Here is a 115,343-nt window from a genome sequence, read left to right on the forward strand (position 1 = left end):
ACGCAGACATCCCATCAGCCCAGCAAAAAATGGCCAGTGCGGTAGAGAAAACCCTGCAACCGCGCAGCGAACAGGCACAACGCTTTGAACAGCTTTATCGCCGCTATCAGCAATGGGCGATGAGCGCCGAACAACACTATCTTCCAACTTCCGCCCCGGCACAGGCTGCCCAGGCCGTTGCGACTCTATAAGGACACGATAATGACGATTTTTGATAATTATGAAGTGTGGTTTGTCATTGGCAGCCAGCATCTGTATGGCCCGGAAACCCTGCGTCAGGTCACCCAACATGCCGAGCACGTTGTTAATGCGCTGAATACGGAAGCGAAACTGCCCTGCAAACTGGTGTTGAAACCGCTGGGCACCACGCCGGATGAAATCACCGCTATTTGCCGCGACGCGAATTACGACGATCGTTGCGCTGGTCTGGTGGTGTGGCTGCACACCTTCTCCCCGGCCAAAATGTGGATCAACGGCCTGACCATGCTCAACAAACCGTTGCTGCAATTCCACACCCAGTTTAACGCGGCGCTGCCGTGGGACAGTATCGATATGGACTTTATGAACCTGAACCAGACTGCACATGGCGGTCGCGAGTTCGGCTTCATTGGCGCGCGTATGCGTCAGCAACATGCCGTGGTTACCGGTCACTGGCAGGATAAACAAGCCCATGAGCGTATCGGCTCCTGGATGCGCCAGGCGGTCTCTAAACAGGATACCCGTCATCTGAAAGTCTGCCGTTTTGGCGATAACATGCGTGAAGTAGCGGTCACCGATGGTGATAAAGTTGCCGCACAGATCAAGTTCGGTTTCTCCGTCAATACCTGGGCGGTTGGCGATCTGGTGCAGGTGGTGAACTCCATCAGCGACGGCGATGTTAACGCGCTGGTCGATGAGTACGAAAGCTGCTACACCATGACGCCTGCCACACAAATCCACGGCGAAAAACGACAGAACGTGCTGGAAGCGGCGCGTATTGAGCTGGGGATGAAGCGTTTCCTGGAACAAGGTGGCTTCCACGCGTTCACCACCACCTTTGAAGATTTGCACGGTCTGAAACAGCTTCCAGGTCTGGCCGTACAGCGTCTGATGCAGCAGGGTTACGGCTTTGCGGGCGAAGGCGACTGGAAAACCGCCGCCCTGCTTCGCATCATGAAGGTGATGTCAACCGGTCTGCAGGGCGGCACCTCCTTTATGGAGGACTACACCTATCACTTCGAGAAAGGTAATGACCTGGTGCTCGGCTCCCATATGCTGGAAGTCTGCCCGTCGATTGCCGTAGAAGAGAAACCGATCCTCGACGTTCAGCATCTCGGTATTGGTGGTAAGGACGATCCTGCCCGACTGATCTTCAATACCCAAACCGGTCCAGCGATTGTCGCCAGCCTGATTGATCTCGGCGATCGTTACCGTCTGCTGGTTAACTGTATCGACACGGTGAAAACACCGCACTCCCTGCCGAAACTGCCGGTGGCGAATGCGCTGTGGAAAGCGCAACCGGATCTGCCAACTGCTTCCGAAGCGTGGATCCTCGCTGGTGGCGCGCACCATACCGTCTTCAGCCATGCGCTGAACCTCAACGATATGCGCCAGTTCGCCGAGATGCACGACATTGAAATCACGGTGATTGATAACGACACCCGCCTGCCAGCGTTTAAAGACGCACTGCGCTGGAACGAAGTGTATTACGGATTTCGTCGCTAAGTAGCCACATCAGGTATGTAACGCCTGATGCGACGCTGACGCGTCTTATCTGGCCTACACGCTGCGATTTTGTAGGCCGGATAAGCAAAGCGCATCCGGCATTGTTTTCCCCCTCGCCCCTTTGGGGAGAGGGCCGGGGTGAGGGGAAACGACCTCTCAGGAGTCAACATGTTAGAAGATCTCAAACGCCAGGTATTAGAAGCCAACCTGGCGCTGCCAAAACACAACCTGGTCACGCTCACATGGGGCAACGTCAGCGCCGTTGATCGCGAGCGCGGCGTCTTTGTGATCAAACCTTCCGGCGTCGATTACAGCGTCATGACCGCTGACGATATGGTCGTGGTTAGCATCGAAACCGGTGAAGTGGTTGAAGGTACGAAAAAGCCCTCCTCCGACACGCCAACTCACCGGCTGCTCTATCAGGCATTCCCCTCCATTGGCGGCATTGTGCATACGCACTCGCGCCACGCCACCATCTGGGCGCAGTCGGGTCAGTCGATTCCAGCAACCGGCACCACCCACGCCGACTATTTCTACGGCACCATTCCCTGCACCCGCAAAATGACCGACGCAGAAATCAACGGCGAATATGAGTGGGAAACCGGTAACGTCATCGTAGAAACCTTTGAAAAACAGGGTATCGATGCAGCGCAAATGCCCGGCGTTCTGGTCCATTCCCACGGCCCGTTTGCATGGGGCAAAAATGCCGAAGATGCGGTGCATAACGCCATCGTGCTGGAAGAGGTCGCTTATATGGGGATATTCTGCCGTCAGTTAGCGCCGCAGTTACCGGATATGCAGCAAACGCTGCTGGATAAACACTATCTGCGTAAGCATGGCGCGAAGGCATATTACGGGCAGTAATGACTGTATAAAACCACAGCCAATCAAACGAAACCAGGCTATACTCAAGCCTGGTTTTTTGATGGATTTTCAGCGTGGCGCAGGCAGGTTTTATCTTAACCCGACACTGGCGGGACACCCCGCAAGGGACAGAAGTCTCCTTCTGGCTGGCGACGGACAACGGGCCGTTGCAGGTTACGCTTGCACCGCAAGAGTCCGTGGCGTTTATTCCCGCCGATCAGGTTCCCCGCGCTCAGCATATTTTGCAGGGTAAACAAGGCTTTCGCCTGACACCGCTGGCGTTAAAGGATTTTCACCGCCAGCCGGTGTATGGCCTTTACTGTCGCGCCCATCGCCAATTGATGAATTACGAAAAGCGCCTGCGTGAAGGTGGCGTTACCGTCTACGAGGCCGATGTGCGCCCGCCAGAACGCTATCTGATGGAGCGGTTTATCACCTCACCGGTGTGGGTCGAGGGTGATATGCACAATGGCACTATCGTTAATGCCCGTCTGAAACCGCATCCCGACTATCGTCCGCCGCTCAAGTGGGTTTCTATAGATATTGAAACCACCCGCCACGGTGAGCTGTACTGCATCGGCCTGGAAGGCTGCGGGCAGCGCATCGTTTATATGCTGGGGCCGGAGAATGGCGACGCCTCCTCGCTTGATTTCGAACTGGAATACGTCGCCAGCCGCCCGCAGTTGCTGGAAAAACTCAACGCCTGGTTTGCCAACTACGATCCTGATGTGATCATCGGTTGGAACGTGGTGCAGTTCGATCTGCGAATGCTGCAAAAACATGCCGAGCGTTACCGTCTTCCGCTGCGTCTTGGGCGCGATAATAGCGAGCTGGAGTGGCGCGAGCACGGCTTTAAAAACGGCGTCTTTTTTGCCCAGGCTAAAGGTCGGCTAATTATCGACGGTATCGAGGCGCTGAAATCCGCGTTCTGGAATTTCTCTTCATTCTCGCTGGAAACTGTCGCTCAGGAGCTATTAGGCGAAGGAAAATCTATCGATAACCCGTGGGATCGAATGGACGAAATTGACCGCCGTTTCGCCGAAGATAAACCTGCGCTGGCAACTTATAACCTGAAAGATTGCGAGCTGGTGACGCAGATCTTCCACAAAACTGAAATCATGCCATTTTTACTCGAACGAGCAACGGTGAACGGCCTGCCGGTGGATCGGCACGGCGGTTCGGTGGCAGCGTTTGGTCATCTCTATTTTCCGCGAATGCATCGCGCTGGTTATGTCGCGCCTAATCTCGGCGAAGTGCCGCCGCACACCAGCCCTGGCGGCTACGTGATGGATTCACGGCCAGGGCTTTATGATTCAGTGCTGGTGCTGGACTATAAAAGCCTGTACCCGTCGATCATCCGCACCTTTCTGATTGATCCCGTCGGGCTGGTTGAAGGCATGGCGCAGCCTGATCCAGAGCACAGTACCGAAGGTTTTCTCGATGCCTGGTTCTCACGGGAGAAACATTGCCTGCCGGAGATTGTGACTAACATCTGGCACGGGCGCGATGAAGCCAAACGTCAGGGTAATAAACCACTTTCGCAGGCGCTGAAGATCATTATGAATGCCTTTTATGGCGTGCTTGGCACCACCGCCTGCCGCTTTTTCGATCCGCGCCTGGCATCGTCGATCACCATGCGTGGTCATCAGATCATGCGGCAAACCAAAGCATTGATTGAAGCGCAGGGCTACGACGTTATCTACGGAGATACCGACTCGACTTTTGTCTGGCTAAAAGGTGCACATTCGGAAGAAGAGGCGGCGAAAATCGGTCGTGCACTGGTGCAGCACGTTAACGCCTGGTGGGCGGAAACGCTGCAAAAACAACGGCTGACCAGCGCATTAGAACTGGAGTATGAAACTCATTTCTGCCGTTTTCTTATGCCAACCATTCGCGGAGCTGATACCGGCAGTAAAAAGCGCTACGCCGGGCTGATTCAGGAGGGCGATAAACAGCGGATGGTGTTTAAAGGGCTGGAAACCGTGCGCACCGACTGGACGCCGCTGGCCCAGCAGTTTCAGCAGGAGCTATACCTGCGCATCTTCCGCAACGAGCCATATCAGGAATATGTACGCGAAACCATCGACAAACTGATGGCGGGTGAACTGGATGCGCGACTGGTTTACCGTAAACGCCTTCGCCGTCCGCTGAGCGAGTATCAGCGTAATGTGCCGCCTCATGTACGCGCCGCTCGCCTTGCCGATGAAGAAAACCAAAAGCGTGGTCGCCCCTTGCAATATCAGAATCGCGGCACCATTAAGTACGTATGGACCACCAACGGCCCGGAGCCGCTGGACTACCAACGTTCACCACTGGATTACGAACACTATCTGACCCGCCAGCTACAACCCGTGGCGGAGGGAATACTCCCTTTTATTGAGGATAATTTTGCTACACTTATGACCGGGCAACTTGGGCTATTTTGAGCAAAAAAAGAGTTCGCCAGATACCATTTTGATGCGTGACGAATGCTTTGCCATCCAGTACCATAGCGCCCTTTCCATTCCTGGACCTGAATAACACCACTACCCCATAAGCACGGTAGCGGGTGGTTATTGCCTGCAATTAAAGATATAGAGCCGAACACATATGCCTTTTACACTTGGTCAACGCTGGATCAGCGATACAGAAAGCGAATTGGGACTTGGAACCGTTGTCGCGGTGGATGCGCGAACTGTCACTTTACTTTTCCCATCTACTGGTGAAAACCGTCTGTACGCACGCAGTGATTCCCCCGTGACCCGCGTGATGTTCAACCCTGGTGATACTATTACCAGCCATGACGGCTGGCAGATGCAAGTCGAAGAAGTAAAAGAAGAAAATGGCTTGCTGACCTATATCGGTACTCGCCTGGATACTGAAGAGTCCGGCGTAGCCCTGCGTGAAGTTTTCCTTGATAGCAAACTGGTGTTCAGCAAACCGCAGGACCGTCTGTTTGCCGGGCAGATTGACCGTATGGACCGCTTTGCGCTGCGTTATCGCGCGCGTAAGTATTCCAGCGAACAGTTCCGTATGCCGTACAGCGGCCTGCGCGGTCAGCGTACCAGCCTGATCCCGCATCAGCTCAACATCGCTCATGATGTTGGTCGCCGCCACGCGCCGCGCGTCCTGCTGGCTGACGAAGTGGGTTTAGGGAAAACCATTGAAGCCGGGATGATCCTGCATCAGCAACTGCTCTCTGGCGCTGCTGAACGTGTGCTAATTATCGTCCCGGAAACCTTACAGCATCAGTGGCTGGTAGAAATGCTGCGCCGTTTCAACCTGCGCTTTGCGCTATTTGATGATGAGCGTTATGCCGAAGCTCAGCACGATGCTTACAACCCGTTCGACACCGAACAGCTGGTGATTTGCTCGCTGGATTTTGCCCGTCGTAGCAAACAGCGCCTGGAACATCTCTGTGAAGCCGAATGGGACCTGCTGGTGGTCGATGAAGCGCATCACCTGGTGTGGAGCGAAGATGCGCCAAGCCGTGAATATCAGGCCATTGAACAACTGGCAGAGCACGTGCCGGGCGTTCTGCTGCTGACCGCGACCCCGGAACAGCTGGGGATGGAAAGCCACTTCGCCCGTCTGCGTCTGCTGGACCCGAACCGTTTCCACGATTTTGCGCAGTTCGTTGAAGAGCAGAAAAATTATCGTCCGGTTGCGGACGCCGTTGCCATGCTGCTGGCAGGTAACAAACTGAGCAATGACGAACTGAACATGCTCGGCGAGATGATCGGCGAGCAGGATATCGAGCCGCTGTTGCAGGCAGCAAACAGCGACAGCGAAGATGCCCAGAGCGCCCGTCAGGAGCTGGTTTCGATGCTGATGGATCGCCACGGCACCAGCCGCGTGCTGTTCCGTAACACGCGTAACGGTGTGAAAGGATTCCCGAAACGCGAGCTGCACACCATTAAGCTGCCGCTGCCGACGCAGTATCAGACGGCTATTAAAGTCTCCGGCATTATGGGCGCACGTAAAAGTGCGGAAGATCGTGCTCGCGATATGCTCTACCCGGAGCGTATTTATCAGGAATTTGAAGGTGATAACGCCACCTGGTGGAACTTCGATCCGCGCGTTGAGTGGCTGATGGGCTACCTGACCAGCCATCGCTCTCAGAAAGTGCTGGTGATCTGCGCCAAAGCTGCCACTGCGCTGCAACTGGAGCAGGTACTGCGCGAACGTGAAGGTATTCGCGCTGCGGTGTTCCACGAAGGTATGTCGATTATCGAACGTGACCGCGCTGCCGCCTGGTTTGCCGAAGAAGACACCGGCGCACAGGTACTGCTGTGCTCAGAAATCGGTTCTGAAGGACGTAACTTCCAGTTCGCCAGCCACATGGTGATGTTTGACCTGCCATTCAACCCGGATCTACTGGAGCAGCGTATTGGTCGTCTGGATCGTATCGGCCAGGCGCACGATATTCAGATCCATGTGCCTTATCTGGAGAAAACCGCTCAGTCGGTGCTGGTGCGCTGGTATCACGAAGGTCTGGATGCATTTGAGCACACCTGCCCGACCGGACGCACTATTTACGATAGCGTATACAACGATCTGATTAACTATCTGGCTTCACCGGTTCAAACCGAAGGCTTTGACGATCTGATCAAAAACTGCCGCGAGCAACATGAAGCGCTGAAAGCACAGCTGGAACAGGGTCGTGACCGCCTGCTGGAAATCCACTCCAACGGTGGCGAAAAAGCCCAGGCACTGGCAGAAAGCATTGAAGAGCAGGATGACGATACCAACCTGATCGCCTTCGCCATGAACCTGTTCGATATTATCGGTATCAATCAGGACGATCGCGGCGACAACATGATCGTGCTGACGCCGTCCGATCATATGCTGGTGCCGGACTTCCCTGGCCTGTCGGAAGATGGCATCACCATCACCTTTGATCGTGAAGTGGCGCTGGCGCGTGAAGATGCACAGTTTATTACCTGGGAGCATCCGCTGATCCGCAACGGTCTGGATCTGATCCTTTCTGGCGATACTGGTAGCAGCACGATTTCACTATTGAAAAACAAAGCGTTGCCGGTAGGTACGCTGTTGGTGGAACTGATTTATGTCGTTGAAGCCCAGGCTCCGAAGCAGTTGCAGCTCAACCGCTTCCTGCCACCGACGCCGGTACGTATGCTGCTGGATAAAAACGGCAACAACCTGGCGGCGCAGGTAGAGTTTGAAACCTTTAACCGTCAGCTTAACGCGGTTAACCGTCACACCGGCAGCAAACTGGTTAACGCCGTGCAGCAGGATGTTCACGCTATCCTTCAGCTGGGTGAAGCGCAGATCGAGAAATCTGCCCGTGCATTGATTGATGCCGCACGTAACGAAGCCGACGAAAAACTGTCTGCCGAGCTGTCTCGTCTGGAAGCGCTGCGCGCAGTGAACCCGAACATTCGTGACGACGAACTGACCGCCATTGAGAGCAACCGTCAGCAGGTAATGGAAAGCCTGGATCAGGCAGGCTGGCGTCTGGATGCCCTGCGTTTGATCGTTGTAACGCATCAGTAACGGAGCCGAAAATGGGGATGGAAAACTACAATCCACCGCAGGAACCCTGGTTGGTTATCCTGTATCAGGATGACCACATTATGGTGGTTAACAAGCCGAGCGGTTTGTTGTCTGTGCCGGGGCGTCTGGAAGAGCACAAAGACAGCGTGATGACGCGCATTCAGCGTGATTATCCGCAGGCAGAATCGGTGCATCGTCTGGATATGGCTACCAGCGGCGTGATTGTAGTGGCGCTGACCAAAGCCGCGGAGCGGGAGTTAAAACGCCAGTTCCGCGAGCGCGAGCCGAAAAAGCAGTATGTAGCCCGCGTCTGGGGGCATCCATCCCCTGCGGAAGGTCTGGTGGATCTGCCGCTGATTTGCGACTGGCCAAACCGCCCGAAACAGAAAGTCTGTTACGAAACGGGTAAACCTGCGCAGACGGAATATGAAGTGGTGGAGTATGCGGCGGATAACACGGCAAGAGTGGTGTTAAAACCGATTACCGGGCGTTCGCATCAGCTGCGTGTGCATATGCTGGCGCTGGGTCATCCGATTCTCGGCGATCGTTTTTATGCATCACCAGAAGCGAGAGCGATGGCACCGCGTTTGTTGCTACATGCAGAGATGTTGACGATTACCCATCCGGCGTATGGCAATAGTATGACGTTTAAAGCGCCAGCGGATTTTTAATCGTCACGCTGGCGCAGTTCGGTAGGCGGATAAGGCGTTCACGCCGCATCCGGCAATTGTGCGCCGATTGCCTGATGCGACGCGGGCCGCGTCTTATCAGGCCTACAGTTTAAAACTTATTTAAACCCTTTCTGCTGCTTTATCAGCTCATATGCCTGCTGAATTTCCTGCGCTTTCTGCTTCGCCATCTCCATCATCTCAGGCGGCAAACCTTTCGCCACCAGCTTATCGGGATGGTGTTCACTCATCAGCTTACGGTAGGCACGTTTGATGGTGGTCGCATCATCCGTCGGCTTCACGCCCAGCACATTACAGGCATCTTCCAGCGTCGGGCCACGCTGCGCTTGCTGCCAGTTACCACCGCCAGATTGCTGCTGATAACCGCCGCCAAACTGTGCACCGCCCTGCATCATGCGCAAAAACTGGTCAAACTGGGCGCGGGAGATCCCTAATTCTTCAGCAATGACATACAGCACCGCCCGTTCATTCGGGTGCAGTGAACCATCAGCAAACGCCGCCTGAATCTGGATCTCCAGAAACATACGAATTAAGTCAAAACGACCAAAGCAGACACTGCGAAACTGGCGCATCTTTTCGCGCAGCGGGTAATTATCTGATTTTCCCACCCGGAACGCGTTTTGCGCCGCAGTACGGGAAGCGCCATGAAGGTTCATTCGGTCCATCAACTGGCTGGCGATATGAATATCAGCCTCCGTGACGCGACCTTTGGATTTGGTTAAATGCCCCATCACTTCAAAAGTGGTGGCAAAAAACAGCGCCTGACGCTCACGCTGGTTGGCGAACCACGCCATTTTACGGCTACGGGCTTTATCAAACATATGGCCAATTAACAGGCCTAACACTACGCCCCAAAAGCCGCCGCCCATCAGTAAGGCCACGGCCACGCCAATGATTTTTCCCCAATACTGCATATATTCCCCAAATCGACACACGGATATCAGGGCTATCTCCCACAATATAAAGGTGCTTTTACCGTTTTCCGGCTGCGGTCAATTGTGGGACATCGCCTATAATTTGCATTATCATACCTGTCATTCAATGCCGTGCCTAACACCACTGACGCTATTCGGACAGGATTAACACTAGCGTAGAGATGACGAGTACGTTAGTCTCTGACCGTTTGTCACGCGCAACGTTACCGATGATGGAACAATAAAATCAACGTATGAAAAAACGTATCCCCACTCTCCTGGCCACCATGATTGCCACCGCCCTTTATAGTCAACAGGGACTGGCAGCCGACCTCGCCTCACAGTGCATGTTGGGCGTGCCAAGCTATGACCGTCCTCTGGTACAGGGCGATACCAATGACTTACCCGTGACTATCAATGCTGACCACGCGAAAGGGGACTACCCGGATGACGCCGTGTTTACTGGCAGCGTGGATATCATGCAGGGTAACAGCCGTCTGCAGGCCGACGAAGTGCAGCTCCATCAAAAAGAGGCACCAGGACAACCGGAGCCGGTACGTACCGTTGATGCGCTCGGTAATGTCCATTACGACGATAACCAGGTGATCCTCAAAGGGCCGAAAGGCTGGGCGAATCTGAACACCAAAGATACCAACGTCTGGGAAGGTGATTACCAGATGGTGGGTCGCCAGGGTCGCGGTAAAGCGGACCTGATGAAACAACGTGGCGAAAACCGCTATACCATTCTGGATAACGGTAGCTTTACCTCCTGTCTGCCGGGTTCTGACACCTGGAGCGTGGTAGGTAGCGAAATTATTCATGACCGCGAAGAACAAGTTGCGGAGATCTGGAACGCCCGCTTTAAGGTGGGTCCGGTACCGATCTTTTATAGCCCCTATTTGCAGTTGCCGGTGGGTGACAAACGTCGCTCTGGTTTCTTGATCCCGAACGCCAAGTACACCACCACCAACTACTTTGAGTTCTACCTGCCATATTACTGGAACATCGCGCCAAATATGGATGCCACCATCACGCCGCATTATATGCATCGTCGTGGCAACATCATGTGGGAGAACGAATTCCGCTACCTCTCCCAGGCGGGCGCTGGCTTGATGGAACTGGACTATCTGCCTTCAGATAAAGTCTATGAAGATGAACACCCGAACGATGACAGTTCACGTCGTTGGTTGTTCTACTGGCAACACTCCGGGGTCATGGATCAAGTGTGGCGTTTCAACGTCGACTACACCAAGGTCAGCGATCCTAGCTACTTCAATGATTTCGATAACAAGTACGGTTCCAGTACTGACGGCTACGCAACGCAAAAATTCAGCGTTGGCTATGCGGTGCAAAACTTCAATGCCACCGTTTCAACCAAGCAGTTCCAGGTCTTTAGCGAGCAGAACACCAGTAGCTACTCGGCAGAGCCGCAGTTAGACGTTAACTACTACCAGAATGATGTTGGTCCGTTTGATACGCGTATTTACGGCCAGGCAGTGCACTTTGTTAACACCAGAGACGACATGCCTGAAGCAACCCGTGTTCACCTGGAACCGACCATCAATTTGCCGCTCTCTAATAACTGGGGCAGCATCAATACCGAAGCGAAGTTGCTGGCAACCCATTATCAGCAAACCAATCTTGACTGGTATAACTCCAGAAACACGACCAAGCTGGACGAATCCGTTAACCGCGTTATGCCGCAATTCAAAGTTGACGGCAAAATGGTCTTTGAACGCGATATGGAAATGCTGGCTCCGGGTTATACCCAAACGCTGGAACCGCGCGCGCAGTATTTGTACGTGCCGTATCGCGATCAGAGCGACATCTATAACTACGACTCGTCTCTACTGCAATCTGACTACTCTGGCCTGTTCCGGGACCGGACTTACGGCGGTCTTGACCGTATTGCCTCCGCTAACCAGGTGACGACCGGTGTCACATCTCGCATATATGATGATGCTGCCGTTGAACGTTTTAATATTTCCGTTGGTCAAATCTACTATTTCACGGAGTCTCGCACTGGCGATGACAACATAACATGGGAGAATGACGACAAAACGGGCTCACTGGTGTGGGCAGGCGATACTTACTGGCGTATCTCCGAGCGTTGGGGATTGCGTGGCGGGATTCAGTACGATACACGTCTGGATAACGTAGCGACCAGTAACTCCAGCATTGAATACCGTCGGGATGAAGACCGTCTGGTACAGCTGAATTACCGTTACGCCAGCCCGGAATATATTCAGGCTACGCTGCCTAAGTACTATTCCACTGCTGAGCAATATAAGAATGGTATTTCGCAGGTAGGTGCTGTCGCCAGCTGGCCAATTGCCGATCGTTGGTCCATTGTTGGGGCCTACTACTACGACACCAATGCGAACAAGCAAGCCGACTCTATGTTAGGTGTGCAATACAGCTCCTGCTGCTATGCAATTCGCGTCGGTTACGAGCGGAAGCTGAACGGTTGGGATAACGATAAACAACATGCGGTATATGACAACGCAATCGGCTTTAACATCGAACTTCGCGGCCTGAGCTCCAACTACGGTCTGGGTACGCAAGAGATGCTGCGTTCGAACATTCTGCCGTATCAAAACACTTTGTGATTTGTTGATTTACCACGTAATCCGCAGTGCGGTTAATTGAAATGGAAAAAGTATGAAGAACTGGAAAACGCTGCTTCTCGGTATCGCCATGATCGCGAATACCAGTTTCGCTGCCCCCCAGGTAGTCGATAAAGTCGCAGCCGTCGTCAATAACGGCGTCGTGCTGGAAAGCGACGTTGATGGATTAATGCAGTCGGTAAAACTGAACGCTGCGCAGGCAAGGCAGCAGCTTCCTGATGACGCGACGCTGCGCCACCAAATCATGGAACGTTTGATCATGGATCAAATCATCCTGCAGATGGGGCAGAAAATGGGAGTGAAAATCTCCGATGAGCAGCTGGATCAGGCGATTGCTAACATCGCGAAACAGAACAACATGACGCTGGATCAGATGCGCAGCCGTCTGGCTTACGATGGTCTGAACTACAACACCTATCGTAACCAGATCCGCAAAGAGATGATTATCTCTGAAGTGCGTAACAACGAGGTGCGTCGTCGCATCACCATCCTGCCGCAGGAAGTCGAATCCCTGGCGCAGCAGGTGGGTAACCAAAACGACGCCAGCACTGAGCTGAACCTGAGCCACATCCTGATCCCGCTGCCGGAAAACCCGACTTCTGATCAGGTGAACGAAGCGGAAAGCCAGGCGCGCGCCATTGTCGATCAGGCGCGTAACGGCGCTGATTTCGGTAAGCTGGCGATTGCTCATTCTGCCGACCAGCAGGCGCTGAACGGCGGCCAGATGGGCTGGGGCCGTATTCAGGAGTTGCCGGGTATCTTCGCCCAGGCATTAAGCACCGCGAAGAAAGGCGACATTGTTGGCCCGATTCGTTCCGGCGTTGGCTTCCATATTCTGAAAGTTAACGACCTGCGCGGCGAAAGCAAAAATATCTCGGTGACCGAAGTTCATGCTCGCCATATTCTGCTGAAACCGTCGCCGATCATGACTGACGAACAGGCCCGTGTGAAACTGGAACAGATTGCTGCCGATATCAAGAGTGGTAAAACGACTTTTGCTGCCGCAGCGAAAGAGTTCTCTCAGGATCCAGGCTCTGCTAACCAGGGCGGTGATCTCGGCTGGGCTACACCAGATATTTTCGATCCGGCCTTCCGTGACGCCCTGACCCGCCTGAACAAAGGTCAAATGAGTGCACCGGTTCACTCTTCATTCGGCTGGCATTTAATCGAACTGCTGGATACCCGTAATGTCGATAAAACCGACGCTGCGCAGAAGGATCGTGCATACCGCATGCTGATGAACCGTAAGTTCTCGGAAGAAGCAGCAAGCTGGATGCAGGAACAACGCGCCAGCGCCTACGTTAAAATCCTGAGCAACTAATGGTTAAAACCCAACGTGTTGTGATCACTCCCGGCGAGCCCGCCGGGATTGGCCCGGACTTAGTTGTCCAGCTTGCACAGCGTGAGTGGCCGGTCGAACTGGTTGTTTGTGCCGATGCCACTCTCCTTACCGACCGGGCAGCGATGCTCGGTTTGCCGCTCACCCTCCGCCCTTATTCCCCCAACTCCCCTGCACAACCGCAAACTGCGGGCACATTAACGCTACTTCCTGTCGCGCTACGCGAATCTGTCACTGCGGGGCAGTTAGCGATTGAAAATGGGCATTACGTGGTGGAGACGCTGGCGCGAGCGTGTGATGGCTGTCTGAACGGTGAATTTGCTGCGCTGATCACAGGCCCCGTGCATAAAGGCGTCATTAACGACGCAGGTATTCCGTTTACTGGTCATACCGAGTTTTTCGAAGAGCGCTCGCAGGCGAAAAAAGTGGTGATGATGCTGGCGACCGAAGAACTTCGCGTGGCGCTGGCAACGACGCATTTACCGCTGCGCGATATCGCAGATGCTATCACCCCTGCACTTTTGCACGAAGTGATTGCTATTTTGCATCACGATTTGCGTACAAAATTTGGTATTGCCGAACCGCGCATTCTGGTCTGCGGGCTGAATCCGCACGCGGGCGAAGGCGGTCATATGGGTACGGAAGAGATAGACACCATTATTCCGGTGCTCAACGAGCTGCGGGCGCAGGGGATGAAACTCAACGGGCCGCTGCCTGCCGATACCCTGTTTCAGCCGAAATATCTCGATAACGCCGACGCCGTGCTGGCGATGTACCACGATCAGGGTCTTCCCGTGCTAAAATACCAGGGCTTCGGGCGCGGTGTGAACATTACGCTGGGCCTGCCCTTTATTCGCACATCAGTGGACCACGGCACCGCGCTTGAACTGGCGGGACGTGGCGAAGCCGATGTCGGCAGTTTTATTACGGCGCTTAATCTCGCCATCAAAATGATTGTTAACACCCAATGAATAATCGAGTCCACCAGGGCCACTTAGCCCGTAAACGCTTCGGGCAAAACTTTCTCAACGATCAGTTCGTGATCGACAGCATTGTTTCTGCCATTAACCCGCAAAAGGGCCAGGCAATGGTCGAAATCGGCCCCGGTCTGGCGGCATTGACCGAGCCGGTCGGCGAACGTCTGGACCAGCTGACGGTCATCGAACTTGACCGCGATCTGGCGGCACGTCTGCAAACGCATCCATTCTTAGGCCCGAAACTGACGATTTATCAGCAGGATGCGATGACCTTTAACTTTGGCGAACTGGCCGAGAAAATGGGTCAGCCGCTGCGTGTTTTCGGCAACCTGCCTTATAACATCTCCACGCCGTTGATGTTCCATCTGTTTAGCTATACTGATGCCATTGCCGACATGCACTTTATGTTGCAAAAAGAGGTGGTGAATCGTCTGGTTGCAGGACCGAACAGCAAAGCGTATGGTCGATTAAGCGTCATGGCGCAATACTATTGCAACGTGATCCCAGTGCTGGAAGTACCGCCGTCAGCCTTTACACCACCACCCAAAGTGGATTCCGCCGTCGTGCGCCTGGTTCCTCATGCAACGATGCCTCACCCGGTTAAAGATGTTCGCGTGTTGAGCCGCATCACCACTGAAGCCTTTAACCAGCGTCGTAAAACCATTCGTAACAGCCTCGGCAACCTGTTTAGCGTCGAGGTGTTAACGGGAATGGGGATCGACCCGGCGATGCGAGCGGAAAATATCTCTGTCGCGCAATATTGCCAGATGGCGAACTATCTGGCGGAGAACGCGCCTTTGCAGGAGAGTTAACGATGATCAATTCGCCCCGAGTGTGTATTCAGGTTCAAAGCGTCTACATTGAGGCACAATCTTCACCTGATAATGAACGTTACGTTTTTGCTTATACCGTAACCATACGCAATCTGGGGCGAGCGCCAGTGCAGTTGTTGGGGCGTTACTGGCTGATCACCAATGGCAATGGCCGTGAAACCGAAGTCCAGGGCGAAGGAGTGGTTGGCGTCCAGCCACTTATCGCGCCTGGCGAAGAGTACCAGTACACCAGCGGTGCAATCATTGAAACCCCGCTGGGCACCATGCAGGGTCACTACGAAATGATCGATGAAAATGGCGTCCCTTTCAGCATCGACATTCCCGTATTCCGACTCGCCGTTCCCACACTCATTCATTAAAAGAATATGGCGACATACCTTATTGGCGACGTTCATGGTTGTTACGATGAACTGATCGCATTGCTGCATAAAGTAGAATTTACCCCTGGGAAAGATACCCTCTGGCTGACGGGCGATCTGGTCGCGCGCGGGCCGGGTTCGCTGGATGTTCTGCGCTATGTGAAATCCTTAGGCGACAGCGTACGTCTGGTGCTGGGCAATCACGATCTGCATCTGCTGGCGGTATTTGCCGGGATCAGCCGCAATAAACCGAAAGATCGCCTGACACCGCTGCTGGAAGCGCCGGATGCCGACGAGCTGCTTAACTGGCTGCGTCGCCAGCCTTTGCTGCAAATCGACGAAGAGAAAAAGTTGGTGATGGCCCACGCAGGGATCACGCCGCAGTGGGATCTACAGACCGCCAAAGAGTGCGCGCGCGATGTAGAAGCGGTGCTATCGAGTGACTCCTATCCCTTCTTTCTCGACGCTATGTACGGCGATATGCCAAATAACTGGTCACCGGAATTGCGGGGGCTGGGAAGACTGCGTTTTATCACCAACGCTTTTACCCGTATGCGTTTTTGCTTCCCGAACGGTCAACTGGATATGTACAGCAAAGAATCGCCGGAAGAGGCCCCTGCCCCACTGAAACCGTGGTTTGCGATTCCTGGCCCTGTCGCTGAAGAATACAGCATCGCCTTTGGTCACTGGGCATCGCTGGAGGGCAAAGGTACGCCGGAAGGTATATACGCGCTGGATACCGGCTGCTGCTGGGGTGGTACATTAACCTGCCTGCGCTGGGAAGATAAACAGTATTTTGTCCAGCCGTCGAACCGGCATAAGGATTTGGGCGAAGCGGCGGCGTCTTAAACACAGCCTGATATAGGAAGGCCGGATAAGACGCGACCGGCGTCGCATCCGGCACTAGCCGTAAATTCTATACAAAATTACCGCCGCTCCAGAATCTCAAAGCAATAGCTGTGAGAGTTCTGCGCATCAGCATCGTGGAATTCGCTGAATACCGATTCCCAGTCATCCGGCTCGTAATCCGGGAAATGGGTGTCGCCTTCCACTTCTGCGTCGATATGCGTCAGATACAGTTTCTGCGCTTTTGGCAGGAACTGCTCATAAACGCGACCGCCGCCAATCACCATGATTTCTGGTACGTCACCACACGCCGCGATGGCTTCATCCACCGACTTCACCCACGTTACGCGATCGTCCGTACCCGGTTGACTGCTGAGGATAATATTTTTGCGTCCTGGCAACGGACGACCGATTGATTCCCAAGTATGGCGGCCCATAATCACGGGTTTATTTAAGGTGTTGCGTTTAAACCAGGCGAGATCGGCAGGCAGGTTCCACGGCATGGCGTTTTCCATGCCGATAACGCGATCTACCGCTAACGCCGCAATCAGACTGATCATTGAGATTTCCCGATAAAAAAAATTGTCGCCACTATACGTAAAGCGTAAACCGTCGTCGACTGGTGCGAGGATGATGTTGAGGAAAATTTTATATTCTGCTGGCGAGTCCACGCTCTCTCCCTGGACTCGCCGCATTACAATGAAACAAAAACAAACAGTTAGCTGTAAAGTGTGATTTACGTCACTCTTTATTAGGATGAGGGTTTCGTTTCCGGTTCATCCGCCATGTTGCCGGTATGTTTACCTTCTTCGGTTCCCTGCCAGCCATGTCGTTGAATTAATGACAGATGTTCGCGGTCCTCGGTAATGATCTCACTTAACATCGCGCTGGTGCGTTTATAGACCGCCGCGCGGGCTTTGGTGTCGTTCTCAACCATTGCCATCTCTTCCACCATCTGAATATTAAAGCGGCGGAACACATCGGCACGTTCTCGCGCTTCATACGGCCCCAGACCTAAACTTTCCAGTGCCAGACGCCCGGTTTTCAGCGCACCTTCGAAGGTTTCACGCTCCGGCTTTTCAACGCCTGCCTGACGCAAACGAATGTAGTGGTCGACATCGCGGGCGCGGGCAATAATCTGCAAATGCGGGAAGTGTTCTTTCACCATCTCTGTCAGTTGCAGGTTGGTTTGCGGATCGTCGATGGCGTTAATCAGCACTTCCGCTTTCGCCGCTCCCGCAGATTCCAGTAAATCCATCCGCGTGGCATCGCCATAAAACACTTTCATACCAAATTTACGCAAGGTTTCGATATGGTCCGGATCGTGATCGAGCACCACCATTTTCACCCCGCTGGAGAGCAGTAAACGTCCGGTGATCTGCCCAAAACGACCGAATCCGGCAATGATTACCCGCGGCTGTTCTTCGTCGATCTCATCAGCTTCACGCGCCTCTTCAGTAGAAGATTGCTCAAGGCGATTGAGGATCACCAGCAGAATCGGCGTTGCCGCCATCGACAGCGCCACCGCCAGGGTCAGCGATTTCGCCCACTCCGGTTCCAGCACATTCGCCATCTGCGCCGTGCCAAATACCACAAAGGCAAACTCACTGCCCTGCCCTAACAACACCGCAAACCAACGACGCTGTTTATTTGGCACTTGCAACGGTCGGGCAATCAGCCACAGCATGGCGATTTTGATGATGAGGAAACCGAGCAGCAAAATGACAATGCGCAATGGGTTTTCAAGCAGCGTGCCAAAGTCTATCGACATGCCAACACCGATGAAAAACAGCCCCAACAGCAAACCTTTAAATGGTTCGATATCGCTCTCCAGCGCATGACGGTATTCCGAGCTTGCCAGCAGTACGCCCGCCAGAAACGCGCCCATCGCCATCGACAAGCCGACCTCTTCCAGCAGCAAACCAAAGCCAAACACGAGGAATAACGCCACGGCACTAAACACTTCCCGCAAGCCAGAGCGGGCTACAAAACGCAGCGCCGGACGCGTGACATAGCGCCCCAGCAATACCACCAGCACCAGCGCACCCGCCACTTTTAACGCCGAGAGAGCAAATGCGCCCATCGTCGTCGAGGCACTGCTCGTTGCCAGTAGCGGAATCATCGCCACCAGCGGGATCGCCGCGATATCCTGGAACAGCAGCACCGCAAAGGCACTGCGACCCATTTGCGTCACCATCAGATTGCGTTCATTCATCGCCTGCATGGCAATCGCCGTAGAGGAGAGCGCCAGCGTCATGCCGATCAATTCCGCGACCTGCCAGTGCAGCCCAAGTAACATGCAGAACAGCCCCAGCAGGCCGCCGCAAATCACCATCTGCAATGCGCCACCGCCGAACACTGCCGCACGCAGCTTCCACAGCCTTTGTGGATCGAGTTCGAGGCCGATAATAAACAGCATCAGCACCACCCCAATCTCGGCAAAGTGCAGAATAGATTCGGCATCGGTCACCAGTCGCAGCCCCCACGGGCCAATAATGCAGCCGGCGATCAGGTAGCCAAGTACCGATCCCAGACCAAGACGTACCGCAATGGGTACAATCAGCGCTGCCGAACCGAGATAAATCAGCGCCTGAATCAGCGTATGGCTATCCATGATGGGCCTCCTGCCATTCCAGCAGACGTTGCTTATAGTGACGCGCCTGCCCTTCGAGGGTTTCGTCGTCACAAATAAAGGTGCAGTGCATGGCAAACGGTGGCAGCCAGTTCAGCCCGCAGTAGATTGCCGTCGCCTGTAGCGGCTGCGACAGCACATCAAAGCCCGGATGCGCACCAATTTCAAAATGGCTTTCCCCGCCGCCGGTCGTCACCGCCCACAGCAAATATTTGCCATGCAGCGCCTTGCCGCCGTGACCGTAAGCCCAGCCGTGCGACAAAACTTTATCGATCCAAAGTTTAAGAAGCGGAGGAATGCTGTACCACTGCATCGGATGCTGCCAGACGATCAGATCGGCGCGAGACAGCGCCTCCTGCTCGGCGGCAATATCGATATTGAAGTCAGGATAGAGTTGATAAAGAGAGCGAATTTCGACGCCTTCCAGCGTCCTTGCCTGTTCAAGCATCCGTTTATTCGCATGGGAATGATGCGGATACGGATGCGCATAAATTATAAGAATCATAGGTAGCCCGCGTGATTACGCCTTTGTTTTCCCACAAAGTGTAGTCATATATTCACGCGGCTTATAGTCAATAATATTGATTCAGAAAAGAGAGAAATCTGAACAATTTACCCCATTCTCTGCCCGCGGATCGTCATATTGCTGGTTTGCGCCAGTGACATCCCTCGAGTCTCCGGGGCAAACGCTACGGAAATCAACAAGCCAAACAGCGAGATACCCGCCTCCATTAGCATCGTGTTACTGATACCGTAATTATTGATAAAGATCGGCAGTGCCCAGGTCGAAACAATGGTGCCAATACGGCTTAAGGACATAATCACGCCCACGGCAGAGGCGCGGATATCTGTCGGGAAGAGTTCATTAGGATAGAGCCACTGCAAATTACCCGGCCCGCCAGAGAAAAAGGCATACACCGCAAAGGCCATCACTACCAGCCAGATCCCCATATCCGGGATCAGCCCCAAAACCGCCAGCGCCAGCGTCATCATGGCAAAGCTGCCAATCAACAATGGACGCCGTCCGGCAGTGTTTAACCACAGCATCGGCGGAATACAGCCGAGCATAAAGAACAGGCTAATCACCACGTTCCCCAGCGCCGCGTTTTTGCCAACACCCAATCCCAACAAACCAACGATTTGCGGGCCAAAGGTGTAAATGGCGAACATTGGGATCACCTGGCAGGTCCAGATGGCGGCAACAAACAGAACAAAAGGAAAATGGCGGCGATTAAACAGATCGCGAAAACGGGTTTGCTACGGCTGCTCTTCATCGAAAGCCACCGGTTCGCCAAACAGTTTTATCATCATCTCTTCGCACTCTTTTACTCGCCCTTTGCGTAATAACCAGCGGGGAGATTCAGGCAGTTCGAATCGACCAATCAAAATCAACAAACAGGGGATCGCCGCGCTACCCAGCATCCAGCGCCAGCCGCCTTCCACATCATAAAGCCAGTAGCCGACCAGATCGGCGCAGGTCGCGCCGACATACCACATGGCGGCGATAAAGCTGATGGAAAATGCCCGCTGACGGGTACTGGAGAACTCGGTGATCATTGAGGTGGCGATGGGATAATCTGCACCGATGACAATGCCGATAAGTACCCGCATCACCAACAGTTCGACGGGGGATGAAACAAACATCGTCGCCACCGATATCACGCCGATGGCGATGATATCAATGAGGAACATTTTGCGCCGTCCTACTTTATCGGAAATATAGCCAAACAGCGATGTGCCAACGAACAGCCCGGCGAGCGTTCCCGCGCCCAACAAGCCAATCCAGTCAGCGTCCAGTTTTAGCGCCGGAGTCAGTTGCTCCAGCGCCACGCCAATCATTACCAGTACATAACCATCCAGAAACGGACCACCGCTTCCCCACAGCAAAATGCGGCGGTGAATTGAGGAGAATTTGAGATCGTCAAAGTTTCTGGACGGTTGCATGGGTTATTCCTGTTTTTTTGCAATGAGAGTCAGTACGGCGTTACGTATCAAACCAACATCAGCCGTAACGGAACTCCACACCAAAGGTGCCGCGCGGGTATTCCCACTGTTCCAGCGCCGACCCCAGCCCCAGAATGCGACAGGTGCCGCACTCCAGACATCCGGCGTAATCGAAGCGCACACTGCCGTCATCCTGCTTCTTGTACAGACCTGCGGGGCACGCTTTCACCAGCAGCTCCAGGGCCTGTTTATCGGCATCGGCCTTCACAACAATGTGCGGATGCTCTTCATCGACATTGAATTTATTGACGCCCAGTTTGACGTCCACATTGACGGGAGAAGTCATAAAACGGTCACTCCTTTCATGCCATCCTTGATCAGATTGATGAAGCCCACTTTCTTGCCGTGGCGGAGGATTTTCTTGCGCATCAGTTCCGGCGCACTGCCGTCAATGGTGAACAGGTCACGCGCCACGCCCACCGCCAGTTCCGGGTAGCCGCTAAACATGCGTGGGTTATCAAGGAAGGCCGGTAGTTTCTGGTACATACGCATATCGCGCAGCGGGCCACTCTCAAGATGCTGACGATATTCCGCCAGTTTTTGCTTACTGAAATCGTCGCTTTTCATCGCTGAAAGCACGGTTTTTGCTGCGGCTTCCCCGGCGGCAATCGCCAGATCCATACCGCGAATGGTAAAACCGAGGTTCATACACATTCCGGCGGCATCACCGGCAATCAATACGCCGTCACCAACCAACTCCGGCAGCATGTTGATGCCTGCTTCCGGCACTACGTGAGCGGAATATTCCACCAGCTTGCCGCCCGCGATCAGCGGTGCCACTGCCGGATGCTGTTTGAAATCTTCCAGCATTTGCGGCACCGATTTTTTTGCGTCATGCAGATGATGCAGACCACAAACCAGCCCCAGCGACAGGGTATTTTCATTGGTATAAAGGAAGCCGCCGCCCATCAGGCCATCGGTGGGTGATCCCGCAAACAGACAAGCCGCGCCCTGATTACCCTGCAACTGAAAACGGTCTTCGATTACCGACTTCGGTAACTCGATCAGTTCCTTCACGCCAACCGCCACATCCGTCGGTTTAACGCGTTTTGCCATCCCCAGCTTTTCGGCAAGGATGGAGTTCACTCCATCAGCAAGGATCACCGTTTTCGCTTCAATCACATCGCCATCGGCTTCTACACCGACGACTTTGCCATCGCGCTGTACGAGGTTATCGACGCGGATCCCGGTAATTAACTGCGCGCCCGCTTCTTCGGCCTGCTCCATCAGCCAGGCATCAAATTTACTGCGCAAAACGGAGTAAGAACGCTGGGATGGCGAGGTTTCGTCACCGTTGCAGTAGTCCATAGTCATCGCTGACTTTTCCGTCATAAACGCGAGTTTTTCATGGGTGATCAGGCGTTCTACCGGGGCGGATTCGGCGAAACCAGGAATAATGTGTTCCAGGCTGTGGGCATAGAGACGCCCGCCGGTGACGTTCTTGGCACCTGCGGAATTGCCACGCTCGATAACTAACACTTGCGCCCCTTCGCGGGCGAGCACCAGTGCGGCAACCGAACCGGCAAGCCCAGCACCGACGATGATGGCGTCAAAGATATCTTCGGACATAAGAGCTCCCTGTCAGCGGCAGGGCCAAAATGCAGCCCTGCCAGAGTGGATCAACGCGCTAAAGCTGCGGTCAGCGCCGGAAGGATCTTCACGGCGTCACCAACAATGCCGTAATCCGCGTACTGGAAGATCGGCGCATTTTTATCTTTATTGATGGCGAAAATGGTTTGCGATGCATTAGCACCAACCATGTGCTGGATCTGCCCGGAGATCCCCACCGCCAGGTACAGTTCAGGTTTCAGCATCAGGTTGGAGATACCGACATAGCGTTCGTGCTCCATCCATTTTTCGTTTTCCGCCACCGGACGAGAACAGGCCAACTCCGCACCTATCGCCTTGCAAAGCTGTTCTGCCAGCGCAATGTTCTCTTTGCTGCCAATACCGCGACCGACGCTGACCACCAGACGGGCTTTGTCGAGATCGACGCTGTTGCTCTGGCGCGCCTGGGTTGCCGTGCGGGTAATCGCCACAGCCGGAGCCTGCCACTCCACGGTGTGCGTTTCGCCAGTGCGTGACGCGTCTGGCTGAGCCGCATCGAACGTGCCGCTGCTGATGGTCAGTACCGCATACGGCGTGGCAATGCGTTCTTCGCCAATCGCCAGACCACCGTAAACCATATGTTTCACTGTTGCTTTACCGTCCTGTACGCTGACGGTGCTGGCATCGTTAGACACCGCCGCTTTAAGGCGATAACCCAGTTTTGCCGCCAGTAATTTGCCGCGACGGGTGTTTGGCAGCAGCACCAGGCCGTCTGCGCCGTGCTGGCGAATAGTGTCAGCCATGACACCGGCGTAATCTTCGATCATCCGATCGTCCGGTTTGCCGTTTAATTTCCAGACATGATTAGCGCCGAGCTGGATTGCCTGTGCGCCGTCGGCATCATTGAGGACAAAGGTGTTGATTTGATTAGCTAAAGCCTGCGCACCGTTCATCAGTTCCGGCAGACGAGAAGGGGTATCGCTGAATACCCAGACTTGAGAAAACGTGTTCATAGCATCCCCTGTAATTAAATGACTTTGCGAAGATTTTCAGCAAATGCGGCGATCTGTTCTTCGCCGTCGCCTTCAATCACGATGCGCTGACGTTCGCGCTGTTTCGGCGCGGCAACCTGTTGTTCTGACCAGGCTGCCTCTGCGTTAAAACCAATATCCGCCGCCGACCATACCTGGACGGGCTTTTTCGCCGCGCCGAGAATGGCTTTCATCGAAGGAATTTGTGGGGAATTGATATCAGTGGAAACAGCAACAACCGCAGGCAGCGGAATGCTTAAGGTTTCGGTTTCATCTTCCAGTTCGCGCTCAACGGTGAGGGTATCTGCCGTCAGGGAGATAATTTTGCTGACGCCGTTAACTGCCGGAATATTGAGGATTTCGCCCACCAGCAGACCAACCTGCTGGGCATAAAGGTCGGAAGAACCATCGCCACAGAGGATCAAATCAAAGCCTGCTTTCTGGGCGGCTGCAGCCAGTGCGCTCGCCGTTTGTTGCGGCAGTGCCTGCTCGAACTGGTCATCAATCACCACAATCAGTTCATCCGGGCCGCGCGATAGTACATCTTTACGCCCTTTGGCGTTGGTCAGGGCTTTACCGCCCACACTTAAGGCCGTCACCTGCGCCTCTGCTGCCTGTTGCTTTAGCTGGCAAGCCGCTTCAATAGCGTTCAGATCGTATTGGCTTATTTTGGCATCGGCTTTGCTGAAGTCTAATGAACCATCAGCATTATTGACCGCAATATCCTGTTCATCAGGCACGCACTTATAGCAAGTAATAATCTTCATTGCATCTCCAGAAATCATGAAGGAAACGTCGTTCATATCGGTGGTGTTAATTACAGATATCACGCCCTTTAATTTGGAAATAAAACTTTAATCACCAATATTGAAAATGTCACACGCAGATAAATCCAACTTTCAATATTGTTAAGTTCCTCACCAATATTGAAAACATGGCGTAGAAAAAAGAAATTTTCAATATTGCTTTATGGATCACCAATATTGAAAGTCAGATGCTATTTTTTTACTCACAACACAACATAACAAACTGATTAATAATCAAAATTAACGAGAAAAGCGCCCTCTATTCACCCGAAAAAAATGTGATAACAATCACAGAATGCAGCTTATTGAATACCCATTATGAGTTAGCCATTAACGCGTCCACGAGGTTAATAATAATTATATCAAATGTTAACAAAAATAAAACAAACGGGAACGCAAAATAAATATTCGTTTTCACAGTGGAATTAACTCATGAAGAATGAAAAGAGAAAAACGGGAATAGAACCGAAGGTTTTCTTTCCGCCGTTAATAATCGTCGGCATACTTTGTTGGCTTACAGTCAGAGATCTGGATGCAGCGAATGTCGTTATTAATGCTGTATTCAGTTACGTCACCAATGTATGGGGATGGGCATTTGAATGGTATATGGTGGTGATGCTTTTCGGTTGGTTCTGGCTGGTGTTTGGCCCGTATGCCAAAAAGCGTTTAGGTAACGAACCACCTGAATTTAGTACCGCCAGTTGGATCTTTATGATGTTCGCCTCCTGTACGTCTGCTGCCGTACTGTTCTGGGGATCGATTGAGATCTACTACTACATCTCCACCCCGCCGTTTGGCTTAGAACCGAACTCGACAGGGGCGAAAGAGTTGGGGCTGGCTTACAGCTTGTTCCACTGGGGACCTCTGCCGTGGGCCACTTACAGCTTCCTTTCAGTCGCCTTCGCTTACTTCTTCTTTGTCCGCAAAATGGAAGTGATTCGCCCCAGCTCGACACTGGTGCCGCTGGTAGGTGAAAAACACGCCAAAGGGTTGTTCGGCACTATCGTCGACAACTTCTATCTCGTCGCCTTGATCTTCGCGATGGGTACCAGTCTGGGCCTTGCCACGCCGCTGGTGACCGAGTGTATGCAATGGTTGTTTGGCATTCCGCATACCCTGCAACTGGACGCTATCATCATTACCTGCTGGATTATCCTCAACGCCATTTGCGTCGCTTGCGGTCTGCAAAAAGGGGTACGTATCGCCAGTGACGTGCGTAGTTACCTGAGCTTCCTGATGCTGGGTTGGGTGTTCATTGTCAGCGGTGCCAGCTTCATCATGAACTACTTCACCGATTCGGTGGGGATGTTGCTGATGTATCTGCCGCGCATGTTGTTCTATACCGATCCCATCGCTAAAGGCGGCTTCCCGCAGGGCTGGACCGTGTTCTACTGGGCATGGTGGGTGATTTATGCTATCCAGATGAGTATCTTCCTCGCCCGCATCTCCCGTGGTCGTACTGTGCGTGAACTGTGCTTCGGCATGGTGCTGGGGCTGACAGCGTCAACCTGGATCCTGTGGACTGTACTCGGTAGTAACACTCTGCTGTTGATAGATAAAAACATCATCAACATTCCAAATCTGATCGAACAGTACGGTGTGGCGCGCGCCATCATTGAAACCTGGGCCGCTCTGCCACTCAGCACCGCCACCATGTGGGGCTTCTTCATCCTCTGCTTTATTGCCACCGTTACGCTGGTTAACGCCTGCTCTTATACCCTGGCGATGTCCACTTGCCGCGAAGTACGCGATGGTGAAGAACCACCTCTGCTGGTGCGTATCGGTTGGTCAATTCTGGTTGGCATTATCGGTATTGTTCTGCTGGCGCTCGGCGGCCTGAAACCGATTCAAACCGCCATTATCGCCGGAGGATGCCCGCTGTTCTTCGTCAACATTATGGTGACGCTCTCCTTTATTAAAGACGCGAAACAGAACTGGAAAGATTAATTAACCCCCAAAATATCAAGAGGTTGAAAGATGGATTTTAATTTAAATGATGAGCAGGAACTGTTTGTCGCCGGTATCCGCGAACTGATGGCCAGCGAAAACTGGGAGGCCTATTTTGCCGAGTGCGACCGTGACAGCGTCTACCCGGAACGTTTTGTCAAAGCACTGGCGGATATGGGTATCGACAGTCTGCTGATCCCTGAAGAGCACGGTGGTCTGGACGCGGGGTTTGTTACTCTCGCCGCCGTGTGGATGGAGCTGGGACGTCTGGGGGCACCAACCTATGTGCTGTACCAGTTGCCGGGCGGGTTCAACACCTTCCTGCGCGAAGGCACACAAGAGCAGATCGACAAAATTATGGCTTTCCGCGGCACCGGTAAGCAGATGTGGAACTCAGCGATTACCGAACCGGGCGCGGGCTCCGACGTGGGTAGCCTGAAAACGACTTATACCCGTAGAAATGGTAAGATTTATCTTAATGGTAGTAAGTGTTTTATTACCAGCAGCGCCTACACCCCGTACATCGTGGTGATGGCGCGCGACGGGGCTTCTCCGGACAAACCTGTCTACACCGAATGGTTTGTTGATATGAGCAAACCGGGCATCAAAGTGACCAAACTTGAAAAGCTCGGTCTGCGTATGGATAGCTGCTGTGAAATCACCTTTGACGACGTGGAACTGGACGAGAAAGACATGTTCGGTCGGGAAGGTAACGGCTTTAACCGCGTCAAAGAAGAGTTCGACCATGAACGTTTCCTGGTAGCCCTCACCAACTACGGTACGGCGATGTGCGCTTTTGAAGATGCGGCGCGCTACGCCAATCAGCGCGTGCAGTTTGGCGAGGCTATTGGTCGTTTCCAGTTGATTCAGGAAAAATTCGCCCACATGGCGATCAAATTAAACTCCATGAAAAACATGCTGTATGAAGCAGCGTGGAAAGCAGACAACGGCACCATCACCTCTGGCGATGCAGCGATGTGCAAATACTTCTGCGCCAATGCGGCATTTGAAGTTGTGGATAGCGCAATGCAGGTGCTGGGCGGTGTCGGGATTGCGGGCAACCACCGCATCAGCCGCTTCTGGCGTGATCTGCGTGTAGACCGCGTCTCCGGGGGATCTGACGAAATGCAGATCCTGACGCTGGGTCGCGCGGTGCTGAAGCAATACCGCTAAGTCCGTGCGCTGCCTGATGCGACGCTAATGCGTCTTATCAGGCCTACGGGAGCACGAATGTAGGCCGGATAAAGCGTTTACGCCGCATCCGGCAGTCATGCGCTACATAAATTTTTCAGGAGCTAATAATGGATCATCTACCCATGCCGAAATTCGGGCCGTTGGCCGGATTGCGCGTTGTCTTCTCCGGTATCGAAATCGCCGGGCCGTTCGCCGGGCAAATGTTCGCAGAATGGGGTGCGGAAGTTATCTGGATCGAGAACGTCGCCTAGGCCGACACCATTCGCGTTCAACCGAACTACCCGCAGCTCTCCCGCCGCAATTTGCACGCGCTGTCGTTAAATATTTTCAAAGATGAAGGCCGCGAAGCGTTTCTGAAATTAATGGAAACCACCGATATCTTCATCGAAGCCAGCAAAGGTCCGGCCTTTGCCCGTCGTGGCATTACCGATGAAGTACTGTGGCAGCACAACCCGAAACTGGTTATCGCTCACCTGTCCGGTTTTGGTCAGTACGGCACCGAGGAGTACACCAATCTTCCGGCCTATAACACCATCGCCCAGGCCTTCAGTGGTTACCTGATTCAGAACGGTGATGTTGACCAGCCAATGCCTGCCTTCCCGTATACCGCCGATTACTTTTCTGGCCTGACCGCCACCACGGCGGCGCTGGCAGCACTGCATAAAGTGCGTGAAACCGGTAAAGGCGAAAGTATCGACATCGCCATGTATGAAGTGATGCTGCGTATGGGCCAGTACTTCATGATGGATTACTTCAACGGCGGCGAAATGTGCCCGCGCATGAGCAAAGGTAAAGATCCCTACTACGCCGGTTGCGGTCTGTATAAATGCGCCGACGGCTACATCGTGATGGAACTGGTGGGCATTACCCAAATTGAAGAGTGCTTTAAAGATATTGGCCTCGCACATCTACTCGGTACGCCGGAAATCCCGGAAGGCACTCAGCTTATCCACCGTATCGAATGCCCTTACGGCCCACTGGTAGAAGAAAAACTCGATGCCTGGCTGGCGGCACATACCATCGCAGAAGTTAAAGAACGCTTTGCCGAACTGAATATCGCCTGTGCCAAAGTACTGACCGTACCGGAACTGGAAAGCAATCCACAGTATGTTGCCCGTGAATCAATCACTCAGTGGCAAACGATGGATGGTCGCACCTGCAAAGGGCCGAACATCATGCCGAAATTCAAAAATAACCCCGGACAAATCTGGCGCGGAATGCCCTCACATGGCATGGACACGGCTGCCATTTTGAAAAATATCGGCTACAGCGAAAACGACATTCAGGAGTTGGTCAGCAAAGGTCTGGCCAAAGTTGAGGACTAAACGCGTGGCGTCAGTCGGCTTGCCTGACTAGCGCCCGCCCAATAACAAACGAACAAAAATGGATAGAGGTGCAATGGATATCATTGGCGGACAACATCTACGTCAAATGTGGGACGATCTGGCGGACGTTTACGGTCATAAAACGGCGCTGATTTGTGAATCCAGCGGCGGAGTCGTTAACCGGTATAGTTATCTTGAGTTAAATCAGGAGATTAACCGCACGACAAACCTGTTTTATACGCTGGGGATTCGCAAAGGCGACAAGGTTGCTCTACATCTCGACAACTGCCCGGAATTTATCTTTTGCTGGTTCGGGCTGGCAAAAATTGGCGCGATTATGGTGCCGATTAACGCCCGCCTGTTGCGCGAGGAAAGCGCGTGGATCCTGCAAAATAGCCAGGCGTGCCTGCTGGTGACCAGTGCGCAATTCTATCCTATGTATCAACAGATTCAGCAGGAAGATGCCACTCAATTGCGGCACATTTGCCTGACAGATGTGGCACTTCCCGCTGATGATGGCGTGAGTTCGTTTACTCAACTGAAAAATCAACAACCTGCCACCTTGTGCTATGCACCGCCGCTATCGACTGACGATACGGCGGAAATTCTCTTCACCTCCGGCACCACCTCCCGACCGAAAGGTGTGGTGATTACCCATTACAACCTGCGCTTCGCTGGATATTACTCCGCCTGGCAGTGTGCACTGCGTGACGATGACGTCTACCTGACGGTAATGCCTGCGTTTCATATCGATTGCCAGTGTACTGCGGCGATGGCGGCGTTTTCTGCCGGGGCCACCTTTGTGCTGGTCGAGAAATACAGCGCCCGCGCCTTCTGGGGACAGGTACAGAAGTACCGCGCCACCGTTACCGAATGTATTCCGATGATGATCCGTACCTTGATGGCGCAGCCGCCTTCAGCGAACGATCGGCAACACCGCCTGCGGGAAGTGATGTTTTATCTCAACTTGTCGGAGCAGGAAAAAGATGCGTTTTGTGAACGCTTCGGCGTTCGCTTGCTGACGTCTTATGGGATGACGGAAACCATTGTGGGCATTATCGGCGATCGCCCTGGCGATAAACGACGCTGGCCGTCGATTGGTCGGGCGGGGTTTTGCTACGAAGCGGAGATCCGCGACGATCACAATCGCCCGCTCCCGGCAGGTGAGATCGGTGAAATCTGTATTAAAGGCGTACCAGGGAAAACCATCTTCAAAGAGTATTTTCTCAACCCGAAAGCCACTGCGAAAGTGCTGGAAGCCGACGGCTGGCTACATACCGGCGATACCGGATACTGCGACGAAGAGGGCTTTTTTTATTTCGTCGATCGCCGCTGCAATATGATCAAACGCGGTGGCGAGAATGTCTCCTGCGTGGAGCTGGAAAATATCATCGCCACCCATCCAAAAATTCAGGATATCGTGGTTGTGGGTATTAAAGATTCGATTCGCGATGAAGCCATCAAAGCATTTGTGGTGCTGAATGAAGGTGAAACATTGAGCGAAGAGGAATTTTTCCGCTTCTGCGAACAAAATATGGCGAAATTTAAAGTGCCCTCTTATCTGGAGATCAGAAAAGATCTGCCACGTAATTGCTCGGGGAAAATAATTAGAAAGAATCTGAAATAAATGAAACAGCAGGGAACTACCCTGCCAACTAATAATCACGCTATAAAACAATATGCATTTTTTGCAGGGATGTTGTCGTCCCTGAAAAAGCAAAAATGGAGAAAAGGAATGAGTGAATCATTACATCTGACCCGCAATGGATCAATTCTGGAAATTACCCTTGATCGTCCAAAAGCGAATGCTATTGATGCAAAAACCAGCTTTGAAATGGGCGAAGTATTTCTAAATTTCCGTGACGATCCGCAATTACGTGTCGCCATTATTACCGGTGCCGGAGAGAAGTTCTTTTCCGCGGGCTGGGATTTAAAAGCGGCAGCAGAAGGCGAAGCACCGGATGCTGACTTTGGCCCGGGTGGATTTGCGGGATTAACCGAAATTTTCAATCTCGACAAACCGGTTATCGCAGCTGTGAACGGCTATGCCTTTGGCGGCGGTTTCGAACTGGCGCTGGCGGCAGATTTTATTGTTTGTGCCGATAACGCCAGCTTCGCCCTGCCGGAAGCCAAGCTGGGCATCGTTCCTGACAGCGGCGGCGTGCTGCGTCTACCGAAGATCCTGCCGCCTGCCATCGTCAATGAAATGGTGATGACCGGCAGACGAATGGGCGCAGAAGAGGCGCTGCGTTGGGGGATAGTCAACCGCGTGGTTAGCCAGGCGGAACTGATGGATAACGCCCGCGAACTGGCGCAGCAGCTGGTTAACAGCGCCCCGCTGGCGATTGCGGCGCTGAAAGAGATCTTCCGCACCACCAGCGAAATGCCGGTAGAAGAAGCGTATCGCTATATTCGCAGCGGCGTGTTGAAACACTATCCGTCGGTTCTGCATTCGGAGGATGCCATTGAAGGGCCGCTGGCGTTTGCCGAGAAGCGCGATCCGGTGTGGAAAGGACGTTAACAACCGTGAGCTATTACGCCTTTGAGGGGTTAATTCCGGTGGTTCACCCGACGGCGTTTGTCCATCCCAGTGCCGTCTTGATTGGCGATGTGATTGTGGGAGCCGGTGTCTACATCGGCCCACTCGCCTCACTGCGTGGTGACTACGGGCGGTTGATCGTGCAAGCGGGAGCCAATATTCAGGATGGCTGCATTATGCATGGCTACTGCGACACTGACACCATCGTTGGGGAAAACGGCCATATCGGGCACGGAGCGATCCTGCATGGTTGTGTGATTGGTCGCGATGCATTGGTCGGGATGAACAGCGTGATTATGGATGGCGCGGTCATTGGCGAAGAGAGCATTGTTGCCGCCATGAGCTTTGTCAAAGCAGGCTTTCACGGCGAGAAACGCCAGTTGTTGATGGGTACGCCAGCCCGCGCTGTACGCAGTGTTAGTGACGACGAGTTACACTGGAAACGGTTGAATACCAAAGAGTATCAGGATCTTGTCGGGCGCTGTCATGCATCGTTACATGAAACACAGCCACTGAGGCAAATGGAGGAAAATCGCCCCCGTTTGCAGGGGACGACGGATGTGACGCCTAAACGGTGATCTTGCCGGATGCGGCGTAAACGCCTTATCCAACTCTGCTGGAGAGCAACCGTAGGCCGGATAAGATGCGCCAGCATCGCATCCGGCGATAGCTGTCGGATGCGGCATAAACGCCTTATCCAACCCGGCTGGAGAGCAACCGTAGGCTGGATAAGATGCGCCAGCATTGCATCCAGCAACCAGGCTGCGTGGTATCAACGAAATGACATTAACGACGCATACTCTTTGACAACATCATCTGCCACTTCTGCTCGCGGTTAAGTTCCGTGAGCGGAACGGCAGGAATACGCGGCGTCTTTCTTACGCCGACTAATTTATCCCGGCTGTTATTGCGCAGGCGCGCGTAAATTTGCTCATCGATATCGACCACTTTTACCAGTCGCTGGCACTGGCATCCCCGTCCTTCCAGCTTATTAGGGATCATCTTAACTGCGCAGCTTATTTCTGCGACTTCCGACAGAATATAAGTCAGGGTATTAACCGCCTTGCTGTGTTCAATATCGAAATGAATAGAGATCTCTCTTGCTATCACCCACCGATTTTCAGCCATCATCCATTCGGCGATTAACAAGTAGAGTGGTTTTTCAACATATCCTTCACACATACGAACTCCAGTTTCACAAATTAAAAGTCTGGCTATGACTCGTTTTGAAGCAATTAAACAAGGCCATATTAAAATTGTGGATATATCGATAGTATGCAACTTCACCGTCGATAAGTGTGGTGATGCTGCCAACTTACTGATTTAGTGTATGATGGTGTTTTTGAGGTGCTCCAGTGGCTTCTGTTTCTATCAGCTGTCCCTCCTGTTCAGCTACTGACGGGGTGGTGCGTAACGGCAAAAGCACTGCCGGACATCAGCGCTATCTCTGCTCTCACTGCCGTAAAACATGGCAACTGCAGTTCACTTACACCGCTTCTCAACCCGGTACGCACCAGAAAATCATTGATATGGCCATGAATGGCGTTGGATGCCGGGCAACTGCACGCATTATGGGCGTTGGCCTCAACACGATTTTACGTCACTTAAAAAACTCAGGCCGCAGTCGGTAACCTCGCGCATACAGCCGGGCAGTGACGTCATCGTCTGCGCGGAAATGGACGAACAGTGGGGCTATGTCGGGGCTAAATCGCGCCAGCGCTGGCTGTTTTACGCGTATGACAGTCTCCGGAAGACGGTTGTTGCGCACGTATTCGGTGAACGCACTATGGCGACGCTGGGGCGTCTTATGAGCCTGCTGTCACCCTTTGACGTGGTGATATGGATGACGGATGGCTGGCCGCTGTATGAATCCCGCCTGAAGGGAAAGCTGCACGTAATCAGCAAGCGATATACGCAGCGAATTGAGCGGCATAACCTGAATCTGAGGCAGCACCTGGCACGGCTGGGACGGAAGTCGCTGTCGTTCTCAAAATCGGTGGAGCTGCATGACAAAGTCATCGGGCATTATCTGAACATAAAACACTATCAATAAGTTGGAGTCATTACCGATAAGTGTGAGCTAAATCCTGCTTATGTCATCAAAAATATCGATTCCCCAAAAGATTTACTTAATGGGCAAAAAAAACGGTCCTCATCAGAGAACCGTATTACTTATTCGATCAAATTAGCGGATGAAAAATATCCGCCATGACACGCTATTATTTGATCTGCGCGTGCATTTCCTGCACCGAAATTACTTTTTCGGTCGCGTCGGCATTCAGCGCCATCGCGGTAGCGAAACCACCGTTCAGGGTGGTGTCATAATGCACTTTATATTGCAGCGCACTGCGACGGATCACGCGGGAGTCTTCAATCGCGCGACGGCCTGAAGTGGTGTTGATGATGTAGGTATATTCGCCATTCTTGATGCGGTCCTGAATGTGCGGACGGCCTTCATGCACCTTGTTCACCAGACGCGGATTAATGCCCGCTTCGCCCAGCACAATCGCCGTGCCGTGGGTCGCATCCAGCTCGAAGCCCTGTTTCAGCAGTTTTGCCGCCAGGTCCACCACGCGTTCTTTATCGCCTTCGCGCACGGAAAGCAACGCACGACCGTGTTTCTTCATGGTGGAGTTGCTGCCCAGCTGCGCTTTGGCAAACGCTTCAGCGAAGGTGCGGCCCACGCCCATCACTTCCCCGGTGGAGCGCATTTCTGGCCCTAACAGCGGGTCAACACCCGGGAATTTATTGAACGGCAGCACCACTTCTTTCACCGAGTAGTACGGCGGGATAACTTCTTTGGTTACGCCCTGCTCAGCCAGCGATTTGCCAGCCATCACACGCGCCGCCACTTTTGCCAGCGGTACGCCGGTGGCTTTGGAGACGAACGGAACGGTACGCGCCGCACGCGGGTTAACTTCAATCAGGTAGACTTCGTTGTTTTTCACCGCAAACTGCACGTTCATCAGACCGCGCACCTGCAATTCGAAGGCCAGTTTCTGCACCTGCTGGCGCATCACATCCTGAATTTCCTGACTTAAGGTGTAGGCTGGCAGAGAACATGCGGAGTCACCGGAGTGCACGCCCGCCTGCTCGATGTGCTCCATGATGCCGCCAATCAGCACCATTTCGCCGTCGCAGATGGCATCCACGTCAACTTCTACCGCGTCATCAAGGAAGTGATCCAGCAACACTGGCGCATCGTTAGACACGCTGACCGCCGTCTGGAAGTAGCGACGCAGGTCAGCTTCGTCATAGACGATTTCCATCGCCCGACCGCCGAGAACGTAAGACGGACGTACCACCAGTGGGTAGCCAATCTCTTTCGCCTTCTCTACCGCCATTTCAATAGCGGTAACGGTGGCGTTCGCCGGTTGTTTCAGTTTCAGACGCTCAACCGCATGCTGGAAGCGTTCACGGTCTTCTGCACGGTCGATAGCATCCGGGCTGGTGCCGATAACCGGTACGCCAGCAGCTTCCAGCGCGCGCGCCAGTTTCAGCGGGGTCTGACCGCCGTACTGAACGATAACGCCTTTCGGCTTCTCAATACGCACGATTTCCAGCACATCTTCCAGAGTTACCGGCTCGAAGTAGAGGCGATCGGAAGTGTCGTAGTCGGTGGAGACGGTTTCCGGGTTACAGTTAACCATAATGGTTTCGTAACCGTCTTCGCGCAGCGCCAGCGAGGCGTGTACACAGCAGTAGTCGAATTCGATACCCTGACCGATACGGTTCGGGCCGCCGCCGAGAACCATGATTTTTTCACGGTCGGTAGACGGATTCGCTTCGCACTCTTCTTCATAAGTGGAGTACATGTAAGCGGTGTCGGTGGCGAACTCTGCCGCACAGGTATCCACGCGCTTATAAACCGGGTGCAGGTCATACTGGTCGCGCAGCTTGCGGATTTCCGCTTCGCGCACGCCCGCCAGTTTTGCCAGACGCGCATCGGCAAAGCCTTTGCGTTTCAGCTGGCGCAGGAATTCAGCGTTCAGGCCAGTGATGCCCACTTCCGCTACTTTCTCTTCCAGACGCACCAGTTCTTCAATCTGTACCAGGAACCAGCGGTCAATATTGGTCAGGTTGAACACGCCGTCCACAGACAGGCCCGCACGGAAGGCATCGGCGATGTACCAGATACGCTCTGCGCCAGCATCTTTCAGTTCGCGACGGATTTTGGTTAACGCTTCCGGGTCATCGAGGCTCACTTTCGGGTCGAATCCAGTCGCACCGACTTCCAGGCCGCGCAGCGCTTTTTGCAGGGATTCCTGCTGCGTGCGACCAATCGCCATCACTTCGCCAACCGATTTCATCTGAGTGGTCAGACGGTCGTTAGCACCAGCGAATTTTTCGAAGTTGAAGCGAGGAATTTTAGTAACCACATAGTCGATGGACGGCTCGAAGGAGGCCGGAGTACGTCCGCCAGTGATGTCGTTCATCAGTTCGTCGAGGGTGTAACCCACCGCCAGTTTCGCCGCCACTTTAGCAATCGGGAAACCGGTCGCTTTCGACGCCAGCGCCGAAGAACGGGACACGCGTGGGTTCATTTCGATAACAATCAGGCGACCGTTTTTCGGGTTCACCGCAAACTGGACATTGGAACCACCGGTTTCAACGCCGATTTCACGCAGCACCGCCATCGAGGCGTTACGCATGATTTGATATTCTTTGTCGGTCAGCGTTTGGGCTGGCGCGACAGTGATGGAGTCACCGGTATGGATGCCCATCGCATCAAAGTTTTCGATAGAGCAGACGATGATGCAGTTGTCGTTTTTATCACGCACCACTTCCATCTCGTACTCTTTCCAGCCGATCAGCGACTCATCAATCAGCAGCTCTTTGGTTGGGGAGAGATCCAGACCGCGGGCGCAAATTTCTTCAAACTCTTCGCGGTTATAAGCGATACCGCCGCCGCTACCGCCCATGGTAAAGGATGGGCGAATAATGCACGGGAAGCCCACGTCAGCGGCAACCGCCAGCGCTTCTTCCATCGTGTGTGCGATACCGGAACGCGCGGTTTCCAGACCAATTTTCTTCATCGCTACGTCGAAACGACGGCGGTCTTCTGCTTTATCAATCGCATCGGCGGTCGCACCAATCATAGTCACGCCGAACTCTTCCAACACGCCCTGACGCTCCAGCTCCAGCGCGCAGTTCAGCGCCGTCTGACCGCCCATCGTTGGCAGCACCGCGTCCGGGCGCTCTTTTTCAATAATCTTGCGTACTACTTCCCAGTGAATCGGCTCGATGTAGGTCGCATCGGCCATTTCCGGGTCGGTCATGATGGTCGCCGGGTTGGAGTTCACCAGAATGACGCGGTAACCCTCTTCGCGCAGGGCTTTACATGCTTGCGCGCCAGAGTAGTCAAACTCACACGCCTGACCGATAACAATCGGGCCCGCACCCAGAATCAGGATACTTTTTATATCTGTACGTTTTGGCATGGCTCTTTTACTCCTGATTACTTAGCGGTTTTACGGTACTGCTCAATTAACTCGATAAAGTGGTCGAACAACGGCGCTGCGTCGTGTGGCCCAGGGCTGGCTTCCGGGTGACCCTGGAAGCTGAACGCCGGTTTATCAGTGCGATGAATGCCCTGTAACGTACCGTCGAACAGGGATTTATGCGTGACACGCAGGTTTGCAGGTAATGTTGCTTCATCCACCGCAAAACCGTGGTTCTGGGCGGTGATCATCACCACGTTTTTCTCCACATCTTTAACCGGATGGTTGCCGCCGTGGTGACCAAATTTCATTTTGACAGTCTTCGCACCGCTCGCCAGCGCCAGCAGCTGATGACCGAGGCAGATGCCGAATACCGGAATATCGGTTTCGAGGAATTTCTGGATGGCGGTAATGGCGTAATCGCACGGGGCCGGGTCGCCAGGACCGTTGGAGAGGAAGATGCCGTCTGGATTCATTTTCAGCACATCTTCCGCAGAAGTTTGCGCCGGAACGATGGTCAGGCGACAGCCTCTATCCACCAGCATCCGCAGGATGTTGCGCTTGGCACCAAAATCATAAGCCACGACGTGGAACGGCAGCTCGTCTTCTTTTTTCGCTTCTGGCAGGCCGCCGGTCAACGTCCAGCTCCCTTGTGTCCAGCTATAGGCTTCTGCGGTGGTCACTTCTTTTGCCAGATCCATGCCATTCAGACCTGGGAACGCGCGGGCTTTTTCTAACGCCAACGCCGCATCCGGGTTATCGCCTGCGATAATGCAGCCATTCTGTGCGCCTTTCTCGCGCAGTAAACGCGTCAGCTTACGGGTATCGATATCGGCAATCGCCACGATGTTATGGCGCTTCAGGTAAGAAGAGAGGTCTTCGGTATTACGGAAGTTGCTGGCAATCAGCGGCAGATCGCGAATCACCAGACCTTGTGCATGTACCTGAGAAGATTCTTCATCGGCGTCATTAGTGCCGACATTGCCAATATGGGGATAAGTAAGAGTAACGATTTGACGAGAATAGGAAGGATCAGTGAGGATTTCTTGATAACCGGTCATTGAAGTATTGAAAACGACTTCCCCAACCGCCGAACCTGTTGCCCCTATGGCCCGACCGTGAAACTGGGTTCCGTCTTCCAGAACCAATAGCGCTGACTTAATCAAAACACCCTCCAGAGAATATTCACTCACTTTATTTGCATATTAATTCACAATGATGACGTAAATCAATGCAAATCTGCTTACCGACGAATTTCTGGCAAACGGCGGCATTCTGGAGATATGGGCGCTAAAAGTCAACTTAATGGCGGTATTTTTTATATTATTTTGTGGCTCATGCATGTTTTACAGGCATTAAGCGACAAAAAGATCATATAACCTGTTCTGGAAAACGCTTGCGCAGCAAGAAGATTGCATGAAATAAAAACGAGCAGGAAAAAGTGGACCAAATGGTCAAAATTTACATTAAAACAACAAAAACAGAAGACAAAACATGTAATTTTTGGCACTTATAGAATATTTAAAAACATAACACTAAAAATAAAAGGGCCAAAAATTAAAGCCCTTTATAATCAATAAATTAAATGTGTTATTTTTGCACCATAACAAATATTTTGTGGTTACAAATTATTGAGATTAAGTACATCTCGCATATCAAAAAGACCATTTTCCTTACCACTCAACCACAAAGCCGATCTTACCGCGCCGTTAGCAAATGTCATACGGCTGGACGCCTTATGGGTGATCTCCAGACGCTCGCCAATATCGGCAAACATCGCGGTATGTTCACCAACGATGTCACCTGCACGCACGGTGGCAAAACCAATGGTGCCAGGCACACGTTCACCGGTGTGGCCTTCACGACTGTAGACCGCGCAATCTTTCAGATCTTTATCAAGGGCGTGGGCGATCGCCTCTCCCATTGCCAGTGCGGTGCCTGACGGCGCATCAACTTTATGTCTATGATGTGCTTCAATAATTTCGATATCGGTGTAGTCACCCATCACTTTGGCTGCTTTCTCCAGCAGCTTAAGCATGACGTTAACGCCAACGCTAAAATTGGCGGCAAAGACAATCGCAATATCGGCGGCGGCGTCACGAATCGCCTGTTTACCGGCTTCGTCAAACCCCGTAGTGCCGATCACCATCCCTTTGCCATGCTGGCGACAAAAAGCGAGATGGTTCAGCGTACCTTCCGGACGGGTAAAATCGATAAACACATCAAAATCATCTTTTACCGCATCGAGGCTGCTTTGCACGGTAACGCCTGTTTTCCCTGCACCAGCCAGCTCACCGGCGTCGCTGCCCAGTAAAGAAGATCCTTCGCGCTCCAGCGCCGCGCCCAGCTGCACGCCTTCTAATGCCAGCGCCGCCTGAATCAACTGGCGGCCCATACGCCCCCCGGCTCCCGCGATGGCAACGCGGATGTTTGCATCATGCATAGCTATTCTCTTTTGTTAATTTGCATAGACCGTTTTCAGAGTAACCAGCGCATCGCTACGCCGCCAGCCAAAAACGCTGATAATTAGAAATTAATGATAAACAGGGAGGGATATCAGTGAAAGGCATGAGTCGATGAATGACTGCATGCCGATAACATGTGACAGGTTACGACGCCAGAGCCAGCACCTCAGCCACCCACTGCTGGAAGCCTTTCACATCCAGATCCAATGCCACCTTTACATTGGCTGGTTTGCCCAGGCAACCGTCGATATCAACCACCGTCGTGCCTGAGGTAAATTCGCCTTGAGTTTCTACCGCGACAAAACACGGCTTGAGGGTGAATAAGTCCGGGCGCACCAGCCAGGCGATGGCGCAGAGATCGTGCATTCGCAGACCGCTTTGCATACTGCCGCTACGGTAGTGGCTAAACAGTGCATGAAGCATTTTTCCGGTGCGATTCAACTCCGGCAAAGTAGCGAGATAGTCAGGGGTTAATATTGCCTGATTGGTGACATCCAGACCGCACATGACGATTTCGATTCCGCTACGGAAGACACAGGCAGCCGCTTCTGGATCGGCAGCGATATTAAACTCGGCATTTGGTGTACAGTTGCCGCGACCAGAAGAACCGCCCATGATCACCAGACGACGAATATACGGTTTACATTCCGGGCATTGTGAAAGTAACAGCGCAATATTGGTTAACGGGCCAATGGCCACCAGGGTAACAGGCTCTGGTGCACGCATCAGGGCATCACGAATCGCCAGAAACGCTGGTATCCCGATTGGCTTTCGGTTGTGCTCAACAAAGTCGTAGCCAGCCATTCCCGATTCGCCGTGCACAGATGCTGCATCACGCGGTGCGCGTACCAGCGGCACAGCGGCTCCCTGGGCGAGCGGAATCTCCGCATTCCAGAAATGCAGCAGTTGCAGGGCGTTGCGGGTGGTTTTCTCAACCGAGACATTACCCGCGACGGTGGTCATCAGTTGCAGGTCGAGTTCGGGGGCAAAAATCGCGGCGGCAATGGCGACGGCATCGTCAATGCCGGGGTCAGTATCGAGGAAGATAGGTAAACGCATGTTTTCTCCATAAAAAATGCCGGTAACAAGACCGGCATTTTCGCATAACTTAGGCTGCTAATGACTTAATCGACTTCACGAATATCGACACGCAGCTCTTTCGGCACTTCGAAAACAATGTTTTCTTCACGGCCTTCCAGCGGAATGGCTTCACCACCGCCCAGCTGCTGCAAACGTGCCACCACATTTTGCACCAGAATATCCGGAGCCGATGCGCCCGCAGTCACGCCGACGCATTTAACCTCTTTCACCCACTCTTCCTGGATATCTTTCGCATCGTCAATCAAAAACGCGCGTTTGCCCATACGCTGGGCCAGCTCCGCCAGACGGTTGGAGTTGGAGGAGTTTTTCGAACCGACCACCAACACAACTTCCGCCTGTTCTGCCAGGGCGCGTACCGCTTCCTGACGGTTAGTCGTGGCGTAGCAGATGTCATCTTTGCGCGGACCGACAATTTTCGGGAAGCGTTTACGCAGCGCGTCGATCACATCAGACGTGTCATCCACCGACAGCGTGGTCTGGGTCATAAAGGAGAGCTTCTCTTCGTTTTTGACCGTCAGTTTCCACACATCGTCCGGCGATTCGACCAGATACATTCCCCCTTCCGGGTTACTGTACTGGCCCATTGTACCTTCCACTTCCGGATGCCCGGCGTGGCCGATGAGAATCGACTCTTCGCCACGACGGCTGGCGCGGGCGACTTCCATATGCACTTTGGTCACCAGCGGACAGGTGGCATCAAACACCGTCAAATCGCGGCTTTTTGCTTCGTTACGTACCGCCTGAGAAACACCGTGTGCGGAGAAAATCAGGATCGCGCCGTCCGGTACTTCGCTAATCTGCTCAATAAAGATAGCCCCACGCTCACGCAAGCTATCGACCACATAGCGGTTATGTACCACTTCGTGACGGACATATATCGGTGCGCCGTAAATGGCCAGCGCGTTTTCAACAATGCTGATAGCGCGGTCTACCCCGGCACAAAAACCACGCGGGTTGGCCAACAGGATCTGCATGTTACGCCTCCAATGCCGGATCGATTTCCAGCACTTCAATATCAAAATGAACGGTCTGCCCGGCCAGCGGATGGTTGAAATCAACGGTAATGGAGTCGCCGTTAATTTCGCGGATCACGCCAGGCATCTCACTGCCATCCATTGCGGTAAAAAGCATGATTGCGCCAATTTCTGGCTCGCCTGCATCCATAAATTCACGGCGGGAGAAGTACTGAATCAGGTCCGGTGACGGCACGCCAAACGCCGCATCTGGCTCCAACGAGAAGGTGGTTTTATCGCCCACTTTCAGCCCCAACAGGTGTTGCTCCAGCCCTTCAGAAAGAGAAGCATCACCCAGGCGGAACAGCGCCGGTTTACCGTTGTTGCGGGTAGACTCGGCGGTGGTGCCATCGTCGAGTTTTAGCGTGAAGTGCACCAGGACGGCGCTATTGCTCTGTACAGATTCAGACATGCAGGTTTGCTCTTATATTTGAGGATTTTTGCCGGATGCGGCGTAAACGCCTTATCCGGCCTACGATTTCGCAGCAATCTGTAGGCCGGATAAGATGCGTCAGCATCGCATCCGGCAGGGTTTATTATTGTTTTTTCGCTCTAGAAGGCAAAAAACCTTCCAGCACAATCAGTGCCGCACCGACACAGATGGCAGTATCGGCAAGGTTGAAGGTGGCGAAGTGCCAGTCGCCGACGTAGAAGTCGATCATATCGACAACGAAGCCGTGCCACAGGCGGTCGAACAGGTTGCCCAGCGCGCCGCCAATAATCAGCGCGTAAGCGATATTGTTTAGCTTCTGCGTGGCCTTCGAGCGATACATCATCACTGCCAGGATCACGCTAATACCAATCGCAATACCGGCAAAGAACCAACGCTGCCAGCCGCCGCTATCGGCAAGGAAACTAAACGCCGCGCCATAGTTACGCGCATAATGCAGATTAAGCGACGGGAACAGCGGGACCGTATCCCCCAGAGCAAAGTTCTGGAGGATCAGGTATTTGCTGCCCAGATCGATAATCAGCACGACTACCACCAGCCACAGCCAGCGTAGCCCTGTTGAACAGATCGATTGACTCATCAGGCAAACTTACGTTTTTCACCGTCACCGGCGACGTTGCTGACACAGCGGCCGCAGATTTCTGCGTGTTCCGCCACCTTGCCGACATCCTGGGTGTAGTGCCAGCAGCGTGGGCACTTCTCACCTTCGGCTTTACTCAACGCGACTTTCAGCCCTTTGAGTACTTCGCTCTGCTGAGCATCAGCAGGTGCGTCGTTATAGTCTGCAACGGTAGCGCCGGAGGTCAACAGGACAAATCGTAATTCATCGCCCAGCGCGGTCAGTTTCGCCGACAGTTCCGGTTCTGCATACAAGGTTACTGCCGCTTCCAGCGAGCCACCCACTTTCTTGTCGGCACGCGCTTGCTCAATGACTTTGTTCACTTCGCCACGCACTTTCAACAGCTCGTCCCAGAACGCATCGTTCATCGCTTCACTGTCTGCCAGGCCAAACAGGCCTTCGTACCACTCACCGGTGAAGACGTATTTTTCACGTTCGCCCGGCAGGTAGCCCCACACTTCATCAGCGGTGAAGGAGAGGATTGGTGCCATCCAGCGCACCAGCGCTTCTGCGATGTGATACAGCGCAGTCTGGCAGCTACGACGCGCCACACTGTCCGCTTTGGCGGTGTACTGACGGTCTTTGATGATGTCGAGGTAGAAGGAACCCATCTCAACGGAGCAGAAGCGCATCAGACGCTGTACCACTTCGTGGAAATCGTATGCTTCGTACGCCTTGAGGATGTCTTCCTGTGCCGCTTTCGCACAACCTACGGCCCAGCGATCCAGTACCACCATCTCTTCCGGTTTCACCATATCTTTTGCTGGATCAAAACCGTTCAGGTTTGCCAGCAGGAAGCGCGCGGTGTTACGGATACGACGATAGCTATCGGCAGCACGTTTCAGGATCTCGTCAGAAACGGCCATTTCACCGGTGTAGTCGGTTGATGCCACCCACAGACGCAGAATATCCGCGCCCAGTTTGTTCATCACATCCTGCGGCGAAACGGTATTGCCGATGGATTTAGACATCTTGCGACCCTGACCATCCACGGTAAAGCCGTGGGTCAGTACCTGACGATACGGCGCTTTGCCTTTCATCGCGGTGGAGATCATTAGGGAAGACATGAACCAACCACGGTGCTGGTCAGAACCTTCCAGATACATGTCCGCTGCGTGACCGGCAAATTCCGGACGCACGTCAACAACAGAAGAGTGGGTAGATCCGGAGTCAAACCATACATCCAATGTGTCCGGCACTTTCACGTACTGATCAGCTTCATCGCCGAGGATCTCTTTCGCATCAAGATCCCACCACGCCTGGATGCCGTCAACTTCAACGCGTTTTGCCACTTCTTCCATTAGTTCGAGAGTACGCGGATGCAGCTCTTCCGTGTCTTTGTGCACGAACAGTGACATCGGTACGCCCCAGGTGCGCTGACGGGAGATACACCAGTCAGGACGGTTAGCAACCATCGACTCGATACGCGCCTGGCCCCAGTCCGGGATCCACTGCACGCCTTTGATCTCTTTCAGTGACTGCGCACGCAGACCTTTCTGATCCATGCTGACGAACCACTGCGGCGTCGCGCGGAAGATGATCGGCGTTTTGTGACGCCAGCAGCACGGATAGCTGTGCTGCATTTTCTCAACGTGCAGCAGCGCGCCTTTTTCCTGCAGCAGCGCAACGACGATGTCGTTCGCTTTGAAGACGTTCACGCCATCCAGCGTCGGATAAGTGCCCGGCAGATAAGTGCCGTCCGGGCCAACCGGGTTAGCGGTTTCCAAGCCGTATTTCTGACCGATCACATAGTCGTCCGGGCCGTGGCCAGGCGCGGTGTGAACGGCACCGGTACCGGCATCTAGGGTAACGTGATCGCCGAGGATTGCCGGAACGTCGAAGCCCATAAACGGATGGGTAAAGCGCAGCAACTCAAGCTCCGCACCTTTTACCGTGCCGAGAATGGTGTAATCGGTCACGCCGATACGCTGCATTACGCTTTCAACCAGATCTTTCGCCAGAATCACGGCCTGACCGTCGATCTGCACCAGCGCATAGTCGAAATCAGGTGCAATAGAGATTGCGCGGTTCGCAGGCAGAGTCCACGGCGTAGTGGTCCAGATCACCAGCGAGATTGGGCCGTTAACGTTGCTTACGGCAAATTTTGCTTTCAGTGCATCCTGATCGACCGCCTGAAAAGCAACGTCGATGGACGGAGAAGTTTTGTCGTAATACTCAACTTCCGCTTCCGCCAGCGCAGAACGGCAGTCAACGCACCAGTGAACTGGCTTCGCGCCTTTGTGCAGGTGACCGTTGCCGATGATTTTGCCCAGCGCGCGGATGATGTTGGCTTCAGTTTTGAAGTCCATGGTCAGGTACGGGTGCGACCAGTCGCCCAGCACGCCCAGACGGATAAAGTCTTTGCGTTGACCGTCAACCTGGGTCGCCGCGTATTCGCGGCACTTGGCGCGGAACTCGGCGGCGGTGAATTTCTCACCCGGCTTACCGTATTCTTGCTCTACTTTCAGCTCGATCGGCAGACCGTGGCAGTCCCAGCCAGGCACATACGGCGAGTCATAACCGGAAAGCCCTTTGGACTTCACGATAATGTCTTTCAGAATCTTGTTAACCGAGTGACCAATATGAATGCTGCCATTCGCATAAGGAGGGCCATCATGCAGAATGAAGGTTTTTTTGCCTTTTTTAGCCGCACGGATGATGCCGTACAGATCATCATCAGTCCAACGCGCCAGCATTCCCGGTTCGCGCTTGGCGAGATCGCCACGCATCGGGAACCCTGTTTCCGGCAAATTCAGGGTTGATTTATAGTCACTCATCAGATTCTCGGTTCCGTGTTTCGGTTTGATTACATAACAGGCTTAAGCCGGTTTTGTTAGCCCAAAAAATTCGCGGGCGGTTAATTCATCACGCGCAATCTGCGCTTTCAGTTCGTCCAGCGACGCAAATCGCTGCTCATTGCGTATTTTTTTACGCAGCACTACTTGTATATGGCGACCGTAAAGGTCCATTGCAACATCTAACAAATGCACTTCCAGCTGCTGGCGAATACCGGCAACCGTTGGGCGTGTTCCGATGTTTGCCACGCCGGGTAACGGCTTTTCACCGAGGCCCAGCACTTCTACCGCATAAACCCCTTTCACCGGGGAAACCTGACGGCGTAGCGGTACATTCGCCGTCGGGAAACCTATAGTGCGCCCTAATTCATCACCGTGGACTACACGCCCGGAGATGGCAAACGGGTGCCCCAGTAAACTTTCTGCCAGAGCCAGATTGTCATCCGCCAGCGCCTGACGCACAGCGGTGCTGCTAATACGCACGCCACCTTCGCAAAAAGTTTGCGTACTAGTGATATCGAAGCCGTATTCCATGCCAGCTTTCTGTAATAACAAGAAATCGCCTTCACGACCAGCGCCAAAGCGGAAATCATCCCCTACGGCAAGAAATTTTACGCGCAAATGCTTCACCAGAAGATCGCTGATGAAATTTTGCGCGGTTAACGCCGCGAAACGCCTGTCGAAACGCACGCACAGCACGTAATCAACGCCACACTCTGCAAGGTAACGCAGTTTTTCCCGCAGCCGGGTCAGTCTTGCCGGGGCTTTATCGGTAGCAAACAGTTCCAGTGGTTGAGGTTCAAAAAGCATCACCATCACCGGTAAGTTGCGCTTGCGCCCTTCTTCCTGCAAGCCCTGTAACAGCGCGCGATGACCGCGATGCACGCCGTCGAAATTACCAATAGTCAGCACACACCCTTCTTGCGGGGCCTGGCTGAGATTATGTATGCCGCGTATCAGCTTCATGTCTGGCTCAAAACAGTGAAAATCGTCCGAGTATACCTTGTACAGCGGTCAAGGTTAACCGGCGATTGAGTACCGAAATCAGAAAGAAGTGGCTTTTCATTGCCATGGCGCAAATCACGGGAAGAAAGTGACCGCCTGCTGCAATTTTTATCGCGGAAAAGCTGTATTCACACCCCGCAAGCTGGTAGAATCCTGCGCCATCACTACGTAACGAGTGCCGGCACATTAACGGCGCTTATTTGCACAAATCCATTGACAAAAGAAGGCTAAAAGGGCATATTCCTCGGCCTTTGAATTGTCCATATAGAACACATTTGGGAGTTGGACCTTGGCTAATATCAAATCAGCTAAGAAGCGCGCCATTCAGTCTGAAAAGGCTCGTAAGCACAACGCAAGCCGTCGCTCTATGATGCGTACTTTCATCAAGAAAGTATACGCAGCTATCGAAGCTGGCGACAAAGCTGCTGCACAGAAAGCATTTAACGAAATGCAACCGATCGTGGACCGTCAGGCTGCTAAAGGTCTGATCCACAAAAACAAAGCTGCACGTCATAAGGCTAACCTGACTGCACAGATCAACAAACTGGCTTAATCGCCAATTTGCTGAAGCTTTGTGAAAAAGCCCGCGCAAGCGGGTTTTTTTTTATGCCTGCTGCTTTTATGATGCGTGAGAGAACACACTACCGGTTGCCAGATAGTCAAAAGATGCTGGCTTTTGCAGACATGCCGTTACACTTTCTGAACTCTTCGTGGCTTAAGAATCGTAGAACCATCGGCTGATACATTCTGAACAAGAATATCTACTCAATCTCCAGACTCCCCTACAAAGAATGTGGATATTGTGATACACATTGAGGTATTAAACTTAAGACCACTCTATTTTTGAATTAAATTCCTATACACTTTAACCATTCATAAATATCTCCTTATTAGATCTTGTAAATAATTAACAACAATCAACACAGGTTAAATACCTATTTATATTCTACTTCATAAAATTAATGAGCTATTTTTGATAGTAGTCACATTCACTCATAAATTAAATTAATAAAAATTCATCAACTTCAAGGACTGATAATGACAAATGGTATCTCAACTTCGCCACATTGTCTTTATAAATCAAATATAGTAGATGATGTAATAATAAATAAAACAAGACAAAATGAGTTAGTAAAAGTATTTTGCGAGTATAAAACAGAGTTCTTAATTTTGTTTGATGACTTTTTTAGAAGCCATAACTTGCCTAAACCATCTCCAGTCCTTCATCATTTTTTTCAATATACTCATCTGAGAGATGCATATTTTTATAGATGTAAACTCATAGAACATACAGTTCAATTTTATTTTTTAAACACAAAGGTATCACATTACTTAGATTGGATGTTTTTGATGACAGAACAAGCGAATGTCTTTCTGAAGAGATTAAGATATACCAAGAATGCCATGAAAAATTCGTTAATTTTTTAAAGGCAAACTTCAACCAAGAAATATACCCACAGCTATATACTCCTGAAATATTTTATGAGGCCTGCAGAAATCTCCAGTCATTTTATGATCATCAGGAAACGTCACAAAACGCAAAATACAGTGCAATAGACAAGAAAAAAAGTCATCTTAACCAGGAAATCAAAAAGCTTATTAAAAAAAATATTTTCCCTGAGCTATACAATGAGCAATGCAATAAAATCCCCTCCTCATCGATAGATGATAACCAGGGAATAATGTGGCAGAACTTTAAAACTAGCAATTCGGCATATTCAAAACTATGTGGAAAATTATCTTTATTTAAAAGCGTGCCCAGTCGGTTAATAGAAAAATCAGCTTACTGCTCAACTGAAAACATGGCCACTAATAAATTTAATGTCGTCTTTTCTTACTGCGGAGATAATATAAAGGAATTTATACTTTTATTACCCTATAATAAATCACTGGAGATGTATGAACTTAACGATCAAAAGATCCAGTATTTGACTGCCCTTAATATTAATATACATAAAATGTTGCTATCAAATATAACAATAGAAAAGAGCAACCTTTCATATGGGTATTATTTTTGTTGTGTATTAACCAATATATCATGTTTTGAAAGCGACTTATCAAACACCATCTTTTCAAATGGAGAAATAAACAACCTCTTCATTAAAAAAAGCAACATATTTGGAACATCGTTCACTAATACCATGATAAAAAATTTGCGCTGTGAAGATATTATGCCTGGCCGATGGACCACTCAACTTGTCAATAAGCACTTAGGTTACAGATACACAGGAGTATTCAAAACCCTGGCAAGTATTGATGACAAACCGTCCCGTTTCGAAATTTTGATACCATTGGTACAAACTTTAGTTCGCGATAATGTAAAGCTAAATAATGATGTGTATAAAGAACTTAATAAGTTTATGCACGATTACGACAAAACATCATCAAAAATGAGAAAATACCTTCAGAGCATCAACGAGTGCATGCTCCTTATAAAAAATATAGTTCATCAGGATTAAAACACTCAAAGAAAGAGGTAATTTTAGAATGAAATTATCTGTGATGATTATTAATACACTGCAGAGAAATAAAAAACAATCTGAAGCATGCTCTGAAACATCCTACTCTGTCACTCTAATGATGGCACCTTGCTCTTCTTATAAAGAAGGGAACAATTAAGAATATTAAATTTTCAAACTTTCATCAACTTCACATCAAGAAATTAAAAAATTTAAACATTAATCTAAATAATAACAACCTGATCACATAATCGGGTACGATTTTATCCGATAACTATAATGCTATAACTCTGGGAAATGGTTGGAATACACCGCTGGGTGCCATCTCTTTTTACGCTGCCCGATCGAGTAGTAAGTTAAATAATGATACCAGACACGAAGGTACGAGCTATCAGGTCGCCTATAATAAATATCTAGTACAAACAGCCACTCGATTTAGCGTGGCCGCCTGGCGTTATGCTTCGCAGGATTACAGGACATTCAGCGACCATCTTTACGAAAATGATAAACACTATCATCAGAGTGATTATGATGATTTTTATGATATTGGCAGAAAAAATAGCCTTTCTGCCAATATTATGCAACCTTTATCCAATAATCTGGGAAATGTATCATTAAGTGCGCTTTGGCGGAATTACTGGGGGCGAAGTGGAAATGCTAAAGATTACCAATTCAGTTACTCCAATAACTGGCAACACATTAGTTATACTTTCTCTGCCAGCCAATCTTATGATGAAAATAATAAAGAAGAGGAGCGTTTTAATCTGTTTATCTCCATTCCTTTCTACTGGGGGGATGATATTGGGTAATGACTCCAACTTATTGATAGTGTTTTATGTTCAGATAATGCCCGATGACTTTGTCATGCAGCTCCACCGATTTTGAGAACGACAGCGACTTCCGTCCCAGCCGTGCCAGGTGCTGCCTCAGATTCAGGTTATGCCGCTCAATTCGCTGCGTATATCGCTTGCTGATTACGTGCAGCTTTCCCTTCAGGCGGGATTCATACAGCGGCCAGCCATCCGTCATCCATATCACCACGTCAAAGGGTGACAGCAGGCTCATAAGACGCCCCAGCGTCGCCATAGTGCGTTCACCGAATACGTGCGCAACAACCGTCTTCCGGAGACTGTCATACGCGTAAAACAGCCAGCGCTGGCGCGATTTAGCCCCGACATAGCCCCACTGTTCGTCCATTTCCGCGCAGACGATGACGTCACTGCCCGGCTGTATGCGCGAGGTTACCGACTGCGGCCTGAGTTTTTTAAGTGACGTAAAATCGTGTTGAGGCCAACGCCCATAATGCGTGCAGTTGCCCGGCATCCAACGCCATTCATGGCCATATCAATGATTTTCTGGTGCGTACCGGGTTGAGAAGCGGTGTAAGTGAACTGCAGTTGCCATGTTTTACGGCAGTGAGAGCAGAGATAGCGCTGATGTCCGGCAGTGCTTTTGCCGTTACGCACCACCCCGTCAGTAGCTGAACAGGAGGGACAGCTGATAGAAACAGAAGCCACTGGAGCACCTCAAAAACACCATCATACACTAAATCAGTAAGTTGGCAGCATCACCTGATATTGCCAAAACACGTCACCAAATTAACTTATCGAATTCGACCTCATTTTCCAAAGATGGCTATTCCTCCAACAATACTGGAATTACTGGCATAGCCGGTGAACATGATCAGTTAAATTATGGTATATATGTTAAATAGCTGCGCGGAATAGTAGATCACTTTGAGGGAACTTAGCCCGGATTGTGCGATCTGATCAATCGCCAAATCAAAACAAATCACCAACCGGACTGAGCAATGCCGATCATAGCACCAATTTCCCGTGACGAACGACGCCTGATGCAGAAAGCCATCCATAAAACACACGATAAAAATTATGCCCGCAGACTGACTGCCATGCTGATGCTGCACCGGGGCGACCGTGTCAGCGACGTTGCCAGAACGCTCTGCTGCGCCCGTTCCTCTGTTGGACGCTGGATTAACTGGTTCACGCAGTCGGGTGTTGAGGGACTGAAATCATTACCTGCCGGGCGTGCCCGTCGCTGGCCGTTTGAGCATATCTGCACACTGTTACGTGAGCTGGTAAAACATTCTCCCGGCGACTTTGGCTACCAGCGTTCACGCTGGAGTACAGAACTGCTGGCAATAAAAATCAATGAGATAACCGGTTGCCAGTTAAATGCCGGAACCGTTCGCCGCTGGTTGCCGTCTGCGGGGATTGTGTGGCGAAGGGCTGCGCCAACTCTGCGTATCCGTGACCCGCATAAAGATGAAAAGATGGCAGCAATCCATAAAGCACTGGACGAATGCAGCGCAGAGCATCCGGTCTTTTATGAAGATGAAGTGGATATCCATCTTAATCCCAAAATCGGTGCGGACTGGCAACTGCGCGGACAGCAAAAACGGGTGGTCACGCCGGGACAGAATGAAAAATATTATCTGGCCGGAGCGCTGCACAGCGGGACAGGTAAAGTCAGCTGTGTGGGCGGCAACAGCAAAAGTTCGGCGCTGTTCATCAGCCTGCTGAAGCGGCTTAAAGCGACATACCGTCGGGCGAAAACCATCACGCTGATCGTGGACAACTACATTATCCACAAAAGCCGGGAAACACAGAGCTGGCTGAAGGAGAACCCGAAGTTCAGGGTCATTTATCAGCCGGTTTACTCGCCATGGGTGAATCATGTTGAACGGCTATGGCAGGCACTTCACGACACAATAACGCGTAATCATCAGTGCAGCTCAATGTGGCAACTGTTGAAAAAAGTTCGCCATTTTATGGAAACCGTCAGCCCATTCCCCGGAGGCAAACATGGGCTGGCAAAAGTGTAGCGGTATTAAGCGCAGCTATTTAATCAGCAACAACAAAATAATGATACCTCGCTTGGTACGAATTTAAGCTGGAGAACTCCCATCGCCATAATAGATGGCAGCTATAGTCATTCTAAAAACGCCTGGCAAAGTGGTGGAAGTATTAGTAGTGGATTAGTTGTCTGGCCCGGTGGTATTAATATCACTAACCAGTTATCCGATACATTTGCAATTCTGGATGCGCCTGGGTTAGAAGGTGCACATATTAATGGACAAAAATACAATCGAACAAACAGCAAAGGCCAGGTTGTTTACGACCTGATAATACCTCATCGTGAAAACCATCTGGTACTTGATATAGCAAACAGTGAAAGTGAAACAGAATTGCAGGGCAATCGTCAAATTATTGCACCTTACCGTGGAGCAGTTTCTTATGTGCAGTTTACAACTGACCAACGTAAGCCCTGGTATATACAGGCACTGCGTCCCGATGGTTCGCCATTAACCTTTGGCTATGACGTACTGGATCTCCAGGAAAATAATATTGGAGTCGTTGGCCAGGGTAGTCGCCTTTTTATTCGCGTAGATGAAATTCCCACTGGAATAAAAGTTGCTCTCAATGATGAACAGAACTTATTCTGTACTATTACTTTTCAACACGTTATCGATGAAAACAAAACATATATATGCCAGTAAAAGGAGTTTACTATGAAGTGGCTTTTATTAATCACCTTGAGTCTATATTCTTTTATTGTGCAAAGTGCTCCCTGTGCATTGACCAATGTCGGGGAACAACGTGGAACATATATACTCAAGCCACTGAGTATGAAAGGTAATCTCACCGCCGAAAAAATTGAAAACACCGGAAATATCATTGAGTGTGCAGACTTACAAGAGACGACCAACGCCATTAAAGTTCATTTTTTAACACAGAACACTTTAAGGTTTAAAGTCGGAAGTCGTCATTATATTATTAATTTCCCCTTTGAATCTGACGGTAAAAAAATAGAGCTTCCAGGAAGGTCATCTTATAATTTAGAAGAAATGCTATCTGCGATAAATTTCACCATTCCATACTCTATCGCATCTGTATCAGATAGTTCCAACACCGCAGATATTTTTCCAGGAACTCCTTTTCCTTTGTTGTTCGAAATTGAAGTGAGTTCATGTACAGGGAATAATACTAATTGTAATAGCGTCCGCTTTAATTATAATTTAAATACTATTTTACAGGTAAATTTAATGACCTGTGGTTTTGAAGATCAATCCATCGACACTGGACGATTTGTACTGTCTCGTATCAATAATGAAAATTATCAGTTTCATCATATAAGATTTGACTGCATCCAGGGCGAGCAAGGTGAATTAGTTTTTGAACCCAGTGATGTTGAATATTACTTTGAACCAGTGACGATACAGGAGTCAGGAACCAGCATATTAAAAAATGAGTTAGAAAACAGTGAGGACGGTGCGGGTCAAGTAGGCTTTCAACTCTCCAATGATGGTACGAATGAAATCCAGTATGGTAAAAGCAATTACTACTCTTTTCAGCATCCCCATGAAGGAAGTAATCAGATTCCTCTATTTATTCGCCCGCGTACATATGGAAATAATGTCTCAAGCGGGCAAATAATGAGCCGAGTCAAAATCGTGGTTATGTACAACTAATCTATCTCCCCCACCTTAACTTTGGGGGAGGTGCCGATTAACGCGCCGCTGGACTAAAAAGCGCAGAATAATCCGTATTGCAGATTCGCTGTACCGCCGGGTGCTGAATCATCCGCTCAGCAAAAATAGCATGGTACTCTTCCATCACATTCTCGACGCGACCAATTTCTACGACAGTTTTATCGGCATAAAAGTCATATGCATAAAGCGTTGGGGCAACGAAGATTGCATTGTGCATCGCACCAAAAGCTTTCATCAACGCGGCATCATCAAACTCGCCGAGGATTTCTACGTTTAATCCCTGGGAGTTAAACCAGTTAAGCAATTTGCGCCCTAACATTGAACGTCGCCCAGGAATCAAAAGTCGCCGTTCTTCCAGACAAGCCGGGAACGATTTTTCTGGTGGTGGATTTGTACACCAGAAACTCACGCCACATTCGCCAATTCTCACGGAGAACAGGCCTTCCTGCTGCGTAGAGTCTATCGGACAGTCAGAAATGATCATATCCAGTTTATGCTGACTTAATTGCTCCAGCAGCATTTCGTGGGTGGATTCGAAGCAGCGAAGATGAATGGGCTCGCCTTCTACCACTGCGGCGTTAAGTACGCTACTGACCAGGCGTTTGGAAAGTGCATCAGCCACGCCAACGTCAAACAATAAATTGGATTCTTTGCGATAGTTCACAATATCCAGCATTTCCTGGCTTAAGGTGAACATTTTATCGGCATAGCGATAGACCAGTTCTCCCAGCTCGCTGGGTTCGAGACCACGTCCCTTGCGTTTAAATAATTTGCCTTGCAGGCGCTCTTCCAGCGCTCGAATCTGTCCGGTAATGGTTTGTGGAGTTAAATAAAGCGCCTCCGCTGCGCCAACCACGGAACCTTCTTTATAGACATGCCAGAAGTAATACAAGTGGTTGTAATTGATATGAGACATGCTCATTTCTCTCCCTGATAACAATGAAAAGGGAGCCGTTTATGGCTCCCCGGTAAACCGTCCTGTCAAACTGATGGACGCAAACGAACGCGTAACCAGCTGTATCCAATTACCGCCGAAGAGATAGAACCGACCAGGATACCGAGTTTCGCCCAGTTAATCAGTTCTGGATCTACGCTACCAAAGGCCAGGCTGGCAATAAAGATAGACATAGTAAAACCGATACCGCACAGGATCCCCACCGCCATAATTTGCTGATAAGTCGTTCCCTCAGGCAGATGCGCCAGTTTCAAACGCAGCGCCAACCAGCAGAACAGACTAATCCCCAGCGGTTTGCCAATCAGCAAGCCAGCGATGATCCCCAATGGCAGAATGGAGGTCAAGCCATCCAGCGTGACGCCTTGCAGTGAAACGCCAGCATTAGCAAATGCAAACAGCGGTAAAATCAGATACGCCACCCACGGGTGCAATACATGCTCCAGTCGCTTCGCTGGAGAACGCCCATGCTTCTCTTTCAAAGGAATAAAGAAGCCGACAATTACCCCCGCCAGGGTTGCGTGAACCCCCGATTTCAACACCGCAGTCCACAACACCACGCCAACAAGAATATAGACGCCCGTGCGGCGTACACCACACAGATTCAATACCGCGAGTACCGCAATTGCTACAGCCGCGACGCCAAGAGAGGCCATCGATAAGTCATTAGTGTAGAACAATGCGATGATAATGATGGCCCCAAGATCGTCGATAATAGCCAGAGCCATCAAAAAGATCTTCAGTGCTAACGGAACACGACTTCCCAACAGCGCCAGCACACCAAGTGCAAAGGCAATGTCAGTAGCCGCCGGGATCGCCCACCCTTCGCGGGTAATCGGATCGGCATAGTTAAAGGCCAGATAGAGTAATGCCGGAACAATCATCCCACCAATAGCGGCGATAACCGGAAATGCGGCCTGGCGTAAGCTGGCTAGCGATCCTTGCATCAGTTCACGTTTAACTTCCAGACCGACTAACAGGAAAAATACCGCCATCAGCGCGTCATTTATCCATAACAGCATGTTTTTGTTGATTTCGAGTGAACCAACCCGGAGCTGAACCGGCGTCTCCAGAAAGTCGTGATACCATCCACTGGTTGCGCCGCTGTTGGCCATCATCATCGCCAGGATAGCGGCAATGATAAGAATAATGCCTCCCGAGGCATCACTGCTAAAGAATCGATGCAGATGTTTCACTTTTTATTTCTCTTTCAGGTGAATAGATCGTTTTTACTATTTTACCCCGCACAAATCATCGTTAAAATCAGATTATAGTGTAGGAATAACTCGTTTTTTACGAGCAATTAAAGGATTTGCGCCATCAGCGGTGAGATGAGTTTTTGACGGCTGTAAGGCAGTATGACTTTCCGTGAGACAGATGCTGGCCAACGTGGGATATTTAACGCGGGTTAACATCGTTGTCAGAGCCGCATGGGTGAGCTGTTGCTACACCCCGGTATTTCCACCACGGAGGCCAGCATGAACAACAATAACACATTGTACGTCGGGTTAGATGTTCACAAAGAATCGATTACTGTCGCTTATGCTATCAATTCAGAACCTGTTGAACTGATGGGTAAAATTGGCACATCACCTACTGATATTCAGAATCTTTGTAAACGTCTCAGGTCAAAGTCATCGCAGGTCAGTATCGTTTATGAAGCGGGGCCCTGTGGTTATGGACTTTATCGCCGGCTGGTGAAATCCGGTTTTGACTGCATGGTCTGCGCCCCCTCACTTATCCCGAAAAAACCGGGGGAGCGGGTTAAAACCGATCGCCGTGATGCCATCAGACTTGTGCGTTCACTGCGTGCAGGAGTGTCAACGCCACGATGTTTGACCGTTATTTGCCATTTTCATGCCCGCTAAATACTTTCGTTACTGATGCTGTCCGCTTTCCACCATTTCATCATCACTGATTGGCGTTGTGTTTTTGGTCAGCACTCCAGCTTTACGTTTCTCTTTTAACCGGTAACTCTCTCCTTTGATATTCAGCGTGGTTGAGTGATGTAGCAGCCGATCCAGGATCGCTGTTGCCAGTACGTGATCTCCGAACATTTCTCCCCAGTCTGCGAACCCTTTGTTTGACGTCAGTATGATGCTCGCTTTTTCATATCGACGGTTCAGTAGCCGGAAGAACAGACTGGCTTCCTCTCTGTTCATCGGCAGATAGCCTATTTCATCCAGGATCAACACCCGGGCATAACTCAGTTGCTGTAGCTGACGCTCCAGCCGGTTTTCCTGTTTCGCTTTCATCAGTGTCGCGATCAGTCTGTCCAGTGGCATAAACAGTACCCGATGTCCCGCATCCACCGCTTTCACGCCAAGAGCTATGGCCAGATGAGTTTTTCCGACACCAGGAGGGCCCAGCAGGATCACGTTTTCGCTGCGCTCCACGAACGCCAGACCAGCCAGTTCCCGGACAACCTTACGGTCGATGCCCGGCTGGAAGGTAAAGTCGAACTGCTCCAGCGTTTTGACCCACGGCAGACGAGCCTGCTTCAGCCTGGACTCCATACCGCGCTGATGCCTGCCGTTCCATTCCTGCTGTAGCGCCATGCACAGGAACTCCCGGTAGTTCAGCTCTTTTTTAGCTGCCTGTTCCAGCAGGCTTTCAACGTGATAACTCAGATGCTCCATTTTCAGGCGACTCAGCAGGACTTCCAGTTCATGCATCACAACAGCTCCTCATAGGCACTCAGTGGTCGATGTTCCACCTGACTGACCTGCTGCCAGAGCGGGGCGTGATGCTCCGGCACTGTCTGCCAGCCAGACGATGCTGAACAGAGGCGATGTGAGGCCACCAGTTTCTCATTACTGTAGATCCGCAACTCGTCATCCAGCGATATTCGTATCGATACCGGCTAACCACACAGCGCTTCGGGAACGCTGTAACGATTACCACCAACCTCGATATAGCTGTCCCAGGACACATGGCGGATATCGAAGTAACTGGTATCGAAGTCTGTATCCGGTAACGGCTGCAGATGTTCCTGCTCCAGCGCGAAGCGCTGTTCCGGCGTTTCTTTGAACTGGCGAAGCTCCCGTTTGTCAGCCACATCGGCTATCCATTGCTCCAGTTGTTGATTGACATGAGTGAAGCTGTCGAACCTGCGGTACCGGACGAAGAAGTTCTCCTTGAGGTATTTCACCATCCGCTCAACCTTACCTTTTGTTCTGGCCCTGCGTGGACGGCATGCCCGTGGCAGGAAGTTATAGTGGTCAGCCAGCAACAGGAATCCGGAGTTGAACACGACTTTCCCGTTGTTATTCTTCAGCACCGCAGCCTTCTGGTTATCAACCAGCACCGTTTTCACACAACCACCGAAGTAGTGGAAGGCGCGAACCAGTGATTCGTAGGTATGCTCAGCATCCTGTTTTGGTGCGGCGAAGACATGGAAGCTGCGGGAGAACCCCAGCGTATTAACCGCAAAGTTAACTTTGCACCGTTGCCCGGCAACCTCCACCTCAACTTCGCCCCAGTCATGCTGGAGCTGGTATCCAGGCTGAGTTTCGAAGCGAACTGTTCTTTTTGACGGACGCATTTTACGTTTGGGCTGGATGTAGTAACGCAGCATGGAACGTCCGCCCGTATAACCCATTGCCTTAATCTCCGCGAAGATAACCTCGCTATTCCAGACATTCTCTGCCAGGCGCATGTCGATGTAATCCATAAACGGTTTCAGCTTAACCATTTTGTGGCGGGTCTTTCTGGCTGGCGGTTCAGGGTATTTGAGGTAGCGTCTGACCGTCCGTTCAGAGCAACCAATCTGAGTCGCAATATCGACGATGTACGCGCCCTGCTGGCGCATTTGCTTTATCATGTAAAAGTCCTCTCTGCTCAGCATGTTGATGTCCTTTCTGGTGTGAGAACCTTAAGGAAACAACATGTTGGGTGGAGCGGACAATCCAAATGGCGAATTACCGTCTTATATCACTGGCGCTGACAGGAGATCTTTCTGCTGTCTACGTACCCGGCATTGAAGATGAGGCATTCCGGGATTTGGCCCGGGCATGGGCATCTGCCCGCGATGATTTACGGCATGCAAGGCAACGTCTGAAATCGTTTCTTCTGGTTCATGGGGTCCATTATGTCGGGCGAGCAGATTGGGGCCCTGCACACCGACGCTGGCTCAGCAAATACTCATTCGAAAGTCCCTGGCGACAATTAGCTTTTGACGAACACCGTCGTACAATAGAAGATCGGCAGGCACAATGTGAACGGCTGGAATCCGCCCTGAAGGAGGCCGTTACCGAATGGAGGCTGTATCCGGTAGTAGAGGCGCTGCAAGCCATGCGAGGGATTCAGTTTATTACTGCGGTTGGATTAATTTCTGAACTGGGTGATCTGACCCGTTTTGAACATCCACGACAACTGATGTCATGGTTTGGTATCACGCCATCAGAATATTCATCGGGTGGAAGCAGACATCAGGGCAGCATTACCAAAGCCGGAAACAGCTATGCCAGAAAGCTATTGGTCGAGGCAGCGTGGAGTTACCGTCATCCGGCACGCATCAGTCCGGCAATACAAAAAAGGCAGGAAAATTTACCCCGCCCCGTCATTGACAGAGCATGGGATGCTCAACTCAGGCTTTGTAAGAGGTATCGAAAACTTCAGGCCAAAGGAAAGAATGTCAATATTACAATTGTTGCTGTTGCACGTGAGCTGGCGGGTTTTATCTGGGATATGGGCCGAATAGCAATGTCTGTCGCACAACAACCACAATGTCACAAATAAAAAATGAGAATAACCAGTTCCCTGAAGGCGACGTAGCCCGGTACAAGAGTAACCCACGTTAGCGCTTGGCGACGGCGGAACAAAGCTGATTCGCGACGTAAGAAAGTGGCAGGCTCATATGACGGACCTCTGTAATGCGGTATCCAACCCGCGAATATCAGCGTGATTCACCGTCGGATTTACTGCTACGTCGCCCTCAGGGAATTAAACCTAAAAAGAAAATCGTCAAAATTAGAGATTCCGGTTTAACACGGAAAGTCATATCAGCGCTAACGGGTGACCCTAAGCCCTGATAATCATAGCTTAAGGTCAGGATTTCTGAGGGATTAATTAGGAAAAGTAATAATTAATTTCTTGTCAGTCGGCGTTATTTGTTAGGACAATATTTCAAAAATAATCCAGCTTGTCGTCAATAATTGCGATAAATAGATAAATTAAAGTTAAATAATTAAATCATTAAAAAATTACGCCACAAAAATGCGAGGCGTCTTCAGGATTAGAATCGATAAAACAGAATGGGTTAAAGAGAGCGATATAATAGCGGCGGGTGCTTGAGGCTATCTGTCTCAGGCATTAGCTGAACGGCAGATAGAGAAAAGCCCCGAGTGATATTTTACTATCAACCCGAGGCCCCCTATATGCTGAACACATGTAGAGTGCCTCTTACTGACCGTAAGGTCAAGGAGAAGAGAGCAATGAAGCAGCATAAGGCGATGATTGTCGCCCTGATCGTCATCTGTATCACCGCCGTAGTGGCGGCGCTGGTAACGAGAAAAGACCTCTGTGAGGTTCACATCCGAACTGGCCAGACGGAGGTTGCTGTTTTCACGGCTTACGAATCCGAGTAAGAGCAACGGCGGGGAGTGATCCCCGCCACTTTTCAGGTGCTCGCATATCTTCAACGCACCCTAATTTTACCCAAGCCTGCCCACGGGCAGGCTTTTGGGGAGGTTAGCGGGTCAGGTCGTCAAAAAACTTCTTCACACCATCAAAGAAGCTCTTTGAGCGCGGGCTGTTGTGCTCACCGGTTGGGCCACCGAAGCTTTCTTGCAGCTCTTGCAGCAACTGTTTCTGCTTCTCGTTCAGGCCTACCGGTGTTTCGACGACAACGCGGCACAGCAAATCACCCTGTGCGCCACCGCGGACAGACTTGACGCCTTTACCGCGCATACGGAAAAGCTTACCGGTCTGGGTTTCGCCAGGCACTTTCAGTTTGACGCGACCATCAAGGGTCGGTACTTCGATTTCGCCACCCAGCGCCGCCATAGCGAAGTTGATCGGGACTTCGCAATAGAGGTTGTTGCCTTCACGCTCGAAAATCGGGTGCTGTTTAACCTGAACCTGAACGTACAGATCGCCTGCCGGTGCGCCATGCTCGCCCGCTTCACCTTCGCCCGCAAGACGGATGCGGTCTCCAGTGTCCACCCCTGCCGGGATTTTAACGGACAGCGTTTTGCTGCGCTCAACACGACCATGACCATGACATTTGTTGCACGGATCTTTGATCAGCGTACCGCGGCCCTGACAGTGTGGACAGGTCTGCTGTACAGCGAAGAATCCCTGGCGCATCTGCACCTGACCAGAACCATGACAGGTCGGACAGGTCTGCGGCTGTGTACCTGGTTTTGCACCGCTACCGTGGCAAACGTCACACTCTTCCAGAGTCGGAATGCGGATCTCTTTGGTCACGCCACGTACAGCTTCTTCGAGGGTGAGCTCCATGTTATAGCGTAAATCAGCACCGCGCGCCGCACGTTGACGACCACGTCCGCCGCCAAAAATATCGCCGAAAACGTCACCAAAAATATCGCTGAAGTCTGCGCCGCCGCCAAAACCGCCGCCGCCCATGCCACCTTGCTCAAACGCAGCATGACCATACTGATCGTATGCCGCACGTTTTTGCGAGTCGGTCAGAACTTCATAAGCTTCCTTGATCTCTTTAAATTTCGCCTCGGCCTCTTTGTCACCCTGGTTACGGTCCGGGTGGTATTTCATGGCCAGGCGTTTGTAGGCCTTTTTGATTTCACGCTCTTCCGCTGTTTTGGAAACGCCTAAAATCTCGTAATAATCTTGCTTAGCCATCTTTTTTAAATTGCCCCTAGATGAATGCACGGGCGGAGAGGAAATTCCCCTTCGCCCGTGTCAGTATAATTACCCGTTTATAGGGCGATTATTTTTTGTCTTTGACTTCTTCAAATTCAGCGTCGACAACATCGTCATCTTTCGCGTTGTTTGCAGAAGCATCAGCACCGGCAGTCTGCTGCTGGGCATGTTGCTGCTGGGCGATTTCCATCAGTTTCTGGGAAACCTGTGCCAGTTCCTGCATTTTCGCTTCGATAGCGGCTTTGTCTTCACCTTTCAGAGCAGTTTCCAGTGCAGTCAGCGCAGACTCGATAGCAGTTTTGTCGTCAGCCGGCAGTTTGTCGCCTGCTTCTTCAACCTGCTTACGGGTGCTGTGCAGCAGATGGTCGCCCTGGTTGCGAGTCTGTACCAGCTCTTCAAACTTACGGTCAGCTTCGGCGTTAGCTTCTGCGTCGCGTACCATTTTCTGGATTTCATCTTCGTTCAGACCAGAAGAAGCCTTGATGGTGATCTTCTGCTCTTTACCGCTGTTTTTATCTTTCGCGGAAACGTGCAAGATACCGTCAGCATCGATATCGAAGGTAACTTCGATCTGCGGCATGCCGCGCGGTGCCGGGTTGATACCATCCAGGTTGAACTGACCCAGAGATTTGTTATCAGCTGCACGTTTACGTTCACCCTGCAGCACATGGATGGTTACCGCAGACTGGTTGTCTTCAGCGGTAGAGAACACCTGGCTGTGCTTGGTCGGGATAGTGGTATTTTTCGCGATCAGCGTCGTCATCACACCGCCCATGGTTTCGATACCCAGAGACAGCGGGGTAACGTCCAGCAGCAGTACGTCTTTTACGTCACCAGTCAGAACACCACCCTGAACAGCAGCACCGATTGCTACAGCTTCGTCCGGGTTAACGTCTTTACGCGGCTCTTTACCAAAGAACTCAGCAACTTTCTTCTGAACCATTGGCATACGAGTCTGACCACCCACGAGGATAACGTCGTCGATATCAGATACGGACAGGCCAGCGTCCTGCAGTGCAACTTTCAGCGGCTCAATGGAACGGTTTACCAGATCTTCAACCAGGCTTTCCAGTTTCGCACGAGTCACTTTGATGTTCATGTGTTTCGGACCGGTCGCATCTGCAGTGATGTACGGCAGGTTAACGTCGGTCTGCTGAGCGGAAGACAGTTCGATTTTCGCTTTTTCTGCCGCTTCTTTCAGGCGCTGCATTGCCAGCGGATCGTTGCGCAGGTCAATGCCCTGATCTTTCTTGAATTCTTCAACCAGGTAGTTGATCAGACGGCTGTCGAAGTCTTCACCCCCCAGGTGGGTATCACCGTTGGTAGCCAGAACTTCGAAGGTTTTTTCGCCGTCAACTTCGTCGATTTCGATAATAGAAATATCGAAAGTACCACCACCCAGGTCATAAACCGCGATAGTACGGTTGCCAGTACCTTTGTCCAGACCGTAAGCCAGCGCAGCTGCGGTCGGTTCGTTGATGATACGTTTTACTTCCAGACCAGCGATACGGCCTGCGTCTTTGGTTGCCTGACGCTGAGCATCGTTAAAGTATGCCGGTACGGTGATAACAGCTTCAGTTACCGGTTCACCCAAGTAATCTTCAGCGGTTTTCTTCATTTTTTTCAGCACTTCAGCAGAAATCTGCGGCGGTGCCATTTTCTGGCCTTTAACTTCGACCCATGCGTCGCCGTTATCAGCAGCAATAATTTTGAACGGCATGATGGAAACATCACGCTGTACTTCTTCGTCCTGGAAGCGGCGGCCAATCAGGCGTTTAATCGCAAACAGGGTGTTTTGCGGGTTCGTCACTGCCTGACGTTTAGCCGGCTGACCAACCAGAGTTTCACCATCCTGGGTATAGGCAATAATAGAAGGCGTGGTGCGATCGCCTTCGGCGTTCTCCAGCACGCGAGGAGTGGTGCCATCCATAATCGCTACACAAGAGTTGGTAGTACCCAGGTCGATACCAATTATTTTACCCATCTAAACGTCTCCACTATATATTCGGTCATCATGTGGTTGTGAGTCTGTAATAGGGGCGAAACGTCTGGTTTCAACTGCCCAATTTCATTTTTTTGCAGACTCACTCACTGCGGTTGACTACTAAATGGGGTCGTAACCCACGTCATCAAGGGGGAGATGCAAAAATTTTTTGTGCTTTTGCGCAGAAATTTCGCGATATGGCAGGACAAGACGTAAAATTGACAGCAATTTTATTCATATAAAGAATGAATCGCAGCCAAGGCATTCATCAAAAAATTGTAATAAAAAGAAAAGATTACGTACCTGAATCTTCTCTTTATCAGCAGTAAACTAGTGGGTATTCATCCCTCTACCTCTTCCCACTAAGAGAATCCTTATGAAATCCGTTTTTACGATTTCCGCCAGCCTGGCGATTAGCCTGATGCTGTGCTGCACGGCGCAGGCAAACGACCATAAACTCCTCGGCGTCATTGCAATGCCGCGTAACGAAACCAACGATCTGGCGCTGAAACTTCCTGTTTGTCGCATTGTGAAACGCATACAACTCTCTGCCGACCATGGCGATTTACAGTTAAGCGGTGCATCGGTTTATTTCAAAGCCGCCCGTAGCGCCAGTCAGAGTCTGAATATTCCTTCAGAAATAAAAGAAGGGCAAACCACTGACTGGATCAACATTAACAGTGATAACGACAATAAACGCTGCGTCTCAAAAATCACCTTTTCCGGTCATACGGTGAACTCATCGGATATGGCCACGCTGAAAATTATCGGCGACGACTAACGCCAGAATATAGAAACCACAAAAAATGAATGTTAATTACCTGAATGATTCAGATCTGGATTTTCTTCAGCATTGTAGTGAGGAACAGTTGGCAAATTTCGCCCGATTGCTCACCCATAATGAAAAAGGCAAAACTCGCCTCTCCAGCGTACTGATGCGCAACGAACTGTTTAAATCGATGGAAGGGCATCCCGAGCAACATCGCCGCAACTGGCAGCTGATTGCTGGAGAATTACAGCATTTTGGTGGCGATAGTATCGCCAACAAACTGCGCGGACACGGTAAATTGTATCGGGCCATTTTGCTCGATGTTTCAAAACGATTGAAGCTGAAAGCCGACAAAGAGATGTCTACGTTTGAGATTGAGCAACAGTTACTGGAACAATTTCTGCGTAACACCTGGAAGAATATGGACGAGGAACATAAGCAGGAGTTTCTGCACGCGGTCGATGCCAGGGTGAATGAGCTGGAAGAGCTGCTGCCGCTGCTGATGAAAGACAAATTATTGGCAAAAGGCGTGTCGCATTTGCTTTCCAGCCAATTGACCCGCATTTTACGCACCCACGCAGCAATGAGCGTGCTTGGGCATGGTTTGCTGCGCGGCGCGGGTCTGGGAGGCCCTGTGGGCGCAGCATTAAATGGGGTTAAAGCGGTCAGCGGCAGTGCCTATCGCGTGACAATTCCAGCCGTAATACAAATCGCCTGCCTGCGCCGGATGGTTAGCGCCACTCAGGTCTGACACCGTAAACCGGGGAAAATTTTCATTTTCCCCTCAAAAGATCGTAGACACTGCCCCACTGGCTGATTATTATGCCGCGCCCTGAAAACACTACTGTTATTCAGGGAAATTATTTCACCATTCATTCGATGATGATTTTTGAGGAATTATGGGCAACACTAAGTTGGCTAATCCGGCACCGCTGGGCCTGATGGGCTTCGGCATGACCACCATTCTGCTTAACCTGCACAACGTGGGTTATTTCGCTCTGGACGGTATTATTCTTGCCATGGGCATTTTCTACGGCGGCATCGCGCAAATTTTTGCCGGTCTGCTGGAGTACAAAAAAGGCAACACTTTCGGTTTAACCGCATTCACCTCTTACGGTTCTTTCTGGTTGACGCTGGTTGCGATTCTGCTGATGCCGAAACTGGGTCTGACCGATGCGCCAAATGCACAGTTCCTTGGTGTCTACCTGGGTCTGTGGGGCGTATTTACGCTGTTTATGTTCTTCGGCACGCTGAAAGGCGCACGCGTTCTGCAATTCGTTTTCTTTAGCCTGACTGTGCTGTTTGCCCTGCTGGCGATCGGTAACATTGCCGGTAACGCCGCAATCATCCACTTTGCCGGCTGGATTGGTCTGATCTGTGGTGCCAGTGCAATCTATCTGGCGATGGGTGAAGTACTGAACGAGCAGTTTGGTCGCACCGTTCTGCCGATTGGTGAATCCCACTAATTGTTTTGAGATCCCCCCGCTCGGGGGATTTTTTTATTCGCTAACGTCGCGTCTTGCACTCTTCGGTCTGAATGCAGCAACCACTTCTGGTGCCGTTTCAACGTATGGCCCTTCCAGCAACTGAATGCAGTACGGTACGCTGGCAAAAATACCGTGTACCACAACGTTACCCGCAGCGTCCTTCACACCTTCCAGCGTCTCTTTAATAGACTTCGGCTGACCGGGTAAGTTAAGGATCAGCGCCTGTTTGCGAATCACACCAACCTGACGCGAAAGGATCGCAGTTGGTACAAAATGCAGGCTTATCTGGCGCATCTGTTCACCAAAGCCAGGCATCTCGCGGTCCGCTACTGCCAGCGTCGCATCGGGCGTTACGTCACGACGCGCCGGGCCAGTTCCGCCCGTGGTGAGCACCAGATGGCAACTCATTTCATCCACTAGCTCACACAACGTTTGCTCGATGATCGCCTGCTCATCGGGGATTAAGCGGGTTTCCAGTTCAAACGGCGTGGTTAGCGCCGATGTCAGCCATTCTTCCAGCGCAGGGATGCCTTTATCCTGATAAACGCCGCTGGATGCGCGATCAGAGATGGAAACTAAGCCAATACGTAAAGTATTCATCAAGATTTTTCCGTTTAAACAGTCTCGTTAAACAGAATGATACACTGCGAAGGGAGTGACAGACAGGCTTCAGAAGAGGTAGCGTGACCGACTTCCCGGTCACGCTAAGAATGATTACAGCAGATCGCCGATCATTTTTTCCAGTTTTTCCTGGTCAATAGCAAACTTACGGATACCTTCCGCCAGTTTATCTACTGCCATTGGATCCTGGTTGTGCTGCCACAGGAACTCGGACTCAGTGATACGCGCCGGACGCGCTTTCACTTCGCCGGTGTAAGACAGTTTACGTTCGATAGCCCCTTCGCTCTCAGCCAGCTCTTTCAGCAGTGCCGGTGCGATGGTAAGACGGTCGCAGCCTGCCAGTTCCAGAATTTCGCCGATGTTACGGAAGCTTGCGCCCATAACCACGGTTTCATAACCGTGCTCTTTGTAGTACTGGTAGATTTCAGATACAGAAACCACGCCCGGATCTTCTGCCGGAGCGTACTCTTTCTTATCAGTATTCGCTTTGTACCAGTCAAGAATACGGCCAACAAATGGCGAGATCAGGAACACGCCTGCTTCCGCACAAGCACGAGCCTGAGCGAAGGAGAACAGCAGGGTCAGGTTACAGTTGATGCCTTCTTTTTCCAGCTGTTCTGCAGCACGGATACCCTGCCAGGTAGAAGCCAGTTTGATCAGAATACGATCGTTGCTAATACCAGCATCGTTGTAGAGTTTGATCAGGCGTTTTGCTTTCGCAATTGACGCTTCGGTGTCATAGGAAAGACGCGCATCAACTTCAGTTGAGATACGGCCCGGAACCAGTTTCAGGATTTCCAGACCAATATTTACTGCCAGTTTGTCGGTCGCGTCCACGATCTGCTGCGCGCGATCGTTGCTCTGCTGTTTCGCCCAGGCGACAGCATCATCAATCAACTTACGGTATTCCGGAATCTGCGCTGCGTTAAGAATGAGAGAAGGGTTGGTTGTGGCATCCTGCGGTTGATACAGCTTCATTGCCGCGATGTCCCCAGTGTCGGCCACTACGGTGGTGTACTGACGAAGGGAGGTCAATTTGTCCGTCATGATAGTATTTCTCTTTAAACAGCTTGTTAGGGGGATGTAACCGGTCTGCCCTGATGATATCACGACGCAACGTCAGCGCAACCGCCGACAAGACGGTTATCGCCAGGCGAGACTGTTTCGGATTTCTGACACTGCGTTGATATCGCCCGCCATTTTTATACAAAACCTCATGTATGCTACGCAGAAGTTATCAAGTACCTCGTAGCGTATATACTTCTTAAACAATTGGTAACGTTTACACAGGAAAGTCATCGCGACCGGCAATAAGAGGGATATGCATGCCAGATTTTTTCTCCTTTATTAACAGCGTCCTTTGGGGATCGGTAATGATTTACCTGCTCTTCGGCGCAGGTTGTTGGTTCACTTTTCGCACCGGATTTGTGCAGTTTCGCTACATCCGCCAGTTTGGCAAAAGTCTTAAAAATAGCATTCATCCACAGCCAGGCGGTTTAACCTCATTTCAGTCATTGTGTACCAGTCTTGCGGCGCGCGTGGGTAGCGGCAACCTGGCCGGCGTTGCGCTGGCTATTACCGCCGGTGGACCTGGAGCCGTCTTTTGGATGTGGGTTGCCGCGTTTATCGGCATGGCGACCTCGTTTGCCGAATGTTCCCTTGCACAACTTTATAAAGAACGTGACGTCAATGGACAGTTTCGTGGAGGACCGGCATGGTATATGGCGCGCGGGCTGGGGATGCGTTGGATGGGCGTTCTGTTCGCCGTCTTTTTGCTCATCGCCTACGGCATAATTTTCAGCGGAGTTCAGGCGAACGCCGTTGCCCGAGCCCTGAGTTTTCTTTTGATTTTCCCCCGCTGGTGACAGGCATTATTCTCGCTGTCTTTGCTCTGCTGGCAATCACTCGCGGTCTTCATGGCGTCGCCCGGCTCATGCAGGGGTTTGTCCCGTTGATGGCGATAATCTGGGTGCTGACCAGCATGGTGATTTGCGTAATAAATATCGGGCAACTTCCCCACGTCATTTGGTCTATTTTTGAGAGTGCTTTTGGCTGGCAGGAAGCGGCAGGCGGCGCGGCGGGATATACCTTAAGCCAGGCGATTACTAACGGTTTTCAGCGCAGTATGTTTTCCAATGAGGCGGGAATGGGTTCGACGCCAAACGCGGCAGCGGCAGCGGCGTCCTGGCCTCCGCATCCGGCAGCGCAAGGGATTGTCCAGATGATTGGCATTTTTATCGACACCCTGGTCATCTGTACGGCAAGCGCCATGCTGATATTACTGGCGGGTAACGACACAACCTACATGCCGCTGGAAGGTATTCAGCTTATCCAGAAGGCGATGCGGGTGCTAATGGGTTCCTGGGGTGCTGAGTTTGTTACCCTCGTGGTTATTCTGTTTGCCTTCAGCTCCATCGTTGCCAACTACATTTATGCCGAAAACAATCTCTTCTTTTTACGCCTGAACAACCCTAAAGCGATCTGGTGTTTGCGGATCTGCACCTTCGCAACGGTCATCGGCGGCACCTTGCTAAGTCTTCCGCTGATGTGGCAACTGGCAGATATCATAATGGCCTGCATGGCTATTACCAATTTGACCGCCATTTTACTGCTCTCGCCTGTGGTTCATACCATTGCCAGTGATTATCTACGCCAGCGTAAACTCGGCGTGCGCCCGGTGTTTGATCCGTTGCGTTATCCGGATATCGGTCGCCAGCTTTCTCCGGACGCGTGGGATGATGTTTCGCAGGAGTAATCACAACTATCGATCAACTCATTCTCTTTTTTTGCTAAAGTCGGCATAAATTTCCTGCAAGGACTGGATATGCTGATTCTTATTTCACCTGCGAAAACGCTTGATTACCAAAGCCCGTTGACCACCACGCGCTATACGCTGCCGGAGCTGTTAGACAATTCCCAGCACTTGATCCATGAAGCGCGGAAACTGACGCCTCCGCAGATTAGCACGCTGATGCGCATCAGCGACAAACTGGCGGGTATCAACGCCGCTCGCTTTCATGACTGGCAGCCAGATTTCACGCCGGAGAATGCCCGCCAGGCTATTTTGGCGTTTAAAGGTGATGTCTACACCGGCTTGCAGGCCGAAACTTTCAGCGAAGACGATTTCGATTTTGCCCAACAGCATTTGCGAATGCTTTCCGGCTTGTATGGCGTACTGCGCCCGCTCGATTTAATGCAGCCTTATCGTCTGGAAATGGGGATCCGTCTTGAGAATGCCCGAGGGAAAGATCTGTATCAATTCTGGGGAGATATCATCACCAACAAGCTGAACGAGGCGCTCGCAGCACAAGGCGATAATGTGGTGATTAATCTGGCGTCAGATGAGTATTTTAAATCGGTGAAGCCGAAGAAATTGAATGCCGAGATTATCAAGCCGGTGTTCCTCGATGAGAAGAACGGCAAATTTAAGATAATCAGCTTCTACGCTAAGAAAGCACGCGGTCTGATGAGTCGTTTCATTATTGAAAATCGGCTGACCAAACCAGAGCAACTGACTGGTTTTAATAGCGAAGGTTACTTCTTTGATGAAGCTTCCTCCAGCAATGGCGAACTGGTGTTTAAACGCTACGAGCAGCGTTAAGTTTGCAGTCAATGCCGGATGCGGCGTGAACGCCTTATCCGGCCTACAAAAGCATGCAGATTCAATATATTGCAGAATTCACGTAGGCCTGATAAGACGCGCCAGCGTCGCATCAGGCGCTGAATGCCGGATTGTTACCCGGCATTTGTCATTTAGCGGTGATGTTTGCCTGGACCATGACCGCCGTGATGATCATGAGGAGCTTTCTTATGGTGGCGCGGCGGTGGCGGCGGTCCGTGTGGGTGCCAGCGATTGCCTCGCCATTCATAATGTTGTTTCCACCAGCCGTGGTCGCGCCAGTGACCTCCATCCCAGTAATAGCCACGATTATCACGATCGCCTATCTGTAATTTTACTGACGGGACTAACGTAATTTCCGCAGCCTGTGCTGCCATGGGAGCGACCAGAACCAGGGAAAGTGCGAGTACGATAGATTGCATCTTTTTCACAGGTTACTCCTTTTATCATTGCCCGTTATGGGTCGATATCCGGAGATTACGCGATGAGAACGACGGTTGTTATTCTCCGCAATCCTAATCTCTAAGTTACCGCATTTATTGAGAATTTCTCCTTTTTCCCTGTCGTTTTTCTCCATAATTTCTTCATAAAAAAGCCGGGCTGCATAAAAGCAAACCCGGCCTGATTGAGATAATGAATAGATTTTACTGATGATTCATCATCAATTTACGCAACGCAGCAAAATCGGCGGGCAGATTATGTGAAAGCAAGGGTAAATCAGCACGTTCTGCCAGCTCTTTTGGCAGATCCAACGTTTCACCGAGAATCGCTTCCACGCTCTCTTTAAATTTCGCCGGATGCGCGGTGCCGAGGAACAAGCCATATTCGCCTGGATTCAACTGGTCACACAGCGCACGATACGCTACGGCAGCGTGCGGCTCCGAGGTGTAGCCCAGTTCTTTTAACTCACGCATTGTCTGTTGCGTGGTTTCATCATCCACGGCTGCATAACCCAGCTCTTTCAGTTGCCAGATTTTGCGGCGGAACAACTCTTCCACACGCGGCCAGTTGTTCGGCTGACTCACGTCCATCGCGTTGGATAACGTCGCCTGAGTCGCTTTGGGTGACCACTGACCGTCGTGCAGGAAACGTGGCACGGTATCGTTCACGTTGGTCGCAGCAATAAAACGTTTCACCGGCAGACCGAGTGACTTCGCCAGCAGACCCGCCGTCAAATCGCCGAAGTTTCCGCTTGGCACCGAGACAACCAGCTGGTTGCGCGCTTCCTGCGGCAGCTGCGCAACTGCTTCAAAGTAGTAGCAAATCTGCGCCAGCAAACGGCTGATGTTAATCGAGTTAGCCGAGTTTAACCCCAGCGCCACTTTCAGTTCTTCATCATCAAACGCCTGCTTCACCAGCGCCTGACAGGCATCGAAATCGCCGTCGATGGCAACAGTTTCGATATTGCCGCCCAACGTACAGAACAGTTTTTCTTGCAGTGGACTGATTTTGCCTCGTGGATAGAGGATAACCACTTTCACATTCGGCAAACCGTAGAAAGCATGAGCCACTGCCGCTCCGGTATCACCGGAGGTCGCGGTCAGAATGGTCACTGGCTTATCGCCCGCAATATGGGTCAGCATTTGTGCCATAAAGCGACCGCCGAAATCTTTAAATGCCAGCGTTGGCCCGTGGAACAATTCCAGACAACCGACATCGCTTTCAACATTGGCGACCGGAGCCGGGAAGGCAAACGCCGCGCGCACGCGCTCTTCCAGGATTTCCTGCGGGATTTCATCACCAATAAACGCCGAGAGGATCTTCGCACTGCGGGTGACAAAATCCAGCTTCAGCATCTCATCAATTTCAGTCAGGCTGAATTCCGGCAGGTCATGCGGAAAAAACAGCCCCTGATTTTTGCCCAACCCCTGGGTTACGGCTTGCGCAAAGCTGACCTGCTCGTTGTGATCTTTCAGATTGTAGAGTTTCATTTAGTTTTCCAGTACTCGTGCGCCCGCCGTATCCAGCCGGCAAATATGAACAAAACCTTCCTGATTTTGCAGGTAGTTCTTACCCAACCAGTCGGCAACGCGCTGGGCGGTATCCGGCTTGTCACATAGAGCGAACAAGGTCGGGCCGGAGCCGGAGATACCGCTCGCTACCGCGCCGATTTCCGCGACCGCCTGCCGCGCCTGCCGGAAGCCAGGCAGTAACCGTTCACGGTAGGGTTCAGCGATAACATCTTTCATCAGCTTCGCGGCAAGCTCAGGCTGACGGGAATAGCAGGCGTGAATGAAGCCAGCCAGATGTCGCCCGTGCGCAATGCAATCCTGGCGGCGATACTGCGCCGGTAAAATAGCCCGGGCTTCTGCCGTCGAGACTTTAATTCCCGGATACGCCAGCACCCACAGCCACTCATCAAACCCTGGCACTTGCTGGCTGATGATGTCGTTTTCTTCGATCATCAACTGCATACCACCAAGAAAACACGGTGCCACGTTGTCGTAATGAATGCTGCCGGAGATACGTCCTTCCAGCTCGCCCATCAAAGCCAGCAAACGGGTGTCATTAAGTGGCTTGCCGCAGTGTTCATTCATCGCCATCAGCGCCGCGACCACCGAACAGGCGCTGGAGCCTAAGCCCGAGCCGATCGGCATATTCTTTTCCAGAGTCATCGCCACTGGAATTTGCTTGCCCAGCTCCAGGCAAAAACGCTCCCAGCACTGATAAACGATATTTTCCCGTGGTTCTGACGGCAGCTTATCGGCAAAGCGTCCGAGGTTGTTGAGACTGAATGTCTCTGCCGCCTCAACCGTGACTACATCTCCGAGCAATGCACCATCAACGGGTGTCACCGCCGCCCCGAGCACATCAAACCCGACGCTCATATTGGCACTGGAAGCCGGGGCATAAACTTTAACCATGTCAGACTCCTAACTTCCATGAGAGGGTACGTAGCAGATCGGCAAAGACACCAGCAGCGGTAACGTCATTGCCCGCACCATATCCGCGCAGCACCAACGGCAGCGGCTGATAATAGTGGCTATAAAAGGCCAGGGCGTTTTCGCCATTTTTCACTTTGAACAGCGGATCATTCCCATCCACTTCGGCAATCTTCACGCGGCAGACACCATCTTCATCAATATTGCCAACATAGCGCAAAACTTTTCCTTCATCACGGGTCTTCGCCACGCGCGCGGCAAAGAGATCGTCGAGCTGTGACAGATTCGCCATAAAAGCGGCAACATCACCCTCGGCGTTAAACTCTGCGGGCAGCACAGGTTCAATTTCAATATCCGCCAGCTCCAGTTCACGTCCCGTTTCACGAGCGAGAATCAATAGTTTACGCGCCACATCCATACCAGAAAGATCATCTCGCGGGTCCGGTTCGGTATAACCCATTTCCCGCGCCAGCGTGGTCGCCTCGGAGAAACTCATGCCTTCGTCTAACTTGCCGAAGATATAAGAAAGCGAACCTGAAAGAATGCCGGAGAACTTCACCAATTCATCACCTGCATTGAGCAGATTTTGCAGGTTCTCAATAACCGGTAATCCAGCCCCAACGTTGGTGTCATAGAGGAATTTACGCCGCGATTTTTCCGCCGCATAACGCAACTGATGATAGTAATCCATCGACGAGGTGTTGGCCTTTTTGTTCGGCGTGACAACGTGGAAACCTTCGCGCAGGAAGTCGGCATATTGATCCGCCACTGCCTGGCTGGAGGTGCAGTCAACAATGACCGGGTTCAGCAGATGATATTCTTTCACGAGGCGAATTAAGCGCCCGAGATTAAACGGCTCTTTGGCTTGTGCAAGTTCTTCCTGCCAGTTTTCCAGATTAAGGCCATGCACACTAGTGAGCAGAGCCTTCGAGTTGGCAACGCCGCAGACACGTAAGTCGATATGTTTATTCTTCAGCCAGCTTTGCTGACGCTTCAGTTGCTCCAGCAGCGCACCGCCAACGCCACCGACGCCAATCACAAACACTTCGATAACCTGATCGGTATTGAACAGCATCTGATGAGTAACGCGCACGCCAGTGGTCGCATCATCGTTATTTACCACGACAGAGATTGAGCGTTCAGAAGATCCCTGAGCAATGGCGACAATGTTGATATTGGCGCGGGCCAGCGCGGCAAAGAATTTCGCCGAGATCCCACGCAAGGTGCGCATACCATCACCTACCACCGAGATAATGGCCAGCCGTTCCATCACCGCCAGCGGCTCCAGTAAGCCTTCTTTCAGTTCCAGGTAGAACTCTTCCTGCATTGCCCGTTCAGCCCGCACACAGTCGCTTTGCGGAACGCAGAAACTGATACTGTATTCGGAAGATGATTGCGTAATCAGCACCACGGAAATACGGGCGCGTGACATCGCGGCAAAGACGCGCGCCGCCATGCCGACCATTCCTTTCATCCCCGGGCCGGAAACGCTGAACATTGCCATGTTATTCAGATTGGAAATGCCCTTGACCGGTAATTCGCCTTCATCACGACTGGCACCAATGAGCGTACCTGGTGCTTGAGGATTTCCGGTATTTTTAATCAGGCAAGGGATCTGGAACTGGGCGATGGGGGTAATGGTGCGGGGGTGAAGAACTTTAGCGCCGAAGTAGGAAAGCTCCATCGCTTCCTGGTAGGACATCGACTTCAACAACCTCGCATCGGGCACCTGACGCGGGTCGCAGGTATAGACCCCGTCAACGTCCGTCCAAATCTCGCAACAATCGGCGCGTAAACAGGCAGCCAGCACCGCCGCGGAGTAGTCGGAACCGTTGCGTCCAAGTACCACCAGTTCGCCTTTTTCATTACCGGCGGTGAAGCCTGCCATCAGCACCATGTGATCAGCCGGAATACGACTTGCCGCAATACGGCGGGTGGACTCAGCAATATCGACGGTAGATTCGAGGTAATGCCCCACTGCCAGTAGTTTTTCGACCGGATCGATAACGGTAACGTTGTGACCACGCGCTTCTAACACGCCGGCCATAATGGCGATCGACATTTTCTCGCCACGGCAAATCAGCGCAGCGTTAATGCTATCCGGGCACTGCCCTAACAAACTAATGCCATGCAGGACATGTTTTATTTGGGCAAATTCCTGGTCGACGAAAGTTTTCAATTGCGCCAGCGGGAATCCCGGCTGGGCGGCGGCGAGTCCCGTCAAAAGTTCGGCAAAAATACGTTCGGCATCGCTGATATTGGGTAAAGCATCCTGGCCGCTAATGGTTTTTTCAATCATCGCCACCAGGTGGTTGGTGATTTTGGCGGGGGCAGAGAGGACGGTGGCCACCTGCCCCTGCCTGGCATTGCTTTCCAGAATATCGGCAACCCGCAGAAAACGTTCTGCATTTGCCACTGATGTACCGCCGAACTTCAACACTCGCATGGTTGTTACCTCGTTACCTTTGGTCGAAAAAAAAAGCCCGCACTGTCAGGTGCGGGCTTTTTTCTGTGTTTCCTGTACGCGTCAGCCCGCACCGTTACCTGTGGTAATGGTGATGGTGGTGGTAATGGTGGTGCTAATGCGTTTCATGGATGTTGTGTACTCTGTAATTTTTATCTGTCTGTGCGCTATGCCTATATTGGTTAAAGTATTTAGTGACCTAAGTCAATAAAATTTTAATTTACTCATGGCAGGTAACCAGTTCAGAAGCTGCTATCAGACACTCTTTTTTTAATCCACACAGAGACATATTGCCCGTTGCAGTCAGAATGAAAAGCTGAAAAATACTTACTAAGGCGTTTTTTATTTGGTGATATTTTTTTCAATATCATGCAGCAAACGGTGCAACATTGCCGTGTCTCGTTGCTCTAAAAGCCCCAGGCGTTGCTGTAACCAGTCGACCAGTTTTATGTCATCTGCCACTGCCAGAGTCGTCAGCAATGCCATGACTCGTTCGCGTAAAGCTTGCAGTTGATGTTGGTCTGCCGTTGTGTCACTTTTCGCCGGTTGTTGTATTAATGTTGCTAATTGATAGCAATAGACCATCACCGCCTGCCCCAGATTGAGCGAAGGATAATCCGCCACCATCGGCACACCAGTAAGAACGTCAGCCAACGCTAACTCTTCGTTAGTCAGCCCGGAATCTTCGCGACCAAACACCAGCGCGGCATGGCTCATCCATGAAGATTTTTCCTCTAACAGCGGCACCAGTTCTACTGGCGTGGCGTAGTAATGATATTTCGCCCGACTGCGCGCAGTGGTGGCGACAGTGAAATCGACATCGTGTAACGATTCAGCCAGTGTTGGGAAAACTTTAATATTATCAATAACATCACCAGATCCATGTGCGACCCAGCGGGTGGCTGGCTCCAGGTGTGCCTGACTATCGACAATCCGCAGTTCGCTAAAACCCATCGTTTTCATTGCCCGCGCCGCTGCCCCAATATTTTCTGCTCTGGCGGGTGCGACCAGGATAATCGTTATACGCATATTGCCACTCTTCTTGACCAAATAACCGCGAACAGGGTGATCACTGTCAACTTATTACGCGGTGCGAATTTACAAATTCTTAACGTAAGTCGCAGAAAAAGCCCTTTACTTAGCTTAAAAAAGGCTAAACTATTTCCTGACTGTACTAACGGTTTAATTGTTAAAAAATGCTACATATCCTTCTGTTTACTTAGGATAATTTTATAAAAAATAAATCTCGACAATTGGATTCACCACGTTTATTAGTTGTATGATGCAACTAGTTGGATTATTAAAATAATGTGACGAAAGCTAGCATTTAGATACGATGATTTCATCAAACTGTTAACGTGCTACAATTGAACTTGATATATGTCAACGAAGCGTAGTTTTATTGGGTGTCCGGCCCCTCTTAGCCTGTTATGTTGCTGTTAAAATGGTTAGGATGACAGCCGTTTTTGACACTGTCGGGTCCTGAGGGAAAGTACCCACGACCAAGCTAATGATGTTGTTGACGTTGATGGAAAGTGCATCAAGAACGCAATTACGTACTTTAGTCATGTTACGCCGATCATGTTAATTTGCAGCATGCATCAGGCAGGTCAGGGACTTTTGTACTTCCTGTTTCGATTTAGTTGGCAATTTAGGTAGCAAACATGCAGACCCCGCACATTCTTATCGTTGAAGACGAGTTGGTAACACGCAACACGTTGAAAAGTATTTTCGAAGCGGAAGGCTATGATGTTTTCGAAGCGACAGATGGCGCGGAAATGCATCAGATCCTCTCTGAATATGACATCAACCTGGTGATCATGGATATCAATCTGCCGGGTAAGAACGGTCTTCTGTTAGCGCGTGAACTGCGCGAGCAGGCGAATGTTGCGTTGATGTTCCTGACTGGCCGTGACAACGAAGTCGATAAAATTCTCGGCCTCGAAATCGGTGCAGATGACTACATCACCAAACCGTTCAACCCGCGTGAACTGACGATTCGTGCACGCAACCTGCTGTCCCGTACCATGAATCTGGGTACTGTCAGCGAAGAACGTCGTAGCGTTGAAAGCTACAAGTTCAATGGTTGGGAACTGGACATCAACAGCCGTTCGTTGATCGGCCCTGATGGCGAGCAGTACAAGCTGCCGCGCAGCGAGTTCCGCGCCATGCTTCACTTCTGTGAAAACCCAGGCAAAATTCAGTCCCGTGCTGAACTGCTGAAGAAAATGACCGGCCGTGAGCTGAAACCACACGACCGTACTGTAGACGTGACGATCCGCCGTATTCGTAAACATTTCGAATCTACGCCGGATACGCCGGAAATCATCGCCACCATCCACGGTGAAGGTTATCGCTTCTGTGGTGATCTGGAAGATTAATCGGCTTTACCACCGTCAAAAAAAACGGCGCTTTTTAGCGCCGTTTTTATTTTTCAACCTTATTTCCAGATACGTAATTCATCGTCCGTTGTAACTTCTTTACTGGCTTTCATTTTCGGCAGTGAAAACGCATACCAGTCGATATTACGAGTCACAAACATCATGCCGGCCAGCGCCACCACCAGCACACTGGTTCCCAACAACAGCGCGCTATCGACAGAGTTGAGCAGTCCCCACATCACTCCATCCAGCAACAACAGCGCGAGGGTAAACAACATGCTATTGCGCCAGCCTTTCAATACCGCCTGCAAATAAATACCGTTCATTAACGCCCCAATCAGACTGGCGATTATCCATGCCACGGTAAAACCGATATGTTCAGAAAGCGCCAGCAAGAGCAAATAAAACATCACCAATGAAAGCCCCACCAGCAAATATTGCATTGGGTGTAAACGTTGCGCGGTGAGCGTTTCAAAAACAAAGAACGCCATAAAAGTCAGTGCAATCAGCAGAATGGCGTACTTAGTCGCCCGGTCCGTTAATTGGTATTGATCGGCTGGCGTCGTCACTGCGACGCTAAACGCGAGGAAGTTTTCCCAGCCGGTATCATTGCCTGAAGCAAAACGCTCACCGAGATTATTAGCAAACCAGCTGCTTTGCCATTGCGCCTGAAAACCTGACTCGCTAACTTCCCGTTTGGCTGGCAAAAAATCACCTAAAAAACTGGGATGCGGCCAGTTGCTGGTTAAGGTCATTTCGCTATTACGCCCGGCAGGCACCACAGAAAGATCGCCGGTACCGCTTAAATTCAGGGCCATATTCAGCTTCAGGTTCTGCTTCCGCCAGTCCCCTTCGGGTAAAGGGATATGCACGCCCTGCCCGCCTTGCTCTAACCCGGTGCCGGGTTCAATGGTCAGCGCCGTTCCGTTAACTTCAGGCGCTTTCACCACACCAATACCACGCGCATCCCCGACGCTAATCACAATAAATGGCTTGCCAAAGGTGATATTTGGCGCGTCGAGTTCGCTAAGACGCGAAACATCGAAATCGGCTTTTAGCGTTAAATCACTGTGCCAGACCTGACCGGTATAAATCCCTATCTTGCGTTCTTCCACGTTCTGATTGCCATCAACCATCAATGACTCAGGTAACCAAAAATGGATAAAACTTCGTTTCCGCTCCACGGTTTTATCCTCTTCCTGTACCGTATAAAGCTCGGTCACAGGAATAGCGATAAGCGGCCCAACAAGTTTTTGCGGCCCGCTGGTACTTTGGCGAATCGCATCTTCCACATCGCTACGGTAATCGGCACGTTCGACAATCACCTGCCGAATCAGCATTATCGGAATCAACAACAGCAATACTGCACCAAACAGGGTGGTCATTTTCCAGAACAGGGAGGATTTCAACATAGTCTTCTCCTTTGCAATGGCAGCAGGATACGAAGGCTATGTGGGAAGAATTTGAAGCTATGTGAAGTGACGGTGAAGTCGAAGCGAGGCCAGCACGCCACCTTCCTGCACGTTGCGCAGCGTGACTTCGCCGTTAAACAAACGGGCGACCTCACTGACGAACGCCAACCCCAGACCGCTGCTTTTTTGCCCATTTGCACGCGGCAAAGAGTAAAAGCGTTCAAAAATACGTGACAGCGCGTAGTCAGGAATACCACTACCGGTATCCAGCACCTTAAGCGTGACGTGTTCCTGATCCACTTCGGCGCTTAGCGTTATACGACCGCTCTCGGGGGTAAAATCGATGGCGTTATCCAGTAAATTCCCCAGCGCCTGATCCAGTAACGCCGGTTCAGCAGCAACATTAACCTCGGTGGGCGTAACATGTAGAGTGATGTTTTTTTCTGCCAACTGCACGGTGCGCGCTTCGCTGACGCGGCGGAATAATGCCGCCACATCAACAGCAGTCAAAACGACTTCCTGACGATTCTCCAGTCTTGCCTGGCGTAGTAACGTTTCCACCAGTGCCTGCATTCGCGCATTTTGCGTCAGAATGTTGTCAGTAAAACGAGCCACTACTTCAGGCGGCGGACCTTCGCGTAAAATTTCCGCCGCGCCACGAATCGCCGCCAGTGGGCTTTTTAGCTCATGGGTTAACGCATAAACATACTGCTCAATATAGTTTTTCCCTTCCAGCTTCACGCGCATACTTTCCAGCGCCTGCGCGAGTTTACGCAGCTCGCTACTACCGAGATCGGGAAGAGGAACGGGCTTATTGTCAGTGACGGAATCAGCATAGCGAGTGAGCCGGGCAATGGAGCGGTTGATCCACCAAACCATGCCTGCGCCAATCACCAGTGCGATCCCCAACAAAATGGCGCTGGCCCATAAAATTCGCCGCTCGCTGCGTTTAATGACCGGAGCCATCGCCGCGTTCGGTTTGCCTACGCTCAAAACGCCAATAAGCCGCGAGCCGTCCATAATCGGCGCGGCAACATACATCACCGAACTTTCGGGATCGGCAGGATTTTGCAACGTGCTACGCGCACCATACTGACCACGCAACGTTAGCCAGACGTCATTCCAGCGCGAATAATCCTGCCCAACGGCTTTATTTGCCGAATCGAACAATACTTTGCCCTGCGCATCGGTCATATAGACATGATATTCATTGCGCACTTTGTTAATGCCACCGATATTGGCGCGAAACGGGCGATGTTGTAGCTGATTAAACGCCTGCGCCAGTTGCCCATGCGTTGGGTCCCCAGAGAGCAAATCGGGACGCGCCAGCTCCGCCAGCAACGTTGCGGTATCGATTAACGTCCCCTCCGTTGCTCTTCGCACGCCCGGTTTAACTTCTTTGACAAAAATAGCCAGTACGAACCAGGCCGCCACCGCCACCAGTAAAAAATAGCCCAGCAGCAACCGCATGCCGATACGCATTACAGGCCCCTCAGGCTATATCCCATGCCGCGATGAGTATTAATCGGAGAAAGATCGGGGTTGATGGCGCGCAGCTTGGCACGCAACGTTTTAATGTGGGTATCGACGGTGCGATCGTAGGTGTCCTGCGCATCTTCCCACACGCTATCCATTAGTTGCTGGCGGGACCAGACGCGGCCTGGCGACTTGAGTAACGTCTTCAGCAATAAAAACTCATACCGCGTCAGCGTTAATGGCGTGTCAAACCAGCTGATCTGCGCCGCGGGTTCATTCAATTCAAAATGACCAATACGGATGACGGGAGACGGCGACGAGAACTTCTTCACCCGACGCAGTAAGGTGCGCACCCTGGCGCACACTTCGCGGGGTGAAAACGGTTTAGCCACATAGTCGTCAGCGCCAATTTCCAGCCCAAGCAGGCGATCGACCTCTTCACTTCGGGCCGTCAGGAACAGTACAGGTAACGCCGGATGGAGCGCCAGTAACTGGCGGCACAATTCAAAGCCGCTGATATCAGGCAAACCAACATCGAGAATCATGACGTCGGGAACCTGCTGGCGAGCTTTATCCAGCACCGGCAAGCCTCGCTCAAAGACCTCGACGGCAAAACCTTCCTGCTGCAACATGTAGACCAGCGTGTCGGCTATCCCTTGCTCATCTTCCACTAACCAGACCGTTTCCCGTTGCATAAATCGCCTCTGTTATTGCCGCCACGGCATGACAGGAACCGCGCTAATCGCGTTTTTCGGCGAACCTTCTACAACTTTGTCGGAGTAAGCCAGATAAGCGAGCGCGTTGCGTTTGGCGTCATAAAAGCGCACGACCTGTAACGACTTAAAGACCAGGGACGTGCGTTTTTTGAATACTACCTCGCCCTGAGCTTTGCCGTTTTTAATACGATCCGACAGTTCAATCGGCCCGACTTGCTGACAAGAAATAGCCGCATCGGAGGTATCTTCCGCCAGACCCAATCCCCCTTTAATACCACCTGTTTTCGCCCGGCTCACATAACAGGTGACATTTTTCACATCGGGATCGTCAAAGGCTTCCACAACAATTTTGTGATCCGGGCCGATCATTTTAAATACGGTGTCGACCGAACCAATCTCTTCTGCATGAGCCAATGGCCCCAGCATTATCAGGCTTAAAGACAGGATCAAATGCTTGTATTTCATATTGTTACCATTTTTATCTATTACACGAGCAATTAGTTCGTCACGGTAAATAACATATTGATTAAGAACAAAATCTCAATACTTTTATTTCCGTCAAGCCCTAAAACATACTCTACTAAGAAAAAAACACTGAATGCTAAAACAGCAAAAAATGCTATTATCCAATTACCTGATGTCAGGTGCTCGTTGTTGAAAGGATGAGGATATTTTATGGATCAGGCCGGCATTATTCGCGACCTTTTAATCTGGCTGGAAGGTCATCTGGATCAGCCCCTGTCGCTCGACAATGTAGCGGCGAAAGCAGGTTATTCCAAGTGGCACTTACAGAGAATGTTTAAAGATGTCACTGGCCATGCTATTGGCGCGTATATTCGTGCTCGTCGTTTGTCGAAATCGGCGGTCGCACTACGCCTGACTGCGCGTCCGATTCTGGACATCGCGCTGCAATACCGCTTCGACTCTCAACAGACATTTACCCGCGCATTCAAGAAGCAGTTTGCCCAGACTCCTGCACTTTACCGCCGTTCTCCTGAATGGAGCGCCTTTGGTATTCGCCCGCCGCTACGTCTGGGTGAATTCACAATGCCAGAGCACAAATTTGTCACCCTGGAAGATACGCCGCTGATTGGTGTTACCCAGAGCTACTCCTGTTCGCTGGAGCAAATCTCTGATTTCCGCCATGAAATGCGTTATCAGTTCTGGCACGATTTTCTCGGCAACGCGCCGACCATTCCGCCAGTGCTCTACGGCCTGAATGAAACGCGTCCGAGTCAGGATAAAGACGACGAACAAGAGGTATTCTATACCACCGCGTTAGCCCAGGATCAGGCAGATGGCTATGTACTGACGGGGCATCCGGTGATGCTGCAGGGCGGCGAATATGTGATGTTTACCTATGAAGGTCTGGGAACCGGCGTGCAGGAGTTTATCCTGACGGTATACGGAACGTGCATGCCAATGCTCAACCTGACGCGCCGTAAAGGTCAGGATATTGAGCGATACTACCCGGCAGAAGACGCCAAAGCGGGAGATCGCCCAATTAATCTGCGCTGTGAACTGCTGATTCCTATCCGCCGTTAACGCTGCAGCTCATCTAATGCAGGGGCGTCCAGATGCGAGATGTCCCCTGCGGTTTCAACGACCCAGCCAGACGCCAGCCACAGGCTTTCCTGATAATCCACGCGCGAAATAGAACAGTTACGCAGACGTAAGCGGCGCTCTGCCCATGCTGGTAATCCGAGAATCGTACTCACCAGACATCCCAGTGCAATACCATGGCTCACCAGCAGCGGTCGGCTTCCCTGCGGTAAGTCCCGGCAAGATTCCAGTGCCGCATTGACGCGATCGCTGAGCTCCTGCATTGACTCGCCTTCAGGAATACGCCCGTCAACGGTGCCATTGACCAGCTGCCGACGCCAGTTCTCTTCTTCTTCGGTCAGAGAATCGATATGTCTTTTTTCCAGCACACCCATGTTTAATTCACGCAGGCGAGAATCAAAGATGATGTCACAGCCGCAGGCCTGGGCGATGATTTCCGCCGTACGCCGGGTGCGTCCTAAATCGCTACTGATAATATGCGTAATGCCAAGCTCTTTGGCACGGGTTGCCACCTGCATCGCCTGTTGCTCACCTTTGGCGGTCAGCGGGCTGTCAGACTGGCCCTGAATACGTCGCTCGGCGTTCCACTGCGTTTCACCGTGGCGGACTAGGTATACCTGTAACATGCTTTTTTTCCGTATACTGCTGTAACGTTAATTTTCTGAGTAATGCTGATTATGCACCAAGTTATCTGTGCGACCACCAATCCCGCTAAAATTCAGGCCATTCTGCAGGCATTTCACGAGATCTTCGGCGAAGGATCCTGCCATATTGCATCCGTTGCCGTCGAGAGCGGTGTACCGGAACAGCCCTTTGGCAGTGAGGAAACGCGCGCTGGCGCACGAAATCGGGTAGCAAATGCCCGCCGTTTACTTCCAGAGGCTGATTTTTGGGTGGCGATTGAAGCTGGCATCGATGGTGACAGCACTTTCAGTTGGGTGGTGATTGAAAACACCAGCCAGCGCGGCGAGGCGCGTTCGGCTACTTTGCCGTTACCTGCGGTGATTCTGCAGAAAGTGCGTGAAGGTGAGGCGCTTGGTCCCGTGATGTCGCGTTATACCGGTATTGATGAGATTGGTCGTAAGGAAGGGGCGATCGGCGTGTTTACCGCCGGGAAACTCACTCGCGCCAGCGTCTATCACCAGGCGGTGATCCTGGCGCTGAGTCCGTTTCACAATGCCGTGTATCAGGCATTGTAGGACGGATAAGGCGTTCACGCCGCATCCGGCATTCGGTGCACGATGCCTGATGCGACGCTGCCGCGTCTTATCAGGCCTACAAAATCAATCGCTTTTCAGCAACACCTCTTCCAGCCACTGGCGCAGCTCCACGGGCGCGGCTTTCAGGCTGTTAGATCCACGCGTAATCGTCGCGATGCCCGCGCCGAGTTCATTTTTTAACTCACGCTGACTCATTTCGCCACGCAACAGCTCTTCGACAATACGCACGCGAGTCCCCAACGCTTCGCGCTCATCTGGCGTCAGCATCAGGTTTAACAACGGTAAATGGAGATCGTTTTGGTAGGCATTCTTAAGCAGGTCGACAAAACGTAACCACTCCTGGTGACGCTGTTCTGCCATCGCTGCTGAATAGGGTGATTGTTGGGCCATAATATGTCGCCATTGTTAGCGGGGGAAGCAAAATGCCTCCCCCGGTTGTACTCGCTAAAGAGTACGATAGCATATCATAAACGTGCGGATCAGTAACGACGTCCCCATTCCGTGGCGCTCATCAACGTCGGTTTATCCCCCATGAAATAACGGTAGTAAGCGTCATAAGCCAGCACGTTCTTCACATAACCGCGCGTCTCGGAGAACGGAATACTCTCGACAAATGCCACAGCGTCGATACGCCCGGCGCTGTTGCCAAGCCAGGTTCGCACCCGTCCAGGTCCGGCGTTATAAGCTGCTGAGGAGAAAATACGGTTATTGCCAAACTGCTGATAAACATATTGCAGGTAACTGGTGCCAATGTTGATATTCGTTTCCGGATCCAGCAATTGCCCAGGGCTGCTATAACCAGGAATAGAGAACATCTTCACCGTATGGGTCGCTGTACCAGGCATAATCTGCATCAGGCCGCTGGCCCCTACCGGTGATTTCACTTTCGGATTCCAGGCGCTCTCCTGACGGGCAATCGCCATCGCATAGCTTTGCGGGATCTCTTTCCCACTGGTGTAACGTTTGAAAAGATCGTTGTAAGCCAGCGGGAATCGCTCTTCCAGATGATCCCAAAGCTTCCCGGCGATCGTTGCCTGAACGCTAAGATCCCACCATTGGTTATTGAAAGCATACCGAGCCAGTTGAGCCTGCTCTGTTTTTGACTTGCTCTTCACCAGATTGGCCCACTCGCTACGCGCGGTGTTATCGAGATTCCAGTACATCAACTCGCGCACGCGCGCCATCTCCGGCCCCTGAGTCAGGGCGCTGTCAACATTCTGCGGCGCTTTATCAATCTTCAGCTCATACTCTTCTCCGATGCGTTGTGCTGCAACCATCGGGTAGAAACCACGCTGTTGCATGAGTTGATGCAAAATCTCTTTCGCTTCAGCTTCACGTCCGCGTTCCAGCAATAAATCCACCTGCCAGTAACGCCATTCATCTTTCTCTTTTGCTTCCATCGGCAGACGCGCCAGCCAGGTATTCAGGCCGCGACGATCGCCGGTGCCAAGTGCCATTCGCACACGGCGTTCAATCAACGACGTGGATTGCGAGCGCATAATGACGTCATCGCGCCATTTCGCCTGCTCGTCGGTGACATCGTTGCCCATCAAACGCCAGGCGACGATATCGCGCAGCTCCTGAATCTGATCTTCATTAAGCTGCTGCACCTGGGCAAGCGACGGGATCATCAGCCGTGCATTTTCAGCATCCTGCCGCGCCACACTGGCAAACGCCACCGCTGCCATTTGACGGGTAAAATCGGTCGCTCCGGTTGTACGCGCGAAGGTCAGTACCGTATTAGGGTTGTTCGCCAGTGAAATGATTGCCGAGGCGATAGTCTGGTAATCGGCAGGCATCTGCCCTGCCAGCACTGTTACCAGGCCAGTGTTACCCGCTTTCATCGCCAGACGGATACGCTCTAAATACGCCAGCGGATCTTGTTTACCTGACGCACGCCAGACGCTAAATAACTTGTCACAGGCGTTAGGCTGGCTCTTGCCGGTTAGCCACAGCTCTTTCGCCCCTTGCCAGGCTTCTTCACTCTGCCCGGTGTTCCATTTCGCATAGTAGTAATTACATTGCGCTTCGGTAGTTCCGGGCTTTTCCGGGCTAAAGGCTAACAAGCCACGCCAGTCTTCACGCCGCGCCAGTTCATTGACGAAACGAGATTGCAGCGTGCGAGCGGGAGGAAGCGTGGGGTTAGCGCGAACAAAGTTAGTGACCGTCACCGCCGGTTGATTCATCAGATCATCGGTGATCTGGCGGTATTCCAGGTAGGGATAAAGCGGATAATCCTTCAGTCCAGGCATCATTTGTTCGACCACATCCATTTGTCGATTATCCCAGGCCTGCTTGATTTGCGCGTAACGGCTACGCTGCTCATCCAGTGAGTCGGCTCGCGCCACGCTGCTGACCGTCAGCAGACAGACACCGGCAGCCAACAGCCGCCAGGTAACTTGTTTGGCTTTTTCCACAAGCGCATCCTCTAAGTGTAAATACATCAATGCAGCGTCATGCCGCGTAATAGATTTATGCTAACCAGTCATTGCCGTTTACGCCACGTTACGGACACTTTTTTACTTTTACTGCGAAGGTGATCGACCAACTGGGATTAGGCGGGGAAAAAGGCTACACTTCGCCTTTGAAAACTCATCATCACGATAAACATAGAGGCGAAGTCCAACGTGGCTCAATTCGTTTATACCATGCATCGTGTCGGCAAAGTTGTTCCGCCGAAACGTCATATTTTGAAAAACATCTCTCTGAGTTTCTTCCCTGGGGCAAAAATTGGTGTCCTGGGTCTGAACGGCGCGGGTAAGTCTACCCTGCTGCGCATTATGGCGGGCATTGATAAAGACATCGAAGGTGAAGCGCGTCCGCAGCCAGACATCAAGATTGGTTACCTGCCGCAGGAACCGCAGCTGAACCCGGAACACACCGTGCGTGAGTCCATTGAAGAAGCGGTTTCTGAAGTGGTTAACGCCCTGAAACGCCTGGATGAAGTGTATGCGCTGTACGCCGATCCGGATGCCGATTTTGACAAGCTGGCCGCTGAACAAGGCCGTCTGGAAGAGATCATTCAGGCTCACGACGGTCATAACCTGAACGTACAGCTGGAGCGTGCGGCGGATGCGCTACGTCTGCCGGACTGGGACGCGAAAATCGCTAACCTCTCCGGTGGTGAGCGTCGTCGCGTAGCGTTGTGCCGCCTGCTGCTGGAAAAACCAGACATGCTGCTGCTCGACGAACCGACCAACCACCTGGATGCCGAATCCGTGGCCTGGCTGGAACGCTTCCTGCACGACTTCGAGGGCACCGTGGTGGCGATTACCCACGACCGTTACTTCCTCGATAACGTTGCAGGCTGGATCCTCGAACTTGACCGCGGTGAAGGTATTCCGTGGGAAGGCAACTACTCCTCCTGGCTGGAGCAGAAAGATCAGCGCCTGGCGCAGGAAGCTTCACAAGAAGCGGCGCGTCGTAAGTCGATCGAGAAAGAGCTGGAGTGGGTACGTCAGGGAACTAAAGGCCGCCAGTCGAAAGGTAAAGCACGTCTGGCACGCTTTGAAGAGCTGAACAGCACCGAATATCAGAAACGTAACGAAACCAACGAACTGTTTATTCCACCTGGACCGCGTCTGGGCGATAAAGTGCTGGAAGTCAGCAACCTGCGTAAATCCTACGGTGATCGCCTGCTGATTGATGACCTGAGCTTCTCGATCCCGAAAGGGGCAATCGTCGGGATCATCGGTCCGAACGGCGCGGGTAAATCGACCCTGTTCCGTATGATCTCTGGTCAGGAACAGCCGGACAGCGGCACCATCACTTTAGGTGAAACGGTGAAACTGGCGTCGGTTGATCAGTTCCGTGACTCAATGGATAACAGCAAAACCGTTTGGGAAGAAGTTTCCGGCGGGCTGGATATTATGAAGATCGGCAACACCGAGATGCCAAGCCGCGCCTACGTTGGCCGCTTTAACTTTAAAGGGGTTGATCAGGGTAAACGCGTTGGTGAACTTTCCGGTGGTGAGCGCGGTCGTCTGCATCTGGCGAAGCTGCTGCAGGTTGGCGGCAACATGCTGCTGCTCGACGAACCAACCAACGACCTGGATATCGAAACCCTGCGCGCGCTGGAAAACGCCCTGCTGGAGTTCCCGGGCTGTGCGATGGTTATCTCGCACGACCGTTGGTTCCTCGACCGTATCGCCACGCACATCCTGGACTACCAGGATGAAGGTAAAGTTGAGTTCTTCGAAGGTAACTTTACTGAGTACGAAGAGTACAAGAAACGCACGCTGGGCGCAGACGCACTGGAGCCGAAGCGTATCAAGTACAAGCGTATTGCGAAGTAATGCGTAAAATGCCGGATGCGGCGTGAACGCCTTATCCGGCCTACAAACCAAGAAATTTCAATACGTTGTGAATCTCCAGGCCTGATAAGACGCGGTAAGCGTCGCATCAGGCATTGAGCACCGAATGCCGGATACGGCGTGAACGCCTTTTCCGGCCTACAACAGCCTTAGTATCCGCAATTTCGTAGCGGGTCACCCGTGCAGGTTTTTTCAAACCTTGTTTAATCTCGACAGCCTCTTCCAGAGAGGTTTTCAACTCATCAAAAAACTTATTTTATACCTCGCCTTTGAGCCGTTTCATCGCGGTTATCTCTGCTCCCCCATCATCTCCCGCACCAGCTCCACGCAGCGCAGGAAACGGCTGTCATAATCGTCCTCTTCAACCCGCACGAATTCGATATTGTTCTCTTCCAGCATCTCCACCAGCAAGTTCTGGAACTCTTTGCGATCCACCGAACTGCCGAGGCTGCGTAAACCATCCGCCACCCACGGCGTGTTGTTCTCCAGCAGGATCACCAGATCGAAACGGTATTCATCAATCAACGCCTGTACGAACGGATGCTCACGCCCTTCGTACTTTTTGCAGAACGCCTGGGTAGTGACAAAATCAGTGTCAATAAACGCCACTTTATTGGCATATTTCACTGCAAAATCAATGTATTGTGCGTGGCCCAGCGCGATTTTATCGTAATCGGAATACTGCAATGCGATCTCATCACCGCCGAGGTGTGAAAAGACATAATCGCGACCATATTCCCACGCACTGGTGGTATTGAAGATATTGGCAAGTTTGTTTACCAGGGTGGATTTACCGCTCGACTCGCCACCAAGGATCGCCACGGTACGTACAAAGAACGGCTTCACTTCCGTAGGAATATATTCCCAGTAGCGGAACGGGTTTTCGCGGATCTGCGCACCGCTGATACTCATAAAGGTACGTTTCGGATCGACCAGCACCGTATCGATCCCCAGATGTTCCATATACTGTGGCGCATCGGCTTCTTCCGAGGTGTAGATCAGGTCCGGCTGAATCCCCTTTTCAGCCATAAACTTTTTGATGCCGTTGCTCCACACATCCCAGCCGTGCGGATACGGCTCCATGCCCTCTTCGTTGAAAGCATGAATGCGAATATTTTTCTGATATTTAAAAGTTTGTAATAACCAGCGCAGACGATCCGGCACCGTGGGCTGCTGCGACATGGCGCTGTCTTCAAACAACGCGCGGTCGCGGGTATCGTCAAAACCCATAATGATATGCAGCTCGTCAACCTGGCTACAGGCGCGCTGGATAAGGTAGATATGTCCGGTATGCAGCGGGTAGAACTTACCGAATACGACACCAATGGTTTTCTTCTGTCGGGGAAATTCAAGCCCCAAAAAACGGTGCAACGCCTCCAGCTTTTGCGCGCTGGGGCTTTTAATTTTGGCATTCAGTAACTGGCTTAAATACCCTTTGGTCATACCGCTGGCATCAGCTACCTGCTGTAGCGTGCAGCCCTGTTGCTTGATGGCAGTTTTCAGGTAATCAAATGACGACATATCTCCCTCCGTATCTCTCATTATAAGTCGTCGAACACGCTAAGCGCGTCGGAGAGTTTTTTAACGCCAAAAATCTGCATCCCTTCCGGCGCTTTTTTCGGTACGTTAGCCGCCGGAACAATCGCCCGGCGAAAACCGTGTTTCGCCGCTTCTGAAATTCGTTCCTGACCGCTGGGCACCGGGCGGATCTCCCCTGCCAGCCCGACTTCACCAAACACCACCAGATCCTGTGGCAGCGGTCTGTCACGCAGGCTGGAAACCATCGCCAGCAGTAACGCTAAATCGGCACTGGTTTCGGTTACCTTCACGCCGCCGACCACGTTCACAAATACATCCTGATCGGCCATTTGCAGACCACCGTGACGGTGCAAGACAGCCAGCAGGATTGCCAGACGGTTTTGTTCCAGCCCCACTGCCACGCGGCGCGGATTCGCCATCATCGAGTGATCGACCAGCGCCTGAATCTCCACCAGCAACGGACGCGTTCCTTCCCACACCACCATCACGGAGCTGCCGGAGGTCACTTCATCTCCGCGACTTAAGAAAATTGCCGAAGGGTTGCTGACTTCACGCAGCCCCTGTTCGGTCATCGCGAAGACGCCCAGCTCATTCACCGCGCCGAAGCGGTTTTTATGGCTGCGCAAGGTGCGAAAACGGGAGTCGGCATCACCATCCAGAAGCACCGAACAGTCGATACAGTGTTCCAGCACTTTAGGGCCAGCCAGCGAGCCATCTTTGGTTACGTGCCCAACCATGACAATCGCCACACCGCGCGTTTTGGCGAAGCGCGTCAGATAAGCCGCCGTTTCACGCACCTGCGCCACGCTACCAGGCGATGATTGTACATCCGCCATATGCATCACCTGGATCGAGTCAATTACCATCAGTTTCGGTTGCTCTTCTTCGGCAATCAGGCAGATCTGTTCGATGCTGGTTTCCGACAACATATTGAGATTGTCAGTCGGCAGGCCAAGGCGATGAGCGCGCATTGCCACCTGTTGCAGCGACTCTTCGCCAGTGACATACAGCGTTTTCATCTGCTGGGCCAGTTTGCACAGCGTTTGCAGTAGCAGCGTGGATTTCCCCGCACCTGGGTTACCGCCAATCAGAATGGCGCTTCCCGGCACCACGCCGCCGCCTAGTACGCGGTCGAACTCTTTAAATCCGGTGGAAAAACGCGGCAGCTCTTCAAGGCTGATATCGGAGAGTTTCTGGACTTTTGCCACCCCGGCGCTACCGGCATAGCCGCTGAGACGCTCGTTACGCGCCACCGTTGGCGACGCAGCAAGACGCACCTCGGTGATGGTGTTCCAGGCATGACAGGCACTGCACTGCCCCTGCCAGCGCGGATAATCGGCCCCGCATTCATTACAAACAAAGGCGCGTTTTGGAGCTTTTGCCACGGTGTACCTCGTTAATGCTGTGCCGCCCGCAGGATGGCGGGCGAGCAATTACTTCTGATTCAGGCTGCCAGAGAGGATGCAGAATACCCCCATCAGGTCAGCGTGACGGATGGTGACTTCCGCCTTTTCATTCACTTTTGGCTTGGCATGGTAGGCAATCCCCAGCCCTGCTGCTTTGATCATCGGCAGGTCATTAGCTCCATCGCCAATCGCCACGGTCTGCGCCAGCGGGATTTCATACTCCTGCGCGAGGCGAGTCAAAGTTTTCGCTTTGTACTGCGCGTCTACGATGTCGCCGATCACATTGCCGGTAAATTTACCGTCCATGATCTCCAGTTCATTGGCTACCACGGCGGTCAGGCGCAGCTTGTCGCGCAGATATTCAGCAAAGAAAGTAAAGCCGCCGGAGGCAATCGCCACTTTCCAGCCCAGCGTTTCCAGCTTGAGCACCAGTTGCGTTAAGCCTGGCATCAGCGGCAGATTTTCACGCACCTGTTGCAGAATATTGGCGTCAGCGCCTTTCAGCGTCGCCACACGGCTGCGCAGGCTGGCGGTAAAATCGAGTTCGCCGCGCATCGCCCGTTCGGTTACTTCCGCCACCATCTCGCCCGTTCCGGCCAGTTTGGCAATTTCATCAATACATTCAATCTGGATGGCGGTGGAATCCATGTCCATCACCAGCAAACCCGGCGTGCGCAGGTGCGGGATTTTCCCCAGCGGGGCGACATCCAGTTGCGCTTCATGGGCCAGGCGCGTAGCCCGTGCGGTGAGTGAACCTGCCAGACGAATCACCTGATAATCTTCCACGCACCAGGCGGCAACAATCACCATCGCCGCACCCAGTTTGCTCTGGTATTGGGTCAGACGCTGTTTATCCAGCCCACGACCATACAGCAGCCAGCCGCTACGACCTGCGTGGTAATCCAGTGGCATCACTTCATCACCACTTAATGAAAGAGGCAGACCCGGCCATAAAGAGACATCTTCAGGCAGGTCGCACCAGGTAATGTTAGGCATTAAGGCTCCTGTAAAATCGTTCGAAGCAGGGAAAATAACGCATGAGGCTACCTTGTATCCATTGCTTCTGGCAACATTAAGTCTCAAATTTTCAAAGGGTGGAAGATGGCTCGCACAAAACTGAAATTCCGGCTGCATCGGGCAGTGATTGTCCTGTTCTGTCTTGCCTTGTTAGTGGCACTGATGCAGGGGGCGTCATGGTTTAGTCAAAACCACCAGCGACAGCGTAATCCACAGCTGGAAGAACTGGCCCGCACCCTGGCGCGTCAGGTGACGCTGAACGTTGCACCGCTGATGCGTACCGACTCACCAGATGAAAAACGCATTCAGGCGATCCTCGATCAGTTAACGGATGAAAGCCGCATCCTCGACGCGGGTGTGTATGACGAACAAGGCGATCTTATCGCCCGTTCAGGCGAAAGCGTCGAAGTGCGCGACCGGCTGGCGCTCGACGGTAAAAAAGCAGGCGGCTATTTTAACCAGCAGATTGTCGAGCCAATTGCGGGTAAAAACGGACCGCTCGGCTATCTGCGCCTGACACTCGACACCCATACGCTCGCCACCGAAGCCCAACAGGTGGATAACACCACTAACATTTTACGCCTGATGTTGCTGCTCTCACTGGCAATCGGCGTAGTGCTGACCCGCACGCTGCTACAGGGTAAACGCACCCGCTGGCAGCAATCGCCCTTCCTGTTAACCGCCAGCAAACCGGTGCCGGAAGAGGAAGAAAGCGAGAAAAAAGAGTGACCCATTACTACAAGAAAGGAAATCGTTATGTCCACATTACGCCTGCTCATCTCTGACTCTTACGACCCGTGGTTTAACCTGGCGGTGGAAGAGTGTATTTTTCGCCAAATGCCCGCCACGCAGCGCGTTCTGTTTCTCTGGCGCAATGCCGACACGGTAGTGATTGGTCGCGCGCAGAACCCGTGGAAAGAGTGTAATACCCGGCGGATGGAAGAAGATAACGTCCGCCTGGCGCGGCGCAGTAGCGGTGGCGGCGCGGTGTTCCACGATCTCGGCAATACCTGCTTTACCTTTATGGCTGGCAAGCCGGAGTACGATAAAACCATCTCTACGTCGATTGTGCTCAATGCGCTGAACGCGCTCGGCGTCAGCGCCGAAGCGTCCGGACGTAACGATCTGGTGGTGAAAACAGTCGAAGGCGACCGCAAAGTCTCAGGCTCGGCCTATCGCGAAACCAAAGATCGTGGCTTCCACCACGGCACTTTGCTGCTCAATGCCGACCTTAGCCGCCTGGCAAACTATCTCAATCCGGATAAAAAGAAACTGGCGGCGAAAGGCATTACCTCAGTGCGTTCCCGCGTGACCAACCTCACCGAGCTGCTGCCGGGGATCACCCATGAGCAGGTTTGCGAGGCCATAACCAAGGCCTTTTTCGCCCATTATGGCGAGCGTGTAGAAGCGGAAATCATCTCCCCGGACAAAACGCCAGACTTGCCAAACTTCGCCGAAACCTTTGCCCGTCAGAGTAGCTGGGAATGGAACTTCGGTCAGGCTCCGGCATTCTCGCATCTGCTGGATGAACGCTTTAGCTGGGGCGGCGTGGAACTGCATTTCGACGTTGAAAAAGGCCATATCACCCGCGCCCAGGTGTTTACCGACAGCCTCAACCCCGCGCCGCTGGAAGCCCTCGCCGGGCGACTGCAAGGCTGCCTGTACCGCGCGGATATGCTGCAACAAGAGTGCGAAGCGCTGTTGGTTGACTTCCCGGACCAGGAAAAAGAGCTACGGGAGTTGTCGACGTGGATAGCGGGGGCGGTAAGGTAACTCGCTGATTAAAATACCAAAGGAAGGGAATATGATCGATCTGGAAAACCAGGAGCGGGAGATTATCAATTTAATGTTAAGCCAGCGTATTTCCTGGCTAGCCGCCGTGCGTATCAGGCATAAATTATCGCTTGCTGAAGTAAGTAAAATGTTAGGTATCTCGATTAATTCTCTAAAATAGATCGAAAAGACGGAACGGCTTAGCTCAAACATCAAAAGCAAAATGGGAGAAATTTATGGTTGTCCACCAGAGTTGCTGATATGCCCTTCCTGGATGACGGCTGAACATAAATGAATAGATTCGTGAATAGATACTTGAATGTATTTTATTTTTTATCCATATGAAAAATAATAGTAAATCTATAAATCAGTTGCTATTGATGAATAGATACTAAAAAGCCGGAGCAGTCCCCCACTCCGGCTTAACACGACAATCGCCTTTCAGCGAAACACAATTACTCTTTATCGCCCAGCAGAACGGATTCCAGTGCGATTTTGATCATGTCGTTGAAGGTGGTCTGACGCTCAGCGGCAGTGGTCTGCTCGTGAGTGCGGATGTGGTCAGACACAGTGCAGATGGTCAGGGCTTTCGCGCCAAATTCTGCAGCGACGCCGTAGATACCAGCCGCTTCCATTTCCACGCCGAGGATGCCGTATTTTTCCATCACGTCGAACATTTCGCCGTCCGGAGAGTAGAACAGGTCAGCGGAGAACAGGTTACCAACGCGAGCATCAATGCCCAGTGCTTTAGCCGCGTCTACCGCGTTACGCACCATGTCAAAGTCAGCGATAGCGGCAAAGTCATGATCTTTAAAACGGATGCGGTTAACTTTGGAATCGGTGCAGGCACCCATACCGATAACGACGTCGCGCAGTTTTACGTGCGGCAGAACTGCGCCACAGGAACCCACGCGGATAATTTTCTTCACGCCGAAATCGGTGATCAGTTCTTTGGTGTAGATGGAGCAGGACGGGATACCCATACCGTGACCCATTACGGAAATTTTGCGGCCTTTGTAAGTACCGGTGAAGCCCAGCATACCGCGAACGTTGTTCACTTCACGGGCATCTTCAAGGAAAGTTTCAGCAATATACTTCGCACGCAGCGGGTCGCCTGGCATCAAAACTACGTCAGCGAAATCGCCCATTTCTGCATTAATGTGTGGGGTAGCCATTGTTTTATCCTTATCAACATGTTTTCACCCTCTCCCTGAGGGAGAGGGCCGGGGTGAGGGCATCAAGCCGCACCCATTATCAGAACATGGCTTTGCCATATTCCATATCAGAAGTACCAAAATATTTTGCCAGAGTCTGGCCGATATCCGCGAAGGTTTCACGGTGACCCAGTGAGCCCGGTTTTACTTTCGGGCCGTAAACCAGTACCGGAATGTGTTCACGCGTGTGGTCAGTACCGGTCCAGGTCGGATCACAACCGTGGTCAGCAGTGAGGATCAGGATGTCGTCATCGCGCAGCAGAGACATCAGCTCCGGCAGACGGCGGTCGAACAGCTCCAGACCCACAGCATAACCGGCGACGTCGCGACGGTGGCCCCAGGAAGAGTCGAAGTCAACGAAGTTGGTGAAGACGATGGTGTTATCACCCGCTTCTTTCATCTCTTTGATGGTGGCGTCAAACAGCGCGTCCAGGCCAGTTGCTTTCACTTTCTTGGTGATACCGCAGTTGGCGTAGATGTCTGCAATTTTACCGACAGAAACCACCTGACCGTGTTTTTCATCAACCAGTTTCTGCAGCACGGTCGGTGCTGGCGGCTCAACAGCCAGGTCGTGACGGTTACCGGTACGCTGGAAGTTACCGGCTTTGTCACCGATAAACGGACGAGCGATAACACGACCGATGTTGTAGCCGCCGTTGGTCAGCTCTTCACGGGCGATTTCGCACAGTTCGTAGAGTTTATCCAGGCCAAAGGTTTCTTCGTGGCAGGCAATCTGGAACACAGAGTCAGCGGAGGTATAGAAAATCGGCTTGCCGGTTTTCATGTGCTCTTCGCCCAGCTGATCCAGAATGACCGTACCGGAAGAGTGGCAGTTACCGAGGTAACCCGGCAGATTAGCGCGTTCAACCAGTTTATCCAGCAGCTCTTGCGGGAAGCTGTTTTCGTGATCGGAGAAATATCCCCACTCAAATAGAACCGGGACACCGGCGATTTCCCAGTGACCAGACGGGGTATCTTTACCGGATGACATTTCGTGCGCCCATGCGTACGCGCCGATAACTTCAGCGTTGCCGTCCATTCCCGCCGGAATGAAACCGGTAGAACCTTCGTGTGCTTTCGCCAGCCCCAGACGGGTCAGATTTGGCAGATTGAGCGGACCTTTACGACCGTTATCAGCTTCGCCTTTGGCACAAGCTTCTGCGATATGACCCAGGGTGTCAGCCCCGACGTCACCAAAGCGTTCTGCATCTTCTGTAGCGCCGATGCCGAATGAGTCCAGCACCATAATAAATGCACGTTTCATATGTTCTCCGTACTCAGTGCTTCAAATTTAAATGATCAGATCAGTATACCGTTATTCGCTGATACGGCGATAGACAGTTGGTGTGCTTTCCGGTGCTTTATCGGCAAGTTTAATTGCCGCTTTCACCGCTTTCGCCGCTTCCTGCCAGCTGTTTTCGTCTTTCGCGTGGATAACCGCCAGCGGACGCTGACCGTCTACCTGGTCGCCCAAACGCGCCATATCAGTAAAGCCGACGCTGTAATCAATGGTGTCAGATGCCTGACGACGACCGCCGCCCATTGCAACCACTGCCATCCCCAGCGCGCGGGTATCCATTTCACTGACAAAACCTTCGGTATCAGCATAGACTGCTTTCGTCAGCATCGCTGTCGGCAGATACTTCGCGTAGTTCTCAACGAAGTCGGTTGGGCCTTTTTGTGCCGCTACCATACGACCAAAGACTTCTGCTGCTTTACCGTTGTCCAGCACTGCTTGCAATTTCGCGCGCGCTTCGGCGTCATCTTTCGCCAGTTTGCCGGAGATAAGCATCTCCACGCACAGCGCCATCGTGACATCAAACAGACGCGGGTTACGATACTCACCCGTCAGGAACTGCACCGCTTCACGAACTTCAACCGCGTTACCTGCACTGGAGGCCAGTACCTGATTCATGTCGGTGAGCAGCGCGGTGGTGCGCACGCCAGCGCCGTTAGCCACGCCAACAATCGCTTCGGCAAGGGCTTCAGAGAGTTCGTAGGTCGGCATAAACGCGCCGCTACCCACTTTCACGTCCATCACCAGCGCGTCCAGACCTTCCGCAAGTTTCTTCGCCAGAATAGAGGCGGTGATCAGCGGGATGGAGTCCACGGTTGCGGTAATATCACGGGTCGCGTAGAAACGTTTATCCGCCGGAGCCAGTGAGCTGGTCTGACCGATAATCGCCACGCCGACGTCTTTAATAATTTCGCGGAAACGGTTGTCATCCGGGAAAATGTCGAAGCCAGGGATGGATTCCAGTTTGTCGAGCGTACCGCCAGTATGACCGAGGCCGCGACCAGAGATCATCGGAATATAGCCGCCGCAGGCTGCGACCATCGGCCCCAACATCAGCGAAGTCACATCGCCGACGCCACCAGTGGAATGTTTATCAACAATCGGGCCATTCAGATGCAGGCTTTTCCAGTCGAGAACGGTTCCTGAATCTCGCATCGCCATGGTCAGCGAGACACGCTCAGGCATTGTCATATCGTGGAAGAAAATGGTCATCGCGAGGGCGGCAATCTGCCCTTCGGAGATAGTGTTGTCGCGAATGCCGTTGATAAAGAAACGAATTTCTTCATCGCTCAGTGCATGACCATCACGTTTTTTACGAATAATTTCTTGTGCGAGAAACAAGGTAACCTCCCGAGGAAAAGAGTATGAGGCGGCTTTTGCCGGATGCGTCTACGCCTTATCCGGCCTACGGGTAGATACGTCTCGTAGGCCTGATAAGCGCAGCGCATCAGGCGTAAAGCATCTTACTTAGTAGCTGCTGGCGCTCTTACCGTCACCGTGGCCCAGCGCTTTCAACAGGCTTGCCAGCAGGCTGGAAGCACCAAAGCGGTAGTGACGCGCATCTGCCCAGTCAGCACCGAACAGTTCATCTGCGATGGCGAGATATTTCTGCGCATCTTCCGCAGTACGCACGCCGCCCGCTGGTTTGAAACCAACGGTTTTTTCTACGCCCATATCACGGATCACTTCCATCATGATGCGCGCGCTTTCCGGCGTCGCGTTCACAGCCACTTTACCGGTAGAGGTTTTGATGAAGTCCGCACCCGCTTTGATGGAGATTTCAGACGCTTTACGGATCAGCGCTTCGTCTTTCAGTTCGCCGGTTTCGATGATCACTTTCAGCAGTACATTCGCTGCCGCGCAAGCCTCTTTACAGGCTTTCACCAGGTCAAAACCAACCTGCTCGTTACCCGCCATCAGCGCGCGGTACGGGAACACAACGTCAACTTCATCAGCACCGTAGGCGATTGCCGCACGGGTTTCTGCCAGCGCGATTTCGATGTCATCGTTACCGTGTGGGAAGTTGGTTACCGTAGCGATTCGGATTTCCGGGGTGCCCTGCTCTTTCAGCGTTTTGCGAGCAATCGGGATAAAGCGAGGATAGATACAGATAGCGGCGGTATTGCCGACCGGGGTTTTGGCCTGATGACACAGAGCAATTACTTTCTCGTCGGTGTCGTCGTCATTCAGGGTGGTCAGGTCCATCAATTTCAGTGCACGCAGGCTGCTTGCTTTCAGATCAGTCATTTCATTCTCCTGGCTTGTCGCCAATAAAATTCACCTTGCGAGTTTGTTAGTATTCTAACATCTACTCCGCAACACACTTCGATATACATCACAATTAAGGAAATCTACTTACAAGTTTGCATCACTGTAATGCGATCTGGTTCAAATAATTCACTTTCAAATGAATGCGTCAGTGGTGGCAAACGCATCAGGATCAAAGTGAACATCACGAAACTTCTTACAATGGCGCATCACCTTCGGCATAAAAGGAAAAGAAGATGCCCACTTCTCATGAAAATGCACTGCAACAACGTTGCCAGCAAATTGTCACCAGCCCAGTGCTTAGCCCGGAGCAGAAGCGCCATTTTCTGGCACTGGAAGCAGAAAACAATCTGCCTTATCCGCAGCTTCCTGCCGAAGCCCGCCGCGCGCTGGATGAGGGTGTAATCTGCGATATGTTTGAAGGTCATGCGCCGTACAAACCGCGCTATGTCTTACCCGATTACGCCCGTTTTCTGGCGAACGGTTCCGAATGGCTGGAGCTGGAAGGCGCGAAAGATCTTGATGACGCACTCTCTCTGCTGACCATTCTTTACCACCACGTACCGTCGGTCACATCGATGCCGGTCTACCTGGGGCAACTGGATGCGTTGTTGCAACCATATGTTAGAATTCTAACACAAGACGAGATCGATGTTCGAATAAAACGTTTCTGGCGTTACCTCGACAGAACCCTGCCAGACGCCTTTATGCACGCCAATATCGGCCCGTCTGATTCGCCCATTACCCGCGCGATCTTACGTGCAGACGCAGAGTTGAAGCAGGTTTCACCGAACCTGACCTTTATCTACGATCCTGAAATCACCCCTGATGACCTGCTGCTGGAAGTGGCGAAGAACATCTGTGAATGTAGCAAACCGCACATCGCCAACGGTCCGGTGCATGATAAAATTTTCACAAAAGGGGGCTACGGGATTGTGAGCTGTTACAACTCACTGCCGCTGGCGGGTGGTGGCAGCACGCTGGTACGCCTTAACCTGAAAGCCATTGCCGAGCGCAGCGAATCGCTGGATGACTTCTTTACGCGCACTCTACCGCACTACTGCCAGCAGCAGATCGCCATCATCGATGCGCGGTGTGAATTCCTCTATCAACAATCACACTTCTTTGAGAATAGCTTCCTGGTGAAAGAAGGGCTGATTAACCCTGAACGTTTTGTGCCAATGTTTGGCATGTATGGGCTGGCGGAAGCGGTTAACTTGCTGTGTAAGAAAGAAGGGATTGCCGCGCGCTACGGTAAAGAAGCCGCCGCAAATGAAGTGGGTTATCGCATCAGCGCGCAACTGGCGGAGTTTGTCGCCAATACCCCCGTGAAATATGGCTGGCAAAAACGCGCCATGTTACACGCACAGTCGGGGATCAGTTCCGATATCGGCACCACGCCGGGCGCGCGTTTGCCGTATGGTGATGAGCCAGATCCGATCACCCATCTGCAAACTGTCGCCCCGCATCATGCTTATTATTATTCCGGCATCAGCGACATTCTGACGCTCGACGAAACCATCAAACGTAATCCGCAGGCGCTGGTACAGCTTTGCCTCGGTGCCTTTAAAGCCGGAATGCGTGAATTTACTGCCAATGTCAGCGGTAACGATCTGGTTCGCGTTACCGGTTATATGGTGCGTTTGTCGGATTTAGAAAAATATCGCGCCGAAGGTTCACGCACCAACACCACCTGGCTGGGCGAAGAAGCCGCACGCAACACTCGTATTCTGGAACGCCAGCCGCGCGTGATAAGCCATGAACAGCAGATGCGCTTTAGTCAGTAAGATTATCCCCTTCTCCTGCGTTGACGGGCCAGGCAGTCGTCTGGCTCTGTTTTTGCAGGGCTGCAATCTGCGCTGCAAAAACTGTCACAATCCGTGGACGATGGGACGTTGCAATGACTGTGGGGAGTGCGTGCCACAGTGTCCGCATCAGGCGTTGCAGATTGTTGACGGCAAAGTGGTGTGGAACGCTGTGGTTTGCGAGCAGTGTGATACCTGCCTGAAGAGGTGTCCGCAACATGCCACGCCAATGGCGCAATCCATGAGCGTGGACGAAGTGCTTAGCCATGTCCGCAAAGCGGTGCTGTTTATTGAAGGGATAACGGTAAGCGGCGGCGAAGCCACGACCCAACTGCCGTTTGTAGTGGCGCTGTTTACTGCTATCAAAAACGATCCGCAACTGCGCCACCTCACCTGCCTGGTGGACAGTAACGGCATGTTGAGCGAAACCGGCTGGGAAAAATTACTCCCGGTGTGTGACGGCGCAATGCTCGATCTCAAAGCGTGGGGGAGCGAATGTCATCAACACTTAACCGGACGCGATAATCAGCAGATTAAGCGCAGCATCTGTTTGCTTGCAGAGCGCGGCAAGCTGGCGGAACTGCGTTTGCTGGTAATTCCAGACCAGGTGGATTATTTGCATCACATCGATGAGCTGGCGACGTTTATCAAGAGACTTGGCGATGTTCCGGTTCGCCTGAATGCGTTTCATGCCCACGGCGTGTATGGCGAGGCGCAAAGCTGGGCGAGCGCCACGCCGGAAGACGTTGAGCCGTTGGCTGATGCGTTAAAGGTGCGCGGGGTGAGCCGGTTGATATTTCCGGCGCTCTATTTGTGACATGCCGGATACGGCCTACGGTTCGGCACAGACTTGTAGGCATGATAAGACGCGACAAGCGTCGCATCAGGCATTATGCGCCGACTGCCGGATGCGGCGTGAACGCCTTATCCGGCCTACGGTTCGGCACAGACTTGTAGGCATGATAAGACGCGTCAGCGTCGCATCAGGCATTGTGCGCCAACTGCCGGATGCGGCGTGAACGCCTTATCCGGCCTACGGTTCGGCACAGACTTGTAGGCATGATAAGACGCGTCAAGCGTCGCATCAGGCATTGTGCGCCAACTGCCGGATGCGGCGTGAACGCCTTATCCGGCCTACGGTTCGGCACAAACCTGTAGGCATGATAAGACGCGTCAAGCGTCGCATCAGGCATTGTGCGCCAACTGCCGGATGCGGCGTGAACGCCTTATCCGGCCTACGGTTCGGCACAAACCTGTAGGCATGATAAGACGCGTTAAGCGTCGCATCAGGCATTATGCGCCGACTGCCGGATGCTGCCTACGAAGGGTAGGCTACCCACTAACGCTAAACAACGCATACGTATTATTAAGCAACACTTCGGCAATCTCATCTTCTGGTTCCGGGCGCAACTCGCAAAGCACGTCAAACACCCGCACAGCCTGTTCCGGTCGGTTAGGCTGCCCCTGAAAGCCGTTGAGCGGCATATCCGGCGCGTCGGTTTCCAGCAACAACGATGCCAGCGGTAATTTTGCGATGACATCGCGGGTTTTACTGGCGCGTGGATAGGTGATAGTACCGCCTACGCCGATTTTGTAGCCCAGCTGTACAAACCGCTCGGCCTGTTGCAGGCTGCCGGAAAAACCGTGAACCACGCCAGTGCACGGTAAATCGTGACGTTTAAGATGCATCGCCAGTTTGTCGTGTATACGCCGGGAATGAAGGATCACCGGCAGATCGTAGCGTTTCGCCAGTTTCAGCTGTTCGTCGAGTAACCACTGCTGCCTCTCAAATTGCGGATCGTCGCCGAAGAGATCCAGACCGATCTCCCCCACCGCCACCACCTTCGCCGGACGCCTTTCCAGCGCCTGCTGTAGCTGATCAAGAGACACATCGCTATGTTTTTCCAACATCCCCGGATGCAACCCCAATGCGGCATACAGCGGTTGATATTTTTCCGCTAACGCCTGCACGCGGGCAAAATTTTCCGCCTCTGTCGCCGGAACAATGATCTTGCCTACGCCCGCTTGTGCCGCGCGTTGCAGGCTGGCCTCTTCATCGCCACTAAACGGCGGGAAATCAAAATGGCAGTGGGTATCGATAAAACGGCAAATCAAGCCAGATCCTCATTGTTAAATGTCGGGTCGTTCGCCTGCGGAGCATCGCTCACTTCGGCAACCAGCGTATCGTTGGCGACTGGCGCAGGCGGAATAACGATCGATTCCGGCGTCACCACTGGCACCAGATGGCGGGTAAGCGGCGCTTTTTCAGTTAATAGCTTGCCAACCGTGGCGAGGAAATAACGACCGCATAAACGCCCAAGTTTATAGTCTTCACGCAGCGCCGGAATCCGACTGCCAAGCGCGATACTATGTAATGGCTTCGGCGGATAAATTTCGAATATCCGCAGCTTGCCCGGTGGTTTCTCAATAAATTGCTGAATGTCACGATAGCTGGTTTCATGATGCTGCACCAGATTGACCAGCGGCTGCAGGCTACTGTCACCCAGCCAGCGTTCCATGCGTTTGAACCACTGCGGCGTGTAGTACATTTGTGACGGCACAGTGCGAATGACGACCAACGTTTTAGCGCCCTGCCTTGCCGCCTCTTTAACCGGAATCGCATCACTGATCCCGCCATCCAGGTAGTTAATGCCTTCCAGCGACACTCCGCTACGATAAAAGCCAGGTATCGCACTGGAGGCGCGAATCACATCCAGCCAGTTTTGTTTGGTTGGTAAAAAGTAATTAGGCGCGTAGTCATCCTGACGACAGGCGCACATATAAAACGATTTGCCGCTGTCAAACAACCGCGCGGCGGTATCCATTTGCAACGGCATCTGGCTTGCGGTGGCCTCCACCAGCCAGTCGAGATCGATAAGATTTCCTCCACGGACAAAGCGCAATGGATCGAAAAATTCGCGTTTTGTGGTATAGCGCATGATGACTTTGCGCGCGTAACCGGGCTGATTGCAGATAAACGCCGAGAGGTTCTGCGCCCCGGCAGATGTGCCGAGATAAAGATCGAAAGGATTAAACTGCGCGCGCATAAACTCATCCAGCACGCCAGCCGTGAAAATTCCACGCTGTCCGCCGCCTTCGCACACCAGAGCTATTCGTCCAGGCTGGAACGGCCTTAGCGACAACGGCGCAATATTACCAAGCGTTACAGGTATTCGCTGCCCCACCTCTGCCTTCCTGTTTTTGTTGTGAAAGAATGACAAAGTAACGCAATTTATTATTCGCTAAAACCGCAAAAGCCAGTCCGCTGGACTGGCTTTGGATAAAATTTTCTTAATGGTCTGAAATCTAGGGTCGTTTTCGGCCCATGAACAAACTCACCAGGAACAGAATAATCCCGACGACAAAGACAATTTTAGCTGCGCCTGCAGCGGTACCGGCCAGACCACCAAACCCAAGTGCGGCGGCGATTAACGCGATAACCAGAAATATGATGCCCCAACGAAACATAAGCGTCTCCTTTACCATAGTTAATGTCACCGCTTGATATGAGCGTGAAAATCACTCAATGCGATATTTTTAGTGTGGTGCACATCGCGCCTCCCGACAAAGTTCGGGAGGACGAATTACGACGAATTACTTAGTTTTCAGATCATTTTTAACGCTTTTCACACCATCTACCGCTTTGGCGATACTTTCAGCACGGTCGCTCTGTGCCTGGGAATCGACGGTACCGGAGAGCTGAACCACGCCGTCGGTGGTTTCAACTTTCACATGACGGGAAGGGACGATATCGTCCGCCAGCAGTTTGGCTTTGATTTCACTGGTGGTGGCGGTGTCACCCGCGTAGCCCTTCACAGAGCCTTCTTTAGCGTCGCGAACGTGCAGTTTGTCGCTGACAGAGGTCACCCCTTCAACGCCTTTCGCCACTTTCACTGCCTCTTCGGCCTGAGCCTGGCTTTCAACGAAACCGCTCAGGGTCACGACTTTTTGATCGGTTTTGACAGAGATATCGGTGCTCTTGATGTTGTCATGATCCACCAGCGCCGCCTTCACTTTCGCGGTGATGGCGCTGTCATCCATGAAATTACCGACTTTATTCATAGAGCTATCGACTTTTTGCCCTGCGCTTTCATTGGTAGTCTGTGCGTTGTTTTCCGCGTAGGCAGAGCCGGTCGCGACGGCAGAGGTCAACATTACAGCCAGCAGAGTTTTCGAAATCTTCAGTCTTGTCATAGTCATCGATTTATTCCTGTATGTTTGCTCGTAATTTGAGCCTGGCAACACGAGGTTGCATTGCTGAATAGGGAGAGACTTCACCCTCTACAGAAGTCAATGGTCGCCATCACAAAAGCGATGGGTGATGAATAACGACCATTACAGCCTCTGAATCAGTTATTAATATCGGTAGAATGACAATCGACGGCTTTAGATACTGATATCTACGCATTGAACGGTATTTAACGCCGTCAGAAATGTCATTACTTTGTTAAATATAGATCACAATTTTGAAACCGCTCGGGATATCAGCGAAAACATAAGCAAAAGTGAATGTTTTAAGAACATTCCGTAAGCGGCTAATAAGGAAGGGAAATTGACAGGGCGCAGCGGCTACCGCGCCCTGGAGGCAAGAATTAATGCTCGCGGGTCTGGTGGAACTGAACGTCGGGATAACGTTCCTGCGCCAGGCGCAGGTTGACCATGCTGGTAGCGATGTAAGCGAGGTTATCGCCGCCATCAAGCGCCAGTTGGCTTTCGTTCTTACGCTTGAACTCTTCGAATTTCTTCGCGTCCGCACATTCTACCCAGCGGGCAGTGGCAACGTTGACTGATTCATATACTGCTTCAACGCTGTATTCGCTCTTCAGGCGCGATACCACCACATCAAACTGCAGCACACCAACAGCACCAACGATCAAATCGTTGTTGGAGATCGGACGGAACACCTGCACCGCGCCCTCTTCGGAAAGCTGTACCAGCCCTTTGAGCAGCTGTTTTTGCTTCAGCGGATCTTTCAGGCGGATACGACGGAACAGTTCTGGTGCGAAGTTCGGAATACCGGTGAACTTCATCATCTCACCCTGGGTAAAGGTGTCGCCGATCTGAATAGTGCCGTGGTTGTGCAGGCCGAGGATATCGCCCGGATACGCTTCTTCAACGTGCGAACGGTCGCCCGCCATAAAGGTCAGCGCGTCGGAGATAACCACATCTTTCGCAGTACGCACCTGGCGCAGCTTCATGCCTTTTTCATATTTACCGGATACTACGCGCATAAACGCCACGCGGTCGCGGTGTTTCGGGTCCATGTTGGCCTGAATTTTAAATACGAAGCCGGTAAATTTGTCTTCGCTCGCCTCTACGGTACGGGTATCAGTCTGACGCGGCATCGGCGCAGGAGCCCACTCCACCAGGCCATCCAGCATATGATCAACGCCGAAGTTACCCAGCGCAGTACCGAAGAATACCGGAGTGATTTCGCCCGCAAGGAACAATTCTTTGTCGAACTCGTTAGACGCGCCTTTCACCAGTTCCAGTTCGTCACGTAGCTGCTGTGCCAGATCTTCACCAACCGCAGCGTCGAGATCCGGGTTATTCAGCCCTTTAACAATACGGACTTCCTGAATCGTGTGGCCTTTACCGCTCTGATAGAGATAGGTTTCGTCTTTATAAAGGTGGTAAACGCCTTTAAACAGCTTGCCGCAGCCAATCGGCCAGGTGATCGGTGCGCAGCCGATTTTCAGCTCGTTCTCAACTTCATCGAGCAGTTCCATCGGGTCGCGGATATCACGGTCAAGTTTGTTCATAAAGGTGAGGATCGGCGTGTCGCGCAGACGGGTAACTTCCATCAGCTTACGGGTACGATCTTCAACACCTTTTGCAGCGTCGATAACCATCAGGCAGCAGTCCACCGCCGTCAGGGTACGATAGGTATCTTCCGAGAAGTCTTCGTGCCCCGGGGTGTCGAGCAGGTTAACCAGGCAATCGTGATACGGAAACTGCATCACAGACGTAGTAATGGAGATCCCACGCTGCTTTTCCATCTCCATCCAGTCCGACTTAGCGTGCTGGTTGGAACCACGGCCTTTTACTGTACCGGCGGTCTGAATGGCCTGTCCGAACAGCAGCACCTTCTCGGTGATGGTAGTCTTACCGGCATCCGGGTGAGAAATAATGGCAAAAGTGCGGCGCTTCGCCACCTCTTGCAAATAAGGAGACAACGTCATAATTCTTTCTTCTTGAGTAAGCGGCATCGCGCCGCGCTTGTTGAAAACGAAAAATTGCGGCTATTTTACCCATCAACGGGGGGGAGGCAATCAGTGTTTACACAGGAGCTGCTCCAGTTCGTGCAACGAAGAAACGGTCCAGGTGGGCGCGATGCCTTCTGGTTGCTCGCGATTGTGCGCATTCAGCCAGCAGGTCGCAAGCCCGGCGTTGATGCCACCGAGAATATCGGACTCGGCAGTGTCGCCAACCATCAGCACGCGTGAACGGTCAGGATTGCCCGCCTGTTCCAGCGCATAATCGAAAATTTTCTTATTCGGTTTGGCAACGCCAACTTCTTCGGAAATCACCAGCAAATCGAAGTAATCACGCAGGCCCGTGCGTTCCAGACGCACTTGCTGCAAGGCGCTAAAGCCGTTGGTGATGATGCCGATTTTGGCGTTGCCACGAATGGCGTTAAGCAGAGAAACCGCGCCCGGCAGCGGCGTGCAGATTTCCGCCATCGCATTAATAAAGGCATCGTTAAGCAAGCCTGCTTCAACTTTCAGCCGTTCGGCCCAGCTCTCAAAACGCCCGTGCTGAAGCTGTAATGAAGTGATCGCGCCGTTTTGATAATCCACCCACAGTGGCTTGTTAACGGCCTGATAGTCCTGAAAATCTTCAGCGGTAAAGGTGACGCTGTAATCAAGAAACATCCGCTGCAGGCCGGTGAATGAGTCAAAGGTAAACAGCGTTTCATCGGCATCAAAGAAAATCCAGTCCCACTTCATTATTCCACCTTGTCTTACATACTGATTGGCAACGCCATGATGATGGCGTCTTCGCGACCGTCCGTGGTGGGGTAGTAATTGCGGCGAATCGTCGCCTCGTTAAAGCCTAAACTTTCGTACAGGGCAATGGCGGCAGCATTTGAGGCACGGACTTCCAGCCATAGTGTCGCCACGCCGCGTTTTTCCAGTTCGTCGATCAGATGTTCCAGCAGCACCCTTCCCAATCCCTGACGCTGATAGTCAGGATCGACCGCAATATTGAACAATGTAGCTTCATCCAGCACCACTTGCGTAATCGCAAACGCCGCCATTTTGCCGTTTTGCGTTAACTGAAAGTTGAGATAACGCTCGCCCTGGTTGCTGGCAAAGGTTTTTTCACTCCACGGAAAGGCGTGGGCGCGTTGTTCAATGTGGTAAGCCGCTGGTAAATCAGTCGTTTCGAGGGAAGAAATCGTGTTCATATGTGCAAATCTGTTGCCATAACGCGGCGCGTGCCGTTGGGTTTGCCCGTAATTCGGTGAGCGCCGGTGATGCCACCTGAGCGCCTTCCAGTGATAGCGGTTCGTCAGTACCCAACCGCCAGCTGTTGCAGCGACTGCCTTGCGGCAGCATCGCGATTTTTTCTGGCGTCAGTTGCAGCACTTGATCGGGGCTGACGGTTAATGCGCGCAGAACATCGCTCACTAAAGGATCGGTCAGGGCGGGAAGATCGTTTGCCACCATCACCAGACGGACGTGTGCCGGGATCGCAATGGCAATCTCCCCCTGCAACGCGCCAGGGCGACGCAGCGACCACTGGGTAATGCCCAGTTGCTGTAACTGCCAGTCTCGTCGGGATGTCATAGCGAATCGCTCCTGTTGTCAGGGGCGCAAATATAGCAAATTCGTCGATACCGCGCCAACATATGGCTATAATCGCCGCCAGTATCAATTGAGGAGCATTCCATGTCTGCATTTACCCCGGCAAGTGAAGTCTTGCTGCGTCACAGTGATGATTTCGAACAAAGCCGTATTCTGTTTGCCGGAGACTTACAGGATGACCTGCCCGCGCGTTTAGATACCGCGGCCAGCCGTGCTCATACCCAGCAATTCCACCACTGGCAGGTATTAAGCCGCCAGATGGGGGATAACGCCCGTTTCAGTCTGGTCGCCACGGTGGATGACGTCGCAGATTGCGATACGCTGATTTACTACTGGCCGAAGAACAAACCGGAAGCCCAGTTCCAGTTGATGAATTTACTTTCTCTGCTGCCAGTGGGGACAGATATTTTTGTCGTTGGCGAGAACCGCAGCGGCGTGCGCAGCGCCGAGCAGATGCTGGCAGATTATGCGCCGTTGAATAAAGTCGACAGCGCTCGTCGCTGTGGCCTCTATTTTGGTCGTCTGGAAAAACAGCCGGTATTTGATGCCGATAAATTCTGGGGCGAATACAGCGTCGATGGCCTGACGGTCAAAACGCTGCCTGGCGTGTTTAGCCGCGACGGTCTGGATGTCGGTAGCCAGTTGCTGCTCTCGACGTTAACTCCGCACACGAAAGGTAAAGTGCTGGATGTCGGCTGTGGCGCGGGGGTGCTTTCAGTTGCCTTTGCGCGCCATTCGCCGAAAATTCGTCTCACCTTGTGCGATGTCTCTGCGCCAGCGGTAGAAGCCAGCCGCGCAACACTTGCGGCCAACTGTGTTGAAGGTGAAGTCTTTGCCAGCAACGTCTTTTCCGAGGTGAAAGGTCGTTTTGATATGATCATCTCCAACCCGCCGTTCCACGATGGGATGCAAACCAGCCTGGATGCGGCGCAAACGCTGATTCGCGGCGCGGTGCGTCATCTTAATAGCGGCGGCGAGCTGCGAATTGTAGCGAACGCCTTCCTGCCTTACCCGGACGTGCTGGATGAGACATTTGGCTTCCATGAAGTGATTGCGCAAACCGGGCGTTTCAAGGTGTATCGCGCCATTATGACCCGCCAGGCGAAGAAAGGTTAATTATCTCGCCGAATACCGTGTCGGATGCGGCGTGAACGCCTTATCCGACCTACAAAACCTGCACGTTAGCCCTTCGTAGGCCAGATAAGACGCGCCAGCGTCGCATCTGGCATCTGCCCCCGCATGCCTACCAAACCTGCACGCTAGTTTCCTGATGGACATTTTTCCAGCAATTACACCTCCGGCGATAATTAACTATTGACGAAAAGCTGAAAACCACTAGAATGCGCCTCCGTGGTAGCAATTCTTTTTAAGAATTGATGGTATGCGAAGGTGGCGGAATTGGTAGACGCGCTAGCTTCAGGTGTTAGTGTCCTTACGGACGTGGGGGTTCAAGTCCCCCCCTCGCACCAAAAACCACGTTGATATTGCTCGCACTGGGCGAAGGTGGCGGAATTGGTAGACGCGCTAGCTTCAGGTGTTAGTGTTCTTACGGACGTGGGGGTTCAAGTCTCCCCCCTCGCACCAAACGAGGCGATATCAAAAAAAGTAAGATGACTGTGCGAAGGTGGCGGAATTGGTAGACGCGCTAGCTTCAGGTGTTAGTGTCCTTACGGACGTGGGGGTTCAAGTCCCCCCCCTCGCACCAATTATCTTTACTTCCTTTCTTGTTTCTTCCTTGATTTTTCATCCCTGATTCAAATTCATTATCATCAGCATGATGGCAGCAATAAGCGCCAGGCACGATGGTAGCAAAACGTAATGCCGTAACTGTTTGTGATACAGCATCACCGGCGTCAATACTAATCCCATCAGAATGACAATCCGCCACTGATCCGGCGATAAATCCGCATACATCAGCCCTGCAATCAGCAATCCCGGCAGCAACACTCCCCAGCCACTGCCCAGCGTACGTTGCAACATGGTTTCATCTCTTTCATTGATAATGATAACCAATATCATATGATAATTTTTATCATTTGCAAGCCAGAGAAATCCCTTGCTATCGGGTAAACCTATCGCTAGGATTAGCAATCATTATCATTTAGATTACTATCCCGATTATGGCCTATCGTTCCGCACCGCTCTATGAAGATATCATCTGGCGAACGCATCTCCAGCCGCAGGATGCTGGGCTTGCACAAGCCGTACGTGCGACGATCGCCAAACATCGTGAACATTTGCTCGAGTTTATCCGCCTGGATGAACCCGCTCCGCTTAACGCCATGACGCTGGCGCAATGGTCATCACCGAATGCGCTAAGTTCTCTACTCGCGGTCTATTCCGATCATATCTATCGCAACCAACCAACGATGATCCGCGAGAACAAACCGCTGATCTCACTATGGGCACAATTGTATATCGGCCTGATGGTGCCACCATTAATGCTGGCGCTACTGACGCAGGAAAAGGCATTAGATGTGTCGCCGGAACATTTCCATGCTGAGTTTCACGAAACCGGACGCGTCGCCTGTTTCTGGGTCGATGTGTGTGAAGATAAAAACGCAACACCACATTCGCCGCAGCAGCGAATGGAAACGTTAATCAGCCAGGCGCTGGTTCCGGTTGTGCAGGCACTAGAAGCGACCGGAGAGATCAACGGCAAACTTATCTGGAGTAATACCGGTTATTTGATCAACTGGTATCTCACTGAGATGAAGCAACTGCTCGGCGAGGCGACGGTTGAATCGCTGCGCCATGCCCTCTTTTTTGAGAAAACGCTCACGAACGGTGAAGATAATCCACTCTGGCGTACCGTCGTGCTGCGCGATGGCCTGCTGGTGCGCCGAACCTGCTGCCAGCGTTATCGCTTACCGGATGTGCAGCAATGTGGCGATTGTACGCTGAAATGAAAGCACTGCCGGGGAAGTAAACCCGGCATCATGCGGATTAATAGGGATGCAACACATTACTTGCTTCGCAATGCCGCATACATAACAGAATATCTGCGGCCTCCAACAACCCTGCATCAGAACTGACGCCCAGTTTCGACATCACATTAAATTTATGTGCACGGATCGTTTTGATATTGCGTTTAAGCTGCTCGGCAATTTGTGTCATTGAGTAGCCACGCGACATAAAGCGCAATATTTCTCTCTCCGTCGGGCTTAGCGTCCGGCTTTGGTTAATGTACCACTGATTGTTCAGTCGGTCGGTCGCCTGACGTACACCATTTAATGACAAAAAGAGTTCCTGATGAAAAATCTCCAGCGTTGACGCTTTACTTAATACACCGTCCAGCGGTGATGGCGACAATGAACCAATCAGCCGAGCTTCAATATCATCATCCGCAATAACTAAACGCCGGGTACGCGGAAACTTAATCGCCAGTTCAGTCAGGCAAGATAATCCCTCTCTGCGCTCACTTCTCATGGCAGAAAAAGAAAAAATGACCGCCGCAAATGAGATCCGCGACATGGCATCCTGAAATGACTCCTGACTGGTATAGGTATGGAGCTTATAAGGGTTACCCGCAAACTTTCTGAATAAACTCTCAATACCGATACTGCTCATGACGCATTTTTCTATGAGTGCGACATTTCTCTTCTTAATTCGGCTGTGTTCCATTCTGCGGCATCTCCATAAACAGAAGGCAAGTTAAGTTCTCTTGCACCCTGCGCGCTATTTATCCATGCATACATTTCAGCGTTGCTGTGAATTGCCAGTCGACGCATCGCACTGTTTTTTTGGGCGCTGATAGTTTTATTACTTTTCTTAAGCAACGAAGCTATCTGGTTGATGCCCCATCCTTTACCTAATAGCCGCAGTACCTTGCGCTCTGAAAGAGTGAGAATGACGGAGCGATAGCTAAAATCATGAGTTTCATTCATTGCCGGAGAGGTCAGCATGGCGCTGATACGCTCTGCGTGCGTATTGCCGGAACGTACGGTCTTGACCAGATTCTCAATGGGTTCAACATCAGACAATAACGTCGCCGTAGGGCACATGAGCAATTCTACTGCCTGGGAATACCAGGAGCGTGACACCATGAAAACCCAGTGAATTTCCCGATATTGTGAGATTAAAGAATAATAATGTTCACAAACAGAACGTGGATCTTCACTTTCACCGGCTAAATCAGCAATGACTAATCCGGAACGACGTAATTGTAATAATGTAAGGTCCTCCGCAGAGGCGCTGGATATTATTTCATATTCAGGGAAGTGAGTCCTCATGACCTCTTTGGTAATGACTCCAACTTATTGATAGTGTTTTATGTTCAGATAATGCCCGATGACTTTGTCATGCAGCTCCACCGATTTTGAGAACGACAGCGACTTCCGTCCCAGCCGTGCCAGGTGCTGCCTCAGATTCAGGTTATGCCGCTCAATTCGCTGCGTATATCGCTTGCTGATTACGTGCAGCTTTCCCTTCAGGCGGGATTCATACAGCGGCCAGCCATCCGTCATCCATATCACCACGTCAAAGGGTGACAGCAGGCTCATAAGACGCCCCAGCGTCGCCATAGTGCGTTCACCGAATACGTGCGCAACAACCGTCTTCCGGAGACTGTCATACGCGTAAAACAGCCAGCGCTGGCGCGATTTAGCCCCGACATAGCCCCACTGTTCGTCCATTTCCGCGCAGACGATGACGTCACTGCCCGGCTGTATGCGCGAGGTTACCGACTGCGGCCTGAGTTTTTTAAGTGACGTAAAATCGTGTTGAGGCCAACGCCCATAATGCGTGCAGTTGCCCGGCATCCAACGCCATTCATGGCCATATCAATGATTTTCTGGTGCGTACCGGGTTGAGAAGCGGTGTAAGTGAACTGCAGTTGCCATGTTTTACGGCAGTGAGAGCAGAGATAGCGCTGATGTCCGGCAGTGCTTTTGCCGTTACGCACCACCCCGTCAGTAGCTGAACAGGAGGGACAGCTGATAGAAACAGAAGCCACTGGAGCACCTCAAAAACACCATCATACACTAAATCAGTAAGTTGGCAGCATCACCGACCTCTTTTAACCCTGCTTGCATAACAGGTATTTTACTGATAACAATTCCATTTTTGCAGCATCCTGGCAACATATTTCCTCCACATCCACTGTCTAAAAATCATGATGGTTTATTCAGGATATTCATTCCTTAAATGTTTCCAGCAAATTAATAGATTAAGCGAATAAATTATCCTTAGCATTCACTTTCATATCAGCATACTCCTGCTGCACAACAACTCCACTGCATGTGTCAGAAGGTTAGCATCAAATGATAACCTGGTGAAATAGCCTGGAGACATTTAAAATATCTACATTAAGTTGTTAGGAATACTTAATGAAAAACAGAAATCACATTCATTTAATTTATAATTAAATGATATCCCTTCCCGCAGAATGAAAAATCACACAACCAATATTTATTCAATGAAATCTGATGGTTTTAACTTGTTAACATTAAAAAACGTGCCCGGTTATCTATTATCCTGATTCGTAAAGGCCAAACAATAAATTCATTATAGTGATAATATTCATGTGATAGTTTGTTTGCGGCGAGAGATAATTCGCTTTTTATCACCGAGCTTGTCCCGATAACCAGGATTAATCAGCGCAATTTTGATCTTAACCTACCGCAAAACAACCGTGCTTCATGATACAAATGGATTCTCATTATCTGAACAATACGCAGCACGTCTATGACAAAGGGCGAGTTATGCAAACTGAGCAACAGCGAGCCGTAACACGGCTTTGTATCCAGTGTGGATTATTTCTTTTGCAACATGGTGCGGAAAGCGCGTTGGTTGATGAGCTTTCCTCACGACTGGGTCGGGCGTTGGGGATGGACAGCGTCGAAAGTTCTATCTCTTCGAACGCCATAGTGCTGACAACCATTAAAGATGGGCAATGCCTGACATCGACACGTAAAAATCACGATCGCGGCATTAATATGCATGTGGTGACTGAAGTCCAGCACATTGTGATTCTGGCGGAGCACCATCTGCTGGATTACAAAGGCGTAGAGAAACGATTTAGCCAAATTCAGCCATTACGTTACCCAAGATGGCTGGTAGCCTTAATGGTTGGCCTTTCTTGCGCCTGTTTCTGCAAACTCAATAAAGGTGGCTGGGATGGTGCCGTCATCACCTTCTTTGCCAGTACGGCCGCGATGTATATCCGCCAGCTGCTGGCACAACGTCATCTTCATCCGCAGATCAACTTTTGCCTCACCGCTTTCGCCGCCACCACCATTTCCGGATTGCTTTTGCAACTTCCCACTTTCAGCAATACACCCACTATCGCGATGGCCGCCAGCGTTCTGCTGCTGGTGCCGGGATTTCCGTTGATTAATGCCGTCGCCGATATGTTTAAAGGCCACATCAATACCGGACTGGCACGCTGGGCGATCGCCAGTCTGCTGACACTGGCTACCTGCGTCGGCGTGGTGATGGCACTGACGATTTGGGGGCTACGCGGATGGGTGTGATCGAGTTTCTGTTTGCATTGGCGCAGGATATGATCCTCGCCGCCATTCCAGCGGTCGGCTTTGCGATGGTGTTCAACGTTCCCGTTCGGGCATTACGCTGGTGTGCGCTGCTTGGCGCGATTGGTCATGGTTCACGAATGATCTTAATGACCAGCGGGCTGAATATTGAGTGGTCAACCTTTATGGCCTCCATGCTGGTCGGCACCATTGGTATTCAATGGTCGCGCTGGTATCTGGCGCATCCGAAAGTGTTTACCGTGGCGGCCGTTATCCCTATGTTCCCGGGCATATCGGCTTATACCGCAATGATTTCGGCGGTAAAAATCAGCCAGTTAGGTTACAGCGAACCGTTGATGATTACCCTGTTAACCAACTTTCTTACAGCTTCATCGATTGTTGGTGCGTTATCCATCGGTCTTTCCATTCCTGGATTATGGTTGTACCGCAAGCGCCCTCGCGTATAAAATTGCCTCGCTTAAAGCACACGGATGAGAGACAGCCTCCT

The 115,343-nt window shown here is 51.8% G+C and carries 99 protein-coding genes, 3 tRNA genes, 12 pseudogenes and 1 other annotated feature (1 of these 115 cut by a window edge); of the genes and pseudogenes, 50 read left to right on the forward strand and 64 right to left on the reverse strand.

Features of this window, described 5'->3' with window-relative positions; translation table 11 throughout:
* The 6 genes from araB to rluA all read left to right on the forward strand — a co-directional run.
* A protein-coding gene (gene araB, locus C1P89_RS15330; RefSeq protein WP_000951878.1) for a ribulokinase crosses the window boundary here: on the forward strand, window positions 1-191 show its 3' end. The gene continues 1,510 nt to the left of window position 1, outside the view; only the last 191 of its 1,701 coding nucleotides appear in the window; the start codon falls outside the window, past its left edge; its stop codon occupies window positions 189-191.
* 10 nt (window positions 192-201) lie between these two features.
* A complete protein-coding gene (gene araA, locus C1P89_RS15335) occupies window positions 202-1,704 on the forward strand; it encodes an L-arabinose isomerase (protein WP_000151734.1) in 1,503 nt (500 codons plus the stop codon).
* Window positions 1,705-1,872: 168 nt separating this feature from the next.
* The gene (araD, locus tag C1P89_RS15340) at window positions 1,873-2,568 is read left to right on the forward strand and encodes an L-ribulose-5-phosphate 4-epimerase (protein WP_000888673.1); all 696 of its coding nucleotides are present in this window, start codon (window positions 1,873-1,875) and stop codon (window positions 2,566-2,568) included.
* Window positions 2,569-2,642: 74 nt separating this feature from the next.
* Window positions 2,643-4,994, forward strand: coding sequence for a DNA polymerase II (gene polB, locus C1P89_RS15345; RefSeq protein ID WP_000035695.1), 2,352 nt, complete (start codon window positions 2,643-2,645; stop codon window positions 4,992-4,994).
* Window positions 4,995-5,157: 163 nt separating this feature from the next.
* On the forward strand, window positions 5,158-8,064 hold the full coding sequence (rapA, locus tag C1P89_RS15350) for an RNA polymerase-associated protein RapA (protein ID WP_001117025.1): 2,907 nt from the start codon (window positions 5,158-5,160) through the stop codon (window positions 8,062-8,064).
* A gap of 11 nt (window positions 8,065-8,075) precedes the next feature.
* A complete protein-coding gene (gene rluA / locus C1P89_RS15355) occupies window positions 8,076-8,735 on the forward strand; it encodes a bifunctional tRNA pseudouridine(32) synthase/23S rRNA pseudouridine(746) synthase RluA (RefSeq protein ID WP_000525176.1) in 660 nt (219 codons plus the stop codon).
* Window positions 8,736-8,851: 116 nt separating this feature from the next.
* Here rluA and djlA read toward each other — a convergent pair whose 3' ends face one another.
* Complete coding sequence (gene djlA / locus C1P89_RS15360; protein ID WP_001200573.1) at window positions 8,852-9,667, reverse strand: co-chaperone DjlA; 816 nt, start codon at window positions 9,665-9,667, stop codon at window positions 8,852-8,854.
* A gap of 254 nt (window positions 9,668-9,921) precedes the next feature.
* On the opposite strand from djlA, the gene lptD reads away from it, so the two are divergent.
* Genes lptD through apaH form a run of 6 tightly spaced genes read left to right on the forward strand, consistent with a single transcriptional unit; the run spans window position 9,922 to window position 16,651 of the window.
* Window positions 9,922-12,276: an LPS assembly protein LptD gene (gene lptD / locus C1P89_RS15365; RefSeq protein WP_000746156.1), complete on the forward strand. Its 2,355-nt coding sequence runs from the start codon at window positions 9,922-9,924 to the stop codon at window positions 12,274-12,276.
* A 52-nt stretch (window positions 12,277-12,328) separates the two neighbouring features.
* Window positions 12,329-13,615 (forward strand): peptidylprolyl isomerase SurA, encoded by a 1,287-nt coding sequence (surA, locus tag C1P89_RS15370; RefSeq protein WP_000800457.1) that lies wholly within the window; start codon window positions 12,329-12,331, stop codon window positions 13,613-13,615.
* Window positions 13,615-14,604 carry a 4-hydroxythreonine-4-phosphate dehydrogenase PdxA gene (gene pdxA, locus C1P89_RS15375; RefSeq protein ID WP_000241245.1) on the forward strand — a complete coding sequence of 330 codons (990 nt, stop codon included), beginning with the start codon at window positions 13,615-13,617 and terminating at the stop codon, window positions 14,602-14,604. The genes surA and pdxA overlap by 1 nt, the downstream gene beginning before the upstream one ends.
* A complete protein-coding gene (gene rsmA, locus C1P89_RS15380; protein ID WP_001065381.1) occupies window positions 14,601-15,422 on the forward strand; it encodes a 16S rRNA (adenine(1518)-N(6)/adenine(1519)-N(6))-dimethyltransferase RsmA in 822 nt (273 codons plus the stop codon). Before pdxA ends, rsmA begins: the two co-directional genes overlap by 4 nt.
* A gap of 2 nt (window positions 15,423-15,424) precedes the next feature.
* Window positions 15,425-15,802, forward strand: a complete 378-nt coding sequence (gene apaG / locus C1P89_RS15385; protein ID WP_000610901.1) for a Co2+/Mg2+ efflux protein ApaG — start codon at window positions 15,425-15,427, stop codon at window positions 15,800-15,802.
* A 6-nt stretch (window positions 15,803-15,808) separates the two neighbouring features.
* The gene (gene apaH / locus C1P89_RS15390; RefSeq protein ID WP_000257192.1) at window positions 15,809-16,651 is read left to right on the forward strand and encodes a bis(5'-nucleosyl)-tetraphosphatase (symmetrical) ApaH; all 843 of its coding nucleotides are present in this window, start codon (window positions 15,809-15,811) and stop codon (window positions 16,649-16,651) included.
* Window positions 16,652-16,728: 77 nt separating this feature from the next.
* Here the strand turns inward: apaH and folA are convergent, their stop codons facing one another.
* The 8 genes and pseudogenes from folA to C1P89_RS15430 form a co-directional block, all read right to left on the reverse strand.
* A complete protein-coding gene (folA, locus tag C1P89_RS15395; protein ID WP_000624375.1) occupies window positions 16,729-17,208 on the reverse strand; it encodes a type 3 dihydrofolate reductase in 480 nt (159 codons plus the stop codon).
* Between the two features lie 191 nt (window positions 17,209-17,399).
* The gene (gene kefC, locus C1P89_RS15400; RefSeq protein WP_000377103.1) at window positions 17,400-19,262 is read right to left on the reverse strand and encodes a glutathione-regulated potassium-efflux system protein KefC; all 1,863 of its coding nucleotides are present in this window, start codon (window positions 19,260-19,262) and stop codon (window positions 17,400-17,402) included.
* Window positions 19,255-19,785: a glutathione-regulated potassium-efflux system oxidoreductase KefF gene (gene kefF / locus C1P89_RS15405; protein ID WP_000600736.1), complete on the reverse strand. Its 531-nt coding sequence runs from the start codon at window positions 19,783-19,785 to the stop codon at window positions 19,255-19,257. The genes kefC and kefF overlap by 8 nt, the downstream gene beginning before the upstream one ends.
* Before the next feature lie 107 nt (window positions 19,786-19,892).
* Window positions 19,893-21,224: pseudogene (locus C1P89_RS15410) on the reverse strand (MFS transporter).
* Window positions 21,225-21,282: 58 nt separating this feature from the next.
* Complete coding sequence (gene fixX, locus C1P89_RS15415; protein WP_000203741.1) at window positions 21,283-21,570, reverse strand: ferredoxin-like protein FixX; 288 nt, start codon at window positions 21,568-21,570, stop codon at window positions 21,283-21,285.
* Complete coding sequence (locus tag C1P89_RS15420) at window positions 21,567-22,853, reverse strand: FAD-dependent oxidoreductase (protein ID WP_001287739.1); 1,287 nt, start codon at window positions 22,851-22,853, stop codon at window positions 21,567-21,569. The genes fixX and C1P89_RS15420 overlap by 4 nt, the downstream gene beginning before the upstream one ends.
* 50 nt (window positions 22,854-22,903) lie before the next feature.
* Window positions 22,904-23,845, reverse strand: a complete 942-nt coding sequence (locus C1P89_RS15425) for an electron transfer flavoprotein subunit alpha/FixB family protein (protein WP_001091499.1) — start codon at window positions 23,843-23,845, stop codon at window positions 22,904-22,906.
* Window positions 23,846-23,859: 14 nt separating this feature from the next.
* Window positions 23,860-24,630, reverse strand: a complete 771-nt coding sequence (locus C1P89_RS15430; protein WP_000692204.1) for an electron transfer flavoprotein FixA — start codon at window positions 24,628-24,630, stop codon at window positions 23,860-23,862.
* 471 nt (window positions 24,631-25,101) lie between these two features.
* Here C1P89_RS15430 and caiT point away from each other — a divergent pair, with 471 nt between their 5' ends.
* The 6 genes and pseudogenes from caiT (at window position 25,102) to caiE (ending at window position 32,252) form a co-directional block, all read left to right on the forward strand.
* Complete coding sequence (gene caiT, locus C1P89_RS15435) at window positions 25,102-26,616, forward strand: L-carnitine/gamma-butyrobetaine antiporter (protein ID WP_000787103.1); 1,515 nt, start codon at window positions 25,102-25,104, stop codon at window positions 26,614-26,616.
* 30 nt (window positions 26,617-26,646) lie between these two features.
* Window positions 26,647-27,789: a crotonobetainyl-CoA dehydrogenase gene (gene caiA / locus C1P89_RS15440; protein ID WP_000347117.1), complete on the forward strand. Its 1,143-nt coding sequence runs from the start codon at window positions 26,647-26,649 to the stop codon at window positions 27,787-27,789.
* 128 nt (window positions 27,790-27,917) lie between these two features.
* Window positions 27,918-29,135 (forward strand): annotated as a pseudogene (gene caiB, locus C1P89_RS15445) (L-carnitine CoA-transferase).
* Between the two features lie 73 nt (window positions 29,136-29,208).
* A complete protein-coding gene (gene caiC / locus C1P89_RS15450; RefSeq protein WP_005139240.1) occupies window positions 29,209-30,762 on the forward strand; it encodes a crotonobetaine/carnitine-CoA ligase in 1,554 nt (517 codons plus the stop codon).
* Window positions 30,763-30,870: 108 nt separating this feature from the next.
* Window positions 30,871-31,656: a crotonobetainyl-CoA hydratase gene (gene caiD / locus C1P89_RS15455; protein WP_000004397.1), complete on the forward strand. Its 786-nt coding sequence runs from the start codon at window positions 30,871-30,873 to the stop codon at window positions 31,654-31,656.
* A 5-nt stretch (window positions 31,657-31,661) separates the two neighbouring features.
* Window positions 31,662-32,252, forward strand: coding sequence for a carnitine operon protein CaiE (caiE, locus tag C1P89_RS15460; protein ID WP_000122876.1), 591 nt, complete (start codon window positions 31,662-31,664; stop codon window positions 32,250-32,252).
* Window positions 32,253-32,460: 208 nt separating this feature from the next.
* Here caiE and caiF read toward each other — a convergent pair whose 3' ends face one another.
* Window positions 32,461-32,856: a carnitine metabolism transcriptional regulator CaiF gene (gene caiF, locus C1P89_RS15465; RefSeq protein WP_000333118.1), complete on the reverse strand. Its 396-nt coding sequence runs from the start codon at window positions 32,854-32,856 to the stop codon at window positions 32,461-32,463.
* Between the two features lie 173 nt (window positions 32,857-33,029).
* On the opposite strand from caiF, the gene C1P89_RS15470 reads away from it, so the two are divergent.
* Window positions 33,030-33,727 (forward strand): IS1-like element IS1A family transposase gene (locus tag C1P89_RS15470; protein ID WP_094096600.1). Its coding sequence is split into 2 segments (ribosomal slippage): window positions 33,030-33,279 and window positions 33,279-33,727, totalling 699 coding nucleotides; the frame shifts between segments, so codons are not numbered across the junction.
* A gap of 166 nt (window positions 33,728-33,893) precedes the next feature.
* On the opposite strand, the gene carB is transcribed toward C1P89_RS15470, so the two are convergent.
* The 10 genes from carB to C1P89_RS15520 form a co-directional block, all read right to left on the reverse strand.
* Window positions 33,894-37,115, reverse strand: coding sequence for a carbamoyl-phosphate synthase large subunit (gene carB, locus C1P89_RS15475; RefSeq protein WP_001126376.1), 3,222 nt, complete (start codon window positions 37,113-37,115; stop codon window positions 33,894-33,896).
* Between the two features lie 17 nt (window positions 37,116-37,132).
* Window positions 37,133-38,281, reverse strand: a complete 1,149-nt coding sequence (gene carA, locus C1P89_RS15480) for a glutamine-hydrolyzing carbamoyl-phosphate synthase small subunit (RefSeq protein ID WP_000597260.1) — start codon at window positions 38,279-38,281, stop codon at window positions 37,133-37,135.
* A gap of 455 nt (window positions 38,282-38,736) precedes the next feature.
* The gene (gene dapB / locus C1P89_RS15485; protein WP_000543599.1) at window positions 38,737-39,558 is read right to left on the reverse strand and encodes a 4-hydroxy-tetrahydrodipicolinate reductase; all 822 of its coding nucleotides are present in this window, start codon (window positions 39,556-39,558) and stop codon (window positions 38,737-38,739) included.
* A 166-nt stretch (window positions 39,559-39,724) separates the two neighbouring features.
* Window positions 39,725-40,639: a ribonucleoside hydrolase RihC gene (rihC, locus tag C1P89_RS15490; protein WP_001239119.1), complete on the reverse strand. Its 915-nt coding sequence runs from the start codon at window positions 40,637-40,639 to the stop codon at window positions 39,725-39,727.
* Between the two features lie 65 nt (window positions 40,640-40,704).
* Entirely contained in the window at window positions 40,705-41,655 is a 951-nt protein-coding gene (gene ispH, locus C1P89_RS15495; protein ID WP_001166395.1) for a 4-hydroxy-3-methylbut-2-enyl diphosphate reductase, read from the reverse strand.
* 1 nt (window position 41,656) lies between these two features.
* Window positions 41,657-42,106: an FKBP-type peptidyl-prolyl cis-trans isomerase gene (fkpB, locus tag C1P89_RS15500; RefSeq protein WP_000004655.1), complete on the reverse strand. Its 450-nt coding sequence runs from the start codon at window positions 42,104-42,106 to the stop codon at window positions 41,657-41,659.
* Window positions 42,107-42,230: 124 nt separating this feature from the next.
* Window positions 42,231-42,725: a signal peptidase II gene (gene lspA / locus C1P89_RS15505; protein WP_000083372.1), complete on the reverse strand. Its 495-nt coding sequence runs from the start codon at window positions 42,723-42,725 to the stop codon at window positions 42,231-42,233.
* Window positions 42,725-45,541 (reverse strand): isoleucine--tRNA ligase, encoded by a 2,817-nt coding sequence (gene ileS, locus C1P89_RS15510; protein WP_001286857.1) that lies wholly within the window; start codon window positions 45,539-45,541, stop codon window positions 42,725-42,727. Before ileS ends, lspA begins: the two co-directional genes overlap by 1 nt.
* A 42-nt stretch (window positions 45,542-45,583) precedes the next feature.
* Window positions 45,584-46,525 (reverse strand): bifunctional riboflavin kinase/FAD synthetase, encoded by a 942-nt coding sequence (ribF, locus tag C1P89_RS15515; protein WP_000767329.1) that lies wholly within the window; start codon window positions 46,523-46,525, stop codon window positions 45,584-45,586.
* Between the two features lie 7 nt (window positions 46,526-46,532).
* The gene (locus C1P89_RS15520; RefSeq protein WP_001295417.1) at window positions 46,533-46,751 is read right to left on the reverse strand and encodes a DUF2575 family protein; all 219 of its coding nucleotides are present in this window, start codon (window positions 46,749-46,751) and stop codon (window positions 46,533-46,535) included.
* A 102-nt stretch (window positions 46,752-46,853) separates the two neighbouring features.
* Here C1P89_RS15520 and rpsT point away from each other — a divergent pair, with 102 nt between their 5' ends.
* The 3 genes and pseudogenes from rpsT to C1P89_RS15535 all read left to right on the forward strand — a co-directional run.
* A complete protein-coding gene (gene rpsT, locus C1P89_RS15525) occupies window positions 46,854-47,117 on the forward strand; it encodes a 30S ribosomal protein S20 (protein WP_001274021.1) in 264 nt (87 codons plus the stop codon).
* Between the two features lie 485 nt (window positions 47,118-47,602).
* Window positions 47,603-49,023, forward strand: a pseudogene (gene espX1, locus C1P89_RS15530) (type III secretion system effector EspX1).
* Between the two features lie 254 nt (window positions 49,024-49,277).
* A pseudogene (locus C1P89_RS15535) lies at window positions 49,278-49,826 on the forward strand (fimbria/pilus outer membrane usher protein); the annotation flags it as partial.
* Window positions 49,827-49,842: 16 nt separating this feature from the next.
* On the opposite strand, the gene C1P89_RS15540 reads toward C1P89_RS15535, so the two are convergent.
* Window positions 49,843-50,540 (reverse strand): IS1-like element IS1A family transposase gene (locus C1P89_RS15540; protein WP_094096600.1). Its coding sequence is split into 2 segments (ribosomal slippage): window positions 49,843-50,291 and window positions 50,291-50,540, totalling 699 coding nucleotides; the frame shifts between segments, so codons are not numbered across the junction.
* A 56-nt stretch (window positions 50,541-50,596) separates the two neighbouring features.
* Here C1P89_RS15540 and C1P89_RS15545 point away from each other — a divergent pair.
* From C1P89_RS15545 to C1P89_RS15560, 4 genes and pseudogenes are all read left to right on the forward strand, one after another.
* Window positions 50,597-50,731, forward strand: a pseudogene (locus C1P89_RS15545) (fimbria/pilus outer membrane usher protein); the annotation flags it as partial.
* A gap of 102 nt (window positions 50,732-50,833) precedes the next feature.
* The gene (locus C1P89_RS15550; protein WP_005136263.1) at window positions 50,834-51,865 is read left to right on the forward strand and encodes an IS630-like element IS630 family transposase; all 1,032 of its coding nucleotides are present in this window, start codon (window positions 50,834-50,836) and stop codon (window positions 51,863-51,865) included.
* A gap of 21 nt (window positions 51,866-51,886) precedes the next feature.
* Window positions 51,887-52,540 (forward strand): annotated as a pseudogene (locus C1P89_RS15555) (fimbria/pilus outer membrane usher protein); the annotation flags it as partial.
* A gap of 12 nt (window positions 52,541-52,552) precedes the next feature.
* A complete protein-coding gene (locus tag C1P89_RS15560) occupies window positions 52,553-53,512 on the forward strand; it encodes a hypothetical protein (RefSeq protein ID WP_000871664.1) in 960 nt (319 codons plus the stop codon).
* A gap of 37 nt (window positions 53,513-53,549) precedes the next feature.
* On the opposite strand, the gene nhaR is transcribed toward C1P89_RS15560, so the two are convergent.
* Together nhaR and nhaA are read right to left on the reverse strand one after the other, a co-directional pair.
* Window positions 53,550-54,449 carry a transcriptional activator NhaR gene (nhaR, locus tag C1P89_RS15565; protein WP_005139207.1) on the reverse strand — a complete coding sequence of 300 codons (900 nt, stop codon included), beginning with the start codon at window positions 54,447-54,449 and terminating at the stop codon, window positions 53,550-53,552.
* A gap of 65 nt (window positions 54,450-54,514) precedes the next feature.
* The gene (nhaA, locus tag C1P89_RS15570; protein WP_000681368.1) at window positions 54,515-55,681 is read right to left on the reverse strand and encodes a Na+/H+ antiporter NhaA; all 1,167 of its coding nucleotides are present in this window, start codon (window positions 55,679-55,681) and stop codon (window positions 54,515-54,517) included.
* A gap of 282 nt (window positions 55,682-55,963) precedes the next feature.
* Between nhaA and C1P89_RS15575 the strand changes: the two are divergent.
* A pseudogene (locus tag C1P89_RS15575) lies at window positions 55,964-56,302 on the forward strand (IS110 family transposase); the annotation flags it as partial.
* A 60-nt stretch (window positions 56,303-56,362) separates the two neighbouring features.
* Here the strand turns inward: C1P89_RS15575 and istB are convergent.
* Both istB and istA read right to left on the reverse strand, forming a co-directional pair.
* Window positions 56,363-57,160 (reverse strand): IS21-like element IS21 family helper ATPase IstB, encoded by a 798-nt coding sequence (gene istB / locus C1P89_RS15580; protein ID WP_000544828.1) that lies wholly within the window; start codon window positions 57,158-57,160, stop codon window positions 56,363-56,365.
* Window positions 57,160-58,332: pseudogene (gene istA / locus C1P89_RS15585) on the reverse strand (IS21-like element IS21 family transposase). Before istA ends, istB begins: the two are co-directional and overlap by 1 nt.
* 65 nt (window positions 58,333-58,397) lie before the next feature.
* On the opposite strand from istA, the gene C1P89_RS15590 reads away from it, so the two are divergent.
* Together C1P89_RS15590 and mokC are read left to right on the forward strand one after the other, a co-directional pair.
* Window positions 58,398-59,225, forward strand: coding sequence for an IS110 family RNA-guided transposase (locus C1P89_RS15590; RefSeq protein ID WP_000035075.1), 828 nt, complete (start codon window positions 58,398-58,400; stop codon window positions 59,223-59,225).
* A 695-nt stretch (window positions 59,226-59,920) separates the two neighbouring features.
* Window positions 59,921-60,073, forward strand: a complete 153-nt coding sequence (mokC, locus tag C1P89_RS15595) for a type I toxin-antitoxin system toxin MokC (RefSeq protein ID WP_000809168.1) — start codon at window positions 59,921-59,923, stop codon at window positions 60,071-60,073.
* A gap of 103 nt (window positions 60,074-60,176) precedes the next feature.
* Here the strand turns inward: mokC and dnaJ are convergent, their stop codons facing one another.
* Entirely contained in the window at window positions 60,177-61,307 is a 1,131-nt protein-coding gene (dnaJ, locus tag C1P89_RS15600; RefSeq protein ID WP_001118464.1) for a molecular chaperone DnaJ, read from the reverse strand.
* A gap of 88 nt (window positions 61,308-61,395) precedes the next feature.
* The gene (dnaK, locus tag C1P89_RS15605; protein ID WP_000516135.1) at window positions 61,396-63,312 is read right to left on the reverse strand and encodes a molecular chaperone DnaK; all 1,917 of its coding nucleotides are present in this window, start codon (window positions 63,310-63,312) and stop codon (window positions 61,396-61,398) included.
* Window positions 63,313-63,688: 376 nt separating this feature from the next.
* Between dnaK and C1P89_RS15610 the strand changes: the two genes are divergently transcribed.
* From C1P89_RS15610 to satP, 3 genes are all read left to right on the forward strand, one after another.
* Window positions 63,689-64,093: a DUF2541 family protein gene (locus C1P89_RS15610; RefSeq protein ID WP_000843568.1), complete on the forward strand. Its 405-nt coding sequence runs from the start codon at window positions 63,689-63,691 to the stop codon at window positions 64,091-64,093.
* A gap of 25 nt (window positions 64,094-64,118) precedes the next feature.
* On the forward strand, window positions 64,119-64,832 hold the full coding sequence (gene msyB / locus C1P89_RS15615) for an acidic protein MsyB (RefSeq protein ID WP_001102381.1): 714 nt from the start codon (window positions 64,119-64,121) through the stop codon (window positions 64,830-64,832).
* A 148-nt stretch (window positions 64,833-64,980) separates the two neighbouring features.
* Complete coding sequence (gene satP / locus C1P89_RS15620; RefSeq protein WP_000528538.1) at window positions 64,981-65,547, forward strand: acetate uptake transporter; 567 nt, start codon at window positions 64,981-64,983, stop codon at window positions 65,545-65,547.
* A gap of 33 nt (window positions 65,548-65,580) precedes the next feature.
* On the opposite strand, the gene mog is transcribed toward satP, so the two are convergent.
* Window positions 65,581-66,168 carry a molybdopterin adenylyltransferase gene (mog, locus tag C1P89_RS15625; RefSeq protein WP_001094682.1) on the reverse strand — a complete coding sequence of 196 codons (588 nt, stop codon included), beginning with the start codon at window positions 66,166-66,168 and terminating at the stop codon, window positions 65,581-65,583.
* Window positions 66,169-66,282: 114 nt separating this feature from the next.
* Window positions 66,283-67,236, reverse strand: a complete 954-nt coding sequence (tal, locus tag C1P89_RS15630; RefSeq protein ID WP_000130185.1) for a transaldolase — start codon at window positions 67,234-67,236, stop codon at window positions 66,283-66,285.
* A gap of 278 nt (window positions 67,237-67,514) precedes the next feature.
* On the opposite strand from tal, the pseudogene C1P89_RS15635 reads away from it, so the two are divergent.
* Together C1P89_RS15635 and yaaA are read left to right on the forward strand one after the other, a co-directional pair.
* Window positions 67,515-68,944, forward strand: a pseudogene (locus C1P89_RS15635) (alanine/glycine:cation symporter family protein).
* Between the two features lie 69 nt (window positions 68,945-69,013).
* Complete coding sequence (yaaA, locus tag C1P89_RS15640) at window positions 69,014-69,790, forward strand: peroxide stress protein YaaA (protein WP_000906191.1); 777 nt, start codon at window positions 69,014-69,016, stop codon at window positions 69,788-69,790.
* Window positions 69,791-69,942: 152 nt separating this feature from the next.
* On the opposite strand, the gene C1P89_RS15645 is transcribed toward yaaA, so the two are convergent.
* The 7 genes from C1P89_RS15645 to yjjY all read right to left on the reverse strand — a co-directional run bounded on the left by C1P89_RS15645 (window position 69,943) and on the right by yjjY (window position 76,723).
* On the reverse strand, window positions 69,943-70,239 hold the full coding sequence (locus C1P89_RS15645; RefSeq protein WP_000738723.1) for a DUF2502 domain-containing protein: 297 nt from the start codon (window positions 70,237-70,239) through the stop codon (window positions 69,943-69,945).
* 213 nt (window positions 70,240-70,452) lie between these two features.
* Complete coding sequence (gene thrC / locus C1P89_RS15650) at window positions 70,453-71,739, reverse strand: threonine synthase (protein WP_000781059.1); 1,287 nt, start codon at window positions 71,737-71,739, stop codon at window positions 70,453-70,455.
* Window positions 71,740-72,672: a homoserine kinase gene (gene thrB, locus C1P89_RS15655; RefSeq protein ID WP_000241650.1), complete on the reverse strand. Its 933-nt coding sequence runs from the start codon at window positions 72,670-72,672 to the stop codon at window positions 71,740-71,742. It lies immediately after the preceding gene.
* Window position 72,673: 1 nt separating this feature from the next.
* On the reverse strand, window positions 72,674-75,136 hold the full coding sequence (gene thrA / locus C1P89_RS15660) for a bifunctional aspartate kinase/homoserine dehydrogenase I (RefSeq protein ID WP_001264720.1): 2,463 nt from the start codon (window positions 75,134-75,136) through the stop codon (window positions 72,674-72,676).
* Between the two features lie 26 nt (window positions 75,137-75,162).
* Window positions 75,163-75,282, reverse strand: a sequence feature (Thr leader region).
* Window positions 75,218-75,283: a thr operon leader peptide gene (gene thrL, locus C1P89_RS15665; RefSeq protein ID WP_001386572.1), complete on the reverse strand. Its 66-nt coding sequence runs from the start codon at window positions 75,281-75,283 to the stop codon at window positions 75,218-75,220. Its footprint overlaps the feature before it by 65 nt.
* A 213-nt stretch (window positions 75,284-75,496) precedes the next feature.
* Window positions 75,497-76,183 carry a tRNA/rRNA methyltransferase gene (locus tag C1P89_RS15670; RefSeq protein ID WP_001223188.1) on the reverse strand — a complete coding sequence of 229 codons (687 nt, stop codon included), beginning with the start codon at window positions 76,181-76,183 and terminating at the stop codon, window positions 75,497-75,499.
* Window positions 76,184-76,582: 399 nt separating this feature from the next.
* Complete coding sequence (gene yjjY / locus C1P89_RS15675; protein ID WP_001303782.1) at window positions 76,583-76,723, reverse strand: YjjY family protein; 141 nt, start codon at window positions 76,721-76,723, stop codon at window positions 76,583-76,585.
* Between the two features lie 95 nt (window positions 76,724-76,818).
* Between yjjY and arcA the strand changes: the two genes are divergently transcribed.
* Window positions 76,819-77,535: a two-component system response regulator ArcA gene (gene arcA / locus C1P89_RS15680; protein WP_001194358.1), complete on the forward strand. Its 717-nt coding sequence runs from the start codon at window positions 76,819-76,821 to the stop codon at window positions 77,533-77,535.
* Between the two features lie 59 nt (window positions 77,536-77,594).
* Here the strand turns inward: arcA and creD are convergent, their stop codons facing one another.
* The 4 genes from creD to creA are packed head-to-tail and all read right to left on the reverse strand — an operon-like array spanning window position 77,595 to window position 81,604.
* Window positions 77,595-78,947: a cell envelope integrity protein CreD gene (creD, locus tag C1P89_RS15685; protein WP_000920429.1), complete on the reverse strand. Its 1,353-nt coding sequence runs from the start codon at window positions 78,945-78,947 to the stop codon at window positions 77,595-77,597.
* Window positions 78,948-79,004: 57 nt separating this feature from the next.
* The gene (gene creC / locus C1P89_RS15690; RefSeq protein WP_001219588.1) at window positions 79,005-80,429 is read right to left on the reverse strand and encodes a two-component system sensor histidine kinase CreC; all 1,425 of its coding nucleotides are present in this window, start codon (window positions 80,427-80,429) and stop codon (window positions 79,005-79,007) included.
* Window positions 80,429-81,118, reverse strand: coding sequence for a two-component system response regulator CreB (gene creB, locus C1P89_RS15695; protein ID WP_001188666.1), 690 nt, complete (start codon window positions 81,116-81,118; stop codon window positions 80,429-80,431). Before creB ends, creC begins: the two co-directional genes overlap by 1 nt.
* Window positions 81,119-81,130: 12 nt before the next feature.
* Window positions 81,131-81,604, reverse strand: coding sequence for a protein CreA (gene creA / locus C1P89_RS15700; RefSeq protein ID WP_000875487.1), 474 nt, complete (start codon window positions 81,602-81,604; stop codon window positions 81,131-81,133).
* Between the two features lie 210 nt (window positions 81,605-81,814).
* On the opposite strand from creA, the gene robA reads away from it, so the two are divergent.
* Window positions 81,815-82,684, forward strand: a complete 870-nt coding sequence (robA, locus tag C1P89_RS15705; protein WP_000371666.1) for an MDR efflux pump AcrAB transcriptional activator RobA — start codon at window positions 81,815-81,817, stop codon at window positions 82,682-82,684.
* Here the strand turns inward: robA and gpmB are convergent.
* Complete coding sequence (gene gpmB, locus C1P89_RS15710; RefSeq protein WP_000942344.1) at window positions 82,681-83,328, reverse strand: 2,3-diphosphoglycerate-dependent phosphoglycerate mutase GpmB; 648 nt, start codon at window positions 83,326-83,328, stop codon at window positions 82,681-82,683. The two genes, robA and gpmB, sit on opposite strands and share 4 nt — an antisense overlap.
* 51 nt (window positions 83,329-83,379) lie before the next feature.
* Here gpmB and yjjX point away from each other — a divergent pair, with 51 nt between their 5' ends.
* The gene (yjjX, locus tag C1P89_RS15715; RefSeq protein ID WP_005139165.1) at window positions 83,380-83,901 is read left to right on the forward strand and encodes an inosine/xanthosine triphosphatase; all 522 of its coding nucleotides are present in this window, start codon (window positions 83,380-83,382) and stop codon (window positions 83,899-83,901) included.
* Between the two features lie 84 nt (window positions 83,902-83,985).
* Here yjjX and trpR read toward each other — a convergent pair whose 3' ends face one another.
* Window positions 83,986-84,312 carry a trp operon repressor gene (trpR, locus tag C1P89_RS15720; protein ID WP_000068679.1) on the reverse strand — a complete coding sequence of 109 codons (327 nt, stop codon included), beginning with the start codon at window positions 84,310-84,312 and terminating at the stop codon, window positions 83,986-83,988.
* An 89-nt stretch (window positions 84,313-84,401) separates the two neighbouring features.
* A complete protein-coding gene (gene sltY / locus C1P89_RS15725; RefSeq protein WP_005139164.1) occupies window positions 84,402-86,339 on the reverse strand; it encodes a murein transglycosylase in 1,938 nt (645 codons plus the stop codon).
* A 210-nt stretch (window positions 86,340-86,549) separates the two neighbouring features.
* Between sltY and ettA the strand changes: the two genes are divergently transcribed.
* Window positions 86,550-88,217, forward strand: coding sequence for an energy-dependent translational throttle protein EttA (gene ettA / locus C1P89_RS15730; RefSeq protein WP_000046749.1), 1,668 nt, complete (start codon window positions 86,550-86,552; stop codon window positions 88,215-88,217).
* 160 nt (window positions 88,218-88,377) lie between these two features.
* Here ettA and nadS read toward each other — a convergent pair.
* From nadS to serB, 4 genes and pseudogenes are all read right to left on the reverse strand, one after another.
* A pseudogene (gene nadS, locus C1P89_RS26270) lies at window positions 88,378-88,485 on the reverse strand (NadS family protein); the annotation flags it as partial.
* A gap of 38 nt (window positions 88,486-88,523) precedes the next feature.
* Window positions 88,524-89,756, reverse strand: coding sequence for a multifunctional transcriptional regulator/nicotinamide-nucleotide adenylyltransferase/ribosylnicotinamide kinase NadR (gene nadR, locus C1P89_RS15735; protein ID WP_000093810.1), 1,233 nt, complete (start codon window positions 89,754-89,756; stop codon window positions 88,524-88,526).
* A gap of 20 nt (window positions 89,757-89,776) precedes the next feature.
* The gene (gene radA, locus C1P89_RS15740; RefSeq protein WP_001029698.1) at window positions 89,777-91,159 is read right to left on the reverse strand and encodes a DNA repair protein RadA; all 1,383 of its coding nucleotides are present in this window, start codon (window positions 91,157-91,159) and stop codon (window positions 89,777-89,779) included.
* Between the two features lie 48 nt (window positions 91,160-91,207).
* Entirely contained in the window at window positions 91,208-92,176 is a 969-nt protein-coding gene (gene serB, locus C1P89_RS15745; protein WP_001132955.1) for a phosphoserine phosphatase, read from the reverse strand.
* 105 nt (window positions 92,177-92,281) lie between these two features.
* Between serB and C1P89_RS15750 the strand changes: the two genes are divergently transcribed.
* From C1P89_RS15750 to C1P89_RS26030, 3 genes and pseudogenes are all read left to right on the forward strand, one after another.
* Window positions 92,282-92,926: a YtjB family periplasmic protein gene (locus tag C1P89_RS15750; RefSeq protein WP_000124615.1), complete on the forward strand. Its 645-nt coding sequence runs from the start codon at window positions 92,282-92,284 to the stop codon at window positions 92,924-92,926.
* A gap of 27 nt (window positions 92,927-92,953) precedes the next feature.
* The gene (lplA, locus tag C1P89_RS15755; RefSeq protein ID WP_000105889.1) at window positions 92,954-93,970 is read left to right on the forward strand and encodes a lipoate--protein ligase; all 1,017 of its coding nucleotides are present in this window, start codon (window positions 92,954-92,956) and stop codon (window positions 93,968-93,970) included.
* 31 nt (window positions 93,971-94,001) lie between these two features.
* Window positions 94,002-94,265 (forward strand): annotated as a pseudogene (locus C1P89_RS26030) (helix-turn-helix domain-containing protein).
* A 160-nt stretch (window positions 94,266-94,425) separates the two neighbouring features.
* Here the strand turns inward: C1P89_RS26030 and deoD are convergent.
* From deoD to deoC, 4 genes are all read right to left on the reverse strand, one after another.
* A complete protein-coding gene (deoD, locus tag C1P89_RS15760; protein WP_000224877.1) occupies window positions 94,426-95,145 on the reverse strand; it encodes a purine-nucleoside phosphorylase in 720 nt (239 codons plus the stop codon).
* Window positions 95,146-95,224: 79 nt separating this feature from the next.
* Window positions 95,225-96,448: a phosphopentomutase gene (gene deoB, locus C1P89_RS15765; protein ID WP_000816474.1), complete on the reverse strand. Its 1,224-nt coding sequence runs from the start codon at window positions 96,446-96,448 to the stop codon at window positions 95,225-95,227.
* 51 nt (window positions 96,449-96,499) lie between these two features.
* Window positions 96,500-97,822 carry a thymidine phosphorylase gene (gene deoA / locus C1P89_RS15770; RefSeq protein ID WP_000477811.1) on the reverse strand — a complete coding sequence of 441 codons (1,323 nt, stop codon included), beginning with the start codon at window positions 97,820-97,822 and terminating at the stop codon, window positions 96,500-96,502.
* Window positions 97,823-97,948: 126 nt separating this feature from the next.
* Window positions 97,949-98,728, reverse strand: a complete 780-nt coding sequence (deoC, locus tag C1P89_RS15775; protein ID WP_001295412.1) for a deoxyribose-phosphate aldolase — start codon at window positions 98,726-98,728, stop codon at window positions 97,949-97,951.
* Between the two features lie 257 nt (window positions 98,729-98,985).
* On the opposite strand from deoC, the gene C1P89_RS15780 reads away from it, so the two are divergent.
* Together C1P89_RS15780 and C1P89_RS15785 are read left to right on the forward strand one after the other, a co-directional pair.
* The gene (locus C1P89_RS15780; protein WP_001143257.1) at window positions 98,986-100,536 is read left to right on the forward strand and encodes a YjjI family glycine radical enzyme; all 1,551 of its coding nucleotides are present in this window, start codon (window positions 98,986-98,988) and stop codon (window positions 100,534-100,536) included.
* Window positions 100,508-101,371 carry a YjjW family glycine radical enzyme activase gene (locus tag C1P89_RS15785; RefSeq protein WP_001088402.1) on the forward strand — a complete coding sequence of 288 codons (864 nt, stop codon included), beginning with the start codon at window positions 100,508-100,510 and terminating at the stop codon, window positions 101,369-101,371. The genes C1P89_RS15780 and C1P89_RS15785 overlap by 29 nt, the downstream gene beginning before the upstream one ends.
* 515 nt (window positions 101,372-101,886) lie before the next feature.
* Here C1P89_RS15785 and C1P89_RS15790 read toward each other — a convergent pair.
* The 8 genes from C1P89_RS15790 to holD all read right to left on the reverse strand — a co-directional run bounded on the left by C1P89_RS15790 (window position 101,887) and on the right by holD (window position 108,347).
* Complete coding sequence (locus C1P89_RS15790; RefSeq protein WP_000563054.1) at window positions 101,887-102,669, reverse strand: metal-dependent hydrolase; 783 nt, start codon at window positions 102,667-102,669, stop codon at window positions 101,887-101,889.
* Window positions 102,666-103,739 (reverse strand): patatin-like phospholipase family protein, encoded by a 1,074-nt coding sequence (locus C1P89_RS15795; protein ID WP_001299799.1) that lies wholly within the window; start codon window positions 103,737-103,739, stop codon window positions 102,666-102,668. Before C1P89_RS15795 ends, C1P89_RS15790 begins: the two co-directional genes overlap by 4 nt.
* A gap of 121 nt (window positions 103,740-103,860) precedes the next feature.
* The gene (locus C1P89_RS15800) at window positions 103,861-104,022 is read right to left on the reverse strand and encodes a DUF1328 domain-containing protein (protein ID WP_000490275.1); all 162 of its coding nucleotides are present in this window, start codon (window positions 104,020-104,022) and stop codon (window positions 103,861-103,863) included.
* Between the two features lie 126 nt (window positions 104,023-104,148).
* Window positions 104,149-104,754: a molecular chaperone OsmY gene (gene osmY / locus C1P89_RS15805; RefSeq protein WP_001295748.1), complete on the reverse strand. Its 606-nt coding sequence runs from the start codon at window positions 104,752-104,754 to the stop codon at window positions 104,149-104,151.
* 392 nt (window positions 104,755-105,146) lie between these two features.
* Window positions 105,147-106,736, reverse strand: coding sequence for a peptide chain release factor 3 (prfC, locus tag C1P89_RS15810; RefSeq protein ID WP_000175946.1), 1,590 nt, complete (start codon window positions 106,734-106,736; stop codon window positions 105,147-105,149).
* A 90-nt stretch (window positions 106,737-106,826) separates the two neighbouring features.
* Entirely contained in the window at window positions 106,827-107,504 is a 678-nt protein-coding gene (gene yjjG, locus C1P89_RS15815) for a pyrimidine 5'-nucleotidase (protein ID WP_000870701.1), read from the reverse strand.
* 14 nt (window positions 107,505-107,518) lie between these two features.
* Complete coding sequence (gene rimI, locus C1P89_RS15820) at window positions 107,519-107,965, reverse strand: ribosomal protein S18-alanine N-acetyltransferase (protein ID WP_001092465.1); 447 nt, start codon at window positions 107,963-107,965, stop codon at window positions 107,519-107,521.
* Complete coding sequence (gene holD / locus C1P89_RS15825) at window positions 107,934-108,347, reverse strand: DNA polymerase III subunit psi (RefSeq protein ID WP_000204018.1); 414 nt, start codon at window positions 108,345-108,347, stop codon at window positions 107,934-107,936. Before holD ends, rimI begins: the two co-directional genes overlap by 32 nt.
* A 102-nt stretch (window positions 108,348-108,449) precedes the next feature.
* Between holD and rsmC the strand changes: the two genes are divergently transcribed.
* From rsmC to C1P89_RS15845, 4 genes are all read left to right on the forward strand, one after another.
* Window positions 108,450-109,481: a 16S rRNA (guanine(1207)-N(2))-methyltransferase RsmC gene (gene rsmC / locus C1P89_RS15830; RefSeq protein ID WP_001272342.1), complete on the forward strand. Its 1,032-nt coding sequence runs from the start codon at window positions 108,450-108,452 to the stop codon at window positions 109,479-109,481.
* A gap of 267 nt (window positions 109,482-109,748) precedes the next feature.
* Window positions 109,749-109,834 (forward strand) — tRNA-Leu (locus tag C1P89_RS15835).
* A 28-nt stretch (window positions 109,835-109,862) separates the two neighbouring features.
* Window positions 109,863-109,949 (forward strand) — tRNA-Leu (locus C1P89_RS15840).
* Between the two features lie 34 nt (window positions 109,950-109,983).
* A tRNA-Leu gene (locus C1P89_RS15845) sits at window positions 109,984-110,070 on the forward strand.
* Window positions 110,071-110,108: 38 nt separating this feature from the next.
* On the opposite strand, the gene C1P89_RS15850 is transcribed toward C1P89_RS15845, so the two are convergent.
* Window positions 110,109-110,345 (reverse strand): DUF1435 domain-containing protein, encoded by a 237-nt coding sequence (locus tag C1P89_RS15850; protein ID WP_001403902.1) that lies wholly within the window; start codon window positions 110,343-110,345, stop codon window positions 110,109-110,111.
* A gap of 140 nt (window positions 110,346-110,485) precedes the next feature.
* On the opposite strand from C1P89_RS15850, the gene fhuF reads away from it, so the two are divergent.
* The gene (gene fhuF, locus C1P89_RS15855) at window positions 110,486-111,274 is read left to right on the forward strand and encodes a siderophore-iron reductase FhuF (RefSeq protein ID WP_000331554.1); all 789 of its coding nucleotides are present in this window, start codon (window positions 110,486-110,488) and stop codon (window positions 111,272-111,274) included.
* Window positions 111,275-111,311: 37 nt separating this feature from the next.
* Here fhuF and bglJ read toward each other — a convergent pair whose 3' ends face one another.
* The 4 genes and pseudogenes from bglJ to C1P89_RS15875 form a co-directional block, all read right to left on the reverse strand.
* Window positions 111,312-111,989, reverse strand: coding sequence for a DNA-binding transcriptional activator BglJ (bglJ, locus tag C1P89_RS15860; RefSeq protein WP_001300509.1), 678 nt, complete (start codon window positions 111,987-111,989; stop codon window positions 111,312-111,314).
* The gene (locus tag C1P89_RS15865) at window positions 111,947-112,612 is read right to left on the reverse strand and encodes a helix-turn-helix domain-containing protein (RefSeq protein ID WP_049800997.1); all 666 of its coding nucleotides are present in this window, start codon (window positions 112,610-112,612) and stop codon (window positions 111,947-111,949) included. Before C1P89_RS15865 ends, bglJ begins: the two co-directional genes overlap by 43 nt.
* Window positions 112,613-112,621: 9 nt before the next feature.
* Window positions 112,622-113,319, reverse strand: a protein-coding gene (locus tag C1P89_RS15870; protein WP_094096600.1) for an IS1-like element IS1A family transposase whose coding sequence is annotated in 2 segments (ribosomal slippage) — window positions 112,622-113,070 and window positions 113,070-113,319 — 699 coding nt in all. Because the reading frame shifts where the segments join, the coding sequence is not laid out codon by codon here.
* Window positions 113,320-113,374: 55 nt separating this feature from the next.
* Window positions 113,375-113,449 (reverse strand): annotated as a pseudogene (locus C1P89_RS15875) (DNA-binding response regulator); the annotation flags it as partial.
* A gap of 618 nt (window positions 113,450-114,067) precedes the next feature.
* Between C1P89_RS15875 and C1P89_RS15880 the strand changes: the two are divergent.
* Both C1P89_RS15880 and C1P89_RS15885 read left to right on the forward strand, forming a co-directional pair.
* Window positions 114,068-114,838 (forward strand): threonine/serine exporter family protein, encoded by a 771-nt coding sequence (locus C1P89_RS15880; protein WP_001340933.1) that lies wholly within the window; start codon window positions 114,068-114,070, stop codon window positions 114,836-114,838.
* Complete coding sequence (locus tag C1P89_RS15885) at window positions 114,829-115,302, forward strand: threonine/serine exporter (RefSeq protein WP_000538176.1); 474 nt, start codon at window positions 114,829-114,831, stop codon at window positions 115,300-115,302. The genes C1P89_RS15880 and C1P89_RS15885 overlap by 10 nt, the downstream gene beginning before the upstream one ends.
* Window positions 115,303-115,343 lie beyond the last annotated feature (41 nt).

The sequence above is a fragment of the Shigella sonnei genome (assembly GCF_002950395.1).
Classification (GTDB): Bacteria; Pseudomonadota; Gammaproteobacteria; order Enterobacterales; family Enterobacteriaceae; genus ECMA0423.

Coding starts and splice junctions, on each gene's coding strand:
- araA (WP_000151734.1), top strand. CDS start 202: ATGACGATTTTTGATAATTATGAAGTGTGGTTTGTCATTGGCAGCCAG.
- araD (WP_000888673.1), top strand. CDS start 1,873: ATGTTAGAAGATCTCAAACGCCAGGTATTAGAAGCCAACCTGGCGCTG.
- rapA (WP_001117025.1), top strand. CDS start 5,158: ATGCCTTTTACACTTGGTCAACGCTGGATCAGCGATACAGAAAGCGAA.
- rluA (WP_000525176.1), top strand. CDS start 8,076: ATGGGGATGGAAAACTACAATCCACCGCAGGAACCCTGGTTGGTTATC.
- djlA (WP_001200573.1), bottom strand. CDS start 9,667: ATGCAGTATTGGGGAAAAATCATTGGCGTGGCCGTGGCCTTACTGATG.
- lptD (WP_000746156.1), top strand. CDS start 9,922: ATGAAAAAACGTATCCCCACTCTCCTGGCCACCATGATTGCCACCGCC.
- surA (WP_000800457.1), top strand. CDS start 12,329: ATGAAGAACTGGAAAACGCTGCTTCTCGGTATCGCCATGATCGCGAAT.
- pdxA (WP_000241245.1), top strand. CDS start 13,615: ATGGTTAAAACCCAACGTGTTGTGATCACTCCCGGCGAGCCCGCCGGG.
- rsmA (WP_001065381.1), top strand. CDS start 14,601: ATGAATAATCGAGTCCACCAGGGCCACTTAGCCCGTAAACGCTTCGGG.
- apaG (WP_000610901.1), top strand. CDS start 15,425: ATGATCAATTCGCCCCGAGTGTGTATTCAGGTTCAAAGCGTCTACATT.
- apaH (WP_000257192.1), top strand. CDS start 15,809: ATGGCGACATACCTTATTGGCGACGTTCATGGTTGTTACGATGAACTG.
- folA (WP_000624375.1), bottom strand. CDS start 17,208: ATGATCAGTCTGATTGCGGCGTTAGCGGTAGATCGCGTTATCGGCATG.
- kefC (WP_000377103.1), bottom strand. CDS start 19,262: ATGGATAGCCATACGCTGATTCAGGCGCTGATTTATCTCGGTTCGGCA.
- kefF (WP_000600736.1), bottom strand. CDS start 19,785: ATGATTCTTATAATTTATGCGCATCCGTATCCGCATCATTCCCATGCG.
- fixX (WP_000203741.1), bottom strand. CDS start 21,570: ATGACTTCTCCCGTCAATGTGGACGTCAAACTGGGCGTCAATAAATTC.
- C1P89_RS15420 (WP_001287739.1), bottom strand. CDS start 22,853: ATGTCCGAAGATATCTTTGACGCCATCATCGTCGGTGCTGGGCTTGCC.
- C1P89_RS15425 (WP_001091499.1), bottom strand. CDS start 23,845: ATGAACACGTTTTCTCAAGTCTGGGTATTCAGCGATACCCCTTCTCGT.
- C1P89_RS15430 (WP_000692204.1), bottom strand. CDS start 24,630: ATGAAGATTATTACTTGCTATAAGTGCGTGCCTGATGAACAGGATATT.
- caiT (WP_000787103.1), top strand. CDS start 25,102: ATGAAGAATGAAAAGAGAAAAACGGGAATAGAACCGAAGGTTTTCTTT.
- caiA (WP_000347117.1), top strand. CDS start 26,647: ATGGATTTTAATTTAAATGATGAGCAGGAACTGTTTGTCGCCGGTATC.
- caiC (WP_005139240.1), top strand. CDS start 29,209: ATGGATATCATTGGCGGACAACATCTACGTCAAATGTGGGACGATCTG.
- caiD (WP_000004397.1), top strand. CDS start 30,871: ATGAGTGAATCATTACATCTGACCCGCAATGGATCAATTCTGGAAATT.
- caiF (WP_000333118.1), bottom strand. CDS start 32,856: ATGTGTGAAGGATATGTTGAAAAACCACTCTACTTGTTAATCGCCGAA.
- carB (WP_001126376.1), bottom strand. CDS start 37,115: ATGCCAAAACGTACAGATATAAAAAGTATCCTGATTCTGGGTGCGGGC.
- dapB (WP_000543599.1), bottom strand. CDS start 39,558: ATGCATGATGCAAACATCCGCGTTGCCATCGCGGGAGCCGGGGGGCGT.
- rihC (WP_001239119.1), bottom strand. CDS start 40,639: ATGCGTTTACCTATCTTCCTCGATACTGACCCCGGCATTGACGATGCC.
- ispH (WP_001166395.1), bottom strand. CDS start 41,655: ATGCAGATCCTGTTGGCCAACCCGCGTGGTTTTTGTGCCGGGGTAGAC.
- fkpB (WP_000004655.1), bottom strand. CDS start 42,106: ATGTCTGAATCTGTACAGAGCAATAGCGCCGTCCTGGTGCACTTCACG.
- lspA (WP_000083372.1), bottom strand. CDS start 42,725: ATGAGTCAATCGATCTGTTCAACAGGGCTACGCTGGCTGTGGCTGGTG.
- ileS (WP_001286857.1), bottom strand. CDS start 45,541: ATGAGTGACTATAAATCAACCCTGAATTTGCCGGAAACAGGGTTCCCG.
- ribF (WP_000767329.1), bottom strand. CDS start 46,525: ATGAAGCTGATACGCGGCATACATAATCTCAGCCAGGCCCCGCAAGAA.
- C1P89_RS15520 (WP_001295417.1), bottom strand. CDS start 46,751: ATGTGCCGGCACTCGTTACGTAGTGATGGCGCAGGATTCTACCAGCTT.
- C1P89_RS15550 (WP_005136263.1), top strand. CDS start 50,834: ATGCCGATCATAGCACCAATTTCCCGTGACGAACGACGCCTGATGCAG.
- C1P89_RS15560 (WP_000871664.1), top strand. CDS start 52,553: ATGAAGTGGCTTTTATTAATCACCTTGAGTCTATATTCTTTTATTGTG.
- nhaR (WP_005139207.1), bottom strand. CDS start 54,449: ATGTCTCATATCAATTACAACCACTTGTATTACTTCTGGCATGTCTAT.
- istB (WP_000544828.1), bottom strand. CDS start 57,160: ATGCATGAACTGGAAGTCCTGCTGAGTCGCCTGAAAATGGAGCATCTG.
- C1P89_RS15590 (WP_000035075.1), top strand. CDS start 58,398: ATGGCGAATTACCGTCTTATATCACTGGCGCTGACAGGAGATCTTTCT.
- mokC (WP_000809168.1), top strand. CDS start 59,921: ATGAAGCAGCATAAGGCGATGATTGTCGCCCTGATCGTCATCTGTATC.
- dnaJ (WP_001118464.1), bottom strand. CDS start 61,307: ATGGCTAAGCAAGATTATTACGAGATTTTAGGCGTTTCCAAAACAGCG.
- dnaK (WP_000516135.1), bottom strand. CDS start 63,312: ATGGGTAAAATAATTGGTATCGACCTGGGTACTACCAACTCTTGTGTA.
- C1P89_RS15610 (WP_000843568.1), top strand. CDS start 63,689: ATGAAATCCGTTTTTACGATTTCCGCCAGCCTGGCGATTAGCCTGATG.
- msyB (WP_001102381.1), top strand. CDS start 64,119: ATGAATGTTAATTACCTGAATGATTCAGATCTGGATTTTCTTCAGCAT.
- satP (WP_000528538.1), top strand. CDS start 64,981: ATGGGCAACACTAAGTTGGCTAATCCGGCACCGCTGGGCCTGATGGGC.
- mog (WP_001094682.1), bottom strand. CDS start 66,168: ATGAATACTTTACGTATTGGCTTAGTTTCCATCTCTGATCGCGCATCC.
- tal (WP_000130185.1), bottom strand. CDS start 67,236: ATGACGGACAAATTGACCTCCCTTCGTCAGTACACCACCGTAGTGGCC.
- yaaA (WP_000906191.1), top strand. CDS start 69,014: ATGCTGATTCTTATTTCACCTGCGAAAACGCTTGATTACCAAAGCCCG.
- thrC (WP_000781059.1), bottom strand. CDS start 71,739: ATGAAACTCTACAATCTGAAAGATCACAACGAGCAGGTCAGCTTTGCG.
- thrB (WP_000241650.1), bottom strand. CDS start 72,672: ATGGTTAAAGTTTATGCCCCGGCTTCCAGTGCCAATATGAGCGTCGGG.
- thrA (WP_001264720.1), bottom strand. CDS start 75,136: ATGCGAGTGTTGAAGTTCGGCGGTACATCAGTGGCAAATGCAGAACGT.
- C1P89_RS15670 (WP_001223188.1), bottom strand. CDS start 76,183: ATGCGTATAACGATTATCCTGGTCGCACCCGCCAGAGCAGAAAATATT.
- yjjY (WP_001303782.1), bottom strand. CDS start 76,723: ATGACTAAAGTACGTAATTGCGTTCTTGATGCACTTTCCATCAACGTC.
- arcA (WP_001194358.1), top strand. CDS start 76,819: ATGCAGACCCCGCACATTCTTATCGTTGAAGACGAGTTGGTAACACGC.
- creD (WP_000920429.1), bottom strand. CDS start 78,947: ATGTTGAAATCCTCCCTGTTCTGGAAAATGACCACCCTGTTTGGTGCA.
- creC (WP_001219588.1), bottom strand. CDS start 80,429: ATGCGTATCGGCATGCGGTTGCTGCTGGGCTATTTTTTACTGGTGGCG.
- creB (WP_001188666.1), bottom strand. CDS start 81,118: ATGCAACGGGAAACGGTCTGGTTAGTGGAAGATGAGCAAGGGATAGCC.
- creA (WP_000875487.1), bottom strand. CDS start 81,604: ATGAAATACAAGCATTTGATCCTGTCTTTAAGCCTGATAATGCTGGGG.
- robA (WP_000371666.1), top strand. CDS start 81,815: ATGGATCAGGCCGGCATTATTCGCGACCTTTTAATCTGGCTGGAAGGT.
- gpmB (WP_000942344.1), bottom strand. CDS start 83,328: ATGTTACAGGTATACCTAGTCCGCCACGGTGAAACGCAGTGGAACGCC.
- yjjX (WP_005139165.1), top strand. CDS start 83,380: ATGCACCAAGTTATCTGTGCGACCACCAATCCCGCTAAAATTCAGGCC.
- trpR (WP_000068679.1), bottom strand. CDS start 84,312: ATGGCCCAACAATCACCCTATTCAGCAGCGATGGCAGAACAGCGTCAC.
- nadR (WP_000093810.1), bottom strand. CDS start 89,756: ATGTCGTCATTTGATTACCTGAAAACTGCCATCAAGCAACAGGGCTGC.
- serB (WP_001132955.1), bottom strand. CDS start 92,176: ATGCCTAACATTACCTGGTGCGACCTGCCTGAAGATGTCTCTTTATGG.
- C1P89_RS15750 (WP_000124615.1), top strand. CDS start 92,282: ATGGCTCGCACAAAACTGAAATTCCGGCTGCATCGGGCAGTGATTGTC.
- lplA (WP_000105889.1), top strand. CDS start 92,954: ATGTCCACATTACGCCTGCTCATCTCTGACTCTTACGACCCGTGGTTT.
- deoD (WP_000224877.1), bottom strand. CDS start 95,145: ATGGCTACCCCACACATTAATGCAGAAATGGGCGATTTCGCTGACGTA.
- deoB (WP_000816474.1), bottom strand. CDS start 96,448: ATGAAACGTGCATTTATTATGGTGCTGGACTCATTCGGCATCGGCGCT.
- deoC (WP_001295412.1), bottom strand. CDS start 98,728: ATGACTGATCTGAAAGCAAGCAGCCTGCGTGCACTGAAATTGATGGAC.
- C1P89_RS15780 (WP_001143257.1), top strand. CDS start 98,986: ATGCCCACTTCTCATGAAAATGCACTGCAACAACGTTGCCAGCAAATT.
- C1P89_RS15785 (WP_001088402.1), top strand. CDS start 100,508: ATGAACAGCAGATGCGCTTTAGTCAGTAAGATTATCCCCTTCTCCTGC.
- C1P89_RS15800 (WP_000490275.1), bottom strand. CDS start 104,022: ATGTTTCGTTGGGGCATCATATTTCTGGTTATCGCGTTAATCGCCGCC.
- osmY (WP_001295748.1), bottom strand. CDS start 104,754: ATGACTATGACAAGACTGAAGATTTCGAAAACTCTGCTGGCTGTAATG.
- prfC (WP_000175946.1), bottom strand. CDS start 106,736: ATGACGTTGTCTCCTTATTTGCAAGAGGTGGCGAAGCGCCGCACTTTT.
- yjjG (WP_000870701.1), bottom strand. CDS start 107,504: ATGAAGTGGGACTGGATTTTCTTTGATGCCGATGAAACGCTGTTTACC.
- rimI (WP_001092465.1), bottom strand. CDS start 107,965: ATGAACACGATTTCTTCCCTCGAAACGACTGATTTACCAGCGGCTTAC.
- holD (WP_000204018.1), bottom strand. CDS start 108,347: ATGACATCCCGACGAGACTGGCAGTTACAGCAACTGGGCATTACCCAG.
- rsmC (WP_001272342.1), top strand. CDS start 108,450: ATGTCTGCATTTACCCCGGCAAGTGAAGTCTTGCTGCGTCACAGTGAT.
- C1P89_RS15850 (WP_001403902.1), bottom strand. CDS start 110,345: ATGTTGCAACGTACGCTGGGCAGTGGCTGGGGAGTGTTGCTGCCGGGA.
- fhuF (WP_000331554.1), top strand. CDS start 110,486: ATGGCCTATCGTTCCGCACCGCTCTATGAAGATATCATCTGGCGAACG.
- bglJ (WP_001300509.1), bottom strand. CDS start 111,989: ATGGAACACAGCCGAATTAAGAAGAGAAATGTCGCACTCATAGAAAAA.
- C1P89_RS15880 (WP_001340933.1), top strand. CDS start 114,068: ATGCAAACTGAGCAACAGCGAGCCGTAACACGGCTTTGTATCCAGTGT.
- C1P89_RS15885 (WP_000538176.1), top strand. CDS start 114,829: ATGGGTGTGATCGAGTTTCTGTTTGCATTGGCGCAGGATATGATCCTC.